Source organism: Mesorhizobium oxytropidicola, assembly GCF_056174625.1.
In genome coordinates, this window is record NZ_CM149692.1 from 2,402,777 (window position 1) to 2,514,496 (window position 111,720).

Below are 111,720 nucleotides of genomic sequence, written 5' to 3' on the forward strand. Positions count from 1 at the left end.
TGTCCTCGATGAGAAGCACGTGCTGAAACGCGTGGCGGAGCCGATCGTGCCCGCCGAGATCGTGACGCGCAAGAAGCAGCCATTCCGGGCGCCCAACGCGCTCTGCTTCACCGACGAAGCCGCACCGGAATACATTCGCGAAGCGCTTTCGGAGACAGCGATACGCAAGGCGAATGTTTTCGATCCGGCTGCGGTCACGCGCCTGCTCGGCAAGTGCCAGGCCAGGACAGGTGACGGTGATCTTTCCAACGCCGACAACATGGCGCTGGTCGGCGTGCTGTCGACCCAACTCCTTCATCAGCAGTTTGTCGCGAGCTGTCCCAGTGCGACCCACGTGCGTGGGCTCAGCGTCGACGTCGACCGCGAACATCGGGAAGAGTGCTTGCATGTTGCATGATGCCGTCCCCCTGCTGCACGACTATCTCGCCCACTCCGCCGGCCGGCTCGGCGACAAGGTGGCGCTGGTATGCGGCAAGCAACGTGTCACCTATGGCGAGCTTGAAGCCCGCGCTAATGCGATCGCCCGGGATTTGACCGCGTCAGGGGTCGTGCGCAGCGATCGCGTGATGATCTTCGCCGACAACACCGTCGAGACAGTGGTGAGCTTCTGGGCGGTGCTCAAGGCGAATGCGGTGGTGTGCATCGTCAACCCGCTGACCAAGAGCGACAAGCTCAATTACCTGCTCAACGACTGCCTCCCGGCAGCGCTGATCACGGACGCGCATCTGCACTCGATCTTCCGCGAGCCGGCGCGCGGCTGCCCGTCACTTCTGCGGACGATCGTTTCCGGATCGATCGATGACGTCGAGCTCTCCCGACTGCCGCATGCCGTGCGCTGGGACATTGCGGTCGCCAGCAGCGGCGATGCACCGCCGGCGCGGCGCTGCATCGATGTCGATCTTGCCGCCATCATCTACACGTCCGGTTCGACAGGCGAACCCAAGGGCGTGATGCTGACGCACAGAAACATGATGACCGCGTGTACGTCGATCGCGTCCTACCTCGAGCTTGCCGAGGACGAGGTGATCCTCAATGTCCTGCCTCTCGCTTTCGACTACGGCCTGTACCAGATGATCATGGCGTTTCGCACCGGCGCGCGGCTGGTGCTCGAACGCTCGTTCGCTTTCCCGGCGCAGGTCCTTGGGCTGATCAGGCAAGAGGGGGTTACGGGTTTTCCCGGCGTGCCGACCATCTTTGCGGCACTTTCTGAACTCAAGTCCCTCAGGGATCAGGATTTCTCGAGCATTCGCTACGTCACAAACACCGCGGCGGCCCTGCCGCTCAAGCATATTCTCATGCTTCAGGAGCTGTTTTCGAGTGCACGCATCTATTCGATGTACGGCCTTACCGAATGCAAGCGTTGCACCTATTTGCCGCCGGAGGATCTCAAACGAAAGCCGCTGAGCGTCGGGATCGCGATCCCAAATACGGAAATGTGGATCGTTGACGAACATGACAGGCGGGTCGGCCCCGGCGTCGTTGGCCAACTCGTCATTCGCGGCGCAACGGTGATGAAGGGATATTGGGGCAAGCCCGAGGCGACGGCCAGGAAACTCAAACCCGGCCCGCTGCCCGGCGAGCAGGTCCTGTACACCGGCGACTACTGCCGGATGGACACGGAGGGCTACCTCTACTTCGTCGGCCGTGGTGACGAGATCATAAAATCGCGCGGCGAGAAGGTGGCGCCGAAGGAAGTGGAGAACGTCCTTATGGACATTCCCGGGTCCGGGAAGCGGCGGTCATCGGTGTTCCCGACGAACTCCTTGGACAGGCGGTGAAGGCATTTGTCGTGATGGAAAATGGCAGAACCATCGGCGAAAAACAGCTGCAGCTGGAGTGCCAGAAACGACTGGAAAACTTCATGGTTCCGAAGTCCATCGTCATCGTGGCCAGTCTGCCGATGACGGACACGGGCAAACTCAAGAAAACGGCTCTGTCATGAGGCCGGGTCGCTAAATTGGTGGTGTCGCTACGGAGGGTGAATTCATGTTGACTGTCAAGGACCGAACCTACAGCGAGCAGATCCGCAATTTCCTGGTTTCGAATTTCTACGTGAGCGACGTGAAGGCATTGGTGAACGACACGTCCTTGCTCGATCAAGGCATCGTCGACTCGACGGGGGTGCTCGAGATTATCGGCTTTATCGAGGAGACCTTTGGCATCACCGTCGAAGACAGCGAACTCTTGCCTGAAAACCTCGATTCCATTCAGGGGATCGAGCAATACATTATCCGCAAGATGAATTGATTGCCGGTGTAAAGCCCAGATCGGTTCCTGGAATTGCGCTGGTTTTCCGCACGCTCATGCCTGCGCCTTGGCTTGTCCCAGAGCCACCCGGCCTTCGCCCGCTTCATTTGAGACGGCACGGATGTTCTCATATGCCTTGCTGCGCTCCAGCAGGCTCATCACCTGCCGGTCCTGGCCAAGGCCGACCTCAAAGAGCAGGATGCCGCCAGGCCGCAAATATCGCGGCGCGTCCTTCACCACCCGCATATGGATGCTGAGGCCGTATGGGCCGGCCGCGAACGCTTCCGCGGCTCGAGCTCGACCAGATGCGCGCGGTCGCCCTCAAGCCGCTTTTCCGAAATATAGGGCGGATTGCAGACGATAACGTCGATCGTCCCGTCAAGCCCGAGGCCCGAGAGCGCGCCGAACAAGTCGCCCTGAAGCACCGAAACGCGATCCGCCATGCCATGATGGGCGGCGTTGCGGCGCGCCACGTCGACGCATCCGTCGGTGAGGTCGCTCGCCCAGACACTCGCGGTGGGGACGTGATGGGCGATGGCGCACGCCAGATTGCCAGTGCCGCAGCACATGTCGACGACGCGCGGCGCGGGCAGGTTCATTTGATGCAAGACACCAAGAGCCGTCGTGCCCAGCAACTCCGTCTCCGGCCGGGGCACGAGCGCACCGGGCGCGACGAGCAGCTCAAGTCCCATGAAAATGGCGCGGCCCGTGCCATAGGCGTCGGCGACACTGAACTCTTTGCTCATGGCGAACCCCTGATCTTCCCAGTATAGGTGTTCGGCGTTCGTGCGCCAATCAAACCTGCTCCGAAGTCATGAATTTCTCGAGCCTGTCCAATGCGCCGTCGGCGGACGAATTCAATCAGGAAATGTTCGCATCGCCATTCGCCCGGGTGAGCAAGGCGAAACCATCCAAACTACGGCAGCGACAAACGGCCGTTATTCAGCGGAATTATGATGCTGCCCTAAACTTTGAATTGGACGGGGCTGGCTATCGCGTAAACGGTAGGCACAAGAACCCCCTGTGGCGGCGCCCAAACTTCAGCGGGCGGAGAGGTGAGGCGGAAGGACATACGTCCATCTGCAGGCTCGACAGAAAGCAGACAGAGATCCGAAATGGTCAACCCTCGCACAACGCTTGATCGCTTGTTCAACGGCACGAAAGGCCCGGTCCAGTCCGGGCTGAGCAAACGTGACGCCATCGATCCCGCCCGCCGCTTCTTTTGGCTGCCGGCTGTTTTGTCTGGCCTGCAGTTTTGTGACGCCTGTGTTAGCAAATGCGCCCATGCTGAAAAGCCAGGCACCCGGGTTTTATCGCGTGGCGGTCGGCGATTTTGAGATAACGGCGCTATCCGATGGCAGCAATATGCTGCCTGCCACGAAGCTGCTGCAGGGCGACCCGGCTCGGATCGAAGAAGCCCTGAAGCGCAACTATCTCGGCGACCTCATCGAGACCTCCCACAATTGCTTTCTCGTCAATACCGGAGGCAAGCTGGTCTTGATCGATGCTGGCGCGGGCTCACTGCTGGGGCCAAGCACGGGCCATCTGTTGAGCAATCTGCGCGCGTCGGGCTATCGGCCGGAGCAGATCGATGAGCTTTACCTCACACATCTGCACGCCGATCATGTTGGCGGTCTCATGGTCGAGGGCCAAAGAGCTTTTCCCAATGCGATCGTCCGTGTCGACAAGCGCGACACCGATTACTGGCTAAGCGAGGCAAACATGCACGCGGCTCCCGCTGAAGCGAGGCGCTTCTTTGAGGCCGCCGTGGCGTCGATCACGCCATACATGCAAGCTGGCAAGCTCGCCATTTTCGATGGCAATACCGACCTCGTGCCTGGCATGCGTGCGCAAACAGCTTACGGCCACACGCCCGGACACACCATGTACGTGGTCGAAAGCAGGGGCGAAAAGATCGTCCTGTGGGGCGATGTCGTGCACGTCGCCGCAGTGCAGTTCAAAGACCCTTCCGTCACGATCCAGTACGATGGGGACGCATCCGAGGCCGAACACGTGCATGAACTCGCATTCGCGGATGCGGCCGCAAATGGCTATATCGTGGGCGGTGCTCACATATCGTTCCCCGGGTTGGGCCGCGTGCGACGCGACGCCGATAACGCCTACACCTATGTGCCCCTGGACTACAGCCAGGGATAGGCCTCCATAAGCCTGACTATGTCTGCGTTGCTGGTGCTGCGTCTTCAGTCGGGGAGCCGTCGAAGGGCGATCCGCAGACATCCCCCACCAGCGAACGAAACCATTGGTGGGCAGGGTGCGTCTGCAGTCGTTCGTGCCAGATCAGCTTGTAGAGCAATTTCTCTGTCTCGAACGGCAGGTCGCGCACCACCAACTCATGCTCATCGGCGATAGCGCGCCAGGGTCCGTTGAAGAAGCCAAGCGGCACACAGGTAAGAAGGTTGCTCCGCGCGACAATCCTCAGCGCATCGGCGAAATGATTGACCACGGCGACGATCGTCCTTGTCCGCCCCGTCAGGCTGAGCCAGCCATCCACAAGCCCCAGTTCCAGCCCGGATGGGGTTGCCAGCACGTGCGCGGCGGCGGTGAACTGATCGAGGCTCAGGGATTGCGCCAGTTCGTGCCCGCTGCGCATGACGCAGACATAGCGATCCGTCCGCAGGCTTCGTACATGTACTTCTCTCGGCAGCGAGGCAAACATGCCTACCGCGCAGTCGAGTGTGCCGCGGCCGATCCCGTCCAGCGAGCCCTCATGCGTGTGAACGGCAAAGGAAACACGGGCACGTGGGGACGAGGCCTGTAACTTAAGCGTGATCGCGCTGACACCTTCCATCGCGAGACTGTCCGTGACCGCAACGCGAAAACTGGTCGTATCCGATCCCGGGTCGAAGTCGTCGGGAGCGAACGAAGAGCGGATTGCCGTCAGCGAGCGATGAAGTTCGGGCCACATCGCCACCATGCGAGACGTCGGTTGAACGCCGGTCGCCGTCTTGAGGAAAAGCTGGTCTTTCGTCAGCTTGCGGGCGCGGCGCAACGCATTGCTGACGGCTGGCTGACTCATCGCCAGGCTTGCGGCCGCACGCGTTACATTCCTTTCCAGCATGATGGCCTCAAGGACTGCGATCAGGTTCAGATCGAGGCGCACGTTATTCACCCAGGAAATGACGCTTGTGTCTAATTCTAAATTGGACGCGCGCAACGCGGCAAGCAATCCTGTTTCGAACGAGCAGCCGAACACATGCGAGTGAATACGCCCGCCTCGCAACCGGTGATAAAAGCTCCGTACAAACCAGAGGATACGCCATGAATGACGTCGCTTTTGCGGACGTGTTGCCGAAACTGACCGGCAAGATCAGCCCTGACCGCATCCGGTTGATGCGAACTCCGCGTCCGCCGAAGGAGCTGATCGACGGGTTCAAACGGATCGGCGACGCCACCAGCGTTATTTCGGATATTATGGATGAGTTGGGCATCACCGGCGCGATTGGCGCATCAACCCTGAAGCCGACCCTGCCTTCAACGTCGCTTGTCGGTCCGGCGCTCACGGTACGCAACATCCTGCAGCGCGAGCATGTCTACGAAACAGCGCGAAACCACGTCAATCGGATGGCGGAGTTCGAAGCTCACAATTTGGCATTGCCAGGTGATGTGGTGGTCATCGACGGCGTCGCCGGCGTTTCGAACATGGGCGGAATTTCGGCGCAGGCAGGAAAAAGACAGGGCGAGGCCGGTGCGATCGTCTCCGGAGGCATTCGCGATCTCGGACATTCGCGGCGGGTCGGATATCCGCTCTGGGCCACGGAAATCACGCCTGTCACCGGCAAGTGGCGGATCGAGACCGTGGAGATCAACGGCGATATCCAGATCGCCGGCGTCCGGGTTGCCCCCGGCGACATTGTTGTCGCCGACGAAACCGGCGTCTGCTTCATCCCGATTGCCCGGGCGGCCGAGATTCTCGCAAAGGCGCTGAAGAAGGCGGCTTTCGAAGAGGCGAAATGCGAAGCCATCGATGCCGGCACCTCCGTTGCGGATCTGCCGGGCAATGCATAGAGCGATTGATCCTCCCGTGAAGAAGCTCCGTGTCGCCATCATCAACGACTACCAGGATGTCGTGCGCACGCTCGACTGCTTTGCCAAACTGGAAGGCCACGACGTTACGATCTGGACCGATATCGTCGAGGACATCGACGTCCTGGCCAATCGTCTGCTCGATGCGGATGTGCTTGTGCTGATGCGCGAGCGCACCCGGATCGATGAAAACCTGCTCAGCCGCTTGCCCAATTTGAAGCTCATCAGCCAGAACGGTCACATCCCCCATATCGATCTGGCGGCCTGCGACAGGCATGGCGTCGTCGTTTCGTCCGCTCTCACATCGCGTCCGTCCTATTCGACGGTGGAATTCACCTGGGGCCTGATCCTTGCGGCGATGCGCAACATTCCGTTCGAAAGCGCTTCGCTGCGGCAAGGCCATTGGCAGACGACGATCGGGTTGGGCTTGAGGGGCCGTGTCCTGGGCATTTATGGTTTCGGCCGGCTGGGCTCGATGGTCGCACGCATCGGCGTGGCCTTCGGCATGGATGTGCTGGTGTGGGGCCGCGAGGGCTCGCTGGCTCGTGCCAGAGCCGAGGGATTCGAGATCGCGTCGGACAAGGACGCGCTGTTCCGCCTGTCGGATGTCCTCAGCCTGCACCTGCGGCTGAATGCCGAGACCACCGGGCTGGTTACATCTGGAGATCTCGCCCTGATGAAACCAACCGCCCTGCTTGTGAACACCAGCCGCGCCGAATTGATCGAGCCGGGGGCCTTGGTGGCGGCACTGATCAATGGTCGCCCCGGAAAGGCTGCCATCGACGTGTTCGAACGCGAGCCGCTGACCAATCCGGACGACGCCTTGCTCAGGCTGCCCAACGCACTGTGCACGCCGCATCTCGGCTACGTCGAACGCGACAATTACGAATTCGCCTACGGCAATGCATTCGACCAGATCGTCGCCTTCGCGGCGGGAACCCCGATCAACGTCCACAACGCCCATCGCCAAAAACAGGATCACTGAGATGAATCTCGAACTCGACGGCAAAGTCGTCCTGATAACTGGCGGCAGCAAGGGAATAGGACTGGCTTGCGCGCGGGCCTTTGGCAGGGAAGGGGCTCGCGTGGTGATTGTCTCGCGCAGCCAGCAGAACCTGGATGCCGCAAAGGCAGCGCTGGCTGCCGAGAGGCTGTCGGTCGCGAGTTTCGCCGCCGACCTGTCGGATGGGCTTGCCGCAAAGGAAATGGTCGCCGCGCTCGAGGATCAGGTGGGTCCGATCGCGTCCCTGGTCAATTCGGCCGGCGGCGCCAGGAGAGTGCCTCCGGACGAGCTGACGCCGGACAAATGGCGTATTGCGATGGACGCGAAATTCTTCACCTACATGAACGTCATGGACCACGTCCTGCCCCTGATGGTGGCACGTCGCACCGGCACGGTCGTCAACATCGTCGGCACCGGCGGCAAGATCGCATCACCCATGCATCTGCCCGGAGGCGCCGCCAACGCGGCGCTGATGCTCGCCTCGGCGGGTCTGGCGGCGGCCTGGGGTTCCGTCGGCGTCAGGGTCAACGTCATCAACCCCGCCGCCACCATGACCGAACGCCTGCAGCTGTCGCTTGAAGTCGAATCCAGGATGACCGGCAAGTCGACGGAAGAGCTGCTGCGGCTGAACGAACAACGCATTCCCCTGCAGCGCTACGCCAAGCCGGAAGAAGTGGCCGACGCCGCGCTTTTCCTTGCCAGCGCAAGATCCTCCTACGTGACAGGCGCTTCGCTGACCATGGACGGAGGTCTCACACCACTGGTCGTCTAGCCGGCCCAACAACCAGAAGAAGCGATGGGAGGAAGAAATGTTCACCTGGTACAAGCAGTTGACGGAGCGGGAGCGGAACACCTTCTGGGGCTGCTTCGCCGGCTGGGCAGTCGACGCAATGGACGCCCAGCTCTTCAGCTTCGTGCTGCCAGTCCTCATTGCGGCATGGGGGATGACGACGGCCCAGGCCGGCTACCTGGCGACGGCGACGCTGCTCTCCGCGGCAATCGGAGGATGGATCTGCGGATATCTCGCCGACCGTTTCGGCCGCGCCCGCATCATGCAGTTCACGATCCTGTGGTTCTGCGCCTTCACCTTCCTTGCCGGTTTTGCGCAGGACTTCCAGCAACTGATGGTCCTGCGCATCCTGCAAGGGTTGGGCTTTGGCGGCGAATGGGCGGCCGGCGCGGTTCTCATGGGCGAGATCATTCGCGCCGAACATCGCGGCAAGGCCGTCGGTACCGTCCAGAGCGGATTCGGTGTCGGATGGAGCGCGGCCGCCATTCTGGCAGGCGTGGTCCTGGCGCATGTGCCCCAGGAGTTTGGCTGGCGGGTGCTGTTGATGATCGGCGTTCTTCCCGGCCTGCTGGTGCTCTATCTGCGCCGCAGGATCGAGGAGCCGGAGATTTTCGTCAAAACGCGCGAGCTTGTCGAGAGGTCCGGAACTCGCCCGGGATTGGGGGCGATATTCCAGCCGGAAACGCTGCGCATTACCGTGTTGTCCTCGTTGCTGGCATTCGGTGTGATTGGCGTTGGCGGCGCCATCGTCAACTGGCTGCCGACATTTCTGAAGACCGTGCGCGAACTGTCGCCGAGCACTTCGGGCTACTACGTGTTCGTGGTGACTGGCGGCTCGTTTTTCGGATTTCTGGCAAGCGCATACCTGGCCGACTATCTCGGGCGGCGGCGGACATTCCAGCTCTTTCTGGTGTGTTCCTGGCTGGTTACCGTCGCCTACATGTTCTTGCCGCTTTCGGGCTGGCTGCTGGTTGTCCTGGGGGCGCCGTTCGGCTTCTTCACCATCGGCAACTATGCCGCGCTGGGCCCGTTCTTCACGGAACTCTTCCCGTCCGCCATTCGCGCCAGCGGCCAGAGTTTCGCTTACAACTCCGGCAAGGCGGCGGGCGCGGCCGCCGTATCCAGCATCGGAATCCTCGCGCAATATGTCAGCCTGGCCGAGGCCATCGGTCTGGTTGCGTTGTTGGGCTATGGCATCGCTTTTGCCGCGAACTCTTATGCTGCCCGAGACGCGCGGAATTCAACTGACGTCTGGCCCTCTGGCGCCGCGTACTGATCCGAGCGTTTCCTCTCCGCCGGCGGAAGCCACGGCCTTGCGGGCGAGACGGTAGCCAGCCCAGGTTCGCCCGGCCGAGAGTCCTGCCGTGCCGGATCCAACAATCTCGGAAACATCCCACAGATCAGATCTCGCGGAGGATCAGCAGACCATGCGCACGAGCATTTCGGTTAAAGGACTGAGCCACCGGCATCCGGTTCCCAACGCCTGCCGGATCGGCAACATGGTGTTCTCCGGAGCCATCCATGGCGTGAATGCGATCACGCACGAGTTGCCGGCCGAGATCGCCGATCAGTCGGCAAACGTCTTTGCCAACATGCTCGCCATTGTCGAGGCAGCGGGCGGCAGCGCGCAGGATGTCATCAAGGTGGAGATCTATCTCCGCGACAGCCACGACAGGGATGCCGTCAACACGGAATGGGTTCGCATGTTTCCCGATCCGGGGTCGCGCCCGGCCCGGCACGTTCGGCCATTGCCGCCGGATAGCCCCTCCCTGGTGCAATGTGAATTCATTGCGATTATCGAGGACAGTCCTTGATCCCGGAACAAGGCACCGGAGCTAGATGTCCCGCCGGCGGGCGGAGCCTCGCACTGGACCGTCGCCGCCTTTCGGCCGCGTCGAGGTAAGGCCGGCTTCGATGGACCTGAGGAGGCCGAGCGCGGCGTCGAGCCCGCTGGTGTCGCCGCCGGCGGCGGCAGACACGGCATCGCCCCATTCCTTGCGCACCAGGGCGTAGTTTTCGGCCCCGCGCAGCGTGCGATGGACGCTGACGCCGCGGCGATCCGCGGGATCGACGTGCCGCTCGATCAGCCCCTTGCCTTCCAGGTCGCGCAGCACCGTGGAGACGTTGGTGCGCTGCAGCCCGGTCGCCGCCGCGATCTGGCTGGGCGTGGCCGAGGCCTGCGCCACAAGGTGACGCATCACCATGCCCTCAGACTGCGTGAGGGATAGCGCCCGATCGTCGCTGTAGCCGCGAAACTGGATCTCGCGGGCGATGATGAGGATCAGATCGGCCAGGTCCGCCCACCGAACCGGTGGAGCCTTGCCAGCGGAGGATTCGCTGTCGGTCTTCATGAGCGGAGTTTACAGGGCCAAGGTAGGTATGTATATGTGCATAATGATTATATTTACATAACTATCTATACATAAGCAAATGGAGGTTCGCATGACCCGTTCAACAGACGCCGCCAGCCGGCATTCTCCCCGCTCCATGGCCCTCGCCGGAGAGCTGCATGCGGTCGGCGTGTATGTATTGCTCGCCGGTGCCTTCCTGCCGATCGCCGATTTCTTCATCGTCAACGTCGCGCTGCCGACCATCTCCGCCTCGCTCAAGCCGACACCGGCCGCACTCGAGCTGGTGGTTTCCGTCTATGGCGTGGCCTATGCTGCGATGCTCGTGCTGGGCGGCCGGCTTGGCGATCGCTTCGGCCGCCACACGCTGTTCGTGGTCGGGCTTTCCGGCTTCATCCTGGCGTCGCTGGCCTGCGGCCTGGCGCCGACCATCGACGTGCTGATCACGGCCCGGCTGGTCCAGGGCGCGACGGCGGCGATGCTGGTGCCGCAGGTGCTGGCGACCTTCCAGGCGACATTGCCCGCCGGGCGCAAGACCCGGGCCATCGCGCTCTACGGCGCGACCTCGGGTATTGCCGCGGTCGTCGGCCAACTCGCAGGCGGACTGCTGGTCAGCGCCAATCTGTTCGGCACCTCGTGGCGGCCGATCTTCCTCATCAACATCCCGCTCGGCATCGCTGTGTTCTTCGCCTCGCGACTCGTCGTGCCGGCCAGCCGCTCGCCGCACCCGGCCGGCATAGACCTGCCCGGCACCGTGCTTTTCGCCGCCACGCTGACGGCCCTTCTGGTGCCGCTGACCGAAGGCCATTCGCTCGGCTGGCCGGCATGGACCTGGGTGATGCTGGCTGGCGCCGTGGTGCTGGCGGTGCTGACCGTGATGGTCGAAAGGGCTGCCGAGGCGCGCGGCGAGGTGCCGTTGCTGCCGCCGTCGCTGCTGAAGCTGCCCTCGATGTCGCGGGGGCTCGCCATGATCACGCTGTTCAGCCTTGGCTTCGGCGCCTTCATGTTCGTCTTCGCGCTCACCGTGCAAAACGGACTCGGCGCCAGTCCCCTTCAAAGCGGCCTCGCCATCTTGCCGATGGCGATCATGTTCTTCATCGGCTCCATGGTCAGCCCGCGCATGATCAGCCGCTTCGGCCGCGGCGCGCTCGCGGCGGGCGGAATCGTGCAGGCGCTTGGACTGGCGCTGTTGATCGGCATCATCGTTTCCGGCTGGCCGAAGGTTAGCCTGGCCGAGCTGGCACTGCCGTTGGTGCTGATCGGCGCCGGACAATCGATGCTGTTTTCAGGCCTGTTCCGCGCCGTGCTCGCCGATGTTCCCGCGCACCTGGCAGGCGTCGGCAGCGGCGTCCTCATCACGCTGCAGCAATCCGGCCTGGCGCTGGGCGTCGCAACGCTGGGCACGCTCTATCTGGCGCTGGAGCCCACCAGCATCACGCAGGCCTTCGGCACCGTCATCGCCATCCAGCTCGCGATCATCCTGGTCTTGGTGCTGTTGACCGGCCTGTTGCCGCGCTTCACCAAGCACCAGCCCATCGCCCATCCTGTGGAAATATGACCTCCCAACGCGCCGAACTCAGCGGGGCTCATCGCCAAGACAGGTGCAATCTCTGGTGCCGCCACATGCCTGCTTGGGCTGAGTTTGGCTATTCGCTGCGCGCATGCTCAGCACTTGCATGTGGCTGTGTTCAGTCATTGCTCTCGCCGACGAACAGGTCCGTTCAGGCACGTTTCGACGTCGGCGAGAGCGCTCAGTGTGGCTGACTGTAGCGGATGCTAACGTAACCGATTGATCTTATTGATTAAGTGGTAACGGGAGAGCGCTACCGCCTTTCCCCACACTCATCAGATCGGCGGTTCCTGCTCCGTTGTCTTGGACGAGGATCATTTTTGAATGGCCAACTCTACTCAATGTACACGTTGGCTATCTAGTACCAGCATCTGGATTCGGAGACCTCGTTTTGACTGCGACCGAAATCATCAGGCCGGCAGCCCAAGCTGCTTCCGCAAGCTCTTGTCGAATGCGGACGCTGGGACGAAACGGCGCAGGAAACTGACCTGGCGCGCCATTTTCCCGGCCGCATAGCGTTTCTTCGGAGCGGGATCGGTCGCAGCGGCCAAAACAGTCTTCGCTACCACTTCAGGCGCATCGCCCTTTTCCATCGACTTCCGCACTGATGCAGTCATGCCGGCGCGCGCGGAGTCATAGATTTCGAGCGACTGATCGGGGGCGGCCAGATTGTCCTCGAATGACGTGCGGGTGTAGGCGGGCTCCACCAACGACACGCGAATGCCGAACGGGCGCAATTCGTGATCGAGCGATTCGGAATAGCCCTCGATGGCATGTTTGGTCGACGCGTAAAGCGCGAAATAGGGAGCGGGGATGAACCCCTGTACCGAACTCAAATTAACGATTCTGCCCTTCCCTTGGCGTCGCATTGCCGGCAGCACCGCGTTGGTCACGCGGAAAACGCCGAAGACGTTCACGTCGAACAGCGCTTGAGCCTGGGCGGTCGAGGACTCCTCCGCGCCGCCAAACAGACCCATGCCGGCATTGTTGACAAGCAGGTCGATGCGTCCGGCCTTGGCCAAAACGTCATCGACCATTTTCGCAACGGACGCGTCGTCGGTCACGTCGCAGGTCAGCATGGTAACGCCGTCGGACTGTTTGGAGGCCGTGCGACGGCTGGTTCCGAATACGTGAAAACCCGCGTTCCGTAGGGTGTTGGCGGTTGCGCGCCCGATGCCGGAGGACGCCCCTGTGACGAGGGCGACGCCAGGACTGGTCTTGTTCATGGAAATCATTTCCTTCTTTGCGTTGGATCGGAGTGGGAGAAAGCATGAAAGGTCGGAGCAAAGGGCTTCAGTCCTGACTGCCTCTGGCACTCGCGTCGGGCTGGTGGTTCCAGCGCTTGAACAAGGCACTGGCATTCACGCCGCCAAAGCCGAAGCCATTGGAGATCGCGTACTCCATCTCCATTGGCCGGGGCTCGTTTGCGACGAAGTCGATGCCATCGGCGGCCGGATCTGGAGCGCTCAGATTGAGTGTCGGTGGCGCCACCTGGTCCCGGAGCGCCAGGATCGCGAAAATGGCACCAAGCCCGCCGGCCGCGCCCAGCAGGTGTCCGGTCGCGGATTTCGTTGCGCTGACAGCTATCGCGAAATCGCGCCCGAATACGCTCTTGATCGCTTCGATTTCACCCAAGTCACCGACCGGCGTGGAGGTCGCATGCGCATTGAGATGACGAACCTCGCGGGCCGAAATCCCTGCCTGGGCAATCGCGATCTCCATGGCCCGGCGCGCACCGCCTCCGTCCTCGGGGCCAGAGGTGACGTGGTGGGCATCCGCCGTCGTGCCGTAGCCGACGAGCTCGGCGAGCGGTTTTGCGCCGCGCGCCAGCGCATGGCTCAACGCCTCGATGACCAGCACGCCGGCTCCTTCGCCCATGACGAAGCCGTCCCGCGACGTGTCGAAAGGACGAGAGGCTTGAGCCGGCGCCCAATTGAAGCCGGTTGAAAGAGAGCGTGCGGCGGCAAACCCACCGAGGCTGACGATGTTCATGCACGCTTCCGTGCCGCCGCACACCGCAATATCAGCCTCATCCGCGCGGATGAGACGGGCCGCGTCGCCGATCGCCTGGATGCCGGCCGCGCACGCCGTCACTGGCGCGCCGAGCGGGCCCTTGAAGCCATGGCGGATTGAGATGTGGCCGGCTGCGAGGTTCACCAGGAAGGACGGCACCGTAAAGGGCGACAGGCGGCGGGCACCACGCAGGTCGACCGTGCGCACCGCCTCGGTGATGGCGGGGAAGCCGCCAACCCCTGAGGCGATGATCGTTGCTGTGCGCAGGCGATCCGTTTCCAAGACAGGCTTCCATTTCGCCTGCGCAAGCGCCTCTTCCGCCGCGGCCAGCGCAAAGAGAATGAACCGATCTACCTTGCGCTGATCCTTCGCGGACAGGACGTCATCGGGATCGAAGCCAGCGTCGGGGTCTTCCTTCAAGGAGGGAACCACGCCGCCAATCTTCGCCGGCAGGTCTCCCACCACATCGTCCGGAAGCCTACGGACGCCCGAACGACCGGCCAGCAGGCGCGACCATGACGCTTCGACATTGGCGGCAAGGGGCGTGACCGCCCCCATGCCTGTAACAACAATCCGTCGCATTTATTTTCCTATCAAGTTGAGTGCGGCACCAGCACTGCGCCCGCCGTTCAAGCGCGGGCTGCTTCGCGAACCTGATCGGTCGCCGCATCCAGAAAAGCCTGTGCGAGGTCGGGGTCATTGACGACCCGCGAGAGGAGCACTGCGCCGACCATTGTCGAGAGAATGGCCTTGGCCTTGCCGCCGGCCTCATCATTGTCGGCCCCGCCAACCCAACTGCCGAGCATTTCAAGGTATTCCCTGATCCCGGCCTCGAATGACGCCTTCACCTCGGCGCCCTGTCTGGCAGCATCCGAGCCGAGCGCAACGACCGGGCAGCCGTCCATCCTTTCTCCGCGATGGCCCATGCTGAGATAGAATGAGGTCACTGCGTCGAGCGGGTCCTCAGGGTTTGCCGTAGTCGCGACCGACCATCGCTGGGTGGCGCTCTCCATCGCCCGCCTGGACGCCTGCGCCGCCAGGTCGTCCTTTGACTCGAATTGCTTGTAAAAAGCGCCCTGGGTCAGCCCGGCACCCTTCATCAGATCCTTGAGGCCGATGCCATCAAAGCCGCGCTCGCGAAAAAGGCGGCTTGCGACATTGATGACGGTCTCGCGGTTTTCCGCGGCTTGAATTCGGCTCACGCGCATCATCGGTCTCCTTTTTGATTGCGTTCGCAATCTATAATCGATATAGAAGTCGAACGCAATCTAATTTGAGATGGGGCGACGAGCGTGAAAAGAGAACCGTTATCGTATTGGGATCGACCCTGACGGCGATGTCATGGGCGGCGGCATTCGCCACGTTTGCCACTCCTGCGCAGGAGGCTCCTTTGGTGACCGACCCAAGGCAGGAAGCGCCTTTCGTCCGACTTGTGTCGGCAGCGCCAGTGACCGGATCAGAGCGCGGCTTCACCGGCGTCATCGCGGCGAGGGTGCAGAGCAATCTCGGCTTTCGGGTTCCCGGCAAGATCGTGGAACGGTTGGTGGACGTCGGTCAGGAGGTCAAAGCCGGTCAGCCGCTGATGCGAATCGACGATACCGATCTGCGCCTTGCGCTTTCGGCGAAACGCAATGCCGTTGCTGCTGCGCATGCAACAGTCGTTCAGACTGAGCCGGATGAACGGCGGTACGCCAGTTTGCTCGCCAGTGGGTGGGTTCCAAGGCAGCGCTACGAGCAAGCGAAAGCTGCGTTGGATACTGCCCAAGCGCAACTTGCCGCCGCCGAAGCCGACGCACGGGTCGCCGAGAACGAGGCGGCCTATGCAGTTCTGTTGGCGGACGCGGATGGAACGGTGGTTGAAACGCTAGGCGAGCCGGGGCAGGTCATCGCTGCCGGCCAGCCAGTGATCCGGACCGCCAAGGCCGGCCCACGCGAAGCGGTTGTCGCGCTTCCCGAAACGATCCGGCCGGCGATAGGCTCTGTAGCCGAGGCCAGCGTGTATGGTGGCGATGAGCGCCGCTATTCAGCGCATCTACGGCAGCTGTCGGACTCCGCCGATGCCCAGACCCGCACGTATGAGGCGCGCTATGTGCTAGACGGCGAGGCTGCCACGGCACCGCTTGGCGCGACGGTAACCATTCGGCTCGCAAGCCAGGTGAAACAGCCGGAGGTTCAGGTGCCACTGGGAGCCGTGCTTGATGACGGCCGGAAGACCGGCGTTTGGGTGTTGGACAGCGCCACCTCAACCGTACACTTTCAGCCCGTCCAGCTTGTTCGTGTTACCAGCGAAACCGCCGTGATCTCCGGATTGAACTCCAACGTTCCTATTGTGTCGCTCGGCGCCCACCTCCTGCAGGAAGGCGCTCTCGTTCGGACTGAGTCCGAAAGTGGGAGCAACTGATGAGCTTCAATCTTTCCGCGATCGCTGTTCGCGAACGCGCCGTCACCTTGTTCTTCATCCTTCTGCTGGTGGCTGCCGGCGCCTACGCCTTCCTGATGCTCGGCCGGGCGGAGGACCCTAGCTTCACCATCAAGACCATGACGGTCACGACGGCGTGGCCGGGCGCGACGGCGCGCGAGATGCAGGACCTGGTCGCCGAACCGTTGGAGAAGCGCCTTCAGGAGCTGACTTGGTACGACCGGGTGGAGACGACCACACGGCCAGGTTATGCGTATATGACGGTCACGCTCAAGGACAGCACACCGTCATCAGCCGTGCAGGAGGAGTTCTACCAGGCTCGCAAGAAGCTGGGGATGAAGCCCGCAACCTGCCGCCCGGCGTCTTCGGCCCCTTCGTGAACGATGAATATTCGGATGTGAGCTTCGCCCTTTATGCGCTGAAGGCCAAAGGCATGCCGATGCGGGAACTGGCGAGGCAGGCCGAGGTGATCCGCCAGGACCTCCTGCACGTGCCCGGCGTCAAGAAGATCAATATCCTTGGTGAACGTCCTGAACAGATATTCGTGGAGTTTTCCTACGCCAAGCTGGCAACCCTTGGCGTGTCGGCACAGGACATCGTCGCTGCCTTGCAGCGGCAGAACACGGTCACGCCCGCAGGTTCGATCGACACAATGGGGCCACGGCTCTTCATTCGGGTCGACGGCGCCTATGACAGCGTTCAGGCGATCGCCGACACGCCGATTGTCGCGGGGGGGCGGACGCTGAAGCTCTCCGACATCGCCGAGGTCAGCCGCGGCTATGAGGATCCTCCCACATACCTCATCCGGCGCCAGGGCGAGCCCACCATCATGCTTGCGGCGGTTATGCAGGAGGGCTGGGATGGTCGCGCGCTCGGCAAGGCACTGGAGGACAAGACTGCCGCGATCGCACAGACCCTGCCGCTTGGCATGACGTTGGACAAGGTGTCCGATCAGGCCGTCAACATCACTTCGGCGGTCGACGAATTCATGTTGAAGTTCGCTATGGCGCTCGGCGTCGTGCTGCTGATCAGCCTGATCAGCATGGGCTGGCGCGTCGGGATCGTCGTGGCGGCTGCCGTCCCTCTGACGCTCGCCGTCGTGTTCCTCATCATGCTGGAAACAGGCCGGTTCTTCGATCGCATCACGCTCGGCGCCCTCATCCTGGCGCTTGGTCTTCTCGTGGACGACGCCATCATCGCCATCGAGGTGATGGTGGTGAAGATGGAAGAGGGCATGGACCGCATCAAGGCGGCGGCCTATGCATGGAGCCACACTGCGGCGCCGATGCTATCGGGAACCCTGGTGACGATTGCCGGATTCGTGCCGGTGGGTTTTGCGCGCTCGACGGCCGGCGAATACGCCGGCAACATCTTCTGGGTCGTGGGGTTCGCCCTCATCGTCTCATGGATCGTAGCGGTGGTCTTTACGCCCTATCTCGGCGTCAGGATGCTGCCCGCGATCAAACCGGTCGAAGGCGGTCACCACGCTATTTACGACACGCGTAACTATCGACGTTTGCGGCGGGCCATCACGTTTGCCGTGCGCCATAAGTTCGTAACCTGCGGTATCGTTGGCATCGCCTTCGCGCTTTCCGTCGTCGGTATGGCCGGCGTCAAACAGCAGTTCTTCCCGACATCCGACCGTCCCGAAGTGTTGGTGGAGGTTCGCCTGCCGGAAGGTGGTAGCATCGAGACGACGACCGCGGCGGTCGAGAAGCTCGAAAATTGGCTGGACAGCCAGCCCGAGGCCAAGATCGTCACGAGCTATGTCGGTCAGGGCGCTCCGCGCTTCTTCTTCGCGATGGCCCCGGAGCTTCCTGATCCCGCCTTCGCCAAGATCGTCGTGCTGACCCCGGACGCCGAGGCGCGTGAGGCGTTGAAGAACCGGCTCCGAGAGGCGGTGGCGCAGGGTCTTGCACCCGAGGCGTATGTCCGCGTTACGCAGCTCGTGTTCGGCCCCTACACACCGTTCCCGGTCGAGTTCCGGGTCATGGGACCCGATTCCACGCAACTCTACAGCATTTCCGAAAAGGCCCTCGACATCATGCGGAGCGTTCCGGATGTGCGGCAGGCCAACCGCGACTGGGGCAATCGCACGCCCGTGCTTCGCTTCGTCCCGGATCAGGATCGGCTGAATCTCATCGGCCTCTCGCCTGCGGAGGTGGCTCAGCAACTGCAATTCCTTCTCACCGGCATCCCCGTTACCCAGGTCCGCGAGGACATTCGCAATGTCCCCATCGTGGCGCGCAGCGCCGGCGGCGAGCGGCTGGATCCGGCACGTCTGGCGGATTTCTCACTCGTGAGCCGAGATGGCCGCTCGATTCCGCTCGACCAGATCGGGCATTCGGAAATCCGTCAGGAGGAGCCAATCCTGAAGCGCCGGGACCGCACGCCCGTTGTCACGATCCGCGCGGACATCAATGAGGCGACCCAGCCCCCGGAGGTCTCCAAGCAGATCATGAAGGCGCTTCAGCCGCTGATTGCGTCCCTTCCGGTCGGCTATCGCATCGAAATGGGCGGATCAATCGAAAAGTCTGAAAAGGCCAACACCGCGCTAGGCAAGGTCTTCCCGGCTATGATAGCCGCCATGTTGATCGTCATCATGCTGCAGGTGCGATCCTTCTCGACGATGTTCATGGTCATGCTGACGGCGCCGCTTGGCCTTGTCGGCGTCGTGCCGATGCTGCTCATCTTCAACCAGCCCTTCGGGTTCAACGCCATTCTGGGCATGATAGGACTGGCCGGCATCCTGATGCGCAACACGCTGATCCTGACCGAACAGATCAAGGAGAACCGTGCTGCCGGCATTGACGACTATCACGCTGTCATCGAGGCCACGGTGCAACGCACACGGCCCGTCATCCTGACCGCACTTGCAGCCGTGCTGGCCTTCATCCCCCTCACGCACTCTGTCTTCTGGGGATCGATGGCCTATACGCTGATCGGGGGAACGGCGGCCGGCACGGTGTTGATCCTGCTCTTCCTTCCTGCGCTCTACACCGCGTGGTTCCGAATCAAGCCGACCGCGGATGAGATCCAGGAGGCTTTGACAGAAGAACCGGAACAGCGACTAGCAATGGCTGCCGAGTAGGGCACTGTTGTCGAGCCTCGTTTGTCTGCACGGGGCGACTGGCGGGTTCGTGGCGTGGATGTGCGTGAGAGTAATCAGTGTGGCTGACGGTAGCGGATAGTCACGTAACTGATTGATATTGTTGATCAAATGGTAGCGGGAGAGCGCTACCGCCTTTCCCCACGCCAATTAAACTGCCGATTCCGCCTGCGTTGCTATGGCTGAGCGGAACACGACGCAATCGCCGTGCAGGAACTTGGTAAGATCCTCCAAGTCACTACAGGCCATAAAAGCGCTCGCCAGTGCTTGCCCAAATCTTCTGTCGTTCGACGCGAGCCAAATGGTTCATTGCTGTTTCAAGCGCCTCGAACCAGTCCCCTTGGTTCGAAATGAAGAAGCGCTCGTTCTCGGAGGAACGCCGCCTGGGGTATTGCGACGAGCACCAGGCAATCCTGGATTGTCTGGTTCGCCGCGATCCGGAAGGTGCGACAGATGCGATGCTGGCGCATCTGAGAACCGTCGAAAGAAGGTAGCAGGGGAAGCCGGACGACCCCCTCGCCCCTCCGGGTTCATCGGCAGGCGGGAGCGGTGCCGATTGTGGGGCCCTATCAGGCGACGGCCGCCAACTTCGCGTAATCCTGCGCCCAACCCCGCCTACCGAAGCCGCGCCTTACCTTCCGATTTGCGACGCTGCCGACATCAGCTCCTGAGTGTTCGGGGCACCGAATAGGCCGCCATCGAGCACCTCGTTGGAAGTCCAGCGAACGACGCCATCGCGGTCCAGCAAGAACTGGCCGACGAGCTGCCCAATGCCGGTGGCCATCATCTGTTGATCCGCTTCCGTGATATCGTAGCTGTCCTTTTTGTTCAGGTATTCGAGCGCCGCAAACGGGTCCATCGGTTCCGGCATCTCGCCCGGCAAGTCGACCCGCATCGACTTCACATCGCTCATCGAAACCTTTTGCGGCCATGCGCTCTCGTCTTCGGTGATCTGCATATTCGGCAATCCAAAGGCGCGGTGTGAAGCCCGCTCCGGATCGGATGCCGCGAGCAGGCCGAGCATCGGATGGTACCGCAGATAGAGGCGCGCCCGCTCGATGGGCGTGTTGACCACTGTCAGGCTTTCGATGCCCTTCTCGTTGAGGGCTGGGGTGAGTTGCGAAAGCATGGCGATATGGCGCCTGCAAAAAGGACAATGGAGACCTCGATACAGCCCAACCAGCACTGGTTTCTCGCCTCGGAAATCGTCGATGGCGATCTTGCCCTCGCGGGTAATCGCGTCGAGCACGACATTGGGCGCCGTTTCGCCAGGTTGCAGCGGGCCTATGTTGAGACGTTCTGACATGCTGATCCCTCCTCGCGGGTCAATCCAAACAACGGATGTGCGGGCGGGTGGCTTGAGTCCATGTGCGGCACATACGTCCTTGGGCATGCTGAAATGGCGGTCGGCCTTAGGACGGCGTCGAGGTCGGCGTCGGTGGTCCATTTTTATAGCACGGAGAGGGCGGACGCTAGTTCTTACGGAGGGCAACGCTTTTGCTAGATGGCGCCCCACGACCCGAGCAGGCTCTTGATACTAAGGTGCGCCAAGGTCTGGAAATGCCGGACTTCGCTGAGGCTGTCCTCAAGTCTGACAGGTCGCGCTTCGTTGAACTGAAACGCCGGCCGCCAGGGCGCGGAGGGCTCATCCCACCAAAACGTAGCCTAAGCGGCGCGTCGTTGAGGGAAATGGAGACCCGAACGGGCCCGACGCGGGTCCACGGCGGTCACAATGTTGTGGTGGTGATCGCAGTAGACGCGATCCGGCGAAGTTGGCCCAGCACAAAAACGGTAACCGCCGGGTACTGAGGGGTCTTCGCTCACCGGGAAGCGGCACTGATAGACACCCAACTGAATGAGGGGGACGTCTCTCGAAGTTGATCTGATATTTTTAGGCATGATGATTTTCAGGTTCCTAGTTCATAGCCTTTGCCGGCCGACGGCCGCGGTGCGACCCCGCCGGGCAAGCTTCTCTCGTTTTGGAGGGCTATGAACCAGCATATGGTGTTGGTCGCAGCGTCAATGAAGCCCGAGGCCCTGCTTCTGAAGCCAATAATTTGCGACTTAGGCCACACTTAGGCGGATAGGAACTCGCAAGCAATGCACCCATCGTAGGTTGCCTCGGGCACCAGCCCGGCCGGGGCAGTCGTGAAGTCACTCGATTTTTTTTTGGTGACCCTCTATCGCCCGGGCGTCTCTCCGATCGTGTCGCAATCGACGACCGGTCGTGAGTGGCTCCGATAAGTTGCGGGCTGCACGCTAGCGGGCAAACCGGCTATTTCATAAACCAGCTTCTTGCGAATGGCGTTCGCAAAGCCGGCCGTGTTCTCGACGGCGACAACGAAGGCGTCAGAACCGCCAATGACGCAACTCTCGTAATACAGCTCGATAAAGTGCGGCCCAAAGCTGTCGAGTGTGTCGGCTGCGCGCAGTGAGATCGCCAGTCCGTTGATGGTCACGCCGCCGGCTGTGAGTGCGTCGTGCACCAGTTGAAGCGGTAGACCGGCATTGTTGGGTCCGTCGCCGGATACGTCAATAACCCTGCGCGGGCTGCGCAAGCCACTCTTCGCGAACAGAACATGCGCGGCCGACAATGCGCCGGAAATCGACGTTCCACGGCCTTCAGTCAACGGCAGCGCCGCGAGCCTGTCTGCCAAAGTCAGAGCGTCGTCGAGGCTTTCGACAATTGTCCACGGCATAACGACTGTTTGCTGACGTGGCCCTGCCCACTCCAGATAGAGCACTGCGATTCTGCCCCGCTCTCCCGACTTGAGTGCCCTCGCGATGTCCGCGTGGCGGAAGGCCCCGACGTAGCCGTCGCGTTGCACTTTTTGCTCAACTTTGCTCATCGAGGGCGAGACGTCCACGGCAAGGATCAACTGCAGATCGACTTCGGCCAGATCGTCCACGGGACGGTGGGTCGACTGAGCCGGTGACGCGATCGCGAACAACAGAGTGAGCAGGCAGACCCCCGCGAGCCGCAGCACCGATTTTCCACCCGCACATCGAGCAATTTGCACCAAGTCGTCCATGGCGAGCCTCTCGCTGACAAAGCAACTGTCGGTCCGAGGCGCCTCCCGGGTCACGAACGACTTCCGATCATTCGCCGAAATCTGCGCTCCCCGCCGGTCTGGTTGGTGATGACTCTTCGCAGTGCGAAACCGTGCTAAGATCGAAGCATTGGACTGCGGCTTCGTGCTTGAGGGAACCGGCTTGAATAGCTCGCGCCCCACGACGTTCGTACTCAACGGCGTTACCGCCGATCTGAGCAGGGAGACGTTGCGCGACAAGTCCAACAGGACAATCGCACTACGCCACCAGGCCTTCGCAGTGCTTCGTCACCTTTTGGAAAACGCAGATCGCGTCATCACCAAAGACGACCTGATGAATGCAGTCTGGAACGGAATAGCCGTGACCGATGACAGCCTGGTGCAATGCATTCACGAGATACGTTCGGCGCTCAACGACGATCGGCAGACCGTCGTGCAGACAGTGCCGAGGCGCGGTTACAGGTTGGTCCTTCCCTCAAATGCCGGACCGAAAATGGCCACCATCCTGGCCGCCGAAATGGCCGCTGAGGGCCGGCCGACAAGCAAGGATGGGTGGATCTCTGCTGCAACTTTCCGGGCGTACAGGCAGATTATCGATCGGCTGCTGGTTCAACATGCGGGTCGCGGGTTCTGGAACTCCGAAGAGAGCGTGGTCGCCGAGTTCACTGGCCCTGTCGAGGCGATGCGGTGTGCGAGCGAGATCCAGCATGAGGTCGATCGGCGGAACTTCGACGTTCCCGAGACAAAGCGACTGCGCTTCCGCATCGGCGTTCACCTGGGTTATGTCGTCGCCGAGGGTGACCACATCGCGGGCGAGGCCGTCGAGGTCGTCGCTCATCTGCAAACCTTGTCGCGACCGGGCGGGATTTGCGTCACGGAGGCGGTCCATGCCCAGGCTCAAGACCGGCTCTCGCTGGAATTCCTCGATCTCGGCGAGCACAAGCTGAAGAACGTCGCACACGCCTTGCGCATCTACCGCGTACCCCTTGCTTCGGAGCAGCCGGTCAGATCGCCATTTCGCGGTCTTGATGCCTTCGAATTCGAAGATGCCGACCTCTTCTTCGGCCGAGCGCGGGCGATTGCTGCCTGCACTGCAAGACTGGAGCAGCAGGCAGCCAGCGGAACGGCATTCCTGCTCATCTACGGAATGAGCGGTTGCGGCAAGTCTTCCCTCCTGCGCGCTGGCCTGCTGCCGTCATTGACCCGGCCTGGAGCCGTGGCGGGCATATCCTTGTGGCGCCGCTGCCTGATCCGCCTCTCCGAAGGGCCGGATGCATTCGCTGTGCTGGCTGCAGCATTGCTTAGCGAAACTGCTGTGCCGGAGCTGTCCTGCGAAGTAACAGCCGCGCAGTTTGCCCTGCTCTGCAGGAGCGTGCCGGATCGGGCGCTGGCGATGGTGCGACTGGCACTTGCGAAGGCCGCCGGGTCGGCCCACTCGCAGATCAGATTGCTTGTCGCCATCGATCAGCTGGAGGAGCTGTTTACGACGGAGAGGGAGCTGGCGACGCGCGAGGCCCTTGTGCGGCTCATGGCGGCGCTAGCCGCGAGCGGACTGGTCTGGGTGATAGCGGCGATCCGTTCGGACTTCTTTCACCGCTGTGGTGAGATCCCCGGTTTCTCGGCGCTCAAGGACGGCCTCGCCAGTTACGAACTCCTGCCGCCGACTGGCCCTGAGATCGCGCAGATCATCCGCGAACCGGCGGGCGTTGCCGGACTCCGCTTCGAGGAGAGTGCCGAGTTGGGGCGGCTCGATGATGTGCTGCAGAAGGCAGCAGCTGCCGATCCCGGATCTTTGCCGCTTCTCGAGTTTGTGCTCGACGCGTTGTACGAGGCCGGCCGCGAGCGCCGGGTTCTCACCTTTGCACATTATCGTGCGCTCGGCGGGCTCGAAGGCGCAATCGCGCGCCGCGCCGATGAAGTCGTAGACTTGCTCGCGCCCGAGATCCAGGAGGCCTTACCCGCGGTGCTGCGCGCACTCACCACAGCGAGTCCCGGCGATGAAACGGTGACGGCACGTCCGGCCCTGCTCACCGAAGTTGCAGGCACTCCCGCGCGATCGGCCCTCGTCAGGGCCCTTATCGACGCACGGCTCCTCGTCAGCGATGAGGACGGCGGGGGGCATGTCTTCGTCCGCGTTGCCCATGAAGCATTGTTGAGCCGTTGGCCGCGCGCCGGTGACATTGTGAATGCAAACCGGAACTTCCTCGCGACGCGCGACCGCCTCAGGGCCGACGCCCACCGTTGGCACCTGGAGAGCAGGAATCGAGAGCTCCTCCTTCCGTCCGGCAAACGTCTCGCGGAGGGCGAAGAGCTGCTGCTGTCAAGACGCGAGGAGGTCGACGATGACGTCGTTGAATACATCGAGGCGTCTTTGCGCGCCCATCAGCAGAGAGAGGAGAAGGACCGGCAGGCAGAGCTGGCACTGATCGAGGCCGCCGAAGAGGCAAAACGCGAGCGCCTGGAACGCGAGGCCGAGCGCCGGAGCCTCGCGGCTGCCGCGGCAAACCGGCTTGCCCGACGTACGCGCAATGCCGCGATTGTGGCGATAATGCTCGCTCTCCTGGCGGGCGTAGGCGCACTGGTCGCCTTCAAGGCGCAGGGGGAAGCAAGGTGGCAACGCGACCAGGCGCTGCGTAACCAGTCTCTTTCGCTTTCGTTTCTGTCGCAGCAGTCCACGGCGACGGGCAACACCGAGGCTGCGATCCTCTTGGCGCTCGAAGCACTGTCCTCGAAAGACCAGTCCGAGCGGCCATATCTCTTTGAAGCGGAGGCAGCCCTCTACAAGGCCCTGCTGGCGCACCACCAGATCAAAATCTTCCGGCATGGCGCCGGCGTTACGGATGCGGCGTTCAATCCGACCGGCGATCACATCGTCACTGCATCCTATGATAAAACTGCAGGCGTCTGGGACATCTCCAGCGGTGCCGAAACTGCAGTTCTAAGAGGTCATGAAGGGGCCGTGGAGAGGGCTGAATTCAGCCCGGACGGCAGCCGTATCCTGACGGCCGCGAGGGACGGCACTGCGCGCCTCTGGAACGCCATCTCGGGAGAACAGCTCTCCATCCTGCAGCCGGTCGGTAATTATCCAACGGCAATCTTCAGCCCGAATGGCAACCAGGTGCTGACGGCGGGGGAAAACAGCGATGCTGTGCTCTGGGACGCCCGGACGGGGAAGAAAGTCCTGAGTGTGAGCAGCGACGGATATGCACGGGCTGACTTCAGTCCGGACGGTCGCAGCTTCGCGACGGCACGTAAGAACGTTGTTTCGATCTGGAACACCGCAGATGGCGCACTGACTCGGTCCATCCGAATGAACTTCCTGCCCTACGGCCTGGCATTCAGCCCGGACGGAAGCCGGCTGCTGGCTGGCCCGTGGTCACCGCTTTCATTCGGCGGTACTTCCTGCCTTTACGATGTGTCGAAAGGGACGGAGATCGCAAAGTTGGCCGGCCACAAGAGCGACACGCAATTGAACGGCGTGATTTTCAGTCACGGGGGTCAGCGAATCGCCACGGTATCACTCGATGGCGCGGCCCGGATTTGGGATGGAGCGTCAGGAACGTTGCATGGCCTGCTCGGCCAGGAGGTTTCGGGTTTGAAGCTGGCCGATATCGGTGCGGATGAACGCGATGAGGAGATGAACGGTGCTTTCACCCCGGACGACCGCTTCCTGGCGACCGCTTCGGTCAATGGGCCGATCCGCATCTGGGACGTTGAACGAGCCTCGCAGGTCATGACGATCGCCGGTCATGACTTTTTGGTAGAGCATCTGGAATTCAGCCCGGTTGACAGCAACATTCTTCTCACGGCTTCACACGATGGCACCGCTCGGCTGTGGGATGTCGACGGCGCCCTGACGACCACGCTCTCTCATGAATATCGGCCGACCTTCGCGGTCTTCAGTCCCGACAATGTCCACCTGCTGACCGGTGGCGGCGACAGCGCGGCGCATCTGTGGGATGTTGTGAGCGGGCGCGAGATAATCCGGCTCGATACCCATGAGATCGTTCAAAGCGCGACGTTCAGTCCCGATGGAAGACACGTCGCGACGGCATCTCTTGAGGGCCAGGTCCGAATTTGGGAGGTGGCCAGGGGATTCGAGACCGCCCGGTTCCGATCACATGGCGGCCTGATCCGGATCCAGTTTGGTCGCGATGGCAAATCGCTTGTTTCCGCATCGATCGACGGTACCGCCCAGCTGTGGGACGCGGCGACCGGCACCGAGTTGGCCGTCATCAATACAAGCAGCAAGCTGCCGCAGCCCATTCTTAGCCCTGACGGACGTCTGATCTTCGCTGCCAGGGAAGACAATGCGGGCCACCTCCTGAAGCCGGGCGGGGCTGAGCTCAAGGCTCTTGTAGGGCATCGGGATCGCATCACGGCAGCGGCCTTCAACCCGAACGGTCAACTGGTCGCCACGGGCTCACGCGACCACACGGCCCGAATTTGGTCGACCACGGACGGAGCAAACGTCGCAACGCTACATGGACATACCGACGAGGTGACGGTGGTCGCCTTCAGCCCGGACGGTCAGTCGCTGCTGACTGCCTCACGCGACGGAGCCGTGCGGATCTGGAGCGTCCCTGGCGGACTGGAAAAGGCCGTTCTTAGGGGCCACAGCGGCCCGGTGGACAGTGCCCAGTTCAGTGCCAGTGGTTTGTATGTCGTGACCGCGTCGTCCGAAGATCGCACGGTCAGGCTATGGGCGACGCAATCGGGGCGCCAGATTGCCGTCCTTGCCAGCCAGGACGAAGCGACCGTTCGACCGAGCCTTATACGCGCCGCTTTCAGTTCCGACGGCACCCAGGTCGCAATTATTTCCGGCGAAGAAAGAGTCCGTATCGTTCGAGTCTTCCAGACACCCAGCGACCTCATAGACTTCGCCCGGCGCACCGTGCCACGCGAACTCACTCCTTGTGAGCGGCGAAGCTTCTTCCTTCCTGGAGACCCTGCGACTGGTATTTGTCCGGGCTGACGTCGGCAACGGGTCAGACTGCCGCTTGAGCTGGCCGGCAGAGCGGGCAACTTGGCGCCGCATGACGGCCATAGAGGCAAACTTTGCCCCGGAAGCGGATGTTCCGGCTAGCATGTTCTCGGGTCGGCTTCGCGCGCATGTCGGGTTCCGTAATTTTTCCCGGGCGCGCGGAATTTTCCGGGCTGAACTTCGTCGTAGTTTGAACTAACAGCGACGTCTGCATCCTGTTGGTAGCGTCACTCGGGCAGCATTGAAATTATTGAGGAATTTTGTCCGAGAGCGCTACCATATCTGCAAGATTTATTAGTCATTTCAATGACTTATTTGATTTTGGTAGCGGGAGAGGGACTTGAACCCCCGACCCCAGGATTATGATTCCCGTGCTCTAACCAACTGAGCTACCCCGCCAAGGCGGCGAAAGGCCCGAAATCCGCCTTAAATCGAAAGGCATTTCGAGGCGTTCGCCAAGGTCGCGCGGATATAAGGTTGGGAGGGCGAGCCTGTCAAGCTTCGAAGCATTCCATATCGCCGCATATTCTCATTACCCAAAAAAGCTTTGCCGCGTGGACATTTGGTTGCAACGGCCGGGGTTGAGTTCGAAGGGGCACGTCGCTATGTCTCGGCCACGAGTTTTTAGAGTTTGAAACAGATGAAGCCGCGCATTGCAGTCCTCGGTTGCGGATACTGGGGCAGCAACCATATCCGCACCCTCAAGGCGCTCGGCGCGCTGCACGCGGTTTCCGACGCCAACCGGGCCCGTGCCGAAGGCTTTGCCAGCGAACAGGATTGCCTGGCGATCGAGCCCGACCAGCTGTTCGTGCGTGACGATATCGACGCCATCGTCATGGCCTTGCCGCCGCAGTTCCATGCGGATCTTTCCGTGCGCGCCGCTGAGAGCGGCAAGGATTTGCTGGTGGAAAAGCCGATCGCGCTGACGGTGCCGGACGCCGAGCGCGCGGTGCAGGCGGCCAAGGACAATGGCCGCGTCTTCATGGTCGGCCATGTCCTGCGTTTCCATCCCGCCTTCGAGACGCTGAAGGGGCTGATCGACAATGGCGAACTCGGCGAGGTCCGCTACATCCACTCGCACCGACTTGGCCTTGGCAAGTTCCATACCGAGAACGATGCGCTGTGGGACCTGGCGCCGCACGATCTGTCGATGATCCTGGCGATCACCGGCACCGAGCCGATCGAGGTGCGCGGCGAGGGGGCGGCACTTCTCGACAACCTCAGCGATTTCGCGCATCTGCACATGCGCTTTCCCAACGGCCTGCGCAGCCATCTTTTCACCTCGCGGCTCAACCCCTATCGCGAGCGGCGGCTGACCGTGGTCGGCACCAAGGCGATGGCGGTGTTCGACGATGTCGAGCCATGGGAGCGCAAGCTTGCCGTCTACCGCCACGCGGTCTGGCAGGACAGCGGCCAATGGGCGTTCACCACCAACGAGCCGTCCTATGTCGCGGTCGCCCAGGGCATGCCGCTGACGCGCGAACTGGAGCATTTCATCCACTGCATCGAGACGCGCGCCGAACCCCGCACCAGCGGTGAGGAAGCGATCAGGGTGCTGCGCATCCTGACGGCCGGAACCGTCACCCACACCAAGTCCTGAAGGAAGGCAAAGGCCGCGCCGTAATCATGGCGCGACCGGGCCGGCGGTCGCCTATTCGGCGGGAACCTGTGTTGGCTTGGCTGCGAGCCGGCTCAGCATGGCCTCAGCCTCGGCACCGCGCTCGGAGCGTTCGATGAAGCCGCCGCCGAAGATGCGGGCCTCGTTGCCGTCGTCGGAATAGAGCACGCAGGCCTGTCCGGGCGCGATGCCGGATTCGCCGTCGGCCAGTTCGACCGACGTCACACCTGCGACGTGGCGCAGCACCGCCGGACGCGGCGGCCTGGTCGAGCGCACCTTGGCGAACAGCTCGAGGCCGCCGGCGGGTACATCGGCGAGCGGCCCGTCGCCAAGCCAGTTCATGTTGCGCAGATAGATCTTGTGCGTCTCCAGCGCTTCGCGCGGGCCGACCACGACGCGGGCCCGTTCGGCATCGAGATGGACGACATAGAGCGGCTCGCCCGACGCGATGCCGATGCCGCGGCGCTGGCCGATCGTGTAGCGCAATATCCCTTCATGGCGGCCGAGCACGCGGCCGTCGATGTGGACGATGTCGCCCGGATTGGCGGCGGTCGGCTTCAGCTTGGCGATGATGTCGGAATATTTGCCCTGCGGCACGAAGCAGATGTCCTGGCTGTCCTGCTTGGCGGCCACCGTCAGCCCCATCTCCTCGGCAATGGCGCGAACCTGCGGCTTCGACAGGCCGCCCAGGGGAAAGCGTAGATAGTCGATCTGCGCCTGCGTGGTGGCGAACAGGAAGTAGCTCTGGTCGCGATCGGCATCGACCGGCCGGTAGAGCGCGCGGTGCGCGCCGTTGGCGCCGGAGCGGATGTAATGGCCGGTGGCGAGCGCGTCAGCGCCGAGCTCCTTGGCGGTGGCCAGGAGGTCTGCGAACTTCACCGTCTGGTTACAGGACACGCAAGGGATCGGCGTCTCGCCGGCGACATAGCTCTCGGCGAAGGGGTCGATGACCGCCTTGCGGAAGCGCTCCTCGTAGTCGAGCACATAATGGGGAATGCCCAGCGTCTCGGAAACGCGGCGGGCATCGTCGATGTCCTGTCCGGCGCAGCATGAGCCGGCCCGGTGCGTCGCCGCGCCGTGATCGTAGAGCTGCAAGGTGACGCCGACGACATCATAGCCCTCGCGCTTCAACAGGCCGGCGACCACGGACGAATCCACGCCGCCCGACATGGCGACGACAATGCGGGTGTTTTCGGGATGTCCGGGAAGGTCGAGACTGTTCATGATGCTTTCATTCTGCGCGGCATCTGAATGCCAATGTCGAGAATATAGGTCAAGCTTTCAGGCGACGCCAGCTTGCAAGGCGATTCCCGGATTGCCGGCGATCCGCGATCGGCTGGATTTTTCCCAGCCAATTCAAGGCTTCCAGCCCGATGTTTCAAATGCCTGCGAAAAGACTAACGCGCCGTTCACGATCCTTACCTAGTCATTAGGGTCTGCTTAGGCAATTTTTAAAGCTGTGGCGGTAACGTGGCGGGGATTGGGTCTTTGAGTTTTTTGTAGAGAGTACGATGACCGATCTGGTTAGACCTAGAGTCAAGTATGTTATTGGGCCTGACGGCAGCCCTCTTACGATTGCCGATCTGCCGCCGACCAACACGCGTCGCTGGGTCATCCGGCGCAAGGCGGAAGTGGTTGCGGCGGTGCGCGGCGGGCTTTTGAGCCTCGAAGAGGCATGCCAGCGCTACAAGCTGACCACCGAGGAATTCCTGTCCTGGCAGGCGTCGATCGACGAATATGGCCTTGCCGGGCTGCGCACCACGCGCATCCAGCAATACCGGCACTAGAGCCGGCCTGAACACGATCAAAGGGCGCGGTACTCCGCGCCCTTTTGTTTTGGACCTGATCCTTCCGACGCTCAGACCGTCAGCGCCACCTTGCCGATCGGCTTGGTGGCGAGAAAGGCGTGGGCAGCGCCGGCCTCTTCGAGCGGGAAGCTCCTGGCGACATGAACGGTGAGCTTGTTCGCGTCGATCAACCGGCCAAGTTCCACCAGGCCCTCGCGGTCAGGCACGACCGACATGCGCTCGACCCGGATGTCGCGCGCGCTGGCCAGCGCCCTGGTGGTGTCGTTCAGGTTCAGCAAAGACACCAGCACGCCGCCATTCCTGATGACCTTCAGCGAGCGTTCGGCGTGCTCCCCGCCCATTGGGTCCAGCACCAGATCGATGTCGCTGATCCGGCTGGTGAAATCGCCCTGGGTGTAGTCGATGACCTCGTCGGCGCCGAGCCTGCGGACGAAATCGAGTTTGCTCGGGCTGGCGGTGGCGATGATGTAAGCGCCGCGCGCCTTGGCGATCTGCACCGCCAGATGGCCGACGCCGCCGGCCGCCGCATGCACCAGCACGCGCTGGCCCGATTTCAAGGCGCCATGGCGGACAAGGCCCTGCCAGGCGGTGAGGCCGGCCAGCGGCAATGCGCCTGCCTGGATGTGATCTGCCGCCTTCGGTTTCGGCGCGATCTCGTCGGCCGGCACCGCGGCGAGTTCCGCGTAGGCCGCCGCCTGCTTGGGGAAACGCGGCATGCCGAACACCTCGTCGCCGACCTTGAGACCGGTGACGCCGGCGCCGAGCGCCTCGACGGTTCCTGAAATATCCCAGCCGAGGGTGAAGGGCGGCTCGCCGAGCAGCGGATAGTAACCGCCGCGCACGGCGCCATCGACCGGATTGATGCCGGCTGCCTTGACGCGGACCAGCACTTCGCCGGCCTTGGGCGAGGGGGCGGGCTGGTTGGCAATAATTAGGACGTCGGGACCGCCGACGGTATTTTGGGTAACGGCACGCATGGGGATCTCTCCTGCTTGGTTGGTGCCGCTATCATTTGGATAGTAATATACCCTTGTCCAGTATGTACCTTCTTGATATATAGGTACCTGATGGATAGTGAAGATACGTCTCCCTTTGGCTATGACGCGTACCGGCGGACCTGCCCTTCGCACACCGTGCTCGAGATGCTGGCCAGCAAATGGGTCTACCTGGTGGTCTGCGCGCTGCGCAAAGGCCGGCTGCGCAATGGCGAGCTTGCCCGCAAGCTTGAAGGCATCACCCCCAAGATGCTGACGCAGACATTGCGTGTGCTGGAGCGGGACGGCCTGGTGCGGCGTGAGGTCTTCCCGGTCATTCCGCCGCGCGTCGAATATGAATTGACCGAACTCGGCCAGAATCTGGCGAACCTGCTCACCCAGATCAGGTCATGGGCGGAGCAGCATGCGCCAGACATCAAGGATGCCCGCGCCAGGGCGATTGCCGCAAATGAAGGGGATTGGGCCGCTTAGACCGGTGATCTCCGCGGCAATTCAGCCGGAGCCGGATTGAGGCTATGGCCAGCCAGGCACTTTTCCTGGAATTGCTCCAGGTGCGCGCCCGTGCGGACACGCTGATGATGCGGATGCCGGCCGGTTCAGCCGATCATGGCGCTGCGGCCGCCGGTTTCGGCCTCGCGAATCTTGGTGTCGCGCGACTCCAGCATTTCGGCCTTGGAAAGCTCCGCTTCAGCTTCGCCGAGTAGTGATTCGGCAGCGCTTCGCTGTTGGGCGAGGTCGCTTTGCGAATTTCTGAGGTTGTCGCGGCGCAAGCGTGCCGCCTTGGCGAAGGTCGGATAGGCGAAATGATTGATGTCGGTGATGCCGGCTTTCTTTTCCTCGGCGGTGATCTGCAGCTCCAGTTCGACGGCCATGCGTTCGAACTCGGCGATCATCATGTCGAGCTGCAGCAGCTGCCGCCGCTTCTCATTCACCTGAAACTGTTTCAGCCGAACGAGGTTTTCACGTGACTTCATGATTCGGTACTCCCGGAAACGCACACCCGCACATATCGTCCAAACCACCTGGAAAGGCCCAGGCGCTGCCCGTGTCCACCGGCTTTCCCCGAACTATGGGAAACAAAACCCTAAAGTTTTTTGCCGGCGGTAACCATTCGTTTACGGGCATTGTTAATCATACGGGTCAGGACTTAAGGCCGGGTAAAAATTCCGGTCGCCGAAGCGAAGCCGCGTCGATGAGTCCCTGGAGTCACTTAGTCCGGGTTGTTAATGTGTGGCATTAGGAATTTGGGTTTGTGATTCATTATTAGATTCAAGAGGGTGTAGAAAGAGGTTAAAAAATCTGGTACCGTCATGGACGGGAAATTAGGTTTTGTTAACCATTTGATGGCAGCCTCTGCACAAGGCAACCACTGCTCCGGTTCCGGACGGGTCGTGAAATGGTCCGGCAGCAGAAAAGGGGAATTAAATGCGTGTTCTGCTGATAGAAGATGACAGTGCAACCGCACAAAGCATCGAACTGATGCTGAAATCGGAAAGTTTCAATGTCTATACGACGGACCTCGGCGAAGAGGGTGTCGATCTGGGCAAACTCTACGACTACGACATCATCCTTCTCGATCTCAACCTGCCCGACATGTCCGGCTACGAGGTTTTGAGAACGCTTCGCCTCTCCAAGGTCAAGACGCCCATCCTCATCCTCTCCGGCATGGCCGGCATCGAGGACAAGGTACGCGGCCTCGGCTTCGGCGCCGATGATTACATGACCAAGCCGTTCCACAAGGACGAGCTGGTGGCGCGCATCCATGCCATCGTGCGACGCTCCAAGGGCCACGCCCAGTCGGTCATCACCACCGGTGACCTGGTGGTCAACCTCGACGCCAAGACGGTTGAAGTCGGCGGCCAGCGCGTGCACCTCACCGGCAAGGAATACCAGATGCTGGAGCTGCTCTCGCTGCGCAAGGGCACCACGCTCACCAAGGAAATGTTCCTCAACCACCTCTATGGCGGCATGGACGAGCCGGAACTGAAGATCATCGACGTCTTCATCTGCAAGCTGCGCAAGAAGCTCGACGCCGCGTCCGGTGGCCAGAACTACATCGAGACGGTCTGGGGTCGCGGCTATGTGCTGCGCGAACCCGAAGACATTCGCGTCAGCGCCTGAGCGGCGGACATCGTCAGGACTTCATTGAAAAACCCGGCTCAGGCCGGGTTTTTTGTGTGATGGTCGACAGTTTTTGGTTTCATGCATTTGTGCAGGGAAGGCCGCTTCGCACTTTTCCCGGAAGTGCCGACTCAGGCGGCGATCTTCAAGTTGCGAAAGCGCTCGAGCAACTGCGGGCGATTGAACGGCTTCAAGAGATAGCCCTGGGCGCCGGCGCGCTTGGCCCGCATGATCGAGGCGATATCGAGTTCGACCAGCGAGATCAGGATCTGCGGTTTGATCGGGCTTTCCATGGCGCGCACGCGGCGGATGAGGTCAACCGCCTGCACGTCCGGCAGGGCGCCGTCGACGACGATGATGTCGGGCATGTCGGCGGAGCACATCTCCAGTGCATCAAGCCCGCTGGCGGCTTCGATGACCACCATGTCGGAACCGCCCAGGATGCGTTTTGCAACCTTCCTGATGACGCTTGAGTCGTCGACGAACATGCAGCGTTTCATTTCCGGGTCCTCTTTGCCCTTGGGCAATCCGGTCGTGCGGGGCATCTGCTGAGCACCCTAGACCGATCTGGTAAAGAACCCGAAAAGCCATTAGGTAAAATTTTTGGAAAGATACCGTTTGCGAGGCTTTTCTTTGCAGATGCTTCGACGCGGCCGATGGAGAAAAGCTCAACGCTTCCGGTCGAGCCATCACGGCAATATTACGCTGTTGAAATACTTTGCTTGTCCGGCAAATCAGCTCAGGCTGCCGAAAGCACGATTTCTTCCGCCGTCGCATGGATCGATATCGTCATGCTGGCCTCACGGGCCAGAAGCAGCGTGTAGTAGGGCTGCACCGAATGCGCATCGATCGGCTCTTCCGGCTTGTGGCCGGAATGCAGTTCGAGGAATTTCGGCGGCACGCGCAGCATCGGGCCGCTTGCCGAAATTGAAATGCGCGGCTCGGTTTCGAGATTCTCGAGGGTGACGACCAGCTTGCCACCGCGCGGAATGGCGGCATTGCCGACCAGGATCAGGTTTAGCAGCAGCTTGACCTTGTTCTTGGGCAGCAGCGCGCGCGCCCCGTTCCAGGTCAGTTCCGGTTTTTCATTCTTGAGGAAGGCGATTGCCACCGCTTCGGCGTCGCCGGTGTCGATCAGCATGCCGGCGGAGCCTGCCGCGCCGAAGGCGATGCGGGCGAACTGCAACCGGGCCGAGGCGTTCTTGGCGCTCTGGCGGATGAGCCGCATGGCGTCTTCGTCGGCGCCGCCCTCGTCAAGCAGTTCGAGCCCGTTGTTGATCGCGCCGACCGGCGAGATGATGTCATGGCAGACGCGGCTGCACAGAAGCGCCGCCAGGTCGGGCGCGGAAAGGGTGAACAGATCGGCCATCGGTGAAAATCCCTGCAAAATTCCACAACTCGTGGCCGAGCGATTGATTGTCGCGCCTGCCCACACGAATCAAGCTCCAACCCGAGGCTTTCTGAATACACAGCACTCGTACGTACAGCAACAAACCCAAAATTGTCGTCGGGGCAAATGGCGTGTTCACGCAGGCCGCCGGCGCCGCGCGACCCCAAAAGCCAGCCTTCGAACCGCCATCTTCCTGTGGGAGTTAATGGTTGAAAAAGGATTACGGCATAGTTTGCCCCTAACAGTCATCCTTAACGGCCGCCTAAAGAGCCGGACCGGATGCGAGGCGTCGGCGAAAGTGCTCCATGACGGAGATTGGAAGCATGTTTTCCCGATTTTATGACCGGAGCTTTCTCCGCGTCCTTTCAATGGCGATCACGCTCATGGGCGTTCTCGTTTTCTCGACCTCAGCCTTGCGGGCCCAGGAATACACCGCTCAGGAGATTATCGATTCCGGTCACAAGTTCTTCGGCGCGACGTCGGGTGGTCTCGCCACCGTCGTCGAGAAGATTTTCGCCTCCTACGGTCTGCCCAATGGCTATCTGCTGGGTGAGGAGGGATCGGGCGCGCTGATCGGCGGCCTGACCTATGGCGAAGGCACGCTCTACACCAAGAATGCCGGCGACCACAAAGTGTTCTGGCAAGGCCCGTCGCTGGGCTGGGATTTCGGCGGCGAGGGCTCCCGGGTGATGATGCTGGTCTACAATCTCGACGATGTCAGCAACCTCTACAACCGCTATGGCGGCGTTGCCGGGTCGGCCTATGTGGTGGCGGGCGTCGGCTTCAACGTGCTGAAGAACAACAATGTGCTTCTGGTGCCGATCCGCACCGGCGTCGGCGCCCGGCTCGGTGTCAATCTCGGCTATCTGAAACTGACCGAGCGGGCGACGTGGAATCCGTTCTAAAGTCCAACGCATCATGACCGCAATGCCGAGTTTTCCATGGGATTTGTAGGCCTGTGACCCCCAATGCGCCGCGGCAAGCTCTTGCCGCAGCGCCGGATTTCCGCCATGCCAATACTATGCGGTCCAGTTCCGGCGGTTGCCGCCGATAGCGGGTAGTCCTTTGGTTCAGTCGGTCCTGTTCTTTGCCCTCGGCTTTCTCTGTGCCGGCTTTCTGGCGCTGATCGTGGCACCGGCGGTCTGGCGGCGTGCCGTCGCGTTGACCCGCAGGCGCATCGAGGCCTCTATCCCGTTGACGCAGGCCGAGATCCAGGCCGACAAGGACCGCGTCCGGGCCGAGTACGCCATGGCGACGCGCCGCCTCGAAATGAACGTCAAGGCGCTGCGCGAGAAAGCGGCCGAACAGCTCGTCGAGATCAATCGCGGCCGCGAGGCGTTGAAGGGGCTGGCGATCGAACGCACGGACAAGAACCAGGCGCTCGCCGAACTCGGAGCCAAGAACGAGGCGCTGCGGCAGCGCGAAGAGGAACTGCATCAGCTTTCGGAGCGGCTCAAGGAAACCGAACGCAAGCTGGAGAAGCGGGCGCTCGAGCTCGAAAAGCTGGAGCAAATGTACGACGATGCCAGTTTTTCCTCCTCCAGCCGGCAGATCGAGCTTGTGGCGCGGGAATCCGAATTGCAGAAGCTCGCCAGCGACATCTCGCTGCTGCGCGGCCAGCGCAAGGAAGCGGATCGGCGCCAGCAGGAGATCGCGGCCGAAAGCAAGGCCGCGCGCGATGCCCTGAAGGCGGAGAAGAAAAGGGCGACCGAACTCGACAAGAAGGTCGAACGGCTGCTGGCAACGCTCGCCGATCGCGAGGACAAGCTCGATCGCCGCGAAAAGGAACTGGCGCGGCTGCGCGAAAAGGCGAAAGCCGAGGACGGCGGACCGGCCTTGCGGCTGGTCGGCAAACCGGATGAAACCGGGCAAGACGAGGCCAAGAGGCGCGATGATCTGGATCAGGCGATTGCCAAGCTCGACAGCGATCGCGAGCGGCTGGAGGCCAGGCTGACGGCACTGGCGCGCGAGAACAAACGGCTCAAGGCGGATTTGGGCGCGGTTGCATCGCCGGGTTCGGCGAATGGCAGTGCCGCGCTGCGTGAGCAGATGAACGAGCTGGCGGCTGAAGTCGTCCACCTAACAGCCAAGCTTGAGGGACCTGATTCACCGATCGCCAAGGCGCTGGCGGCACCGCAGGACAGCCGATCCGGCGGAGGCGACCGCAGCCTCGCCGACCGCGTGCGGGCCTTGCAGAAGGCGGGCGCGAACTGAGGCGGCGGCGCGGGTCACCCGCTTGCGCGGGTAGCATGGCATCACCACATCCAAATGCACGATCCTCTTCACCATGCTGGCAATCGCCCTTTTGGGCCTCTGGTACTTCCACCCGGTGCTGTTTGCACTGCTTGATGCTGTAATGGAGTTGTTCAGCACTGTGGAAAGAGCCCGGGAAGCGCGATCAAAGTCCACCGGCGCCCCAATACCGCTGGCCGATGAGATGGATCCGTTCAGGATGGATGTCGTACCGAGCGAGATCGGCACAAGCCGTGTCATCCCTGTTCCCAAACCGGCACTGGTTTTGGCGCGATATCCGTCAGCGCGAAAAATGGTGCAGCGCGATAGCTGATGCCGCGGCGACGTTCAGGCTGTCAAAACCTTTCGACATGGTGATCCGCACGGTTTGCAGGCGCGCAAGCAGGCTTTCGGGCAGGCCTTCGCCCTCGGTGCCGAGATAGAGCGCCAGGCGTTCGGCCGGCCTTGCATCGCGAATATCGGTTCGTCCGCGCGGCGACAGGGCGAATTGCGCAAAACCCCGTTCGGCGAGCATCGCGGTAAAGCCAGCGGTGTCGGTAAAGGTCGCAAATGGGATCTTGAGCGCGGCGCCGACCGAAACGCGGATCGCCTTGCGGTAAAGCGGGTCGCAGCATGTCGCGTCCATCAGCACCGCACCGGCGTCGAAGGCGGCGGCATTGCGGAAGATCGCGCCCATATTGTCGTGGTTGGCGATGCCGACGAGCACCACGACCAAGGCTCGAACTGGCAAGGCATCCAGCAATGGCCCGGCCGCTTGCGGCGTCTCCTTACGGCCGATGGCCAGGATGCCGCGATGCATGTGGAAGCCGGCGATCGCGTCCATCACCGTTGTGGTGACGACGTAGACCGGCAGGTCCGCGGGCGCCTTGTGCAGGATGTCGTTCAGACCGCTGAGCCGGTTTTCCAGAACAAGAATGGATTCGGCGCCGAAGCGGCCGGACGACAGAAGCAGGTCAAGCACCACCTTGCCTTCGGCGACGAAACGGCCTTGCCGGCCGGCGAGATCGCGTTCGCGGATATCAAGATAGGCGGCGACGCGTGAATCCCGGGGGTCGTCGATGCGAATTGGGTCCATATCCTGCGCTCAAAAATCGAAAGCGCGGTTCGTGCGTCGGGAGAAACGCACGAGCCACGCTCCGGAAGAGGTAAGCGGCCGCAGGAGCGTCCGGTCAAGTCCCGGCGCGGCGCAATCTCTGTGCCATCTGGGACAGGTCCTCCTTGCCGGTGCCGAAAATACCATCCAGCACGACAAGCAGTTCGCGCACCGCATCGGATTTGCAGGAGTAATAGATCATCTGGCGATCGCGGCGGGTTTCCACGAGGTCGAGCGCCCGCAGCTTGGCCAGATGCTGGGAGAGCGCGGATTGGCTGAGCATCACCTTGTCGGCGATGGCGCCGACCGACATTTCACCGTCGATCAGGTAGCTCATGATCAACAACCGTTTTTCGTTGCCCATCAGCATCAGAAATTCGGCAGCCGATTCTGCGTTGGCTATTAGCTTTGTCGAGACCATGAATGCCCCATGCTGTTTGCTCATCGAGGCGCCATGGGGGCAATGGTGCCTGAATCCATAAATTCACTTGTGATAGGCCCCTGACGAGTCAGCGCCGTCTCTGAAGGGTAGAACATTTCTTTCAAATCTCAAGTGTTGCTTTTGATCAAATGCAATTAAGTTTCATTATTTGCCTGCTTGGCAGCCCGACCGCGCCTAGCCATATCGACCAGAGCGGGTCTCAACTTCTCCTGCTGCTACCAGGGGTTGCGGGAAGAATACCCGGCAAACATTGTCTCTCGACACCAGATCCATGCCGTCGGCGTCCAAACCGGCGATGCTCCAGCCGTCACCAGATGCCCCGGCAAAATGATGCGCATAGACGGCGATCGCGTCAAGATGATCCGCGTTCATGTGCTCGACAGCGGATTGTTCACTCGCCGCAAGCTCTTTGACGATGGGCCCGCTGGTGACGAGATCGGCGCGATCGAGCAGATAGGCCTTGCCGAAGCCGCCATTGAGGCTGGCGCGCTGCGGCTCGAGGCGAAAGATCGAGAAGTCGCCGAGCCCGGCATAGAGGCTCGCCTTGGGATTGCGATTGAGATAGCGGCGCTCGGCGCGAGCATGCGCGTCGGAGCCACGCTCGAGCAGCAATGCCTGGCAGATCAGCGTCAGGCGTGGATGCGCCAGCGGGTCGCCCTTGCCCGGCTCGCCGAGCAGCAGGGAACAGCGCGGATCGGCAAGCATGGCGGGCGTGTGCGCCGAGAGCATCGAAACCAGGATCAGCGGCGCGCCGTCGATGTCGGTGGCGACGCCCACCCGGCTTGCCAGCGGCGACCCGGTCTGCGGCTCCAGCACCGCCAGCGCGCCGAAGCGAGCGCTGCGCAGAAGCGTTTTCGCCAACCGGATCGCCTCCGCGTCGGTCTCGCGGATCACGTCCTTATTTTGATTTTGCTTCATCAAAACGCTCGCCACAATTTCATTCGCTTATCGGCGCTGCAGGTCGGATTTGGCAAGATCGCCTGATCCGCTTCCTTCCTTACCTTGGCCCTGCAGGCAGATCGGTCCTTCCGACAGAGGTCGGCCAGCGCTATTTCGGCGCCATGCGGATGGCGCCATCGAGGCGGATGGTCTCGCCGTTCAGCATCTGGTTTTCGACGATGTGCAGGGCAAGTGCTGCATATTCGGATGGTTCGCCGAGGCGGGACGGGAAGGGCACCGCGGCGCCCAGTGAATCCTGCACGTCCTGCGGCATGCCGGCCATCATCGGCGTTTTGAAGATGCCGGGTGCGATGGTGCAGACACGGATGCCGGAACGGGCAAGATCACGCGCCACCGGCAGTGTCATGCCGACGACGCCGCCCTTAGAGGCGGAGTAGGCAGCCTGGCCGATCTGGCCGTCATAGGCGGCGACCGAAGCTGTGTTGACAATGACGCCACGCTCGCCGCCCTGCAGCGGCTCGAGCTTGGCGGCGCGGTCGGCGACGAGGCGGATCATGTTGAAGGTGCCGATCAGATTGACCTCGATCACCTTGCGGTATTGATCGAGCGGATGGGGACCATCCTTGCCGACCGTCTTCACGCCAATGGCGATGCCGGCGCAATTGACCAGGATGCGCGGCTCGCCCAGCTTGCTCGCCGCTTCGGCGACGGCGGCGGCGCCACTGTCGGCGCTGCTGACGTCGCATTGCACGGCAATGCCGCCGATTTCGGCCGCGACCTTGGCGGCGCGGTCGATGCCGACATCGAAGATGGCGACGCGGGCCCCCTTGGCGGCAAGGGCACGCGCCGTTGCCTCGCCAAGGCCTGAGCCGCCGCCGGTGACGATCGCGATCTGGCCGTTCGGGTTCATGGCGTCCTTTCCTATGAAAACAGGGACGGATCAGGCCCGGATCGACGGCCAAGGTCAAGTCGTCGCCTAAAGCAATTCCGGACGGAAAACCGTTTCACGCTTTTCCTGAAATTGCTCTAGGCGTGCTCGGCGATCCTGGCCTGGCTGGCATGACCGACCTCGCCGGTGAGCCTGGCAACCGCGCCCGGCGTGATCTCATGCGACAAAAGGCGGTCGAGATCGACAGGGCGCGGCATCGAGATCTGGCCACGCGGGATGCGCTTGAAGCCGAGCGGCCCGTAATAGGGCTCGTCGCCGACCAATATGACGGCGGGCGCACCGGCCTTGACGGCCGCTTCCAATGCGATCGCCACCAGCCGGCGGCCGATGCCCAGATTCTTGAACGCCGGCCGCACGGCAAGCGGCCCGAGCATCAGCGCGCGGCCGGCGCCGGCGGCGATGCGGGTCATGCGCACCGAGGCGACGACGATATCGCCGTCAACCGCGACAAAGGACAGCGCCCGCTCGTGGCCGCCGGCTTCGCGGATCTTGTAGGCGGCCAGCACGAAACGGCCGGGCCCGAAGGCCTCGTCGTTGATGGCTTCGATTTCAGGGTCGTGCGCCGGAGTTTCCGGCAGGTATTTCACGTCGGCAAGGCTCATGGTCTTTGCGTTCCGGTAAAGGAGGAAAGGTTTGCTGCAAACGGCAGCATTCGCCAGTCAGCGCTTCATCAAGCGCGGGCGCTCTTTCGTCGTCGGTCAAACCGGATCAAAGCAAAGTCGAACATGCGGAGTGTCCGCTAGCATCAATTTTCGGCCGCTGCAATTGGCCTGATATGTCCGCCGTCTCCGTCAAGTGACGGTCTGTTCAGCGCCTGACGTCTTCGACAGGGCAAGCTTGCGCCTACATTGGAGGTGAGGACGCAAGGAGATTTGCATGGGATTGCTGGTCGAGGGCAGGTGGCAGGACCGCTGGTATGATACGGCGGACAGCGGCGGCAGGTTCGTGAGGACGCAGTCGCAATGGCGGGACTGGGTCACCGTTGACGGGGCGCCGGCCGAAGGCCGCACACGCGGCTTCAAGGCCGAACCCGGGCGCTATCACCTCTATGTCTCGCTTGCCTGTCCGTGGGCACACCGGACGCTGATTTTTCGCGCGCTGAAGAGACTGAAAGACATCATCTCCGTCTCGGTCGTGCATCATTTCATGGGCGCCAATGGCTGGACATTCCTGGTCGAGGACGGCGCCACGGGCGACGCGCTTTACGGCCTCGATTTCCTCCACCAGATCTATGCCAAGGCCGATCCCGCCTATTCCGGCCGGGTGACGGTGCCGGTGCTGTGGGACAAGAAGGAGCAGACGATCGTTTCCAACGAGTCTTCCGAGATCATCCGGATGCTCAACTCGGCGTTCGACGCATGGGGCGATGCAAGCCTCGACTTTTATCCGCAGGACCTGCGCACTGAGATCGACCGCATCAACGCGCTGGTCTATCCCGCGGTCAACAACGGCGTCTACCGTGCCGGCTTTGCCACCACGCAGCGCGCCTATGAGGAAGCGTTCGGTGAATTGTTCGCGGCGCTGGATACGCTGGAGGAGCGGCTGTCAAAACAGCGCTATCTCGTCGGCGACCGCATCACCGAGGCCGACTGGCGGCTGTTCACCACGCTGGTGCGCTTCGATCCGGTATATGTCGGCCATTTCAAATGCAATCTGCGCCGCATCGCCGACTATCCGAACCTGTCGAACTATTTGCGCGACCTCTACCAGGTGCCTGGTGTCGCCGCGACCGTGAACCTGCATCACATCAAGGCGCATTACTACGCCAGCCACGAGACGATCAACCCAACGCGGATCGTGCCTGTCGGGCCGGAACTCGACTATGGCGCGCCGCATGACCGGGCAAGGTTCGCGATCTGAAATCGCCGATGGCTGCAAATCGCCGAGACCTTACCGGAAGGTCTCGGCGTTGATGCGCGCCTGTCTGGCAAGCTCCGCTTTCAGGAAATTCTTGCCCATGCGGCTGGAATAGCCCCAGGCGTTGATGCCAAAGACGACAAGCCCGGCAACCAGCAGGATGAAAACCCAGCCGAGAGCAGGGATGGTATCGCTTCCCGGCATGGCTCCGCCCGCAACAGCAAGGCCAAGGAACACCAGTGAAAGCAGGCACGAGGCCAAAGACGAAAAAAGCGTTATCTTCCAATATTCGTCTCGATTGAAAAGCCGAAGGTTCCTCTTGACGAATTTGTAAGAGGCGAAAGAGGTCGACCCGAACGTGATGGCGAAGCCGCTCGCATGGCCGAAACTGTCCGGCAGCGAGGAAAACATCATTGCGATGCCGATAAACACGGCGGTCAAGCCTACCATCATAAGACTGTAAAAGCCGACATAGGGCCAAACGCTTACCGATTTTACTTGCTCGACATCCATGGAATCGCCCCCCGTGTATTTTCTTGATCAATACAGCCCGGAACCTTTTAAACAGCTAAGGCAAGCTTACCAATAGGGCGACGCGGGTTCGTCCCCAAAAACCTCGGCGATCCGCCGCAGTGTTGCTGGCGTCGTGTCCCTGGGCAAGCGATCGAGCGGGAAGAAACCGGCCTCGGCGATCTCATGGTCCGGCTGCTTCGGCGCTGTCTGGCTGAAATGCTCAATGACGTAAAAGCCGACATGGTCGCGCCGGCTGGAGCGACGGTTGAAATGCATCGACTTCAACACCGCAGCGGCGGTCAGCGCGATGTTGCCTTCCTCGGCGAGTTCGCGTGCCAGCGCTTCGGCCAGCGTTTCGCCGACTTCGACGCCGCCGCCGGGAAGCTGCCAGCCCGGCACATAGGTGTGGCGGATCAGGAAGACGGAATTGGTCGCCGTGTCGTGGACGAGGCCGCGCACGCCGAGCGTCATTGGCCGCCGCAGCACGAAATAGAGGTGAAACAATCTGGCCCGCAACCCCGGCCAGCCGGTCTGGCGGAAAGCGGTTTCGGGATCGTTCGTCATCGTTAGCGAAACCGTGGGTGGAAAGCCGCGTGCGCGTCGCCTATGAAAGAAACATGTTCAGGCTCGCGCATATTTCCGATGTCCATCTGGGGCCGCTCCCCGATGTATCCTATCGCGATCTCGCCTCCAAGCGCGTGCTCGGCTACGTCAACTGGCAGCGCAACCGCCGCCGCCACATGCATGATGCCGTCATTGACGCCATCACGGCCGACATCAAGGCGCAGAACCCCGACCATCTCGCCGTCACCGGCGACCTGGTCAATCTGGCGCTCGACGGCGAAATCGAGATGGCCAAGCACTGGCTGGAGACGCTGGGATCGCCGCACGACGTTTCCGTCGTTCCGGGAAACCACGACGCCTATGTGCCAGGCGCTTTCGACAAGGTCTGCCGGTCATGGGCGGCCTGGATGAGCGGCGACGGCGTCAACACACCGGTCGACCGCAACGCATTTCCCTATCTGCGCGTGCGCGGCAATATCGCGCTGATCGGCGTCTCGACGGCGCGCGCCACGGCACCCTTCATGGCCAATGGTTTCTTCATGGAAGGGCAGGCCGAGCGGCTCGGCAAGATCCTGCGCGACACCGGCGGGCAAGGCCTGTTTCGCGCGATCATGATCCACCATCCGCCGGTGCGCGGCGCCGTCTCGCAACACAAGCGGCTGTTCGGCATCTCACGCTTCCACAAGATCATCCGCCGCCATGGCGCGGAGCTTGTCCTGCACGGCCATTCGCATCTGCCGTCGCTGTTTTTCATCGGTACCCGGGCGGTCCGGATTCCGGCGGTTGGCGTCGCCGCTGCCGGCCAGGCGCCGGGCGGCAAGCATCCGGCTGCACAGTACAATCTGTTCGACATCGATGGCGAAAAGGGCCACTGGCGCATCCGCCTGACGCGACGCGGCCTGACCGGGCCGGCTATTCCGCCTGCCGACCTGCAGACGCTGGAGATTGGCGCGGAGCAGCCAGCCGCTATGGCCGCAGGCTGAGCCCCATCGCCACGATACGGTCCCAGAACAGGGCGACCGACACCGCCAGGCCGACCAGGGCGCCGGCGGCGATCACGCCAAGACCGGACAGGAAAGTTGACCAGCCCTTGCTGCGCGCCATCGACCGCAGCGGCGGTTCGGCTTCCGCCACTTCGGCGCGCTTCATGCCGGCGACGGCCGGTTCGACCCCGCCTTCCATCATCCTCTGGCGCTCGACGACGCGTTCGGCGACATAGCGCGTCACGGAATCGACAACCGGTTTCATCTCGGTCGATTCAGCAAGCACCACACGGCCGATGCGGGTGTCCTTGAGGAAGCGGTAGGTGCGGCGGTCGCGCCCCATCGCGACATGACTGACGGCATCGATCCACAGGCGCGGCTGCAGCCCAGCGGACACGACGAAGTCGAAATTGTCCATGTCGGCGGGCACGTCAGCAAAGACGGGTGCAAGCTCGGCGGCCAGGAGATCGAGGCGCATGCGATGCGCCTCGCGCATGTCGATGACGACATCGTCGCGGTCGGCGAAGGCATTCTTCACATCACGGATGGCATCGGACAGTTTCCTTGACGGATCGATCTTTTCGCCTGCGTCCTTCATCGGCGTCTGCCTCGCGGGTTTGGTTAACACGGGGTTAACACAGCCGCCGGCAAAATGCACTGGCGAGATAGACGGGCCGTGGCGCTGGGTATGGTGCGTTGGAGGGAACTCAGCCGGTCGCCGCGGCGAGTTTCGCGCGAACGGGCCTGGCGCGGCGGTTCATGTTGCGCTGGATGATGCTGGCGATCAGGTCGGGCGCTTCCTCGATCAGCATATGACCGGCCTCCAGCACGTGATGCACATGAAAGCGTGCCGGCAGGTCATCCGCCTGGGTGAAGGGCAGCACCGCGTCATCACTGCCCCACACCACCATCACCGGCATGGTCAGCCTGTCCAGCAGGTCGCGCGGGATGACGCCTTGCCGGTCGTCCCTGGTCATGGCGGCGGCGATCTCGACAAGTTTTTCCAGTTGCCCGGGCCGCTTGCGCATTTGGAACAGCACATCGGTGATACGTGGCGAAGGCGTGCTGGCGGGGCCTGACATCGCGTCAAGGCAGACACGCACCTCGGCAAGATCCGGTGCCCTGGCATAGCGGCGCAGCAGGGGGCCGTTGATCTCCGGGCCAAAACCGCCAGGCGCCAGCAAGGTCAGCGAAGCTACTTTCTCAGGCTCGGCCAGAGCCATCAAGGTCGCTACCGCTCCGCCCATCGAATGGCCAACGAGATGGATGCGTTTGACCCTGCGGGCCTCAAGGTCGGCAAGAACGGCCCTTGCCGCGACCTTAGCAGGCCCGGCACCGGGAAAGTCGAGCGACATGCCATGTCCCGGCAAGTCGTATGCAAGGGTACGCGCGGAAGCGGCGAGCGAGACGATCACCTCGCGCCAGACATCGTGGCAGCCGCCGAAACCATGCAGCAGAACGATGGTCTTCGAACCAGCACCTTGCTCGGCGGCATAGAGCGATGAAATCATGAAAGCTGGGGGCTTGTTGCGGGACTGAGAAAAGCGCGGGACCGGGCACCAAATGCGGCTGGATTGCTCTTCGTCCAGCGCCATAGCCAGTAAAATTTTCGCGATTATTCGCGGGCGCGAGCATGTAATTCAACGGGTTCGTCTGGCAAAGCCGGCAAATCAGCCCGATTGGTGCTTTGTTCTACGCGCGCGAACGCCCAACAATTCCATTGGTCCAAATGGTCGGAGACTGTTGAACTTCAGCTGGCGTTGCCAAGTCCGGCGGCGCGTAAGGCGCCGACCAGCCGCTCGGTCAGATCGGCCGGATATTTTCGCTCGACGAAGGTCGCGCGCGGATCGGCGGCAAATTTAGGGAACTTGGTGTTCAACTCGTCGAGCAGTGTGGTCACCAGTTGGTCCTGTCCGGCAGCCTTGGCGCCGATCAGACGCGCTGCCAGATAATGCGATTTCGTTGCCGTCGTTCTCAATGCCATGCTGGCCGCTATGGCCTTGTTCATGTCGCCCAGCATGAAATCACCAACGAACAGTCCGTAGTCCCACCATGTCGAGTGACCGCTGAAGGTCTCGGCCGCATGGGCAAGGATCGGCGTTCCCTCCGCGTATCGGCCAGCGAAGATCAGCCCATAGCCGTAAGCGGCGGCCATGCCGAGATCATAGGAATTGAGTTCATAGGCCTTGCGCATCCAGCGGATCGCTTCGTCCGTATTGCCGAGGCGCGAGCTGACATAGCCGTAGGCGCGATGCGCATAAGGACTGGTCGGTCCCATCTGCACGCCGCGGTGAGCAAACTCGACGGCCTTTTCGATCGTCGCATTGGGCGGGTAGGCATAGTGATCGGAGACCGCCTCAACTTGTAGAGAAGCAAGTTCCGAATAGACGAGCGAGGATTTTGCCCCGGAATTGGCCAACGTCTCGAGGCAGCGATAGGCGGCCTCATGGGTTTTGGCATTCTGGTCGAGATAATATTTGTCGTTGAGCAGCAGGCATTGGGTCAGGCCGTTTGGCGTGCCGGTCTGCTCGATATAATTGTAGATCGTGCCCGAGGCGGGAAGTGCCGAGCTCAGCATGTCGGCAACACGGTCCTCGACAGCAGCAGGGGCGCTGTCGGCCGGGGTGAGATTGCGTGAAAGAAGCACTCGTCCGGACGCCACGCTTTGCAGTTCGATCGTGATATCGCCCGCGTTCGGACCAGGTAGAATGTCGAATATGAAGCTGGAGGCGTCGTTGGCGGCATCGTGCCTGTTGATGGTGTCGCGACCGATGAAGTCGATCGTATCGAAGCCGCTCAGGCCGGCGCGCAGCGACGCGGCGACGCGGCTCGCGTCAGCACCGTCGGCCTTGATGTCAATGTAGACGAGCGGCAGGGCTTCTGCCATCGCCGATAGTGCGATGTTGCTGGTCAGGCCGGCGGTCTCGATCGTGGCCGGCACGTCGCCGCCGGCCAGCAGCGCACCGCTGCCTTGACGCAGGATCAGGACGCCGAGCATGGCGATGACCACGGCGATCGCCATCCAGAAGAACCCGAGATGGCGCGCCACCGAGGGCACGGGGGCTGCCGCCGGCGCCAGCAACGCAGCGGCTGGAATGGCATTGTCGGCGGGCTCGGATGGAGCCGCTGCCGCTTCCGTCTGTTCCGCGGGTTTGGCTGCTTCCGGCAAACGGATCGCGTTGAGCTCATAGGCCGGCACGTAGCCGCCGCGCGGAATGGCGATGCGGACGGGCTCGGCGATGCCTTCATTGGCGAAATACTGCTGCAGCAGCTCGCGCAGCCTGCCTGCCTGCACCCGCACCACGGCATCGGTCGACGGATCGAAATCGCCGTCCTTGCCGAAGACGTCCATGGCGATAGAAAAGCCCTTGAGCCTGTCGGCTTCGCCAGCTTGTTCGCGTTCGACGAGATAACGGATCAGTTTGCGCGCGCGCTCGGACCGTCCGAACGTTTCGCTGGCAAGCAGTCGCTCCAGTGTCTCGCGCACTGCGGGGGCGGCAGGCGTGGCATGCTGCAAGTGTCGATCCTCTCGAAGTCGGCACAGGTTGAGATGCGATCATATAGGGCTCGCACCACCACACAAGTGCACACCCATTATGCGATCGCGTACCTAACCGGATAATTTTCCGGTGGTTAATGGCGCGGCCGATGTCGGCTACAGAATGAGCACGCCGCCCCCAGTGTCAGCCATTCGAGGCCAAGGCCTTGTTTCGACTTGAAAAAATGACTGGCGCGAGAGTTGTTCTGATCCCTCGCGCCAGTCGGTAAAGCTACCGCGCCTTGCGGCCGACGATGCGGTTGGCGGCCGAAGTCACCGCTTCCAGCGAGGCGGCGACGATGTTGGTGTTGATGCCGGCGCCGAACAGCTTGCCGCCGGGATATTCCATTTCGACATAGGAAATGGCCGAGGCATTGGAGCCGCGCTGCATCGAGTGTTCGGAATAATCGAGCACCGACATCTCGACGCCGACATGGCGCGACAGCGCATCGACGAAGCCGTCGATCGGCCGGTGCCGGTGCCTGATATGGTCACCTCCTTGCCGTTGTCGAGGATCACCGCCTCGACCACGCGCCGGCCCTTGACCACGGTGTCCGGATAGGTGTGGTGGTCGAGGAATTTCAGGCGCGCGCCCGGCTGGTCGACATAGGTTTCGAGGAAGCGCTCATAGATACGCTTGGCCGGCACTTCCTTGCCTTCGGCGTCGGTGATCGCCTGGATCGCCTGGCTGAACTCGATCTGCAGGTTGCGCGGCAGATTGAGGCCGTAATCGGCCTGCAGCACATAAGCGATGCCGCCCTTGCCCGACTGCGAGTTGATGCGGATGATCGCCTCGTAGCTGCGGCCGACATCGGCCGGGTCGATCGGCAGATAGGGCACTTCCCACAGGCTGGTGTTGGCTTTCTTCAGCGCCTTCATGCCCTTGTTGATGGCGTCCTGGTGCGAGCCGGAAAAGGCGGTGTAGACCAACTCGCCGACATAGGGGTGGCGCTCGGGGATCTTCAGCTGGTTCGAGTATTCGTAGACGTCCTTCATCCGGTTGATATCGGAGCAATCGATGCCCGGATCGACGCCTTGCGTGTACATGTTGAGCGCCAGCGTGACGATGTCGACATTGCCGGTGCGCTCGCCATTGCCGAACAGCGTGCCTTCGACGCGGTCGGCACCCGCCATCAGGCCGAGTTCGGTGGTGGCGATGCCGGTGCCGCGGTCATTGTGTGGATGCAGCGAGATGATCAGGTTTTCGCGGTTGTCGAGATTGCGGCACATCCACTCGATGCGGTCGGCATAGATGTTGGGCGTCGACATCTCGACCGTCGACGGCAGGTTGATGATCAGCTTGTTGTCTGATGTCGGCTTGACGATCTCAGTGACCGCGTTGCAGATCTCCAGCGCGACTTCGAGTTCGGTGCCGGTGAAGCTCTCCGGCGAATATTCGAAGCGATAGCCGCCGCCAGCCTTGGCCGCCATGTCGGTGATCATCTTGGCCGCGTCGGTGGCGATGCGCTTGATGCCGCCGACATCCTTTTCGAAGACGACGCGGCGCTGCAATTCGCTGGTCGAATTGTAGAAATGCACGATCGGGTTGGTGGCGCCCTTCAGCGCCTCGAAGGTGCGGGTGATCAGCTCGGGCCGGCACTGCACCAGCACCTGCAGCGAGACATCGGCGGGGACGTTGCCTTCCTCGATGCACCAGCGGGCGAAGTCGAAATCGGTCTGCGAGGCCGAGGGGAAGCCGATCTCGATCTCCTTGAAGCCCATGTCGAGCAGCAGGCCGAACATGCGCGCCTTGCGCTCATGGCCCATCGGGTCGATCAGCGCCTGGTTGCCGTCGCGCAGGTCGACCGAACACCAGATCGGCGCCTTGTCGATGACCTTGTTGGGCCAGGTGCGGTCAGTGAGGCCGACGGTCGGGTAGGGTTGGTATTTGCGGGCCGCATCGGGCATGCCCCGCGTCGGTTCCACATCCTTGCCGGCTACCGCAGGGCGGATTTGTTCTCGTGCGTTCATCGTCTTGTTCTCCCGGCGGCCCTCGGATCCGTCTTCACACGGATTGCTGGCGAGTGGCGCCTTTACCAGATTTTCGTTCGCTTGATGTGACTGCCAATTTTGAGACTGGCCAAGGAGCATGCGCTTGCGCGGCGGTTCGACCGCCGGGCGCTCCTTCAGCGAACCCGGCGATCGCCGATAAGGCCGAGAAGAAGCAGGGTCGAGGCAAGCGCGCGCACGGTCTCGCCGGAAAAACCGGTCTGACGGGAAGCGGTGGCGGCGCGCGTGTTCATTTGGGTTCTCATACAGGAGCAGCTTGTGCGAGGCAAGCGGGGGCTGAATCTGTTGAACATTATCCCTGACGCGGAAGCTCTTCCCCGCGCGTCGCAAATGCGCCAGACTTGCGTTTCGGTGGGGCTGCGGTGCGCCGCCGCCGGGAGGGGGTTGTCCATGAATTTCGTGTTCTTCTCGCCGCATTTTCCGACCAACGGCGCCGATTTCTGCGACCGGCTGAAGAAGGCCGGCGCCACCGTGCTCGGCATTGGCGATGCGCCCTATGATGCGCTGGACGGCAGACTGAAGGCGGCACTTTCGGAATATTACCGCGTCGCCGACATGGAGGACTACGATCCGGTGTTCCGGGCGATGGGGCATTTCATCCACAAATGGGGCCGCATCGACCGCTTCGAATCGCTCAACGAGCACTGGCTGGAGCTGGAAGCCAACATCCGCACCGACTTCAACATCTACGGCACCAAGCTCGATTTCGTGAAGAACCTGAAGCGCAAGAGCCGCATGCGCGCCTTCTTCCGCAAGAGCGGCGTCGAGACCATCGCGCAGCGCAAATGCTCCGACCGTGCTGGCGCCATGACCTTCATCCGCCGCGTCGGTTACCCCGTGGTGGTGAAGCCCGACAGCGGCTCAGGCGCTTCCAACACCTTCAAGATCTCCAACGCAGGGGAGCTCGACCAGTTCTTCCGGGACAAGCCCGAGGATGTGACCTTCGTCATGGAGCAGTTCATCGAGGGGCTGGTGGTGACCTATGACGGGCTGGTCAACCGCGACGGCGAGGTGGTGCTGGCGGCCAGCCACCGCTACGACCAGAGCGTCATGGAGGTGGTCAACAAGGACCGCCACATGAGCTACACCTGCTTTCCCCATATCAGGCCAGCGGTCGAGGAGGCCGGCCGCAAGATCCTCAGGGCGTTCGACGTGCGCGAGCGCTTCTTCCACATCGAACTGTTCGAGACCAGGGACGACCGGATCATCGCGCTGGAGGTCAACATGCGGCCGCCCGGCGCCTGGATGACCGATGCCATCAACTATACGTTCGACATCGATGTTTATGCGGCATGGGCCGACATGGTGGTCAAGGACGCCGCCGGCGGGCCCTATGAGGGCAAGTATTTCACCGCCTATGCCAGCCGCAAGCGGCACCTCCACTATTTGCACAGCCATGAGGACGTGCTAGCGGCGCACCGCGACAAGATCGTCCACCATCAGCCGATAGAAGAGGTTTTCAGCCGCGCCATGGGAAATTACGCCTATCAGATGCGCTCGAAGGATCAGTCGGCGCTGCGCGAGGCGGTCGCCTATATCCACGCGGAAAAGGCTTGAGGCCATGGACATCTCCTATCACAAGCATTTTTCTGGCAAGCTCGGCCGTGACATGGAATACAAGCGCTACGGCCATGCCGGCCGGCCGGTCGTGGTGTTCCCCGACCTCGCAGGGGCGGTTTTATCAGTTCGAGGATTCCGGCGGGGTGGGCGCGCTTGCCGAGTTCATCGACACCGGCCGCATCCAGCTGTTCACGGTCGACGGCATCGATTCGGAATCCTTCTTCAATAAGCATGTCGACGCGGCCCATCGCATCGCTCGGCACGAGGCCTATTTCCGCTATGTGCGCGAGGAGGCACTGCCGGAAATCTTGTCCACCGCATCGGCCGCCAATGGCGGGCGCAAGCTGAAGCCGCTGTTCTGCGGCTGTTCGATGGGCGGCTACCATTCCTCGAATTTCGTCTTCCGTTTTCCGGAACTGGCCAGCGGCGTCATTTCGCTGTCGGGTGTCTATTCGGCCCGCGACTTCTTCGGCAAGGCGCTGGAGGGCGACATCTTCTACAACTCGCCGCTCGACTATCTGCCCGGCATTATCGACCCGAAGCTGCTGGCCCGGCTCAAGGCGCTGAGGCTGATCTTCTGCTGCGGGCAGGGCGCCTGGGAAGAGCGCATGCTGGTCGAGACGCGCCAGCTGGAACAGATCCTGCGCGACAAGTCCATTCCCGCCTGGGTCGACTATTGGGGCGGCGACGTCAGCCATGACTGGCCATGGTGGCACAAGCAACTGGTCTATTTCTTCGGCCGCTGGCTGGATGATGATCTGATGCATAGGCTGGATTGATGATGTAGGATCAGCCGACAAGCGGTGGAGGAGAGAAGAAGTAGAGGAGAGAAGAAAGGATGACCATACCTGATTCTATACCTGCACCGGTCCGTCGCTTCATCGAAGCCACCAATTCGGGCGACAGCGAGGCCTTGCTCGAAACGTTCGCTCCGAATGCCATGGTCAGCGATTTGGTTCGGTCTTTCCTTGGGCGCGACGAGATTTCAAACTGGAATCAGTCGGACAATATCGGCATCCAGGCCAACCTTCGCATAGTCCGCGTCCTGGTGGTGGACGCGCGTATCTGCGGCGTCCGCATGGCGGTCAAGGGAAACGGCGTCAACGGCGAAGACGACATGATCTTCAGGCTCGACGGTGATCGCATTTCAAGCCTGAGGATCGGTTGAATTCGCTGGCGGCTGTCCTTCCTGGCACGCCGGCACCGGCACGTTCTCATGTTCCGTCGCGGATCCGCGACGCAGGCCAAGGAAGACGACAAGGGCGGTGATGACGGTGATTGCCGCCAGCACGATCAGCAGCCTGTCGAACGCCGTCTCATAGGCCTGGACCAGCGCGGCGGGGTTGGCCGTCGGCAGATGCCGCGCCGTTTCTCCGACATTGCCGGTCACCAGCAACTGCGCCGCGGCGGCGGCATCCCTGGAAGAGGCTCCTTGGGTGGCGAGTTGTGCCGCGGTGAAGCCCGACAGGGTCGCCATGACGATGGCCACTGCCACGCCCTCGCAAGCCACGCGCGTTGTGTTGAAGATGCCGACCGCCATGCCGGCGCGCTCGCGCGGCACGACGCTGACGGCAAGCCCGTCCATTAGACCCCAGGGCAAAGCGATACCGATACCGATCAGCACCAGCGGCGCCACCAGTGCGACGGCGACCGGCGGTGTCAGGCTCAGCCAGACGAGACCGGCGGCGGCAATGAGCAGGCCGGTGCCGCAGATCGTGGCGGGCGCGACCCACCGTGCCAGCTGGCCGGCAAGCAAGGGCAGGATCAGCAGCGGCCCCGAGAGGCAGATCATCAATTGCCCGGCCTGGATCTCGCTCATCCCTTCAATGCCGATGAAGCGGATCGGCAGCAGCACCAGCAGCACGACGAAGCCATAGGCGGGCGCCGCCGCCAGGAACTGAACGCCGACGAAGCGGGGAAAGCGAAACAGCGTGAGGTCGAGCATCGGCCGGCGCACGCGCCGCTCGACGATAACGAAGGCGGCGAAGAAGAGGGCGGCCGCCGCAAGCAGGGCGATGACGAGGGGATCGGCCCAACCGCTCTGTGGCGCCTGCAAGACGCCATAGGTCAGCGAGGCCAGCGCTGTGGTGAAAGTGCCGGCGCCCGCCCAGTCGAGGCCGGTGGCATCCGGGTCGCGCGATTCCTTGATGGTGCGCAGGCCCAGCACTGCCGAGGCGATCGCCAGCACTGCCACCAGAACAAAGATCGACCGCCAGCCGAATGCGGAGATGAGCAGGCCCGAGGCGATCGGACCGAAGGCGAGGCCTATGCCGAAACTGGTGCCGAGGAAGGAGAAGGCGCGAAGCCGCAGCGGTCCCTCGAATTCCTGCGCAAGTGCGGAGGCGCCGCCGGCGAAGGCCAGGGCGCTGCCGATGCCTTGCGCGGCCCTGAACATGTCGAACCAGACGATGCCGGGCGCCAGCATCGCGCCGAGCGATGCCAGGACATAGAGGCAGAGGCCGGCGAGGAAGACGCGCTTGCGGCCCTGGTTGTCGGCCAGCGCGCCAGCCGCCATAAGGCTGGCGCCGAAGGTCAGCATGAAGGCGTTCGTCACCCAGTTGAGCGCGATCGGGCTGCCGCCGAGATCGGCCGCGATGCGGGAAAGCGCGACGGCCGGGCCGGTGAAGGTCAAGGGCATGGTCATCGCGGCAAGGCATACCGACAAGAGCACAAGCCATCGCTCGGCCGGGCCGGTTGGGGTCTTCGAGGTCATGGATTTTCCTATCTAAAGCGGCATCCGCCGGCATGTGCGTGGGTCGTGCGCCGGTCGTAGCGACAAGATAGGTCGACGGCCTTTCCGGAAAAATGGTATTATATCTCCTGATATACCGGACTGAAACGCTCGAATGGAAGACAATGATGGATCGTCTCAGTGGCCTCCTGGCCTTCGCCCGTACGGCCGAACTCGGCAGTTTCATCGCCGCCGGCCGGGCGCTCGGCATTTCGGCCTCCGCCGTCGGCAAGAGCGTCGCGCGGCTCGAACAGGAACTCGGCGTGCGGCTCCTGCAACGCAGCACGCGGCGCATCGGCCTGACGGAAGAGGGCAGGCTGTTCAACGAGCGGGTGCGCCGCATCCTCGACGACATCGACGATGCCGAGGCGATGCTGTCGCGGACGCGGGAGACGCCGCACGGGCGGCTGCGCGTCTCGAGCCCGATCGTCACCTATCATCTGCTTTTGCCGGTGCTGTCGGAGTTCATGGCGCGCTATCCCGAAATCGAGCTCGACATCGATTTCAACGACCGCATCGTCGATGTCATCGAGGAAGGCATCGACGTCGCCATTCGCAGCGGCCAGTTGCCGGACTCACGATTGGTGTCGAGACCCGTTGCGCCCTTTCGCATGCTTTTATGCGCGGCGCCCTCCTATCTCGATCGTCATGGCATACCCGGCGAGCCGGCGGATCTCATCAGGCATTTCGGCATAAACTTCCGCTTTCTCAACAGCGGCAGGCTGCTGGAGTGGCCGTTCATCACCGGAAGCGCCGAACCACAGATCCGCTCGATGCTGACCTGCAACAACATGGAAGCCTTGAAGGGCGCCACGCTCGCCGGACTCGGTATCGCCTGCATGCCCGATTTCCTGGTCCGCGAGGCGCTGCGCGACGGCAGGCTGCGCACCTTGCTGGACGATCATGTCGACGGCCGTGGCCAGTTCCGAATGCTGTGGCCCTCCAATCGCCATCTGTCGCCGAAGGTGCGCGTCTTCGTCGATTTCCTTCCCGAGCGTCTTGCGGTGGCGCGATGAGTCGCCGGCGGGGCACGGCCTTGTGATTTCCAGATGTGAAGCGAAAGCGGCACGACGCAGGGTCTCGATCTCTTGGCGAAAAGGAGTGCCTGGAAATGCAATGGATCGACTGTGTGTCCTATTTCTTCGGTGGCGCGGTGTTGACGAATGCCGTGCCGCATTTCGTCAGCGGCGTGATGGGACGGCCTTTTCAAAGCCCCTTCGCCAAGCCGCGCGGCCAGGGCCACTCTTCCTCGACCGTGAACGTTTTGTGGGGATTCCTGAACCTCGCGATCGGTTACCTCCTGATGATCCGTGTCGGAGATTTCGACCTGCGATCCATGGCCGATGTCGTCGCGCTGGGGCTGGGCACGCTCCTTATGGGTGTGGTGATGGCGCGCATGTTCGGCCGCTTCAACGGCGGCAATTCTCCGGCCGATGGGTAAGCGGTCCGGCAAAAGGCCCGTTCCAGATAACGCCCGTTGCGGGTCGCGGAAAAATATGATTACTTAAGTCAAGTTTCTTGTGGAAACTCCGGCGACGCTGTGGCATGCCCGGCGATGGGGACGAGGCCGAAACCTTTCGGCGGCTTCGTTTGAACCGCTATCGAAGGATTTCAGCGATGGACCAGTTGAGCGCGCAGACCCGCATCAGCGACGAGGCAATCAGGTCGGTGATCGAGCGTCTGCGCACCGAACACGGCGAATTCGAGATCGAAACCGGGGCTGCCGACCGTTGGGAGCTTCGCCTGTATTATGGGTCGTTGAGCGCCACGATCGAGGATCACGGCATGCTGGTCCGCGTTGCGGCAACAGACGAAACCTGCCTCTCCTACATGAAGATGACGGTGGCCGGCCATGTCGCGCAGCATCTCGGCACGACCAGTGGATTGCGCTGGCAAGGCGACGGCAGCGATGCCGGCACGCCGGTCTTCTTCCGCGAGATCACGGCGCTGTCGTCGACGCGGATTTCGCCGCATATGCAGCGCCTGCGCTTCGCCGGCACGGACCTCGGCCGCTTCACCCATGGCGGCCTGCACATGCGGCTGCTGTTGCCGCCGCGTGGCCGGCGGCCGGTCTGGCCCTCGATAGGCCCTGACGGCCTGCTGGTCTGGCCCTCGGGCGACGATGCGCTCACCGTGCGGGTCTACACGATCCGGGCGATCGATGCGGCAAGCGGCTGGCTCGATGTCGATTTCGTGCTGCACCCCGGCCAGGATACGCCGGCCGCCGCCTTTGCACAGAGCGCCCAGGCGGGAGATGTGATCGGGATGATCGGACCCGGCGGCGGCGATGCGCCGGAGGCGCAGACCCTGCTTCTCGTCGGCGACGACACCGCGCTGCCTGCCATCGGCAGGATCCTTGAGCACTTGCCGCCGTCAGCCCGCGCCGAGGCGCTCATCGAAGTCGATGGTCCGGACGATCGGATCGCGCTGCCGCAAGGCGGGACCATCGCCATCACCTGGCTCTATCGGCATGGCCGCGAGGCGGGCGGCGCCGGACTGCTGCCGGCTGCGCTTCGGGAGCGTAGCCACGCCGCGCTTGCCGACGACCTCTTCGTCTGGGCGGGATGCGAATTCACCGACTTTCGCGAGATCCGCAAGATCGTGCGCAAGGAGTGGGGCTTGCCACGCGACCGGCATCTGGTCACCGCCTATTGGCGCCGCGGCACGCAGGGCGAAAATGGGGGCGACGAGGAATAAGGCACTGATGGCGCTGAAGCAGGTCAGTCCCGGATGCTTCTGGCCACCAGCCGCGCGACGCTCGGGCCGACGAGCAGCACGATCAGGAAGCGCGCCGATTGCAGGGCCATGACGAAGGAGATGTCGACGTTCCGTGCCGCGGCGGCGATGATGGCGACGCTGTCCATACCGCCGGGGCTGGTCGCCAGATAGGCGGTCAGCGGATCGATGCCCAGGAGATGGCTGATCAGGAAGGCGAGCCCGCCGCAAAAGGCGATCAGCGCCACGATCGAGGCGATGATCTGCGGCAGCGCGCGCGTCGCATGGCGCAGGATCGGCCTGGTGAAGTTCAGCCCGATCGACCAGCCGACCATGGCGTAGCTGATTGCCAGCAGCCAGGGCGGCAGCTGCATCTCGACGCCAAGGCCGAGATGGACGACGGCGCCGAAGATGAACGTGCCGAGGAAGAAGGGCGAGGGCAGCCGGCACAGCTTGCCCGCCAGGCCGCCTATGACTGCGATGCCGATGGTGGCGGCGAAGGCTTGGACATCGATCAGCGGAAACCAGATGATCGGCGGGACTTCGATGCCCGATGTGTCGACCCACATCTTGGCGACGATCGCGGCCGTCATCGAGACAAAGATGACGCGCAGATACTGCATGAAGGCGACGAGGCGCTGGTCGGCGCCGAAGGCGCCGGCCATCAGTACCATGGCGGTGGCCGCGCCTGGCGACGAGCCCCAGACGGCGGTGGTGCCGGGCAGGATACGCCAGCGGCTGATCAGCCAGCCCAGCAGGCTCGAGGCCGCGACCGTGGCGATCACCACGCTGAGGAACAGCGGCCACTCCTGATAGAAGACGGGGAAGATATCGGCCGAGATCGAAGCGGCGACGAGACAGCCGACAATGGCCTGGGCGGAGCCGAACAGCAGGCGCGGCACCCGCACCGTGGCGCCATTGGTGCCGGCGACGATCGCCGCCAGCATCGGCCCGATCAGCAGCGCCGCCGGCAGAGCGGCGAGTTCGAGCGCGCCGGCAAACAGGGCCGAGATGGTAAGCAGGACCATCCATTGCCAAGGCTTGCCCATCCGCGCCATGCGCTCGGTGGCGGGCTGGACGGGTGGTGGCTGCTGGGCTGAGGAATCCATTTTTTCGGTCTTAGACGCGAAGCACGGCGATGCGAACCCCGCCGTGCCGAAAAATGAAGTGCGGTCCCAAAGTGCCTTGATCAGAACTTCCGGATAGGACCTGGGTAGCGAGCCACAAGATCGTCCGTTGTCAGCAGGGTGATGCCTTCCACGATTGCCTGGGCGACCAGGATTCGATCGAAGGGATCCTTATGCACCGCCGGAAGTCCGTCGATGGTGACGGCGTGTTCACTGGTGATCGGCAATTCAAGATAACCGCTGTCGAATAGGCCTCGCCGCAGCAAACGCGGGTCGACCTGGAAATCATCGCGCCCAAGTCCCCGCTTGATTGCGACCTCCCAAAGACTGGCGGGACTGAACAGCAATTCGTTGTCTGGGTTCTCAATCTCGCCGAGAGCCGCAAGTGGCAGCTGCTCCGGTTCGCCAGCCGCCCACAGGAGCAAATGGGTGTCGAGCAACAGTTTCACGCCTTGCCACCGAACAGTTGCTCGATGTCTTCGCTGCCCATGCGATCGAAATCGTCAGGGACGGAAAACTGGCCAGCCATGAAGCCGACCCGTCGCGCCTGCGAAGCCGGCTGATCGATAGGCACGACTTTGACCAACGGTTTGCCCGCTTTGGCAATGATGAAGGGCTCACCTTTGGCGGCTCGATCAACGAGACGTGAAAGATTGGTCTTCGCATTGTGAATGTTCACGGTCTGCATCGCAGGTCGCTCCATATGGACTTAGTCCGCAGAACTTAGTCCATATGGAGGGCATTGCAAGGGCTGAACTCGCGAAACCTGCGGCTACGATTGTTCACCCTTATCGACGGGACGCGGGGGCTGCGCTTCGAGTAGGCGTCGGGTCGTCCGTCCGGCTCAGCCCGTCTTGCCGTCAGCCAATCCAAAGCCGCCGACAGGGTGAGTCTCCACCTGGAACTCGAAGCCGGCGATGAAGGGTCGCGCCTTGGCGATGGCGGCCTGGACTTCCGGAAGCTGCAGCGAGGCCTTGTGGCTTTCGGCGTCGGTCCACACTTCGGTGACCCAGATCGCATCGGCATCCGCAGGGTCGCGGGCGATGATGTAGCTCAGGCAGCCGGGCAGGGCGCCGGTGCTGGCGCGCAGGACGTCCATGACCGCGTCGCGCTGGCCGCGCGACGCCCGCATCTTGCCGATCAGTCCGTACATTCTGTTGTCTCCCCTTCGAAGTCTCCGACAAGAGTATGCGGGCCTTCAGTATGCAGATAGCCGGTCAAGGCATCAACTGGCCGCCATTCACCTCGATCACCTGGCCGGTGACGTAGCCGCTCAACAGGTCCGACGACAGGAACAGATAGGCTCCGACGCAGTCTTCCGCCGTGCCGGCGCGCCCCTGCGGAATGGTGGCGACCATGCCCTTGATCTGCTCGTCGGTCGAATAGCGCTCATGGAAGGGTGTCAGGATCGTGCCTGGCGCCACGGCGTTGACGCGGATGCCGAAGCCGATCAGTTCCTTGGCCATGCCGCGTGTCACATTGGAGACGAAGGCCTTGGCAGAGCCGTAGAGACCGGCACCGCCGCCCGCCCCATTGCGCGCGGCGATCGACGAGGTGTTGACGATGAAGCCGCCCTGCTTCTTCAGCCAGGGGATGGCCTTGCGCGAGGCGGTCAGCACCGAACGCGCGTTGAGGTCCATCACCGCGTCGTAATGCGCTTCGGTCTGCTCGGCATAGGGCACGCGGCCGAGCATGCCGCCGGCATTGTTGACCAGCCCGTCGAGGCGGCCGAAATGCTGGGCGCTGTCCTCGACGACGCGTTCGACATCGGCGGCAACGGAAAAATCGCCCCGGACGAGGAACACTTCGCCGCCGCTGTCGGCAATGGTCTTGCCCAGTTTCTCGGCGGCATCGCGGCTCGAATTGTAATGCAGCGCTACCTTGGATTTCTGCGCGGCGTAGGCCAGCGCGAGCGCCGCGCCTATGCCGGTGGAGGCGCCGGTGACCAGCACCGCCTTGCCGGCGAGATCGGGGATGGTAAGCGCGGTCGTGGCGGGCACTGCTGGTCCTCCGGAGGGTTCAGCGAGACCAGCCGTTCCCGGCCCCGGAGTCAAGACTGTGCACTATGGCCGCAGATAGGCATAGCCCTGGCCTTGCAGTTCCGCGAGCTTGACGACGCCGCCCTTGTCGGCGGCATGAAAACCGTCGAGCAGGTCGGCGAGCGAAATGTCCATGCCCCGCATGGTGTTGCCGCAGGCTTGCGGCTCAAGCCCTTGCTGCACCAGGCCGGCGAAACGGCCGGAGACCGCGGCCGATATGCCTTTCGACTTGAAGGCGGCCAGCGCTGGGCCATGCACGACCAGCACGATATCGACATTGCCGCCCGTGCCCTCATAGTGGTTCTTGATGTTACCGAGCACGAAGTTGACCTTGTCCACATCGCTCAGGTGATAGGCGACCTTGAGCCTGGCGGGTTCCGTGGCCGCGGCCTGCACGGCCCGCAGGCCAAGAAACGTTCCGGTTCCTGCAAGAATCGCGCGGAACATGTCGCGTCGGCGCATGGCATCCTCCCTGGATTTCACCGCGATTTGCGTGGCTCCGGCCGCAATACTAGCATAAGTTGACGCAACGTCCTGTCGATGCGAGGAGAGGTCACATGACGTTCAGGGCAGGGGAATGGAAGACAATTGCCGGCGCCGGATTTGGCGTCGCGCTGCTTGGTTTGCTGGCAGGCACGGCCGTCGCCGACGATACGCTTAAACTCAAGGAACTCAGCCCGAACGGGACGGACGCCTGTTTCGGCCGGGTCTATGACGCGGCCCATCTCAAGGCACATCCGAAGCAGAAAGTGGCACGGATCTTCTTCTACTACGGTCATGACCCGGTCAGCCGGCCGAATGAGGAACCGGCCGCGAATTCCGACACCTCCTACAATGGCTTCGTCACCACCACAGTGCGCGGTGCCAAGGCGCCGCAATGGGCAAGCGGCTGGTGCAATCACGAATCCGAGGACGGCACATCCGGCCCGATCCGCTGCGGCATGGATTGCGACCGCACGCTGGCCTCGCTGAAGGTCGACGACAAGGGCCGGGTGCTGCTGTCCGACCTGTCGCCCGATATCTATCTCGATCCCGACTCGGAGGAGCAACTCGGCAAGGCGGAATATGACAGGCAGGCGCTCGGCTCGGAGGATGACAATTTCCGCCTGGACCCGATGCCGGCTGCGACCTGCAAGGCCGAATTCGCGCGCATCGATCCGATCGATCCGGCGCTCGGGGACCCGTTGCGCGTGCGGCTGAAGCCTGACCAGCCGTTCTGCTACGGCCGCGACTACGATGCGGCGCATATGAGTTCACACCCCAACCAACTGGCCCAGTCGATCCGGGTTTTTCGCGGGCCTGTGGAACTCGCTTCCTACACTTCGGGCGGTGACATTGCCAATTGGCCTGATGGCGCCGACATCGCCGTTTCGGTCACCACCAGGCTGAAGTCCGGCAAGGTCACGCAGACCTATTCCTGCCAGGGCGAGGCCGACCAGTGGCGCTGTGCTGCGAGCTCGAAGATGAGCGATTTCTCCTGCGACATCGCGCAAAAGGAAATCTTCCTCAAGCGCGGCGCCAACGGCATGATGATGCTGGCCAATCCCAACAGCAGCCTGCCGATCGTCGATCTCTGCTCGAAGGCCGCCGACGGCAAGACGAAGTCGGACGACAAGGTCTATCGGCTGGAGCCAATGCCGCAATCCGCCTGCGCACCTTGAGGCCTGCCGATATTCAAGTGATGCCGGCCTGCGAACGGTGGCTTCCCTGTGCTTCCCAGTTCTACTGCGTCGCAGTAGAACTGGGTTCACGTACTTTAAGTACACTCCGCTCCGGTTCTCGGAAGCCACCATTCTCGGCTCGGCCTGACCTGAATCTCGACAGGCCTCAGGCTGGCGCAAAGCTATGCAAACGGCACGGCCGTCGTGCCTTTCGGCAGCTTCGCCTCGTCGTCGGGCTCGACGTGGATAGTGACGCGCACCGAGGGGATTTCGGCCCTCAACGCGTCTTCGATGCGGTCGCAGATGACATGGCTGGCGCCAACCGACATCTCGGCATCGACGACCAGATGGAACTCGATGAAGGTGGCACGGCCGGCGATGCGGGTTTTGAGGTCATGCACTTCCAGCGCGCCCTTGCAATTGGCCGAGATGACGTCGCGGATGTGCATATGCTCCTGGGTGTCGACCGCGCGGTCCATCAGGCCGTTCATCGACGAGCCGATGACATGCCAGCCCTGCCACAGGATGTTGAGCGCGACGATGACGGCGAGTGCCGGATCCAAGATCTGCCAGCCGGTCAGGATCGCCCCGACCAGGCCGCCGAAGACACCCACCGAGGTCACCACGTCGGTCATGATGTGATTGCCATCGGCGACCAGTGCCGGCGATTTTCGGCCCGGCCGGCGCGGATCAGCGTCCAGGCCCAGAAGGCATTGATGACCGTGGCGATGCCGTTGACAGCAAGTCCGTTCCACGGCTTTTCAAGGGGTGCCGGCGCTTGCCAGGAGCGCCAGACCTCGTTGAGGATCAAAAGCGCGGCGAGCACGATCAGCACGCCTTCGAGCACCGCCGAAAAATACTCTGCCTTGTGATGGCCGAACGGATGATCCTGGTCGGCCGGCTTGTAGCTGACCTGGATCGCCCAGAAGGCGGCGCCCGAGGCAATGACGTTGACGATCGATTCCAGCGCGTCGGAATAGAGCGCGACCGAGCCGGTGATGTACCAGGCGGCGGCTTTCAGCGCGAGCACGACAAAGGCGACCACGATCGACCAGAAGGCAAGGTTGGCAACCTTGCGCTTCGCGGCCGCCTTGGCCGCGATCGCCATCGTGTTCTCGGCTTCGGCCATCGAGGTCAGGCTGCCTTTTCCTTGGCCTTGCGCGGCAAGTGGGCGACGATGTTTTCGATGATGCGCATGCCGGCATTGTGGCCGAGCGTCATGATCGATTCCGGATGGAACTGCACCGCGGCGATCGGCTCCTTGCGGTGCTCGAAGGCCATGATGATGCCGTCCTCCGTCTCGGCCGTGACGATGAAGTCGTCGGGCAACCGCACCGGATCGGCGAAGATCGAGTGGTAGCGGCCGACAGTGACTTCCTTCGGCAGGCCGGAGAAGATGATGCCCGGCTTGGAGACGCGGATGCGCGAGGGCTTGCCGTGCATGGGAATATGCAACTGGCGCAATTCCCCGCCATAGGCCTCGGCCAGCGCCTGCAGGCCAAGGCAGACGCCGAAGATCGGCAGGTCGCGGGCACGCGCCTTTTTGATGGTCGCGGCGCAATCGAAATCCTTCGGCGTGCCCGGTCCGGGCGACAGCACGACGAGATCGGGCTTCAGCCGCTCGAAGACCTCCTCCGGCACCGGCGTGCGCACGGTCGAGACATTGGCGCCGGTCTGGCGGAAGTAATTGGCCAGCGTGTGGACAAAAGAGTCCTCGTGGTCGACGAGCAGAATGTTGACGCCGTCGCCGACACGCGCGGTGGTGCGCTCGGTGCTGGCGGAATTGCCCATCTTGGCGTCGCGGATGGCGGAGAGCATAGCGGATGCCTTCAATTCGGTTTCGGCTTCTTCTTCCTCGGGAATGCTGTCGAACAGCAATGTCGCGCCGGCGCGCACCTCGGCGATGCCGTCCTTGATGCGGATGGTGCGCAAGGTGAGGCCGGTGTTCATGTCGCCGTTGAAATTGACCATGCCGATTGCGCCGCCATACCAGGCGCGCGGGCTTTTCTCGTTTTGCTCGATGAAGCGCATGGCCCACAGTTTCGGCGCGCCGGTGACGGTGACCGCCCAGGCATGCGAGAGGAAGGCGTCGAAGGCGTCCATGCCTTCGCGCAGCCGGCCCTCTATGTGGTCGACGGTGTGGATCAGGCGCGAATACATCTCGATCTGGCGACGGCCGATAACGCGCACCGAGCCTGGCTCGCAGACCCGCGACTTGTCGTTGCGGTCGACGTCCGAGCACATTGTGAGCTCGGACTCGTCCTTCTTCGAATTGAGCAGCTTCAGGATCTGCTCGCTATCGGAAATAGCATCGTCGCCGCGCTTGATGGTGCCGGAGATCGGGCAGGTCTCGACGCGGCGGCCATTGACGCGCACGAACATCTCCGGCGAGGCGCCGATCAGATATTCGTTTTCGCCCAGATTGATGAAGAAGGAATAGGGCGAGGGGTTGATCGATTTCAGCTTGCGGGAAATCTCGGATGGCTGCGTTTCGCAGCGCTCGTAGAACATCTGGCCGGGTACGACCTCGAACAGGTCACCGCGCTTGAAACTATCCATCGCCTTGCGCACAAGGTTGGCATATTCGCCCGGCTCATGGTCACCGCGCGGCGGGATGCGGTCGGCGGTTCTGAACGGTTCGGCGATTGCGTCGCGCGACAGGCCTTCGGTCGAGAAACCCTCGCCTGAATAGTCGTAGCGGTCGGTCCAGGCCTTGGCTGAATAATGGTCGACGACCAGGATCTCGTCGGGCAGGAACAGGACGAGGTCGCGCTGGCTCGGCTTGCGCTCTAGCTTGTAGTCGACCGGATCGAACTGAAAGGCGAGGTCGTAGCCGAAAGCGCCATAGAGGCCGAGATTGGCATCTTCCTCGGTCTTGAACAGGGCCGTGATGGCGCGCAGCACGGTGAAGACCGAAGGCACGCGGCTGCGTTCCTCCTCGGTGAAGACACGGCCGGGTTTGGCGACGTCGAGCCGGATCAGCTTCTTCGATGCCTCGGCGATTGTGACATCTGCGAGGCCGCCCAGCGTCTTGCCGATGACCGGCAACAGGGCCTCGCCACGGCCGTTCAGCGCCTCGATGCGCATGGCGCGGCCCCGCGCGGAGATGACCAGCGGCGGGTCGATGATGGCGGTGTCCCAGCGCGTGTAGCGGCCGGGATATTCGTAATTGGAGGAAAACACCGCACCCCGGCGCGCGTTCAAGCCATCGACATAGGTGTCGATCGCACCCGCATAGGGCCGGTCGTGGCGCTCACGGGTGATGGTGATGCCACCCGCGGTCACGAAGCTTTCAGCGCCGTTTTCCAGAACCTTCATCGTCATTGCCGTCTCCATTTGGCTTGTTGGGGCAACGGACCCGGACTGGCTTGGAAAAAACAAATGGCCGCCCGGACTTTCCGTTGCGGCCACCCTCTCTTTTCACGCACGCGCGTTCGAACAGGCCGCTGTCAGCAGGCCCACCACCAAATGGTCTTGGTCGAACGCATATTCATGGCGAAATCCATAGCGGCGAAAAACCAGATGCGCAACAGGTTTGAAAAGTCTGTCCGGTGGCCGCCGCTTCCCCGGCTCATGGCACATCGCCACAGCCGGTGGTCCCGGCTAAGCTGACTTCCAACGATACCAAGACGGGAAACACCCATGACCGACCAGGCCGAGCGCGCGCGGACGTTCCACTCCCTTCACGTCAAGGGCAACCCGATCGTTCTCTACAATGCCTGGGATCCGGGTTCGGCCAAGATCGTCGAGAAGGCCGGCGCCAAGGCCATCGCCACCGGAAGCTGGCCGGTCGCGGCCGCGTTCGGCTATGCCGATGGCGAGAAAATTCCGCTGGAACTAGCGCTCGACAACATCAAGCGTATCGTCGCGGCGGTCGACCTGCCGGTGACCATGGACCTCGAGGGTGGCTACGGCGTCGATCCGGAATTCGTTGCTCGCACAGTGACGTTGGCATTGCGCGCCGGTGCCATCGGTTTCAATTTCGAAGACCAGATCGTCGGCGGCGCAGGCCTGCACGACATCACTGTTCAGGTGAAACGCATCGAAGCCGCTGCCGCCGCCGTCAAGGCGTCCGGCATACCGGCCTACCTCAACGCCCGCACCGACATTTTTCTCAAGGCGAAACCGGATGCGCATGATGACGTGCTGCTCGATCAAGCCATCGAGCGCGCGCAGGCCTTCGAGGAAGCCGGAGCGAGCGGCTTCTTTGCGCCGGGTCTTGGTGACGAGGGCCTGATCGAGACGCTCTGCAAGTCGACGAACCTGCCAGTCAACATCATCGCGCTGGCGCATGTGCCGCCGCGCCAGCGGCTGGCCGAACTCGGCGTCGCCCGCATCAGCCACGGCCCGGTGCCATACCGGCAGATGGCCGAATGGCTGGAGGCCAAGGCGCGGCAGGCGATCTCAGGCTAGGTCAATCCTCCAGCGTACCCGACCTTGCGTCGGCGCTCTTCCTGTCGCCGACCAGCTTCAGCAGGTCCTCGCCGGCGCGGATGATGCGGCGCGAGCGGCGGGTCAGGATGATGCCGTCCTGCGGTGCGAATACCTCAGTACGGCCATCGGCTTCGCCCGGCGCGTGGACGACCGTAGCGAGGCGCGCGCCGCGGGCGACCCGGTCGCCGGGCTTTACGTCGTAGAGGACAGCGCCGGCGCGGGGGGCGGGCATCATGTCGATGTTTTCCAACGGGGCGACAACGCCCTTGAACGGGCCGGGTGCAGGGAGCGTGCTGTCGGCGATCACGCCGCGCGCCACCAGCAGCCGGTAGAGGCCTTCGGCGTCGGCGGCGGCCAGGGCGCCATCGACATCGAGGATGCCGCGATATTCAACCGTGGTGGCGACACGCCGGTCGAACTTCGCGAGGTCGGCGGAGACGTTCTGGTAGGGCATGATCGAGGCGCCTTCGAAGGTGCCGTCGCTGTCCTCGCTCCACAGCACCACCGCATCGACCCCCATGGCGGCGGCGCAATCGGCCATGGCCGGCCAAAGGCTGGTGTGGATGTAGAGATAGGCAAGGCCCTCGTCGTCGCAATGCAGGTCGAGCACGATGTCGTGGCCGAGCGACAGCTGCACCAGGCGTGACTTCAGCCGCTGGTCGGCGCCGCCAAAGGCGGTGTCGGGCAAGAGCTTGGCGTCTGGCGCGGCGAGCAGCGGAAAACCGCGGTTGAAATTGGTGCGGGTGCCCAGGTGAAAGCGGCCCTGGTGCTCGCCGAAATGATATTGCGCGCGGCCGATCGGATTGGCCCAGGGCACGATGGTGATGTTGCCCTTGATGCGGCCTTCGGCCTCGGCCTTGTTCAGCGCCGGCATCAGCGCGTCGATGGCGACGACGCCCGGCAGTTCGCCGGCATGGAGGGCGGCCTGCAGATAGGCCGAGGGCGCCGCCTTTTCGCTGCCTGTGAGGCGGAACACCGGGAATTCGTACGAAACGCCCTCGCTGTCACCGGCGATGCGTTCGATCGATTTCTGCATGACGTCCTCCCACCAGAGCAGTTCACCGTTTCATGGAACGACGAACCGCTCTGCTTTTCGTTTTAACGCAATTCCGGACGGAAAACCGTTTCACACTTTTTCTGGATTGCTCTGGAGCCACGAGACATGCCCATTTGAAGGTGCCGATGTCGATTGGTCCAGTCCGCCGCGTTATGGGCGCAAGGGTAGTCTCTTGCCTTGCTGCATGTCGTTGTCCGAAAACCGCTGCGCACTTTTGGGCGACAGGCAGCTACTCGGCTGCCGCCTGAAGCGGGAGAGGCGAGCGCCGGTCCAAGGCTTGCGACAGCACCGCGACGGTCACCGCGAGCAAGGCGAGCACCGCGCCGACCAGCGGCAGGTGGGCGTAGGAAACGCCGGCGGAAAGCGCCACGCCGCCGATCCAGGCACCGCTGGCATTGCCGACATTGAAGGCGCCCTGGTTCAGCGTGGCGGCAAGGTTTGGCCCTTCCGACGCTGCCTCGACGACACGGATCTGCAGCGGCGGCACGACGACGAAGATCAGCAGTCCCCAGAGGAAAACGATGCCGATGGCGACACTGGCGATGGCACCGAACTGCATGAAACCGACGAACAGCACCGCCATCAACAGCAGCGTGCCGATGACGGTCGGCATCAGCTTCCAGTCGGCCAGCCGGCCGCCAATGATGTTGCCGATCGTCATGCCGGCGCCGAACAGCAGGAGCACCCAGGTGACTGCAGAGGTCGACAGTCCGGATACGTCGGTCAGATAGGGTTTTATGTAGGTGAACACGGCAAACAGGCTGGCCGAGGCCAGCGAGGCGATCAGCATCGCCAGCCAGACCTGCAATTTACCCAGTACGCGCAACTCGCCGCGCAGGCCGCCGCCGCTCGGCTCGGCGACGTCAGACGGCACCAGCCAGGCGATCGCCGCGACCGAGATCAGACCGATGCCGACAACGGCGATGAAGGTGGCGCGCCAGCCGAAGGCTTCGCCCAGCGCGGTTCCGGCGGGAACGCCCAGAATGTTGGACAGCGTCAGTCCGGCAAACATCAGCGCCATGGCGCTGGCCCGCTTGTTGCGCGGCACCAGGCTTGCGGCGACGACTGAGCCGATGCCGAAGAAGGCGCCATGGCCGAAGGCGGTGAAGACGCGCGCGGCCATCAGCGTCCAATAGTCAGGCGCGATGGCGCAGAGCAGGTTGCCGACGACGAACGACGCAGTCAGCCCGACCAGCACCGGCTTGCGCGGCAGATGCGCAGTGGCCATGGCAACGATCGGTGCGCCGAAGACGACGCCGAGCGCATAGCCGGTGACCAGCAGGCCGGCCGAAGGGATCGACACGCCGAGGTCGGCGGCGACCTCCGGCAGCAGGCCCATGATGACGAATTCGGTGGTGCCGATGCAGAAGGACGCAATGGCAAGCGCAAGGATCGGCAAAGGCATGGGGCGTCCAGACTGAATCGGTTCAACCCAGAGATTGCGCGAGGAGTTTAGCTATGCGCAATGCACATTGCTGCAATGCACCAATGCAGAAAGTCTGGAGCTTGAGATGCCTCAGACGAGCGGCTTCAGCTCCTGGGCGATGGTGGGCAGCAGTTCCGAGACAGTGGGGTGGATGTGCGTAGCGCGCGCCAGCGTGTCGACCGGCGCCTTGGCGTACATCAGATCGAGCACGCAATGCACCGCCTCGTCGCCGCCGGGACCGAGCACCGAACAGCCGAGGATTTCCCGCGTGTCGGCATCGACCAGGATCTTCATGAAGCCTTGCGTCTCGCCCTTTTCGACGGCGCGGCCGACGCGGGTCATCGGCCGCTGGCCGACCAGAGCTTTGCGTCCGGATTTCTTCACCGCCGCCTCGGTCATGCCGCAGCGGCCGAGTGGTGGATCGATGTAGAGCGCGTAAGCCTCGATGCGGTCGCTGACTTTGCGCGGATCATTGTCGAGCAGATTGGCGGCGACGATCTCATAGTCATTGTAGGAGGTATGGGTGAAGGCGCCCTTGCCGTTGCAGTCGCCCATCGCCCAGATGCCCGGTACGTTGGTGCGCAACTGGTCGTCGACAATAATGGCGCCACGTTTGTCGACGGCGACGCCGGCTCTGTCGAGGCCGAGATCGTCGGTGTTGAGGGTGCGCCCCAGCGCCAGCAGCACATGCGAACCGACGGCCGGCGGCTTGCCGGCTGAGAAGGTCACGGCGATATCGCCGCCCTGTTTGGCGAAGCCGATGTCATCAGCGCCGACATGGACCGCGATGCCTTCGTTTTCGAGGATCGACAGGATGGTGGCCGAGACGTCCTCGTCCTCGCGTCCGGTCAGGCGCGGGCTCTTCTCGATGACGGTGACTTCGCTGCCGAAACGGCGGAACATCTGCGCGAATTCGAGCGAGATATAGCTGCCGCCGACGACGACCAGATGGCGCGGCAGGACCTCGAGATCCATCATCGAGGAGTTGGTCAGATAGTCGATATCGTGGATGCCGGCAAATCGGGCACGGAAGCACGGCCGCCAGTGTTGAGGAAGATCTTGCCGGCGGTCAGAAGGTCGTCGCCGACACGCACCGTGTTGGCGGATTCGAAGCGCGCATGGCCGCGGTAAAGCGTGCATTTGTCCATGCCGGCGATCCAGCTTTCCAGCCCGGTGCGGGAGGCGCCCGAAACCTTGTCCTTGCGCGCCTTGATCGCCTTATAGTCGACGCCGACAGGGCCACTGAGCGTCACGCCATAGTCGGCGGCGCGCCGCGCCAGATGCGCGGCATAGGCGCTCGCCACCATCGTCTTGGTCGGAATGCAACCGGTGTTGACGCAGGTGCCGCCGACCAGCTTGCGCTCGATCAGCGCCACGCTCATGCCGGCTGCGTTCAGCCTGCCGGCGAGCGGTGTGCCGGCCTGGCCAGCGCCAATGATGATGGCGTCGAAGGTTTTTGCCGTCATGCCACCGCCGCCACGATCAGCAGGCCGCCGATGATCGCCACCGCGTCCTCGATGAAAGCGGCGGGCGGATCCTTGCCGAAGGCGGCCGCCAGCCGGCCGCGCGCTTCGGCGCCGCCCAGCGTGCCGATGACCGCGCCGATGACGCCGGCGATCAGGCCGCCTATGGTGGTGCCGCCGGTTGCGCCAATCACCGCGCCGGTGAAGGCGCCCGTGATGATGCGGGCGCCGAACTGCTGCGGCACCTTTCGGCTTGGCGTCGACGGCAACTGATCGGTGACCAGCTCGACGATGGCGAGGATAGTGAAGATGCCGACGGCCGCCCAATGGCTCATGAAGCTCGCCCAGGTGCCTGTGACCGGCAGCCAGCCGAGCCAGGCGCCCCAGGCGACCGCGGCCGGCGCGGTCATGGCGCGCAGGCCGGCAATGACGCCGATCAGAAGTGCAAGTAGATAGAGCATGTTGATCCCCCTCGATCACCCGGCAAGGACGCCTTGAGACGGCAGGCTACCATAGGTCCGATATTTGACCAGTACTTGGATTGGCGCTTTTCTGCTGGTCGCAACTATGCTTTGCAACGACGTCAATTGGAGACCCGCCATGGCTGGAAACGAGCGCGCGAAGATGGCGGCCGGCGAATGGTACACTTGCCTCGATGACGAGTTGGAGGCGCTGCGCGTCACGGCGCGCGACGCGGTGTTCGAGCACAATTCATTGCCGCCAAGACAGCGCGGCAATCTCGGGCCTGGCCTGAAGACATTGCTCGGCGGCGTGGGCGAGGCAGCCCGCATCGAGGCGCCGTTCCACTGCGCCTATGGCTTCAACATCTTTCTCGGCGACAGCGTCTTTCTCAATGCCGGCTGCACCATCCTCGACACGGCGAGCGTGCGCATCGGCAAGGGAACGCTGCTTGGCCCCAATGTGCAAATCTACTGTGCCGAGCACCACAAGGAGGCTGCAGGCCGGCAAGCGGGACTGGAGATCGCCAGGCCGGTCGAGATCGGTGCCCATGCCTGGATCGGCGGCAGCGCCATCATCCTTGGCGGCGTCAGCATCGGCGAGGGCGCCATCGTCGGCGCCGGTGCGGTGGTGACGCGCGACGTGCCTGCGAACACAACGGTGGTTGGCAATCCGGCGCGGGCGGTCAAGCGCGGCTGAAGCGATCAGGCGTGCGCCATGCGCTTGCCCTGGTCCGTACGCCTGGAAAACTCGCGTCGATATTGCGCCGGCGATGTTCTCAGCCTCGCGGCGAAATGCTGGCGCAGCGAGGTGGCGCTGCCGAAGCCTGCTTCGAAGGCCACGATGTCCATCGATTTTTCCGTGGCTTCCAGCAGGCGTTGCGCCAGTGCGATGCGTTGGCTGGTCAGCCAATCGCCAAAACTGGTGCCGATCGATTTCTGGAAGCGGCGGGTGAAGGTGCGCCGTGTCAGGCCGGCGGCGTCGGCAACGCTGTCGAGGCTGTGGGTTTCGCCGAGTGTAGCGCGCACCGCGTCGAGGGCCTGGGTGAAGCGGTCGGCGTCAGCGCTCTTTGCCACGGGGCGTTCGATGAACTGCGCCTGTCCGCCTTGGCGGTGGGGTGAGAGCACGATGTGGCGGGCGAGCCGCAGTGCCACTTCCGCGCCAAAGCGGGCGCGCACGATATGCAGGCAGCAATCCAGTCCGGCAGCGACGCCGGCGGAGGTGACGATGTCGCCATCGTCGACATAGAGCACGTCGGCATCGATCGAAATGTCGGGGTGCAGGGCGTGCAGCTGGTCGGTATAGGCCCAGTGCGTGGTCGCCTTCCGCCCCGAAAGCAGGCCAGCGGCGGCGATGGCAAAGGTGCCGAGACACAGGCCGACGATCAGCGCCCCGCGCCGGTGCGCGCGGTCGAGCGCTTCGTTGAGCGGCCTGGCCAGAGGCGCTCCGAGATCCTTCCAGCTCGGGATGATGATGATGTCGGCATCGTCGAGCGCGGACAGTCCGTGCGGGACAAGGATGCTCAGCCCGGCATCGGTCTGGATCATGCCTTGCTCAACCCCGCAGACGCGGAAGTCGAAGCGCGGCAGGCCGAGCCTGGTGCGGTCGGCGCCGAACACCAGGCAAGGCACGGACAGATGGAACGGGCTGATGCCGTCGAAGGCGAGCACGGCGATGATCGGGGCGGTCATGGGCGTTTCCAGTGAGGGAAGTGGATTGTCCCAATTCTTTCGAATGATGTCAATCGGGCCACTTTTGGTCGGTCGCCGGCCAGCCTATTTTCCGCCCATCGCATTCAAGCCTGAAAGGAAAACACCATGTCTGCCCCAGCTAACACCACGCCGCACCGCGCGCTGATCGTCGTCGATGTCCAGAACGACTATGATGGCGGCAACCTGGCCATCCAGCATCCGCCGTTCCGCGACAGCGTCGTCAATGTGGCGCGCGCTATGGATGCGGCTGCCGCCGCCGGCATCAAGGTGGTTGTTATCAAACAGATGGCGCCGGAGACCTCGCCGATCTTCGCCAAGGGGAGCCATGGCGGCGAGCTGCATCCGGAAATCGCCAGGCGTGGCCGAGACCATTATGTCGAGAAGATGCTGCCCTCGGCCTTCACCGGCACCGACCTCGAAGCGTGGCTGCGCGCCAACGCCATCGATACGCTCACGGTGGTCGGCTACATGACGCATAATTGCGACCTGTCGACCATCATCCATGCCGTCCATATGGGCTTTGCCGTCGAGTTCCTGTCGGATGCGACCGGCTCGGTGCCTTATGCCAACAGCGCCGGCTATGCCTCGGCCGAGGAGATCCACCGCGTGGTGACTGTTATCCTGCAGTCGCGCTTCGCCGCGGTGCTCAAGACCGCAGAATGGGTCGAGTGCCTGAAGACCGGCGCCTTACCGGAGCGCGACACGATCTACGCGTCCAACCAGCGGGCGCTGGCGCGCAACGCGGCGTAAGGTCATCCCCCAAACAAAAAGGGCGCCGCATCGCTGCGGCGCCCTTTGTTGCCGGTGGCGCCCAAGAGTCTCCAGACCGATCTTCGATCTGGTCCTCAATTGGAGAAATCATTTCGATTCAAGCAATTGCGCTGAACGGGGCAAATTTTCTCCATCGTTTCAATGAAGAGGATCAACAGAAAAGAAGAAGAAAATTTGAGGCAAAAGAACGGTATTTCATGCATGCGCGCTATCAACTTGCCACGAGCATATGTTTGGGTTCTAATGGAGCTTCGATTGGTAGACAGTGGGGCTAGCAATTGAAAGCGCGTGTATTGTGGATAGTGATTGCCGGGACGCTGGCTGCTGTTGCGGCCGTTCTTCCTTGGCCTGCTTTTGCTCAAGTCCCTCCGCATGCTCCAGGTACAGTCTGCTACACGCCATATTTCTGGTGTTGGGCGCAGCCGCCGGGACCGCCCGGATACCCATGTGGATGTCCTTCGCAATATGGTTATGTGCAAGGCACGCTTGGATAAACTCGGAGGTGGGTCTTGTCGAAGCGTGTTGAAACAGACGACACAATCATCCAAGGATGGTTAAACGATGCTCGACTCATTTCGATATACGCCGCGCAAGCCGGAATCATCAAGGATAACGAGCTTAATGCTTCTATTGGAGCAGTTGATATACTGCCTGAGAAAAAATTAGGCGCGTCAGAGGTCGAAGTCCTTAGGCGTCAATTGAACAAAGCAATGGAGTCCGTGCCATTTTCTACCCTACTAGAATTACGAAATGGCTGGAGGCCAGGCGACACCAAGCGGAGTCAGAAGAAACTTATCTTCTTCTCGTTTTCTCAGTCACAATCATGGTTCTTGCAGGTCATCTCTCTCAGATATACAACAATGGCGTAAGCCTTTTATCTGAAATACGCGTGCTGTCCGTCTCCCATCCTGACAGGCGATTCGGCCAGCTTTCGCGGCAACTGCTCGCGGCCCGTAAAGAGATTGCAAATTCGGCTACGAAAAGCGGATCTTTGGAGAGCCAGTCGCTTGGTTTGCAAGCGTATTTCCAAGTATTCGACGATCTTAGAGAACTTGACCTGCAGCTCTCTCAGGTATCAGGTCGGGTTGAGAAATATAGTGATCAGGCTAGTTTCCCAATTATAGGCGCGAAACTTTTCTTATATTACTACTATGCTTTTCAAAGATATCTGAATGTCGCAGATTCTGATACTCTAATTTGGCTGCAAAAACAAAATCCGGCCTCTTTGCCTGGCCCAAATCCAGCACAAAATGGTGCGGTTCCCGTTTCACCTCTCCCTCAGCCCATTGTTGCAGTGCTTTCCGAGCTGGGTCTCTATAACAAGAGCCCTTTTTGTGCTCAGAAAATCGATGCCGAAAATCTTATAAGAGACCAGGTAAGATTTATAGACGATGTCATGCACTATAACTATTTCGCCAATGTTGCTAAAGAATATTTCTACGCAAATATATATAATAATTGCTTTGAGTCGATAAAATATGGGCCGTCCTATATCCCAAGCATGGACGAATTGGCTTCGAGTGTAAGTGGCTTGATTGCACCCTACGCGATGTGGATTCTTCCTGGCTTGTATGGGGCGATTGGTGCAACCATTTTCTATCTGCGTATGATCCTGGATCCCCTCGTTCCTGATCCAAGCAAATCGCGCATTTTCCACCGTATTGTTCTCGGAGCCCTGTCAGGCATGGTTCTAGCTTGGTTTTGGGTTCCGGACACGCGGTTTGGAACAGATCTCGCGAATATTGGATTTAGCTTGTTTGCACTTTGCTTTATATTCGGCTTTAGCCTTGACGTGTTCTTTGCCATGCTGGACAGATTCGTGAAGGTGTCAGTCGGAGCTATTGGCCAAATGGGAGCAGATCAGGCGAAGACCTGATCTGCCAAAGACCGTCTCTAACTTGGCGACGGACGCCTGACTCTCAGAACAACCCTTCGATCTGGCCCATCTCGTTGAGGAAGATCTTTTCCGAGGACGGCGCCTTGGGCAGGCCGGGCATGGTCATGACCTCGCCGCAGATGATGACGACGAAGCCGGCGCCCGCCGAAAGCCTGACCTCGCGCACCGGCACGGTGTGGCCGGTCGGCGCGCCGCGCAGGTTCGGGTCGGTCGAGAAGGAGTACTGGGTCTTGGCCATGCACACTGGCAGATGGCCGTAGCCGGCCTGCTCCCAGGCGTGCAACTGGTCGCGCACCGACTTGTCGGCGATCGCTTCCGAGCCGCGATAGATGCGCTGGACGATGGTGTTGATCTTCTCGAACAGCGGCATGGCGTCGGGATAGAGCGGCGCGAATTGCGAGGCGCCGGATTCGGCCAGTGCCACCACCTTGTTGGCGAGTTCCTCGATGCCGGCCGAGCCCTTGGCCCAGTGCTTGCACAGGATCGCCTCTTCGCCCATCGAGGCGACATAGTCCTTCATCGCCTGGATTTCGGCGTCGGTGTCGGAATAGAAGTGGTTGATGGCAACCACCGCCGGCACGCCGAACTGGCGGATGTTTTCAATGTGGCGGCCGAGATTGGCGCAGCCCTTCTTCACCGCCTCGATGTTTTCCTTGCCGAGGTCTTCCTTCTTGACGCCGCCATTCATCTTCATGGCGCGCACGGTGGCGACGATGACGGCGGCTGCCGGCTTGAGGCCCGCCTTGCGGCACTTGATGTCGAAGAACTTTTCAGCACCGAGGTCGGCGCCGAAGCCGGCTTCGGTGACGACATAGTCGGCGAGCTTCAGCGCCGTGGTGGTGGCGACGACCGAGTTACAGCCATGGGCGATGTTGGCGAACGGGCCGCCATGGACGAAGGCCGGGTTGTTCTCCAGCGTCTGCACCAGATTCGGCTGCATGGCGTCCTTCAAAAGCACAGCCATGGCGCCGTCGGCCTTCAGGTCGCGGGCGTAGACCGGCGACTTGTCGCGGCGATAGGCGACGATGATGTCGCCGAGGCGCTTTTCCAGGTCCTTCAGGTCGGTGGACAGGCACAGGATGGCCATGACTTCCGAGGCGACGGTGATGTCGAAGCCGCCCTCGCGCGGAAAGCCGTTGGCGACGCCGCCGAGCGAACAGATCATCTCGCGCAACGCCCGGTCGTTCATGTCCATGACGCGGCGCCACACCACGCGGCGGGTGTCGATACCGAGCTCATTGCCCCAGTAGATGTGGTTGTCGATCAGCGCCGAAAGCAGATTGTGCGCCGTGGTGATGGCGTGGAAGTCGCCGGTGAAGTGGAGGTTCATGTCCTCCATCGGCACGACCTGCGCATAGCCGCCGCCGGCGGCACCGCCCTTGACGCCGAAGTTCGGGCCAAGCGAAGCCTCGCGGATGCAGACGATCGCCTTCTTGCCGATGCGGTTGAGGCCGTCGCCGAGGCCGACGGTGGTGGTGGTCTTGCCTTCGCCGGCCGGGGTCGGGTTGATGGCGGTGACCAGGATCAGCCTGCCGTCCTTGTTGCCTTTCACCGATTTGATGAATTCGGCTGAGATCTTGGCCTTGTCGTGGCCATAGGGCAGCAGATGCTCGGTCGGGATGCCGATCTTCTGGCCGATCTCCTGGATCTGCTTTTTCTTGGCGGCGCGCGCGATCTCGATGTCGGACTTCACTTCGGCCATGACGGCTTTCCTCTGGATTGAACGGTGGAGGGGACGGGGTTGATCTCTATCGCAAGCAGGTTGGAACCGGGCGCGCGGGCATGTTCTAACCCTGTCGCTGCCGTGGCGTCAACTTCCATGCAACTATGTTTCCTATAGAGAAAATTCTTTTGCGGCCGGCCGACCTGTCCTCGGTTCTTTCTGGCTCCGCTTGCCGCGCCGTATAGAAGCCAGAGCAGGGGCGCTTCCGCCGTCTCAAAACAGCCGCACAATGCACGGAATGCGACAGAGGCGACGGCGCAAATTCGCCATCGCCGAATTGCGGGGTAAGCAGCCTTACTGCGTCAGCACGTTGCTGATTTCGACCATGTTGGAGCGGACCCGCAGGATGTAGAAGCCCATCGTCGTCAGGTGCGTCGGCAACAGCCAGCCATCCTCGCGGCCATTGGCGATGATGAAGGGCTGGATGCGCAGCGCCGAGACGAACTGCGCGTCCATCGTGTCCCACAGGCTCTGCAGGTGCTTTTCCTTGATGACGTCCTCGAAGTCGGCCTGGGCACCCTTCATCAGGCCGTAATAGGCATAGAGCTGGCCGTAGGCGAACCAGTAGCGGTCGTCGGCGCGGGTGTCGAACCAGCCATTGTTGTGATTTTCGGCGCGCTCCTTGAGGATGGCGGAAGTCGAGCCGATGTCCGACGCGATACGGTCGATATACTGCTTCAGATTGTCGGCGCGGGCATCGAAAGTGGCCTGGCAGGTGGCCAGCCGTGCGTTGAAGGAGCGCAGCTTGCGCACCGCGTCGCGGTAATAGCTCGGCGTCGGCGTCTTCGGGCCGAACGGGCTGACGCCGAAAATACCAGGTGTATTCGTCGAATTGCAGATTGCCGCGCGCGTCTTGCAAATCGGCATCGATCTGCGAGGTCGTGCGCACGCGGCCGAGATTGTCGGCAAGCTCGGTCGCGGTGCGTCGCACAGCCTGGTTGATGCCACGCTGGAACGAGGCCTTGTTGTCCATCCACGGCGTATCGTCCCAGTCGATGCCGAACAGGCCGAGCTTGTAGAGGATCATCGACGAGATCCAGGCATTCTGGTTGACGTTGAAATCGGTCAGGTCGGCCGCCACCTGGGCGATGCCAGAGTTGCCGCAAGTCTTTGCCGTGTCGGTGCCGGTCCCGGCGGCCACCTGCTCACCGGCGGAAACATTGCGTTTCTCGAACGTGTAGGTGTCAGGGTAGTTCGGGTTGAATTTGTTCCACCACTGCGTGGCATAGAAGAAATTGGCATAGAGGCCGATCAGCACCAGCACGGCCAAGCCGACCACGGCCTTGAGGATCCAGCCGCGCCGCGTGTACCAGCTGCCCGCCCATAGGAACGGCCACAGGATAGCGCCGATCAACAGGCCGATGCCGCGGCCGATCCATTGGAAAATCCGGGTGAAGAAGTTCACGATCGGATCGAGCATGGCTGTGTCATCCCCTCAAAGCATGATGCCAAAAAGTTGCAGACTTTTTGGATAAAATCATGCGCCAAACAATAAGTTAGAACGAAATGACGGTTCATTTCGTTCTAGTCAGTCAGGCCGTAGAGGCGTGTGCGAAACGCCACCTTGTCCTTCAAATATGTGGTTTTCAGAACGTCCACAACATGCGATCTCCAGGCGTCGCTGAAGCCGTCATAGTCCTTGTAGAAGCCCTGCTTGTTGAAGATGTAACGCGAGACGAAGTCGCTCGGCACGAAATCCGAGATCAGCCGGTTGGTCAGCCAGGCGTCGGGGTGGTCGGGCTTGGCGCGGATCACCAGGAAGCGCTGCTGCGGGAAGACATCGTCGATCTTGAGATGGCCAAGCTGGGCGATCTCGCGCTTGGCGGCGTTGAGGAAAGGAAAATTGCCGTCCTTGGTGATCAGGTCGGCATGGCTCTGGATCCAGGTCTGTAGCCAGACCTTGTCGACATCGGTCAGATTGCGGTTCGGCTCGGCGTCGCGGATCAGCGCGCGCACCACCATCTCGGCGCGGTGCTCGAGATAGCCCGAGGCTTCGATCCAGGAGGCGCGCGGCAGTTCGATGCGGCCGGTGCTGGCCAGGAATTTGAAGACCTTGTCGGCGTCGTTGATCGAGAGATAGCTGACCTGCCATGGCCGCGAGCGGCGAAAGCCCGGGGCGGCAGGGTCGCTGATCACCGTCGTCATGCCGGGGTCGACGAAGACGTAGAGCCCGCCGAAATGGCTGGTCCAGTAGGCATTGTGGCGGAAGATCACCTGGTCGGGCACCAGCGCGTTCTCGCGGATATCGCCGCAGACCTTGGCCAGCTCCACCATGCGGGTCAGCATGGCATTGTCGCGCCAGGCGTCGGGCTCCTGCTTCAGCCGGTCGACGAGCTTGCCGAGTTCGGCGGCCTTGCCCAGCACGTCCTCGGCCGACAGCACCTTGAACTCGACCTGGTTGATCGACAGCAAGTCCTCGATGTCGTTGACCTTGGGAACGGAGTCCTCGATCTCGCCGTAGATGACGTCTTTGATGGTCAGCGCGTCGATGGCGCGCTGGTTCTTGGACATGAACTCGAACATCAGCTGCGAGGTGTTGGAGAAGGCCGTGTGCACCACCGGCAGGTCGATCTGCGACGGCGTCAGGATGATGAAGCGGCGGTTGACCTCGTTGGGATCGAGATAGTCAGGGTCGCCGCATTCATCGGCGATCTCGGGCGAGAAGCCGGTGCGGTCGATCTGGAAGCTCTTCAGCTTGGTGGGCTTGAGGCCAAACGCCGCCAGCGCCTTGTTGTAGCGCTGGATGAGATGCGGCTCGTCGACGGTGAGCAGCCGGCCATAGATGAGTTCGTTGTCGCGCAGAAGGTCGGGTTTTTTGGCGGCGGCCATTATGCCTTCTCCCCGTTCACGGGGAGAAGGTACCCGAAGGGCGGATGAGGGGCGCGAGCCTTCCTTCTCCCCTTGTGGGAGAAGGTGGATCGGCGCGACAGCGCCGAGACGGATGAGGGGTGTTCCAGCGGAGTGAGACGCTGGTGTTCTCTGGAACACCCCTCATCCGTCGCCTTCGGCGACACCTTCTCCCACAAGGGGAGACGGGGGCGTCGGCGTGCTTCACGCATTCCAAAGCCCCTTCTTCTTCATCTCCTCCATCTCGCGCGCCGCCCTCTCACGCAACCTCGCGTCGCGCAGCAGTTTTTCCACAGCGGCGTCGTCGGACTTATCGGAATAGCGGAACTCGCTGTCGGCGTAGCGGTTGATCTCCTGCATGACCATGTCCATCGAGAACGGACCGCGCAATTCCTCGATCATGGCTTTCTTCTCGTCGTAGCCCTTGTGTATGAAGGCTTCCGGCTTTTCGAACCAGTCGTCAGGCAGCTCGATGTCCATGGCGCGCATCTTGATGGCGTCGGTGACGTTCTTGATGGCGCGGCCGGTGAAGCGCGGCTCGGCGTCCTTGATCAGGTGCAGATAGGTGCCGATGTCAGCCATGGTCTTGGGCGCGCCATTCTCCTTCATGTAGCGCTCATAGACCTTCATCAGCCCGTCTTCCTGCGGCTTCTCATGCTCCTCATAGGCTTCCTCGACAGCGCGCTGGATCTCCTGCGCGGCGTAGAGCTCGTGCTTGCCCAGAGGGATCTCGTGGTTCTTGCCGGCGAGCAGCACGAAGATGTCGATATAGTCGTCGCGAGTCTGCGGGCCGTCGACCAGCCAGCGGGCGCCGGCGCGCTGGCGCAGCGCGTCGTCGACATTTTCGGGATAGTTGGAGAACATGCCGAACGAGCAGTTGCCGCGCACGACGGTCGAGGCGCCGGCGAAGGCATCCATCAAAACGCCGGTGATTTCCTGCTGGCCGGCCGAGGCGCGGTCGTCGGAGCGGCGCGCCGCCACCTGGTCGATGTCGTCGATGGTGCCGAAGCCGATGACGCGCGGGTTCAAGACATTGTTGATGAACTGGCGGCAGTTCTGGCCCGACTTGCCCTGATAGGACGAGATCTGGTCGACACCGAAATTCTCATAGGCGAAGGGATAGCCGGCGACTTGGCAATAGCCGTTGACGAGGCCGGCGATCATCTGGATCAGCGTCGTCTTGCCGGTGCCTGGGGCGCCGTCGCCGATGAAGGTGAACAGGAAGCCACCGAGCTCGACGAACGGGTTCAGCTCGCGCTCGAAATCATAGGCCATCAGCATCTTGGCGAGCTTGACCGACTGGTATTTGGCGATGTGGTTGCCGACGACCTCTTCCGGCTTCTTGAAGGTCATCACCAGCGGCTTGGAGCGCTTGCCGGGGGCAACGTCGAAGCCGTCGAGGGTGAAATCGTCGGCATCGATGCGGATATGGGCGTTCTCGAACGGGCCGATGCCGTCGAAGCGGCCTTTTCTGGCCAGCAGCCCGTCGATGGCAACGCGGGCGAAAGCGCGCGCCCTGATCATCAGGTCGGCATCGTCCTTCGAGCCCGCTATCGCCTTGTCGAGCCCGGCGAGTATCGACTTCACCGCATCCTGCGGCGTGTCGAAGAGAAAGTCCGGCTCCGGGATGTCGTTGGGCGCCTCGCCGTCACTGTCGATCAGCTGGAACAGATAGGACGCCAGGCTGAACGCCGAGATGTAGGCCGAAGCGGACAGGAGCTTCTTGAAGGCGGAGGCCTCGTCGCCCTCGAGCGGGGCGCGGGTGTTTTCGCCTGCAGGCTTTCGAGGTCGGAGCCTTCGGCAAAGACATCCGATACGGCGAGCGCGATCGCCGTGCCGCGCCGGGCGCGGAACAGAAGCGTGTGCTGCGGAATGGTCAGCAACTGGTCGTCGGGGTGGACGGCGCCGACGGTCTTCGACAGTTCGACCTCGCGGGTGCGGCGCACCGAGCCGACCGAGACGGTGGAGACGAAGCGGCGGTTGGTGCCGGCCAGTGCCGTGCCGGATTCCCGTGAGGGATCCTCCAGCACGACGATGCGGGTGATGAAGCTCTGCGCGGTGGCGCGGTGCTTCTCGATCGACGCTTCCGGGATGGTGGTCAGGCCGGTGTCCATGAAGTGTGCTCCGTGGTGTTACGGTCAGACATCTGAGATCACCTGTCCGTTGGACAGGATGTGGACCTTGTAGCCGCCAAAGATCTTCTGGGCCTCGCCGGCGGCGTAGAGCGCCTGGTAGGCCTCGTGCGGGATCAGTGCGTGGTTCTCGTAGCTCGACACGCCCTGGCGCGCGGCTTCCAGATCATCGGTGTTGATGAAGAATTCCTGCGTCGTCTTCTCGCTGGAAAACAGCCCCTTGCGGCCGGGCTTCTCGCCCTTGGAATAGACCTCCTGGATGGTCCAGGTCAGCAGCCAGGCGTTTTCCGGCTTGCGCACCTTGGCCAGCACTTCGGTCACCGTCGAATTGTTGTCGGTAATCCCCGCCGAATAGAAGGGGCCGAGCACGACACGGCGCAATTGCTTGGGGTGCAGCGGCTCGAAATCCTTGTCGAGGTTCACCGCAATCGTCGCCGGCGACAGCGTGTAGGCGGAGTTCTTCTCGGTGAAATCGTCGAAACGATGGGCAAGCTCGGGATTGAGCAGGCCGTCGACCGGCAGCGGGATATCGACCTTGTCGTTGAGCTTGCCGTTGCTGTCGACGAGCTGGCGGACCATATTCTCGGAGGAATCCTCCACCGTCACCATGTAGACCAGGGGCAGGTTGGCGCTACCGTCGAAGGTTGCCCAATGAACGAGATAGTAGGGCAATGCCGTCTTCGGATTGACCGAGACCTTGGCGGTCTGCGCCAGCGTGAACGAGCCAAAGGTCTGCTCGCTCTTGACGTCCTCGAGATAGAGCCGCTCGGCCATCGACTTCTGCAGCGCTTCGGGGAATTCCTTGTGGCGCAGGATGAAGTCGGCCATCTCCTCGCGGAGCTCGCCGGCCAGCGGGATGTTGGCGAGCCGGCTGTCGGCCTGGCGACGGTCGTTTTCCAGTTCGAGCAGGTTCTGGAAGACCGGAAAACCGCTTTCGGCGCGGGAAATGCGGAACGTGTCCATGAAGCCCAGCCGGTTGCGCCAGCAGGAGAAGGACTTGTCGAGCCGGGCGATGTATTCGGCAACGATCTTGGCGACGATACCGTGCCGGTAAAGCGGCGAGCGGTCGTCGCGCATGAACACTTCAAGGCCGCTGAGCGCGGCCGTGATTGCCGAGAAATACCGCGCCGCCGCGTCGTTTTCGGGGGTCATTCTATCAGCCCTGGGATTGTCGCACCGGTGCGCGCGGCAATTAAGACTGCACGTAGTTGGCCGAATTGTGCTTCTTCAGCACCTCATCGAAGCGGCGAGCGAAGGCATCGTCGGCAAGCTTCTTGCGGCGCTGGATATCGGCGCTGGCGACCATGTTCTTCTCGTGCATTTCAAGCAGGTCGCCAATGTGCTTCTGCGAAGCGGCACCGATGCCGGCCATGGTTTCTTCCGCGGTGTTGTCGACCTGGCTGCCCAGCGTGTTGATCTTGTGGGCGACATCCTGCTGGGCGGCGGTCTTCAGCGAATCTTCCAGCGCCTTGTAGAGCACGATGCGCTGCTCGGTATCGATGGTCAGCTTGTTGATCAGTGTCGACTGCGCGGCGATCTGGTTGTTGAGCGAATCGACGAAGGTCTGGAACATCGAGGTGTAGCGCTCGAGCGTCTGGCTTTCGGCCAGCAGTTCCTGCTCCTTGGCCTGCTTCTCGTTGTACTCGGTGGCCAGTTTCGAGCGTTCGCCCTCGAGCTGCGTGCGGTCCTTCTGGCTCGTCGAGGCGGCGATCTTGTTCTCGATGTCGAGCAACATCGGGTTGAGTTCCTCGATGCGCTTCTGCACGGCTTCGAGGTTGGTCATGGTGGTTTTGCGGCGCTCGATCACCTGCGACAGGCTGGCCTCGGAGGTTTTGTAGCGCTGGTCGAGGACCTCTTTCTGCGCCTTGAGGATGCCGACGATGGTGTCGGACTTGGCCAGCAGTTCCTGCAGATTGCCGGCCAGCGACATGTTGCGGACGCGGTCGGTACGCAGGCGCTGCTTGCGCTGCGCCGAAAAGACGCCAACGAAATTTTCCCAGCCGGTGTAGTTCTTCATGCTCTCGAACTCGGCGCCGAAGACGTTGGTGGCGTCCTCAAGGCCGATGATCAGGTCGGCAATGTTGCCTTCCATCACCTTCTGCTGCTTCAGCACATCCTCGATGCGGGCGTTCTCGATGTCGAAATTGGCGTCGCCGATCTTCTTGTCAGCGGTGGCAAGCGTGTCGAGCACGGTGCCGGACTGCTCGATCTTGGTGCGCATGTCCTGGACGACCTGCTTGGTCTTGGCAATTTCGGCATCGAAATTCTGCAATGTCGCCATAGGGGCCTCCCGCTTCGGCTTCCGGTCGCTGGTTGCGAACAGCGGCGAATATATGTGGGGCATCCGGGGATTGAAAGACGTGAAGATAGAGGCGGCGTGAAAACAAAAGAATCCGCCAAGGCCTTGAAAGACAATGAAGGTGGGGTCATGGCGTGATTAGCCGGTAAGTCGGAACTAGTTCAACTGTCATTGAACTTTGATGCCGGCAAAGCAACCGGTCCCCACCGATGCGGAGATGCTGAATTCGGCAGGGAATTGAACCGGTTGCAGACAAACATATCGATGCGGCGTGCCACGCCGGCGCTCGCTCAGGGCTTAGGATCGGCCTTCAGATAGGCGATGACATTGGCGATGTCGTCATCATTGGTCAGGCCGCCAAAAGCCATTTTGTTGCCAGGAACTTTGAGCTTGGGAGCCCGGAGATATTCAGCAAGATTTGCCTCGTCCCAGACGAGACCGGCGGCGCCCGCGCCCTTCATGGCCTCGGAATAATGGCCAAGAAAGCTTTCCGCGGTGCCGGCAGTGCGGCCGACGACACCCTTGAGATGCGGGCCGACCTTGTCGCGGTCGCTGGCTGCTTCATGGCAGGCCATGCAGCGGTTGAAAACGTGCTTGCCCTGTACGGGGTCGCCGCCGGCATGGGCGGCAATCGAGGTGGCAATGAGAAGAAGGCTGGCTGAGGAAACGGCTCGAAGCATGGCTGACCCCGGAGAGCTCTGGCTGACGGCCTTATAGGGCCGAGGCCTTAACAAACGCTGCATCGTGGCGGGATTGGGGATAGGCGGGCGGGCGCTCAATCCCGTGCGACCGGACGAGGATCTCAGGCTTGCTGTGCGAGGTCGCGGCACAGGAAATCATGCAGCCGATCGACCGCCGGCGTCGTCGACAGCGGGTTGCGCAAGATGCCGACTTCGAGATCCGGCAGTGCGGGAAGCCCTTCATTGACGCCAATGATGCGCAGCGACTGGGGCACGCTGCGCTGGGCGAGGCCAGCAACGGCGAGCCCGGCCTGTACGACCGCGATCAGGCCAAGCAGGGAGGCGCTGGAATAGGTGCAACGGTAGGACCGGTCGGCTTCGCCAAGCGCCTGCAGGACGCTCATCCTGGCGGCGCAGCCGGGCTCGAACAGCGCGACCGGCAAGGGATCGGTCTGCCAGGCAACATGGTTGGGCGAGGCGACCCAGACGAAGCGTTCCAGCCGGATGACGTCGAGCGGCTGGTCCGGCAAGCGGGTGACGATCGCCAGGTCGAGCCGCCCTTCCGCCAGGGTTTTCACTAGAGCCGTCGACTGTTCGCAGATCAGTTCCACCGTCACCAACGGATGATCCTCGGCAAAGCGCGACAGGACAGGCGGCAGCAGGAAGGCGGCATAGTCGTCCGGCACGCCAAGGCGCACGCTGCCCGTCTCCTTCGGCCGCGTGACGCTCGCCCAGGCCTCGTCCGACAGCTTCAGCAGCCGGCGGGCGTAGATGAGAAAATCCTCGCCGATGGCGTTGGGGGTGACGGTTCGGGGACCGCGCACCAGAAGCTGGTTGCCCACCATCTCCTCCAGCCGCTGCATCTGCATGCTGACCGCCGACTGGCTGCGGCCGACCCGCGGTGCCGCATTGGACAGGCTGCCGCTCTCGACGACGGCGACGAAGGTTTTCAGGAGGTTGAGGTCAAGCGGAGCAGCCATGGTGCTATCAGCATATCGAATAGCTATGTCCAAATCTATTCGCTTGTTTGAAAGCTATCCTGCTGGCCTGATGGGTCTCGTCCTTTTGAGGAGCGTTCGATGAAGGACCTGCCAACTTCCCGTTTTCCGGCCGCGAGCCTGGCCTTCGCGATGACGATCGCCGGCACGGTCGGCGCCTTCGTGACGGAAGCGGGGCTTCATCCCGTGACGATCGTGTTCTGGCGCTGCGTGTTCGGCGCCATGTTCCTCGGCGCCTGGTGCCTGCTCAGGGGCTATTTGCCGGACAAGACGCTGTCGCCGTCCCGCCTTGCGCTGGCAGCGCTTGGCGGCGCCTGCATGGTGCTGAGCTGGACGGCCTTCTTCGCCGGCTTTGCCATGACGTCGATCGCCACGACGACGATCGTCTATCACGTGCAGCCCTTCTTCGTGGTCGTCATCGGCGTGGTCTTCCTCAAGGAGCGTATCTCGCTCGACCAGATCCTGTGGATGCTTGGCGCGTTCCTTGGTGTCGTGCTGGCCAGCGGGCTGGTGGTTTCGCATACGCAGGCCAGCACGGCATGGGCGCTGGGCATTGCTGTGACATTGGTTGCCGCGCTGCTCTATGCGGTGGCGACGATCCTCGCCAAGGGTCTGGGCCAGCAGCGCGCGGAGGTCACCGTGCTTTGCCAGACGATCGTCGGGATTGTCATGCTCGCGCCTTTCGCCGGAATCGGCGAGCATGTTCCCGCGCATTCATGGGGCTGGCTGGTCAGCATCGGCGTGCTGCACACCGGCATTGCCTATGTGCTGATGAACTCCGCCTTTCCACGCCTGACGACGCCGGTGATCGGCATCATCACCTTCATCTATCCGGTCGTTGCCATCATCATCGACTGGGCGATCTATGGGCATCCGCTCGGGCCGGCGCAGGCGGCCGGCATGGTGCTGATCGCCGTGGCGACGCTCGGTGTCCGGCTGGGCTGGCGGTTTCCGCGACGGCGTGTGTCGGCGGCCTGAGGCGGATCGCGGGTCAGGATTTCATGAAGCCGATGAAATCGTCGGGCGCGGCGCGGCCCATTTCCTCTTCCCAGTGGCGACGACAGAGCGAGACATAGACATCCTTGCCGATCGCCACCTGTTCGCCCTGGCGGGCAACCTTGCCGTCCGGGCCGAGGCGCACGACCATCGTCGCCTTGCGGCCGCAGCGGCAGATGGTGCGCACCTCGCGCAGATCGTCGGCGATCGCCAGCAGCGCGCGCGAGCCGGAAAACAGCTTGCCCTGGAAATCGGTGCGCAGGCCGTAGCACATGACCGGAATGTTCAGCCGGTCGGCGATGCGGGCCAATTGCCAGACCTGCTCCTCCTCAAGGAACTGCGCCTCGTCGACGAAGACGCAATGCACCGTCGTGTGGTCGTGGTGCTCGGCGACGCGGGCGAACAGGTCGTCGCCGTCGCGGAACATCTCGGCCTCGGTCTCCAGCCCGATGCGCGACGAGATCAGGCCGGTATCGCCCTTGCGGTAATGGCCAGCGACGAACAACATCGTCGTCATGCCGCGTTCGCGATAATTGTACGACGCCTGCAAGAGCATCGTCGTCTTGCCGGCATTCATCGTCGCGTAGTTGAAGTAGAGCTTGGCCATACAGCTCTTTTAAGCTGACTTGCCTCCGCGCGGGGAGGGGCCGCCACCGCATTCCCCTGAAAAAGCCGGCTCGCCTCTAAAAAAGATGTCTGGCACGACAAAAGCGTCAACCGTGTCGCTGATTGGCCAGTCTGCGCCGTTGATCGTGATTGCCTTAACGCTTGAATCCACACCAGAATGGTGTTTGGCTGACGAAACAAGGCGGGCAGAGAAACCGTAACTACGCTTCGCCAAAGAATCACAATGGGAGACTGTCTATGTCGCGTATGAATTCCTTCGCCGCCGGCCTCGGCCTGGCGGCTTTGTTGTCCACGAGCGCCGCCTTCGCCGGTGACGCCGCAAGCTGCAAGACCGTGCGACTTTCCGATGTCGGCTGGACCGACATCCAGGCGACCACCGGGGTTGCTTCGGTGCTGCTCACCGCGCTCGGCTACGAGCCGAAGGTGATCCAGCTGTCGGTGCCGGTGACCATGGCTTCGCTGAAGAACAAGGACCTTGATGTCTTCCTCGGCAACTGGATGCCGTCGATGACCAATGACATCAAGGACTACACCGCCGATGGCTCGGTCGAGACCATCAGCACGAACCTGACCGGCGCCGGCTATGGCATCGTCGTGCCGACCTATGTGGCGGACGCCGGCGTCAAGTCGCTGACCGACCTTGGCAAGTTCAAGGACAAGTTCAACGGCAAGATCTACGGCATCGAAGCCGGCAATGACGGCAACCGCATCATCCTCGACATGATCAAGAACCCGAAGGACAATCTCGAAGGCTTCGAGCTGGTCGAATCCTCGGAGGCCGGCATGCTGACGCAGGCCGAGCAGTCGATGAAGAACAATGAGTGGATCGCCTTCCTCGGCTGGACGCCGCATCCGGTGATGGGCGCCATGAAGATCACCTATCTCGACGGCATGGGTGACAGCGGCTTCGGCGCCGCGACCGTGTTCACCAATGTGCGCAAGGGCTACACCACCGAGTGCCCGAATGCCGGCAAGTTCATCGCCAATTTGAAGTTCAATCTGGACATGGAAGGCCAGATGATGGACGCGATCCTCAAGGGTGGCGACGCCGCCACGGTGGCGACAGACTGGCTTAAGAAGAACCCGGACGCGGTCAAGCCATGGCTCGCCGGCGTGACCACCTTCGACGGTGGCGATGCCGCGGCAGCGGTCAAGACCGCGCTCGGAAGCTGAGCCGACTGAATTCGGCAAGGCCGAACCAGGAAGGGCAGCCATCTTAGAAAAGGCTGCCCTTTTTCATATCCTGTGACAAGATGACGTTGCGCGAGCCGAGAGCAGGGGCGGCTCCTGGACGAAGAGGGGTAAGATGGATCCGATTTCGCAATTCATGGTCGATCACAAGATCCCGATAGGCGCCTGGGGCAAGGCGTTCTTCGGCTTCCTGACCGACAATTTCGATACCATCTTCAGGGCCTTCTCCAATGGCCTCAACTTCATCCTCGACGGGCTGGTCAACGTCCTGCTGCTGGTGCCGCCGGTGCTGCTGGCACTGGTCATCGCGATCATTGCATGGCTGCTGCAGCGCTCGCGGCCGCTGGCCATCGGCGTCTTCCTCGGCCTGATCTTCATCATCAACCAGAACCTGTGGAAGCAGACGGTGCAGACGCTGGTGCTGGTCGTCGCCGCCGCGGCGATGGCCATGGCCATCGGCGTGCCGCTCGGCATCTGGGCGGCGCACAAGCCGAAGGTCTACCGCATCATGCTGCCGGTGCTCGATCTGATGCAGACGCTGCCGACCTTCGTCTACCTGATCCCAGTGCTGACGCTGTTCGGCCTCGGCAACGCGCCCGGCCTCATCGTCACCATCATCTTCGTCATCCCGACCGCGGTCAGGCTCACCCATCTCGGCGTCGTCTCGGTGCCGAAGTCGATCATCGAGGCCGGCGAGGCGTTCGGCGCCACCAAGAGCCAGCTTCTGTGGAAGGTGGAACTGCCTTCGGCGCTGCCCACCATCATGGCGGGCCTGACGCAGTCGATCATGCTGTCGCTGTCGATGGTGGTGTTCGCGGCCCTGATCGGCGCCGGCGGACTCGGTACCGAAATCAACCGCGCGCTCGGCTCGCGCCGCATCGATCTCGGGCTTGAAGCCGGCCTCGCCATCGTCGTGCTCGCCATCGTGCTCGACCGAATGACCCGCATTGGCGTTGGAGGCAAGAAATGACCGTCGCCGTCGATTTCAAGAACGTCGATATCGTCTTCGGCGCCGATCAGGCCGGCTCGCTGGCCATGATCGACAAGGGCGCCACGCGCGCCGAAATCCTGGAGAAAACCGGCAATGTGCTGGGCTGCGCCGGCGCCAGCCTGACCGTGCATGAGGGCGAGATCTCGGTGCTGATGGGCCTGTCGGGCTCCGGCAAGTCGACGCTGCTTCGGGCCGTGAACCGCCTCAACGTGGTGTCGCGCGGCCAGGTGCTGGTCAAGGACGGCGACAAGATCGTCGACGTGGTCACCTGCGACGAGCCGACCTTGCGGCGCCTGCGCCAGAAGCAGGTGGCGATGGTGTTTCAGCAGTTCGGCCTGTTGCCGTGGCGCACGGTGGAGGAAAATGTCGGGCTCGGCCTCGAACTTGCCGGCGTGCCGGATGCCGAGCGCAAGGAGCGCGTGCATAAGCAGCTCAAGCTGGTCAATCTCGACCAGTGGTCGAAGAAATACGCGCATGAGCTGTCGGGCGGCATGCAGCAGCGCGTCGGCCTGGCCCGCGCCTTCGCCACCGAAGCGCCGATCCTGTTGATGGACGAGCCGTTCTCGGCGCTCGACCCGTTGATCCGCACCAAACTGCAGGACGAATTGCTGCAGCTCCAGGCCGAGCTGAAGAAGACCATCATCTTCGTCAGCCACGACCTGGAAGAGGCGCTGAAGATCGGTAGCCACATCACCATCATGGAGGGCGGGCGCATCGTGCAGACCGGTGCGCCGGAAGACATAGTGCTGCGTCCCGCCAACGACTATGTGCGCGACTTCATCGCCAACGTGAACCCGCTGTCGGTGCTCACCGCCTGGAACGTCATGCGCGACAGCCGCGACCTCGATCACGGCGACAATGGCTGGGTGTGGCTCGACCGGCGCAAGACGACACGCTTCAAGATCGACGAGCACGGGCTGGTGGCGGCGGCCGAACGCGATGGCAAGCCGGCAGTGTGGGTGTCCTGCGCCGATGTCGAGGCTCAGTCCGAGGAAGCGGCACAAGTGTTCTGGGCCAATCCCGGCACGTCACTGAAAACCGTGATGCTGGCCATGCACCGCTCGCAGACCGCACCCGTGGCGCTGTTCGACGACCAGTCCCGCTTCGTCGGCGCCATCGGCATCAGGGATGTGCTGAGCGCGGTGTTGCGGCGGTAAGCGCCTCGCTATCCTTGTTTTGACGTCATTGCTGCGTCAGGCCGCCAGCGGCAGGCGCAGCTCCGTCAACAGCCCGCCATCCGGGTGGTTGGACAGGCGGATCTCGCCGCCGGCGGCGCGCGCGATGTTGCGGGCGATGGTGAGGCCGAGGCCAAGGCCGCCGGTCTGGCGGTTGCGGGACTGTTCGAGGCGCACGAAGGAGCCGAACACGGCATCGATCTGGGCCTGAGGTATGCCCGGTCCTTCGTCGCGGATGGTGAGCGTGATCGTGCCGTCCGAGCGGTGCAGGCTAAGATGCGCCTTCTTGCCGTAGGTGACAGCGTTCTGCACCAGATTGGTGACACAGCGCCTAAGTGCGACCGGCCGCGCGATGCAGATCAGGCCGCGCGAACGGGTGTCGTCATTGTCGAACGAGACCTCCGGGTAGGGGTCGGCGATCGATTCCACGAACGACCAGAAGTCGATGCGCTCGGTCTTTTCCTCGTTCACCTCGAAAGTGGCGAAATCGATCACGGAACTGGCGATGCTCTCGACATCGGCGAGATCATGCGCCAGCGCCTCGCGAACCGCCGATTTGCGCAACAGCTCGAGGCGCAGCCGCATGCGCGTCATCGGCGTGCGCAGATCATGCGCGAGTGCGGCGGCAAGATGTTCGCGGTCCTCGACATATTCGCGCAGCCTCTTCTGCATGGCGTTGATTGCCCTGGCTGCAGCCTGCACCTCGCGGCTGCCGGACTCGGCGATCGGCGGGCTCTTCAAATCCTTGCCGATCCGGTTCACGGCGGTTTCCATCATCCGGTAAGGCGCGGTCAGTCGGCGCAGCGACCAGATCGACATGATCACCACCAGGCCGGCGATCAGCGAATAGAGCGGCAGGCTGTCGAAGCTCAGGATCGGGCCGACGGGCGTGATCGGCTCGGTGAAGTTCAGCCACTGGCCGTCGGCGAAACGCAATGAGGCTGTCAGCTTGTCGCTCTGGGCGAAGTCGGCGGCCAGCACCAGAAGGTCGCGCTCGACCTGGCCGATGTCGGGGCCGGATACGGTGCTGGCGTCGTCGGCCTCGCGCGTCGCCGGGTCGCGCCGCACGCGCGCGTCGGTGACGCCGAACTTCGACAGCCGACCGACCAGGATGTCTTCGAGTTCAGCCAGTTCGTCGTCGCCGGCGATCGAGGAGGTGACCGCCGGCGTGTCCGAGACGGTGAGGGCGTAAGTCGCGTTGAACAGGCCCGCCGCGGTTGCCTTGCGCTCCTCGGGCGTGGCGTTGCTCATCAGCTGCACCAAAGAGAAGGCGCGGTCGTTGAGGCGGTAGAGGTCGACCACATCGTTGGCGACGGCACGGTCGCGCGACACGATATAGAGGGTCGCGACCTGGCTGATCAAAAGGCCGGCAATGACGATCAGCAGCACCCAGACAGGCAAGGTCTGCGGCAGGAAACGTCTCATTCGGAGGTCGTCTCGGGCAGGAACTGGTAGCCGCCGCTGCGCACCGTCAGGATCAGCTTCGGCGTCTTCGGGTCATCTTCCATCTTGCGCCGCAGCCGGCTGACCAGGATGTCGATGCTGCGGTCGAAGGAATAGTCGCTGTCGCCGCCGGAGAGTTCGATGAGCTGGTCGCGGGTCAGCACGCGCTGGGCGCTCTTGACGAAGGTCTGCAGCAGGTTGAATTCGGCCATGGTCAGCTCGACCCTGACATCGTCGGGCGCCGTCAGCCGGCGCCGCGAACAGTCCATCGTCCAGCCGGCAAAACGGTAGATCTGCTTGGTGGTGGGACGCTTCGGCTCGGTGGTGCCGTTGCGCCGCAGCACGGCGCGGATGCGGGCCAGGAGCTCGCGCGGGTCGAAGGGTTTGGGCACATAGTCGTCGGCGCCCATCTCCAGGCCGACCACGCGGTCGGTGGTCTCGGTGACGGCGGTCAGCATGATGATCGGCGTCGTATACTGGGCGCGCAGGTCGCGGCACAGTTCCAGCCCGCTCTTGCCGGGCAACATCACGTCGAGCACGATGAGGTCCACCTGCGCACGGCGCAGGATGGCCTCCATCTCGGTACCATCGGCGGCTACCGAAGTGTGCAGCCCCCGCTTCTGGAAGAACTCCTGAAGCAGGTCGCGGATGCCCTTGTCGTCGTCGACGATCAGTATGTGTGCGTCGGATTTCACGAGGTGCCCTGTCTCGATTGCCGGCCAAGGAATTCTGGCAGGTGAGCCACACGATAGAATTCGGGCCATATGTTGGCCAGTGCCTTGGATTTCAAGGGAGAACGAATTCCGCCTTCTCCACATGGAAAGCAATGGCCGTGCCGAAGCTCCTTGTTTCCATGCGTGTCGGCTCCAAAAACCGGGACCGCTTTTGGACGATACGCATCAGGCGGGCGGGCCAGACACAATCCAGAAACAAAATTCTACAATCGGGAAAAACTCCTGAAAAGGTAGGGCGGCATAACGGTGCCGTGGCGGTCAGATTACCGGCTGCGACGCAAATCTCCGGGTTCACGGAAAAACCAATGCCAAGGTTGTCGATCAGTTTGTTGGGTGCGTTGCTGGGCCTTGGCCTGGTCACTGCCGCTGCAGGACAATCAAACGCAAAGGCGCCACTGACCCGGAGCGAACGGTGCGCCAATCTCAGCCACCAATTTGATGAAGCCCTCGAAACCCATGCCACGGCAACGCAGGTCACCGCGGCAAAGGCACTTCAGAGAAAGGGCAACCGGTATTGTGCCGCCAAGAAACAGGCACAGGGCATCCGGATGCTCGCCAACGCTTTGAAGCTGCTTGGAGTGACACCGAATGACCCGGTCCAGTGACGCTCAAAATCGACCCGCATAAAAAGGAAATGAAGCCATGAAAAAGTCCCTCCTGTCGGCCCTCGGTCTCTCCGTTGCTCTTGCCTTCTCGATGCCGGCTCTCGGCAACGCTGCCGCCACCACGACCGCTGCCCCGGCTGCTGCCACCACGACCACCGCTCCGGCCGCTGCCGCGACGACCACCGCTCCGGCCAAGGCTGCTCCGAAGAAGGTCGCCAAGAAGGCCGTCTGCAAGGTGACCAAGAAGCACAAGTGCCCGGTCAAGAAGGCTCCCGCCAAGGCAGCCCCCGCAGCGGCGGCCCCCGCCGCGGCGGCCCCGAAGGCTGCTCCGAAGAAGCCCTGATCAGCTTCGAGGTCAGTTCTAGCAAGGCCGTTCCAGCCGCAACCGGCTGGGGCGGCCTTCTGCCGAATGCATGGTCGAACTGAATACCGGCGCTTTCCAGCCGCGCATCTCGATCATGCTTAACCCGTTTGCAACGCCGGCCATGTAGGACAATCCGCATGAAGAAGCGGCTTTCGTCCATTTTGCGTTCGATGGTGATTGGCGGCCTGGTTGCCACCGGTGTCGCCAGGGTGCTGATTCTGCTCACCGCTAGCCCCGTGCCCGACCCCGCCAGTGGCCGCACCGAGCCCTCGCTGTTCGCGCCGATAATTTCCAGCAACTGGGACTACATCACGCCTGTCCAGGCGTGGCTGCTGATCGTGCTTCTCGCCGTGACGCTGATCTGCATTGCCGGATGGCCGATCGCGGCATGGCTGGAACGCCGGGCCAATCCCGGCGGCAATCGGCTACGTCCCAATCTGGACCGTTGAACCGCGGTCAGCGATTGCCCACATGATTGTGAAGCACCGCGCTCGACCCAGCTTGCGCGTCAATCAAAATGGACGATCGGTTTGACGTCTGGCAAAATGCATGGCGCCCGCCGTCGATCGCGAAACTGTCGGTTCCGATGCCAGAAATCACCACAAAACCGCGTACTAAGGTCAAGCCGCAGACCGAGCGGCCGAAGCTCTACAAAGTCATCCTCATCAATGACGATTTCACGCCGCGCGAATTCGTCGTCACGGTGCTGAAGGGCGAGTTCAAGCTCAGCGAGGACCAGGCGCACCGCATCATGATCACCGCGCACCGCCGCGGCGTGTGCGTGGTTGCGGTGTTCACTAGGGATGTCGCCGAAACCAAGGCGACGCGTGCCACCGACGCTGGCAAGGCCAAGGGCTACCCGCTGCTGTTCACGACAGAGCCGGAGGAGTAGAGCGGAGGCGCCCCGCTACCGTCCCTCGCGGTACCACATCGAGCCCATCGCCAGGAGCAGCAGGCCGAGGCCGAGGAAGCCGCCGAACAGCGGCACGCGCGAGACGGCCTTGAGCACGCTGTCGTCGGTGGTGCGCAGGCCGATCCAGTCGCTGCCCGACGCTTCGCCGGCCGAGCGCACCGGTACGATGGAGGGCAGCGTCACGTCGCTGCCAAGGGCCGAGGACGAGGCCAGCCGGCGCACGCTGCCGCCGGTGGCTTCCGCCGGTGCCCTCAGCAGGTTTTCGGTGGAGATGACGTCGGCGAATTCCGGCGCATTGACCGGCCCGACATGGGCGAGCGCGGCGAGATCGCCATTGGCGACCTGGAACAGGCCGATCTCGTTGGTCTGGACGCTGCCGAGGAAGACGCCGGGCTCGGATCTGTCGAGCTTGACAGTCACCGTCTTGCCGGAAGGGGTGATGATCTGCGCCGGGCCTGGATCATCGGCCATGGTCTGGCGGCGGATCTCCAGCACCATGCCGCGACCCTCGGCGGTCAGCCGCTCTTCCTCGAGCTCGGGCTCCTTCATCAGCCAGTGGGCGATGCGCCGGTAGAGCTGGACATGCGGACCACCGCCCTCGAAGCCGCGCGCCCACAGCCAGCCCTGGTCGGACAGGAGCATGCCGACACGGCCTTCGCCCTTGCGGTCGAGCAGCAGCAGGGGCCGGTTGTCGGCACCCTTCATCACCACTTCGCCCTGCGGGTTCTGCACGCCGATGGTGCGGAACCAGCGGCTCCAGTGCGGCGGCTCGGTGGCCGAACCATCGAGGCCGCGCGTCACCGGATGACGCTGGCCGAGGTCGGTCAGGCGCGGATAGAAGGCCTTTTCAACCACTTCGCCGGTCGGCATCGCCGGCAGGGCCGACATTAGCGGCGTGCGCGCGATCGAAGCTTCGCCGGCATATTCGGGGCCGGCGGCGATCAGCAGCGCGCCGCCCTTTTCGACATATTCGGAGATGTAGTCGTAATAGAGGATCGGTAGCACGTCGCGGTGCTGGTAGCGGTCGAAGATGATGAGGTCGAAATCCTTGATCTTCTCGACGAACAGTTCGCGGGTCGGGAAGGCGATCAGCGACAATTCGTTGATCGGCGTGCCGTCCTGCTTTTCCGGCGGCCGCAGAATGGTGAAGTGGACGAGATCGACCGAGGCGTCGGATTTCAAGAGATTACGCCAGGTGCGCTCGCCGGCATGCGGTTCGCCCGAAACGAGCAGCACGCGCAGATTCTCGCGGATGCCGTCGACCAGCGCGATCGCGCGGTTGTTGGTGTCGGTGAGTTCGCCCGGTTCGCGGTCGATGGCGAGTTCGATGATGTTGCGTCCGGCGCCCGGAATGGTCACCTGCAGCGGCATGGCCTGGCCGACGGTGGCATGCTCGACCGAGACCTGCTCGCCATTGACCGAGACGCGCACATCGACCGGGCCGGTCTCGTTCTCCGTCGAAATGACGCGGTAGGTCATGTCGAGCGGCTTGCCGACGATGCCGAAACGCGGCGCGTTCTCGAAGCGGATGCGGCGGTCCTTTTCGTGGTCGTTGCCGGTGATCAGCGCATGCAGCGGCGCGTTGAAGTCAGGCGCGCCGGGGGGCGCGTCATGCACCTCGCCATCGGTGATCATGATGGCGCCGCCGATGCGCGACGGCGGCACGTCGCGGAAGGCGCCTTCCAGCGCGCCGAACAGCCGCGTCTCTGTACGTTCCTCGGCGGCGTCGGACTTGCCGGCCTCGACGACGCGGACATCGAATTGCTTGAAGCGGCCAAGACGCTGCTGCAGCCCGGCCACCGCCTCATCGGTCTGTTTGGTGCGGTCGCCGATATCCTGGCTCTGGCTGCGGTCGACGATCAGCGCAACGACACTCTTCAGCGGCTCGCGCTCCTCATTGAGGAACACCGGGTTGAACAGAGCGGCGGCAAGCGCCAGCAGGGCGACGAAGCGCAGGACGCCGCCGCGCTGGCGAAACCACAGGCCGACAAGTGCCAGCAGCGCCAACGGCACCAGCACCACGGCCAACATGGGCCAGGAGATCAGCGGTTCGAAGGAGATCGACCAGTTCATGCCTTATTGCCCCAGCCGTTCGAGCAATATGGGCACATGCACCTGGTCGGATTTGTAGTTGCCGGTCAGCATGTACATCATGATGTTGACGCCGGCACGCAGCGCATAGACGCGCTGCATCGGGTCGGCCGGCACGGTCGGCAGCAGCGCGTCGCCATTTTCGTCGACCGCCCAGGCGCCGGCGAAATCATTGGCGGTGATCATGATCGGCGAGACGCCGTCGCCGGTGCGCACCGGCCGGTTGTCGGCATTGCTGGCGTCGAGCGAGGCCTCGACCCAGAGCGGGCTGCCGGCGAAGCGGCCGGGAAATTCTGGCAGGATGAAGAAGGACTTGGTCAGCACGTGGTCCGACGGCACCGGCTCCAGCGGCGGTACGTTGAGGTTGCCGAGGATGTCGCGCAGCCGCTCGGTGGCCGGGCTGGTGGAATCGGCGCCGATGCCGTTGGCGAACTGGTCGCGCGTGTCGAACAGCACCGTGCCGCCTTGCTGCATATAGGCGTCGATGCGGGCGATCGCCGCCTGGCTCGGCATCGGGGCGGCCGGATCGATCGGCCAGTAGATCAGCGGATAGAACGACAGTTCGTCCTTCGCAATGTCGACGCCGGCCGGTGCGCCGGGTTCCAGCGCGGTCTTCTCGATCAGGAAGCGGGTCAGGCCTTCGAGCCCGGCGCGGCTGATCGAATCGTCGCCCGGTACCCCGGTCAGCACGTAGGCGATACGGGTCTTCGAGATCGCCGTGATGGCCGCCTCGTCGCCCGGCTTGGCATCGTCGGCGCGGGCGAAATCGGCATGGCCGAACAGTGCGCCAAGCGCAATCAGCACCGCTGCGGTGGTGGTCACCGCACCGGCGCGGCGCGGCCGGCGCGAAAACAAGCCGCCCATCCAGAACACCGCCAGCGTGTCGAGCAGCATCAGCACCAGGGCGGCCGCGACCAGCGAACCTTTCAGGTTGCGGGATTCGTCGAAGGCGTATTGGATCGTGGTGACCGGCACCGCGATCTGCGGGCGCGCCAGAGGCGCGAACGTGCTCGCGGCATCGAGCAGATTGTGGGCGAAGACGCCGGTCTCGGAGCCGTAGAGGCCGGGCGGGTTCTCGAAGGTCACCGGCGCGCCGGCGCCCGGCACCAGCGGCCTTGCATCCGGCGTCGGCGGAACCAGCGAGCCGTCTGCCGCGATCATGCGGTAGGGCGCCAGCGACGTGGCGGCTGCTTCGGCATTGGCGATCGCCGCGCCCTGGTTGCGCGACAGCTGGACGATGCGGCGCAGCATCTCGACGAAGCTGCCCGAAATCGGCAGGTTCGACCAGGTCGCCTCGGGCGTGACGTGGAACAGCACCAGCGTGCCTTTGCCTTTCTTCAGCCCGGTGACCAGCGGCGTGCCATCGGCAAGTGCGGCCCAGGTGCGCTCGACGATGTCGGGTGTCGGCTCGGCCAGCACCTGCCTGCTTACTGTCACCTCGGTGGGCGGTGCCAAGTCGGCGAAGGGACCGGCCTTGGGAAATTCGGTGACCGGCTGCGGCGATGTCCATGACAGCGCGCCGCCGAGCGAACGCTCGCCAGTGCGCAGGCGAACCGGCAGCAGATCGTCGTCATTGCCGGCGGCGGCCAGCCGCGAGCCGGCGAAACGCACCAGCGTGCCGCCATTGTCGACCCAGTCGACCAGCCTTTGCCGGACCTGTGCCGGAATGGTGCCGATGTCGGCCATGATGATCATCGCCGGCTTCTGGTCGAGGATCTGCGGGATGGCGTCGGCGAGATCGGCGCTGGAGGGTTCAACCAGGTCGGCGAAGGGCTGCAGCGCCCGCCTGATGTAGTAGAGCGGCGACAGAAGCGGCTGCGCCTGGTCGGCCTCGGCCTGCGACAAAAGTCCGACGCGGCGGCGCTTGGAGCTTTCGTCGAGCACGCGCACCGCACCCGCCTGGCGCTCGCCGTCGAGCGCTATCGAGGCGAAATCGTTGCGCAGTTCGAACGGCACCGCCATCGTGCCGGTGGCGGTGGCTTCACCAGGTGCGAAGGTCAGCGTCGCATCGGCGATGCGGCGGCCCTTGTCGTCGAAGGCGCCGGCGGTGACCTGTGCCGGCGCCGGATCGCCCGGCGCACGGATGGCGGTGAGCGCAAAACCGTCGACCTGGTTCTCGGCGGCGGTTAGCCCGGTCAGCGAAAGCCGCTCAGTGGTAGCCCACACGACGCGAGCGGCATTTTTCGACAACAGTGTGTTGAAGGCGGCTTCGTCGCCCTTGGCCGCGAGGCCGTCGGCCAGCACGGCGACGCTGGCGCCGGGCAAGGTTTCCAGCACGCCGGCGACACGGGCATAGACGGCGGGCCGGTCGGTGGGGATCGGCCGCGGCTTGGCGGCGCGCAGCCGGTCGAGGGCAGCGGCGGCATCGAAGGGGCCGATCTCGGCATTGGCCTTTTCGGCGGTGAAGGCGATGATGACCGGCACGCCGTTCGAGCCGGCGTCCTTGATTAGCCGCTCGGCGGTGGCGACGCGCTTGTTCCAGTCGGCCGCGCTTGCCCAGTCATTGTCGATGACCAGCGCAAGGGCCGCACCTTCGGCCGGCAATTTTTCGCGCGGGTTGAAGACCGGTTCGGCCAGCGCCGCGACGACGAGGCCCGCCATCAGCAGCCTGAGCAGCGTCAGCCACCAGGGGCTTTGATGCGGCGTCTCCTCGCGCTTCAAGACGCGCGCCAGGATCTTCAGCGGCGGAAAGATCTCGGCCTGCGGCTTGGGTGGCGTCAGCCTCAGCAGCCACCAGATCACCGGCAGCGCCAGCAGGCCCCACAGCACCATGGGAGCGCCAAAGGAGAGCGTCAGCCAGCTCATGCGCCGACCACCTTTCCGAACTGACGGGTACGACCGCTACCGGCATAGCCGCCATCGGCGGTCATTGCCATGTGCAGGCGCACCAGCGCGTCGGACGCGAGCCGATCGGTGTGGTTGACGGTAAAACTCCAGCCGAGCCGCTTGCACCAGGCGGCCAGTTCCTGACGACGGGCGGTGTAGAGCAGGCGGTATTCGTCGCCGAGCATTTCGGCGCGTCCGGCAGTCAGCTTGTCGCCGGTCTCGGGATCGGTGAACTCGGTACGGCCGGCATAGGGGAAGGTTTCCTCGGCCGGGTCGGCGACCTCGATCAGATGCGCGCGCACGCCGTGGCGGGCGAGCACGTCGAGCCATTCCATCGTCTCCTCGACGGGATCGAGGAAATCGCTGGCGATGACGATGTCGCAGAAGCGCCTGATATCGGAGAGGTCAGGCTTCGCTGGCAAGTCGCCGGCATGCATGAGCTGGGCTGCGATGCGTTCGGCGCCGTTGCGGGCGGTGAATGGATCGGTCAGGCCCGGCCAGGCGATGCGCTCGCCGCTGCGCGACAGCAATTCGGCCATGGCCAGCGCCAGCACCAGCGCGCGCGATTGCTTGGAAACGCTGGCACCGGTCGATTTGTAGAGCATGGACGGCGAGGGGTCGGCCCACAGCCACACCGTATGGGCGGCTTCCCATTCGCGGTCGCGCACATAGGTGTGGTCGTCGCGGGCCGAGCGGCGCCAGTCGATGCGCGAGGAATCGCCTTCGACATAGGGCCGGAACTGCCAGAAATTCTCGCCGATGCCGCGCTTGCGGCGGCCATGCCAGCCGGCGATCACCGTGTTGACGATGCGGCGCGCCTCGACCAGCAGGTCGGGCACAAGCGAAGCCCGCAACCGGCCACGGGCGAGCGCGTCGCGCGTCGCTGCCGGAGCCTGGACCTCGCCGATGCGCGCCATCAAATCCCTTTCACGAGCTTCGCCACCACGTCGCGCACGCTGGTGCCTTCGGCGCGGGCGGCGAAAGTCAGCGCCATACGGTGCTGCAGCACCGGCTCGGCCAGGGCACGCACGTCGTCGACTGATGGTGCCAGCCGCCCGTCGTAGAGCGCCCGCGCCCTCGTGCACAGCATCAGCGCCTGGCTGGCGCGCGGGCCTGGCCCCCAGGCGACATGCTTGTCGGTCTCGGCATTGCCCTGGCCCGGACGCGCCGAGCGCACCAAAGTGAGGATCGCCTCGACCACGCTTTCAGGCACCGGCATGCGGCGGATCAGCGTCTGGATTTCCTTCAGCCGCACCGGTTGCAGCACGTTCTGCGCCTTGGCATCCTCGATGCCGGTGGTTTCCAGGAGAATGCGGCGCTCGGCCTCGATTTCGGGATAGAGGATGTCGACCTGCATCAGGAAGCGGTCGAGCTGGGCTTCGGGCAGCGGATAAGTGCCTTCCTGCTCCAGCGGGTTCTGCGTCGCCAGCACATGGAAGGGTGCGGGCAGGTCATGGCGGACGCCGGCGATGGTGACGTGATACTCCTGCATGGCCTGCAGCAGCGCCGACTGGGTGCGCGGCGAGGCGCGGTTGATCTCGTCGGCCATTAGAAGCTGGGCGAAGATCGGCCCGGAGATGAAGCGGAAGGAGCGCTTGCCGATCTCGTCCTGCTCCATCACCTCGGAGCCCAGGATGTCTGACGGCATCAGGTCGGGGGTGAACTGGATGCGGCGCGAATCAAGGCCGAGCACGACGCCCAGCGTCTCGACCAGCTTGGTCTTGGCGAGGCCGGGGACGCCGACCAGCAGCGCATGGCCGCCGGCCAGCAGCGCCACCAGCGTGCGCTCGACGACGGCCTCCTGGCCGAAGATCACCCGGCCGACCCCGTCGCGGATCCTGGAAATGTCGGCCAGCGCCTTTTCGGCCTCGGCGATCATGTCCGCTTCGCTGATCGGACTTTCCTTGACCATCACGCTCATTCGGCTCGATCCCTTTGGTTGGAAATACCAGCCTGCACCATATCATAGGTTGCCGCGATTCGGCCTCGCGTAGCGCCTATGGTCGAACTTAAATCACAGACTTAGGCTGACAAGCGGAACAACAGTGACTATTTCGTGACGATGACGGAACACGACGAACATCGCCAACAAAGCCTTACTCAGGCAACCGAGGCGCGCGGCCTGGAAGCGCTGATCTCGCGCGCGGCGCGTGCCGGCAAGGGCGCGGCGCCCGTGGAGCGCTGGAATCCTGACTTTTGCGGCGATCTCGACATGGAGATCAAGGCCGACGGCACCTGGTTCTATCTGGGTACGCCGATCGGCCGCATGCCGCTGGTGCAGCTTTCTCCTCCGTGCTGCGCAAGGACGCCGACGGCAGGACCTATCTGGTGACGCCTGTGGAAAAGGTCGGCATCCGCGTCGCCGATGCGCCGTTCATCGCCGTCGAAATGGACGTTTCGGGCAGTGGCGACGAACAGATCATCACCTTCCGCACCAATGTCGGCGACGTGGTCGAAGCCGGGCCGGAACGGCCGCTACGCTTCGTCGACGAGCACGACACCGGCGGCCTGAAGCCCTACGTGCTGGTGCGCGGCCGGCTGGAAGCGCTGGTGGGGCGGCCGGTCATGTACGAACTGGTCGGGCATGGCGAGGAGGTCGAGATCGGCGGCGAGACGATGTTCGCGGTGCGCTCGAAGGGTGCTGTGTTCCCGATTATGCCGGCGGACCAGTTGAAACGGCTGAGCGCATGATGGACCAGGTCTCACCGGCGCCGTTTTCATCGGCGGATTTTCGCGCGCGCTTCGCCGCTCAGCCGGACGCGCATGCCGACGACGACTATGGCGACCATCGTTTCAATCCAGGTCATCCGCGCCTCAACCAGGGCAAGCCACTGCGCAATGCGGCGGTGCTGATCCCGGTGGTTGACCATGACGGCGAGGCCACGGTTTTGCTAACCAAGCGGGCCGAAAAGCTGCGCAGCCATTCGGGGCAGGTGGCCTTTCCCGGCGGCACCATCGATTCCACCGACGCCAGCCCGGAGGCGGCGGCGCTGCGCGAGACCTTCGAGGAGATCGGCCTTGACCAGGACCGTATCGAGATCATCGGCCGCATGCCCGACTACGTCGCCGGCAGCGGCTACCGCATCGCGCCAGTGCTGGGCATCGTGCAGCCCGGCTTCCAGCTGGCCTTGAACGCTGAGGAGGTCGATGCCGCCTTCGAAGTGCCGCTGCGCTTCCTGATGGACCCGGTGAACCACAAGCGCGACAGCCGCATGTGGAACGATCTCGAATGGTTCTTCTACGACATGCCCTATCGCGACCGGCGCATCTGGGGCGTCACCGCCGGCATCATTCGCACGCTCTATGAAAGGCTCTATGCGTGAGTGTTTCGATCGCGGGCAGGGCCGACTGGCTCGCCGACAAGTATTTGCAGCGCCTGCTTGCCGCCCTGGCCGAAGGCGGTGAAGAGGCGCGCATCGCCGGCGGCGCCGTACGCAACACGCTGATGGGCCAGCCGGTCGCCGATATTGACATCGCCACCACCTGTTTGCCTGAGGAAACCATCCGCCGCGCAGAGGCGCAAGGTTTCAAGCCGGTGCCGACCGGCATCGAGCACGGCACCATCACGGTGGTCGCCGGCGGCAAGCCCTATGAAATCACCACCTTGCGCGCCGATGTCGAGACCGATGGCCGCCGCGCCAAAGTGTCGTTCGGGCGCGACTGGAAGCTGGATGCCGAGCGGCGCGACTTCACCATCAATGCACTCTACTCCGAGGCGGATGGCGCCGTCGTAGACCTGGTCGGCGGTATCGCCGACATCGAGGCGCGGCGGCTGCGCTTTATCGGTGATGCGGAGGCGCGCATCCGCGAGGATTATCTGCGCATCCTGCGCTTTTTCCGCTTCTTCGCCTGGTATGGCGAAGGCCGGCCGGACGCCGAAGGGCTGAAGGCCTGCGCCAGGCTGAAGGAGGGCTTGGCCCAACTCTCGGCGGAGCGCGTCTGGTCCGAGCTGAAGAAGCTTCTGTCGGCGCCGGACCCATCGCGGGCGCTGCTGTGGATGCGGCAGGCCGGTGTCTTGACCGCCGCGCTGCCGGAAAGCGAGAAATGGGGCATCGACGCCATCCATGGGCTGGCCAAGGCCGAGAAGGATCTGGGCTGGGCGGCTGATCCGATGCTGCGGCTGGAGGCGATCGTGCCACCGGATGCCGCGCGCATGAAGACGCTGGCCGAGCGGCTCCGGTTTTCGACCGCGGAATCAGACCGCTTGCGCCACTGGGCACTGGCCACCACCGTCGAGCCGAAGACGACCGAGGGCGAACTGGCAAAAAGGCTCTATCGCGGCGAGCGGCAAGGGTTTGTCGATCGGCTGCGGCTGTCGCTTGCCGCCGCACGCATGCGCGCCGTCGAGAACAATGACGCGCTGCTCGAAGCCGGCGGCTTTTCGCGCCTGCTTGCCTTCGCGCTCAAATGGGAAAAACCGGTGTTTCCGCTGAAAGGCGCCGATCTGACGGCGCTCGGCGCAACGCCGGGGCCGAAGCTCGGCGAAATCCTCAAGAACCTCGAAACGGAATGGATCGAGGCGGGATTCGCGCCGGATCGCGGCGCGCTGCTTGACCGCGCGGCAAAGGCGCTGGAAGCCTAGAACGCGTCACGTTCGAACGGATTCAGGCGACGCGCTCGTCGAGCGAAACGCTACGCGCCTACCTGATTGCCACCGGAGCCAGGGCGCGAGAAAGGCTCGCCTCACCCTTGCCGTAGACGGAGGGGTTATAGTTGACCAGTGTATCGGTACGAGCCGTATTGAGCAGATCGTTGGTGATCTGGGTCGGCGTCGCGCTGGTGAATTTGCTGCCGATGATCGCCGCATACCCTGAAATGATCGGCGCGGCGAAGGAGGTACCGTAAAGGCCGGTCTTGTCGCCGGTGACACCCACGACGAGGAAATGGCTCTGCACAGCCGTGTTCGAGCCGGCGTAGTTGGAATACCAGGCAAGCTGGGCCTTGTTGGACGTCGTGCCGTTGGTGGACAGCGCGCCGACGAAGATCGCCGAGGCTTTGCCGACCAGGGCCAGGTCGAGATAATCCTGCTGGCCGCCGGTGACGCCGCCCACGGCAACCGAGTCGTTGCCAGCCGCCTTCGAGACAACGGCCAACCCTTTGGCGGCGTAGGAGATGATGGAAGCTTCCTCCGGTGCCCAGCCGATCTGGTTTGAGCTGTAGCCCGCCTTGGCATACATGCCGTAGCTCAGATTGAGCACGTTCAGGCCGCTCGCCAGCGGGACTGATGAACCGGTGGTGAAGTCTTTCGACCTTATGGTTGCCAGTGGCGCAACCATGCTGGCTTCCTCGCGGGTCCATTCACCGTGCCGCTGGGTTTGAACCCCGAGGCCGAAATTGCCGGAAAAGCGCGACGAACTGCTGAAGTCGTCGACCATGGTAATGGTGACGCCCTTGCCCTTGTACCCTGCGGCCCATGCGGCGCCGACGTCGGGCTCATCCAGCTCTGTACCGTCTGCGTCGCCGGCGCGGCCGGGATCGTCGCGCTCACGCATATGGACCCGCCACCGTGGCAGAGCGCGGCCATTTCATCGGCGTCGAGGGCCTCCTGCGCCGACGCGAATGGCGCCGAAAGGATGACAAGGGCGGCGGCGAGGCCGAACTTCATGCAAGTACCCGACATGTTCCTACTCCAGTCAGACAACAACCAGGATGAGCGATCGCTTTCGGGCGATGAATTCCTCATTCGCAGCCTCGCGGCGATCAGAAAGTAACACGGTAGTTCAGCCAGAGATGCTGGCTCTCAGGTTTAGCGTTAACCAGATATTTCAAGGTTTCCTCAGGCGCCATCTGGCTGGCCGCGAGCCGGCAATTGACGCTGTAGGTACCGAAGTCGCCATAGTCGGCTTCACAGGACTTTTCGGTGAGCTTGCCGCCGAAGGTCGTGGTGAACGACAGGGAAAGCGTACTGTTGGGGCTGGGATGCATCTGCGTGAGGAACCCAAGCTTGAGGCTGGGCGCGATCCGATACTTCTCGCCCTCTTCTCCGGTCCCGAAACCCCAAAGGATGCCGGTATCCTCGGTGATCTGGGTCAAAAGGTCGACATGCATGTCGACCCAGGTGGCGCGGTACCATTGGTTGAACGAGACAAAGGTTCCGTTCTGCAGTTCGTAACCGCCATTGCCCAGGCCTCTCGCGCGATCGCTGAGCGGCGAACCCTGATGGATGTCGACCAACGATGTCGTCATTTCCTGCGCAATGGCTGGGGACGCCCCGACGAGCGCCCACAGCAGTGGCGCTGCCGTGCGGAAACCCAATCGATTGCCGGATTTTTCGCGCATGCGCGAAACACCTCGCCCCACCATTCCGGATCAGTGCCTGGTGGCGACGGGCTTCTCTGGCAGCCCACTGTAGCCGGATTATCCGCGCGACATTGACACGGGTTCGGTTACCGCAGGGTTTACTTTAGCGGAGGTAAATATAATTTTTTGACCTGGAAAATCTGTCTCGCGCCGCGACCGCGATGGCGTCAAACGCGAGCCGCGGGCCAAAGCTTTTTGAACCCGATGGTGAGCGCCGGCGCGGTTCGCTTGCCGCCGCTCACGAAGCAAAGCCGAGCGAAAGCCTAAGCGGCGTCGCGAACCTTCTCGATGCGCGAACGGATCGCCTCGACCATCGTCTCGCGGATAACAGTCTCGCCATGCGTCTCGCGCATATGCTCGACGGCACGGCGCATCACTTCGGCTTCCTCGTCGGCACGGGTGTGCCAGTCACAGCCGGGAACGAGCGACCCGCAGTGGAATGCCTTCATCGGATTTCTCCTTTTCCTCCGGGGAACCAATCGAGGCTCCGCCACTTTTTTGGCTCACGGTCCATTCCAGATTGAATTCCCGGACGTGAGCGGGGCGAAGACTATAACACGCAAGGGCCGGTCTGGTTGCATCAAAGCATCGTGCACCGCTTGCCCAGTGTCCGTAGATTTGGAGCAATTCCGGACGGAATTGCCCGGGCTGATCTTACGGCCAGCGCACCTCTGGCGGCAGACTGGACAGGATCGACGCGACATTGCCGCCGGTCTTCAGGCCGAAGATGGTGCCGCGATCATGAAGCAGGTTGAATTCGACGTAGCGGCCACGGCGGATCAGCTGTTCGTCGCGGTCGCCGTCCGTCCAGTTCTCGTTGAAATTGGCGCGCACGAGATGGCCGTAGACGACGAGGAAGGAGCGCCCGACATCCTGGACGAAGTTGAAGTCGGCATTCCAGCCGCCTCTGTCCTCGGCCGAATGCAGCCAGTCGAAGAAGATGCCGCCAACGCCGCGCGGCTCGTTGCGGTGGGGCAGGAAGAAGTACTCGTCGCACCAGGTCTTGAATTTCGGATGGTCGGCGACGCCGGCGTTCTTCTCGCAAGCGAACTGCATGGCGCGGTGGAAGGCGACGGTGTCAGGATCGCCCTGGGTGCGGCGGCGGTCGAGCACCGGCGTCAGATCGGCGCCGCCGCCGAACCATTGCCTGGAGGTAACCACCATGCGCGTGTTCATGTGCACGGCCGGAACGTTGGGGTTCCAGGGATGGGCGATCAGCGAGATGCCGGAGGCCCAGAAGCGCGGGTCTTCCTCGGCGCCGGGCATCTGCTTCCTGAATTCGGGCGAGAACTCGCCATAGACGGTCGAAGTGTGCACGCCGACCTTCTCGAAGACGCGGCCATGCATCATCGACATGGTGCCGCCGCCGCCCTTGCCCTGGTCACGCTCCCATGGCGCCTTTTCGAACCGGCCCGGCGACCATGAGGCGAGAGGGCCCTGGAGATCCTGCTCGATCTGCTCGAAGGCGCCGCAGATGCGTTCGCGCAGCGCCTCGAACCACAGGCGCGCCTTCATCTTCTTCTCTTCGATGTCGGCGGGCAGGCCAGCCGGTATTTCAGGTCGTTCCAAGTGCCGTCTCCGGTTGCGGGGCGGCCCGCCCCTACAAATGACTCGTCTTTTGCCGGCGCGATCCCTAATCTCTTAGGGAACAGGGTCAAGTCACTTTGCTTTCGCGCATGATCCTTTCCGAAGCCAGGGTTCCGGTTTCGGGGTCATGTGCCAGGTGCAAGGAGTTGTTTCGTGCGCACCCCGGCAAGACCGCCGCTGGATGGCCTGAAGAAAAGGCTCGACCAGAGCCGGGCCGAACGCGCGCGTATGCCGCGCGACGGCTTTTTGCGCGAGACCTTCGTGCTGCCGCGCTCCGATGCGCGCCTCAAGGCCAAGGAATGGTTCGAGCGCTTCCCCAAGCAAGCCTACTGGACCGAGATCGAAAGCTGGTTCGAGCGCCCGGGTGATTTGATCGAGTTCACCATCCGGCGCTTGCCGGCGGCGGACTAGTTGCTGTCACAACGAAAACAGATCGCGCATTCTTTGAGAATCCAAGACCAGGTTCTCTCCAAGCAACCTGCCGAATTTCTCGAACCCCATCTTCCGCGCCTCCTCGAAGCTCACCGAGGTGTACAGGGTTGGCATGCCGCCGGAGTCGATCCGGTAGATCGTTATGAGTTGTGTCTCTTCCTCTGTCTGAATCAGGTGTCCCAGCACTGACGTACCTCCTTTGTCGCGCCGCATTCCACTCAAGGCGCAATCAGTCGCCGCGCCCCCGTTCCTTCCCTTGCCAGTCTGTCGCCCTTGTTCCTGAGCGGGCATTTGTCGATCGACATGCAGCCGCAGCCGATGCAGTCGGTCAGTCCGTCGCGCAATTTCTTCAACTGGGCGATCTTGTGGTCGAGCCCGTCGCGCCAGGCGGTCGACAAAAGGTTCCAGTCGTCGCGCGTCGGCGTGCGGCCTTCGGGCAGGGATGCCAATGCCTGGCCGATTTCGGCGAGCGAGATGCCGACCTCCTGCGCGACCTTGATGATCGCCACCCGCCGCAGCACGTCGCGGCCGTAGCGGCGCTGGTTGCCTGACGTGCGGTGGCTGCGGATCAGCCCGCGCGCTTCATAGAAATGCAGTGCCGATACCGCCACGCCGCTGCGCATGGCCACTTGGCCGACTGTCAATTCCGTTACTGGAGCCATTTCCCATTTTTCCGCTTGACCTCAAGTTAAGTTGAGCTTGTAGCGAAGAAATGTTGGTACGGCAAATGACAGGAGAGCGCGATGTGCGCCTGGGTGAGAATGGCTGGAGAAACCACTGCCGTAAGCAATGGCAAGGGTGGCGTTGCCGACGGCCCGCGGATTCTATCCGAGCTGCCGGATGGCTTCGCCCGCCACCATGGCGACGGAGAGCGCGACATTGATGCTGCGCGCCGCACCTTGCATCGGGATGGTCAGCCGCGCATCCGCCGCCTGATGGACCGCATCCGGCACACCTGCGATTCACGTCCGAACAGCAGGATGTCGCCATCCGCGAAGCTGAAGCTGGTGTAGGAGGTCGTGGCTTTGGTCGACAGAAGCACCAGCCGATCCGCGCGGGCCTTGCGCCACTGCTCGAAGGCCTGCCAGTCGACATGCCGGGTCAGGGCGGCCATTTCGAGGTAGTCCATGCCGGCGCGCTTGAGCGCTTTGTCGGAAAGCGGAAAGCCGGCCGGTTCGATGATATCGACGCCAAGGCCGAGGCAAGCGGCGAAGCGCAGGATTGTCCCGGTATTGCCGGCAATGTCCGGCTGGTAGAGCGCGATGCGGAGACGACGGTTCATTTCCGCGTCCTTCTAATAAGTGGCAGATCGGCCACAGGGGCTTCCCGGTTTTGGAAATTCCTGGACCTGCGGGTGGCCATTTTTTGCGAAGTCGGGTATACGGCCAGCATTGTCAACCCGAACCGATGGAGGGGAAACTCATGATGACCATGCACATCCAGCGCCCCTCTCGTGGGCTTACCTGCCTGCTGGCGGTTTCGGTACGACAATTCTCCTGACTCTCTAAGACTTGATCGCACCGATTCCCGCCGAAACACCTTTTCGGCTCTCGAAGGAATCCTGCGATGTTTTTCAAAAAGTCAAAAGGGCTGAACGCCCCACCTGAACGTGTCTGGACTGACGCTCGCCGTGTCCAGACAGACGCAATCCGTCCCTCCGGTCGAATGCCGGCGGACGATGTTGCTTCGCCTTTTCATCTCTATTTTCATACGGAGGACGGACCGATGTTCGATCCCAGAGTCCCTGGCTCGAGGAGCCTGCATATCCACCGGTTGCCGACCTGGGCGCTGCTGATCGGCGACACCTATTCGTCGGCGGTCCATGCCGAAGTCCGCCGTCGGCCGCATCGCGGCATGCTGCCGGATGTCGATTTCTCGCGCGCGGTCCCCGATCCGAGCCGGCCGTCGCTGGTGCGCCGGATCATCCGGCTGATCCGGCCGGGTGCGAAAATCCGGCTTGTCGACACCGCGCCGTCAGGATCGGCAAGCGAGCCTGTCGGCGAAAAGCCCGCGAACCCCTATATTGCGCGAAGCGGGGCCGACGGTCCGGATGATTCCGGATCGTCGGCCCTCGGCGCCACAAGGCCCGGGGACTTCGTACGTTCACGCGCCGCGTAAGCGGAAAACAGATTTCACAGGCATGACCCATGTTGTTGTTTAGCTGGTTTGAAAGAAGGCTCGATCCGTTTCCGGCAGCGGAACCGGTCGAGCCGCCCAGGACGCTGGTCGCCTTCTGCCTGCATTACACGCGCGGCGCCTGGCCCTATATCCTTGTCGATGCGGTTCTGGTGACGGCGATCGCCATCGCGGAAGTGTGGATGTTCGGCTTCCTCGGCCGCATCGTCGACTGGCTGTCGGCACAGAACCGCGAAACCTTCCTGCAGACGGAAGGCTGGAAGCTCGCCGCGATGGCCTTCATCGTGCTGTTCGCGCTGCCGGGCACGGTGTGGCTGCATTCGCTGCTCAACCAGCAGACGCTGATGGGCAACTATCCCATGCGCATCCGCTGGCAGGTGCACCGCTACCTGCTCAAGCAGTCGATGAGCTTCTACCAGGACGAGTTCGCCGGCCGCATCGCTACCAAGCTGATGCAGACCGCGCTAGCCGTACGCGAATGCGTCATCAAGGTGATCGACGTGCTCAACTACGTTATCGTCTATTTCCTCGGCATGCTGTGGATCGTCGGCTCCGCCGACTGGCGGCTCGCCGCACCGCTGGCCGTCTGGCTGGTCGGCTATATCCTGTTGCTGCGCTACTTCATCCCGCGCCTGGGCAAGGTCGGCGAGGAACAGGCCAACGCACGCTCGGTCATGACCGGCCGCGTCGTCGACAGCTATTCCAACATCCAGACGGTCAAGCTGTTCAGTCATGCCAAGCGCGAGGCCACCTTCGCCAGGGAAGGCATGATGGGCTTTCTCGACACGGTCTACCGGTCGATGCGGCTGGTGACGGTGCTTTTCGGCACGCTCTACATTCTGAACGCACTGCTGCTGTTCTCGGTCACCGCCATTTCGCTGTGGCTGTGGATGGGGCAAGTGGTGACGATCGGCGCGGTCGCCGTGGTCATCGGCCTGGTGCTCCGGATGTGGGGCATGTCGCAGTG

Annotated in this window: 98 protein-coding genes, 1 tRNA gene and 13 pseudogenes (2 of these 112 only partly in view); 50 read left to right on the plus strand and 62 right to left on the minus strand. The window is 62.8% G+C overall.

The genetic code is table 11. The features are described from left to right. From asnB to AC0V8S_RS11845, 3 genes and pseudogenes are all read left to right on the plus strand, one after another. Positions 1-397 (plus strand): annotated as a pseudogene (asnB, locus tag AC0V8S_RS11835) (asparagine synthase (glutamine-hydrolyzing)) (it extends 1,629 nt beyond the left edge of the window). Continuing rightward, positions 387-1,942: pseudogene (locus AC0V8S_RS11840) on the plus strand (class I adenylate-forming enzyme family protein). Before asnB ends, AC0V8S_RS11840 begins: the two co-directional pseudogenes overlap by 11 nt. Positions 1,943-1,986: 44 nt before the next feature. After that, positions 1,987-2,247, plus strand: coding sequence for an acyl carrier protein (locus AC0V8S_RS11845; protein WP_183462622.1), 261 nt, complete (start codon positions 1,987-1,989; stop codon positions 2,245-2,247). Positions 2,248-2,301: 54 nt separating this feature from the next. Here the strand turns inward: AC0V8S_RS11845 and AC0V8S_RS11850 are convergent. Beyond that, a pseudogene (locus AC0V8S_RS11850) lies at positions 2,302-2,993 on the minus strand (N5-glutamine methyltransferase family protein). A 538-nt stretch (positions 2,994-3,531) separates the two neighbouring features. Here AC0V8S_RS11850 and AC0V8S_RS11855 point away from each other — a divergent pair. Continuing rightward, complete coding sequence (locus tag AC0V8S_RS11855; RefSeq protein ID WP_475437782.1) at positions 3,532-4,404, plus strand: MBL fold metallo-hydrolase; 873 nt, start codon at positions 3,532-3,534, stop codon at positions 4,402-4,404. A gap of 16 nt (positions 4,405-4,420) precedes the next feature. Here the strand turns inward: AC0V8S_RS11855 and AC0V8S_RS11860 are convergent, their stop codons facing one another. Continuing rightward, the gene (locus AC0V8S_RS11860) at positions 4,421-5,434 is read right to left on the minus strand and encodes a LysR family transcriptional regulator (RefSeq protein WP_475437783.1); all 1,014 of its coding nucleotides are present in this window, start codon (positions 5,432-5,434) and stop codon (positions 4,421-4,423) included. Between the two features lie 92 nt (positions 5,435-5,526). On the opposite strand from AC0V8S_RS11860, the gene AC0V8S_RS11865 reads away from it, so the two are divergent. From AC0V8S_RS11865 to AC0V8S_RS11885, 5 genes are all read left to right on the plus strand, one after another. Then, positions 5,527-6,273, plus strand: a complete 747-nt coding sequence (locus AC0V8S_RS11865; RefSeq protein WP_475437784.1) for an RraA family protein — start codon at positions 5,527-5,529, stop codon at positions 6,271-6,273. A 16-nt stretch (positions 6,274-6,289) separates the two neighbouring features. Then, a complete protein-coding gene (locus AC0V8S_RS11870) occupies positions 6,290-7,276 on the plus strand; it encodes a D-2-hydroxyacid dehydrogenase family protein (RefSeq protein WP_475437785.1) in 987 nt (328 codons plus the stop codon). 1 nt (position 7,277) lies between these two features. Further along, positions 7,278-8,066, plus strand: a complete 789-nt coding sequence (locus AC0V8S_RS11875) for an SDR family oxidoreductase (RefSeq protein ID WP_475437786.1) — start codon at positions 7,278-7,280, stop codon at positions 8,064-8,066. A gap of 37 nt (positions 8,067-8,103) precedes the next feature. Further along, on the plus strand, positions 8,104-9,360 hold the full coding sequence (locus tag AC0V8S_RS11880; RefSeq protein ID WP_475437787.1) for an MFS transporter: 1,257 nt from the start codon (positions 8,104-8,106) through the stop codon (positions 9,358-9,360). Between the two features lie 151 nt (positions 9,361-9,511). Then, the gene (locus AC0V8S_RS11885; protein WP_183462608.1) at positions 9,512-9,898 is read left to right on the plus strand and encodes a RidA family protein; all 387 of its coding nucleotides are present in this window, start codon (positions 9,512-9,514) and stop codon (positions 9,896-9,898) included. Positions 9,899-9,919: 21 nt separating this feature from the next. Here the strand turns inward: AC0V8S_RS11885 and AC0V8S_RS11890 are convergent, their stop codons facing one another. Continuing rightward, positions 9,920-10,435 carry a MarR family winged helix-turn-helix transcriptional regulator gene (locus AC0V8S_RS11890; RefSeq protein WP_183462606.1) on the minus strand — a complete coding sequence of 172 codons (516 nt, stop codon included), beginning with the start codon at positions 10,433-10,435 and terminating at the stop codon, positions 9,920-9,922. A 91-nt stretch (positions 10,436-10,526) separates the two neighbouring features. Here AC0V8S_RS11890 and AC0V8S_RS11895 point away from each other — a divergent pair, with 91 nt between their 5' ends. Next, positions 10,527-11,990: an MFS transporter gene (locus AC0V8S_RS11895; protein WP_244661845.1), complete on the plus strand. Its 1,464-nt coding sequence runs from the start codon at positions 10,527-10,529 to the stop codon at positions 11,988-11,990. Positions 11,991-12,412: 422 nt separating this feature from the next. On the opposite strand, the gene AC0V8S_RS11900 is transcribed toward AC0V8S_RS11895, so the two are convergent. The 3 genes from AC0V8S_RS11900 to AC0V8S_RS11910 form a co-directional block, all read right to left on the minus strand. Next, positions 12,413-13,228, minus strand: coding sequence for an oxidoreductase (locus AC0V8S_RS11900; protein WP_475437788.1), 816 nt, complete (start codon positions 13,226-13,228; stop codon positions 12,413-12,415). 67 nt (positions 13,229-13,295) lie between these two features. Further along, positions 13,296-14,597, minus strand: coding sequence for a beta-ketoacyl-ACP synthase II (gene fabF, locus AC0V8S_RS11905; protein WP_183462601.1), 1,302 nt, complete (start codon positions 14,595-14,597; stop codon positions 13,296-13,298). Between the two features lie 47 nt (positions 14,598-14,644). Continuing rightward, the gene (locus tag AC0V8S_RS11910) at positions 14,645-15,223 is read right to left on the minus strand and encodes a TetR/AcrR family transcriptional regulator (RefSeq protein ID WP_475437789.1); all 579 of its coding nucleotides are present in this window, start codon (positions 15,221-15,223) and stop codon (positions 14,645-14,647) included. Between the two features lie 128 nt (positions 15,224-15,351). Between AC0V8S_RS11910 and AC0V8S_RS11915 the strand changes: the two genes are divergently transcribed. The 3 genes and pseudogenes from AC0V8S_RS11915 to AC0V8S_RS11925 all read left to right on the plus strand — a co-directional run bounded on the left by AC0V8S_RS11915 (position 15,352) and on the right by AC0V8S_RS11925 (position 20,037). Continuing rightward, positions 15,352-16,416: an efflux RND transporter periplasmic adaptor subunit gene (locus AC0V8S_RS11915; RefSeq protein WP_475438606.1), complete on the plus strand. Its 1,065-nt coding sequence runs from the start codon at positions 15,352-15,354 to the stop codon at positions 16,414-16,416. Continuing rightward, positions 16,416-19,525 (plus strand): annotated as a pseudogene (locus AC0V8S_RS11920) (efflux RND transporter permease subunit). Before AC0V8S_RS11915 ends, AC0V8S_RS11920 begins: the two are co-directional and overlap by 1 nt. Before the next feature lie 281 nt (positions 19,526-19,806). Continuing rightward, the gene (locus tag AC0V8S_RS11925; protein WP_244661844.1) at positions 19,807-20,037 is read left to right on the plus strand and encodes an FCD domain-containing protein; all 231 of its coding nucleotides are present in this window, start codon (positions 19,807-19,809) and stop codon (positions 20,035-20,037) included. A gap of 137 nt (positions 20,038-20,174) precedes the next feature. Here AC0V8S_RS11925 and AC0V8S_RS11930 read toward each other — a convergent pair whose 3' ends face one another. From AC0V8S_RS11930 to AC0V8S_RS11940, 3 genes are all read right to left on the minus strand, one after another. Next, on the minus strand, positions 20,175-20,849 hold the full coding sequence (locus tag AC0V8S_RS11930) for a peroxiredoxin-like family protein (RefSeq protein ID WP_475438607.1): 675 nt from the start codon (positions 20,847-20,849) through the stop codon (positions 20,175-20,177). Between the two features lie 359 nt (positions 20,850-21,208). Beyond that, positions 21,209-21,442, minus strand: a complete 234-nt coding sequence (locus AC0V8S_RS11935; protein WP_183462597.1) for a GcrA family cell cycle regulator — start codon at positions 21,440-21,442, stop codon at positions 21,209-21,211. A 281-nt stretch (positions 21,443-21,723) separates the two neighbouring features. Continuing rightward, complete coding sequence (locus tag AC0V8S_RS11940) at positions 21,724-22,575, minus strand: DUF1194 domain-containing protein (protein WP_183462595.1); 852 nt, start codon at positions 22,573-22,575, stop codon at positions 21,724-21,726. A gap of 181 nt (positions 22,576-22,756) precedes the next feature. Between AC0V8S_RS11940 and AC0V8S_RS11945 the strand changes: the two genes are divergently transcribed. Continuing rightward, a complete protein-coding gene (locus tag AC0V8S_RS11945) occupies positions 22,757-27,568 on the plus strand; it encodes an nSTAND1 domain-containing NTPase (protein WP_475437790.1) in 4,812 nt (1,603 codons plus the stop codon). Between the two features lie 331 nt (positions 27,569-27,899). On the opposite strand, the gene AC0V8S_RS11950 is transcribed toward AC0V8S_RS11945, so the two are convergent. Beyond that, positions 27,900-27,976 (minus strand) — tRNA-Met (locus tag AC0V8S_RS11950). A 241-nt stretch (positions 27,977-28,217) separates the two neighbouring features. Here AC0V8S_RS11950 and AC0V8S_RS11955 point away from each other — a divergent pair. Beyond that, complete coding sequence (locus AC0V8S_RS11955) at positions 28,218-29,177, plus strand: Gfo/Idh/MocA family protein (RefSeq protein WP_183462591.1); 960 nt, start codon at positions 28,218-28,220, stop codon at positions 29,175-29,177. Between the two features lie 51 nt (positions 29,178-29,228). On the opposite strand, the gene mnmA is transcribed toward AC0V8S_RS11955, so the two are convergent. Further along, positions 29,229-30,419, minus strand: coding sequence for a tRNA 2-thiouridine(34) synthase MnmA (mnmA, locus tag AC0V8S_RS11960; protein ID WP_183462589.1), 1,191 nt, complete (start codon positions 30,417-30,419; stop codon positions 29,229-29,231). Here mnmA and AC0V8S_RS11965 point away from each other — a divergent pair. Continuing rightward, the gene (locus tag AC0V8S_RS11965; protein ID WP_183462587.1) at positions 30,418-30,621 is read left to right on the plus strand and encodes a hypothetical protein; all 204 of its coding nucleotides are present in this window, start codon (positions 30,418-30,420) and stop codon (positions 30,619-30,621) included. The two genes, mnmA and AC0V8S_RS11965, sit on opposite strands and share 2 nt — an antisense overlap. 85 nt (positions 30,622-30,706) lie before the next feature. Next, positions 30,707-30,982: a CtrA inhibitor SciP gene (gene sciP, locus AC0V8S_RS11970; RefSeq protein ID WP_006203587.1), complete on the plus strand. Its 276-nt coding sequence runs from the start codon at positions 30,707-30,709 to the stop codon at positions 30,980-30,982. Between the two features lie 71 nt (positions 30,983-31,053). Here the strand turns inward: sciP and AC0V8S_RS11975 are convergent, their stop codons facing one another. Further along, entirely contained in the window at positions 31,054-31,980 is a 927-nt protein-coding gene (locus AC0V8S_RS11975; RefSeq protein WP_475437791.1) for an NADP-dependent oxidoreductase, read from the minus strand. A gap of 90 nt (positions 31,981-32,070) precedes the next feature. On the opposite strand from AC0V8S_RS11975, the gene AC0V8S_RS11980 reads away from it, so the two are divergent. Beyond that, positions 32,071-32,469 (plus strand): winged helix-turn-helix transcriptional regulator, encoded by a 399-nt coding sequence (locus AC0V8S_RS11980; RefSeq protein WP_183462585.1) that lies wholly within the window; start codon positions 32,071-32,073, stop codon positions 32,467-32,469. 125 nt (positions 32,470-32,594) lie between these two features. Here the strand turns inward: AC0V8S_RS11980 and AC0V8S_RS11985 are convergent, their stop codons facing one another. Then, positions 32,595-32,972 carry a hypothetical protein gene (locus AC0V8S_RS11985; RefSeq protein WP_056578132.1) on the minus strand — a complete coding sequence of 126 codons (378 nt, stop codon included), beginning with the start codon at positions 32,970-32,972 and terminating at the stop codon, positions 32,595-32,597. Positions 32,973-33,423: 451 nt separating this feature from the next. On the opposite strand from AC0V8S_RS11985, the gene ctrA reads away from it, so the two are divergent. Then, positions 33,424-34,119, plus strand: coding sequence for a response regulator transcription factor CtrA (gene ctrA / locus AC0V8S_RS11990; RefSeq protein WP_006203583.1), 696 nt, complete (start codon positions 33,424-33,426; stop codon positions 34,117-34,119). 131 nt (positions 34,120-34,250) lie between these two features. On the opposite strand, the gene AC0V8S_RS11995 is transcribed toward ctrA, so the two are convergent. Next, positions 34,251-34,619, minus strand: coding sequence for a response regulator (locus tag AC0V8S_RS11995; protein WP_095201989.1), 369 nt, complete (start codon positions 34,617-34,619; stop codon positions 34,251-34,253). Between the two features lie 239 nt (positions 34,620-34,858). Next, positions 34,859-35,488, minus strand: coding sequence for a histidine phosphotransferase ChpT (chpT, locus tag AC0V8S_RS12000; RefSeq protein WP_475437792.1), 630 nt, complete (start codon positions 35,486-35,488; stop codon positions 34,859-34,861). A gap of 389 nt (positions 35,489-35,877) precedes the next feature. Here chpT and AC0V8S_RS12005 point away from each other — a divergent pair, with 389 nt between their 5' ends. The 3 genes from AC0V8S_RS12005 (at position 35,878) to AC0V8S_RS12015 (ending at position 38,075) form a co-directional block, all read left to right on the plus strand. Then, entirely contained in the window at positions 35,878-36,414 is a 537-nt protein-coding gene (locus AC0V8S_RS12005; protein WP_244277619.1) for a DUF1134 domain-containing protein, read from the plus strand. Positions 36,415-36,574: 160 nt separating this feature from the next. Continuing rightward, on the plus strand, positions 36,575-37,723 hold the full coding sequence (locus tag AC0V8S_RS12010; protein WP_475437793.1) for a coiled-coil domain-containing protein: 1,149 nt from the start codon (positions 36,575-36,577) through the stop codon (positions 37,721-37,723). Between the two features lie 73 nt (positions 37,724-37,796). Beyond that, on the plus strand, positions 37,797-38,075 hold the full coding sequence (locus tag AC0V8S_RS12015) for a hypothetical protein (protein ID WP_183462581.1): 279 nt from the start codon (positions 37,797-37,799) through the stop codon (positions 38,073-38,075). Here AC0V8S_RS12015 and AC0V8S_RS12020 read toward each other — a convergent pair. From AC0V8S_RS12020 to AC0V8S_RS12040, 5 genes and pseudogenes are all read right to left on the minus strand, one after another. Further along, the gene (locus AC0V8S_RS12020) at positions 38,043-38,837 is read right to left on the minus strand and encodes a TrmH family RNA methyltransferase (protein WP_183462580.1); all 795 of its coding nucleotides are present in this window, start codon (positions 38,835-38,837) and stop codon (positions 38,043-38,045) included. The two genes, AC0V8S_RS12015 and AC0V8S_RS12020, sit on opposite strands and share 33 nt — an antisense overlap. 94 nt (positions 38,838-38,931) lie before the next feature. Continuing rightward, positions 38,932-39,276, minus strand: a complete 345-nt coding sequence (locus AC0V8S_RS12025; RefSeq protein WP_027047319.1) for an ArsR/SmtB family transcription factor — start codon at positions 39,274-39,276, stop codon at positions 38,932-38,934. 155 nt (positions 39,277-39,431) lie between these two features. Continuing rightward, a pseudogene (locus tag AC0V8S_RS12030) lies at positions 39,432-40,215 on the minus strand (HugZ family pyridoxamine 5'-phosphate oxidase). 130 nt (positions 40,216-40,345) lie between these two features. Then, positions 40,346-41,107, minus strand: a complete 762-nt coding sequence (locus AC0V8S_RS12035) for a 3-hydroxyacyl-CoA dehydrogenase (protein ID WP_475437794.1) — start codon at positions 41,105-41,107, stop codon at positions 40,346-40,348. A 116-nt stretch (positions 41,108-41,223) separates the two neighbouring features. Then, on the minus strand, positions 41,224-41,748 hold the full coding sequence (locus tag AC0V8S_RS12040) for a GNAT family N-acetyltransferase (protein ID WP_183462576.1): 525 nt from the start codon (positions 41,746-41,748) through the stop codon (positions 41,224-41,226). Between the two features lie 274 nt (positions 41,749-42,022). On the opposite strand from AC0V8S_RS12040, the gene AC0V8S_RS12045 reads away from it, so the two are divergent. Further along, positions 42,023-43,006: a glutathione S-transferase family protein gene (locus AC0V8S_RS12045; protein WP_183462574.1), complete on the plus strand. Its 984-nt coding sequence runs from the start codon at positions 42,023-42,025 to the stop codon at positions 43,004-43,006. A gap of 30 nt (positions 43,007-43,036) precedes the next feature. Here AC0V8S_RS12045 and AC0V8S_RS12050 read toward each other — a convergent pair whose 3' ends face one another. Together AC0V8S_RS12050 and AC0V8S_RS12055 are read right to left on the minus strand one after the other, a co-directional pair. After that, complete coding sequence (locus AC0V8S_RS12050; protein ID WP_475438608.1) at positions 43,037-43,435, minus strand: ABZJ_00895 family protein; 399 nt, start codon at positions 43,433-43,435, stop codon at positions 43,037-43,039. 147 nt (positions 43,436-43,582) lie between these two features. After that, entirely contained in the window at positions 43,583-44,080 is a 498-nt protein-coding gene (locus AC0V8S_RS12055; protein ID WP_183462568.1) for an NUDIX domain-containing protein, read from the minus strand. A gap of 53 nt (positions 44,081-44,133) precedes the next feature. Between AC0V8S_RS12055 and AC0V8S_RS12060 the strand changes: the two genes are divergently transcribed. Continuing rightward, positions 44,134-45,063 carry a metallophosphoesterase family protein gene (locus AC0V8S_RS12060; RefSeq protein ID WP_183465027.1) on the plus strand — a complete coding sequence of 310 codons (930 nt, stop codon included), beginning with the start codon at positions 44,134-44,136 and terminating at the stop codon, positions 45,061-45,063. Here the strand turns inward: AC0V8S_RS12060 and AC0V8S_RS12065 are convergent. The 4 genes and pseudogenes from AC0V8S_RS12065 to leuA form a co-directional block, all read right to left on the minus strand. Beyond that, entirely contained in the window at positions 45,047-45,661 is a 615-nt protein-coding gene (locus tag AC0V8S_RS12065) for a hypothetical protein (RefSeq protein ID WP_183462566.1), read from the minus strand. The two genes, AC0V8S_RS12060 and AC0V8S_RS12065, sit on opposite strands and share 17 nt — an antisense overlap. 109 nt (positions 45,662-45,770) lie before the next feature. Beyond that, on the minus strand, positions 45,771-46,574 hold the full coding sequence (locus tag AC0V8S_RS12070) for an alpha/beta fold hydrolase (protein ID WP_475437795.1): 804 nt from the start codon (positions 46,572-46,574) through the stop codon (positions 45,771-45,773). Positions 46,575-46,813: 239 nt separating this feature from the next. Beyond that, positions 46,814-48,580, minus strand: a complete 1,767-nt coding sequence (locus tag AC0V8S_RS12075; RefSeq protein ID WP_475437796.1) for a tetratricopeptide repeat protein — start codon at positions 48,578-48,580, stop codon at positions 46,814-46,816. Between the two features lie 253 nt (positions 48,581-48,833). Next, positions 48,834-50,572: pseudogene (leuA, locus tag AC0V8S_RS12080) on the minus strand (2-isopropylmalate synthase). 429 nt (positions 50,573-51,001) lie between these two features. Here leuA and AC0V8S_RS12085 point away from each other — a divergent pair. The 3 genes and pseudogenes from AC0V8S_RS12085 (at position 51,002) to AC0V8S_RS12095 (ending at position 53,339) form a co-directional block, all read left to right on the plus strand. After that, positions 51,002-52,168: an ATP-grasp domain-containing protein gene (locus tag AC0V8S_RS12085; RefSeq protein ID WP_475437797.1), complete on the plus strand. Its 1,167-nt coding sequence runs from the start codon at positions 51,002-51,004 to the stop codon at positions 52,166-52,168. Between the two features lie 4 nt (positions 52,169-52,172). Then, positions 52,173-52,950, plus strand: a pseudogene (locus tag AC0V8S_RS12090) (esterase family protein). Positions 52,951-53,009: 59 nt separating this feature from the next. Further along, a complete protein-coding gene (locus tag AC0V8S_RS12095; RefSeq protein WP_475437798.1) occupies positions 53,010-53,339 on the plus strand; it encodes a nuclear transport factor 2 family protein in 330 nt (109 codons plus the stop codon). Here AC0V8S_RS12095 and AC0V8S_RS12100 read toward each other — a convergent pair. Continuing rightward, positions 53,319-54,884: an MFS transporter gene (locus AC0V8S_RS12100; RefSeq protein ID WP_475437799.1), complete on the minus strand. Its 1,566-nt coding sequence runs from the start codon at positions 54,882-54,884 to the stop codon at positions 53,319-53,321. The genes AC0V8S_RS12095 and AC0V8S_RS12100 overlap by 21 nt on opposite strands. A 146-nt stretch (positions 54,885-55,030) precedes the next feature. Between AC0V8S_RS12100 and AC0V8S_RS12105 the strand changes: the two genes are divergently transcribed. The 3 genes from AC0V8S_RS12105 (at position 55,031) to AC0V8S_RS12115 (ending at position 57,599) form a co-directional block, all read left to right on the plus strand. Then, the gene (locus AC0V8S_RS12105; protein WP_475437800.1) at positions 55,031-55,918 is read left to right on the plus strand and encodes a LysR family transcriptional regulator; all 888 of its coding nucleotides are present in this window, start codon (positions 55,031-55,033) and stop codon (positions 55,916-55,918) included. A gap of 95 nt (positions 55,919-56,013) precedes the next feature. After that, on the plus strand, positions 56,014-56,343 hold the full coding sequence (locus AC0V8S_RS12110; RefSeq protein WP_475437801.1) for a hypothetical protein: 330 nt from the start codon (positions 56,014-56,016) through the stop codon (positions 56,341-56,343). Positions 56,344-56,519: 176 nt separating this feature from the next. Beyond that, on the plus strand, positions 56,520-57,599 hold the full coding sequence (locus AC0V8S_RS12115) for a siderophore-interacting protein (RefSeq protein WP_475437802.1): 1,080 nt from the start codon (positions 56,520-56,522) through the stop codon (positions 57,597-57,599). 23 nt (positions 57,600-57,622) lie between these two features. On the opposite strand, the gene AC0V8S_RS12120 is transcribed toward AC0V8S_RS12115, so the two are convergent. From AC0V8S_RS12120 to AC0V8S_RS12145, 6 genes are all read right to left on the minus strand, one after another. After that, positions 57,623-58,726 (minus strand): AbrB family transcriptional regulator, encoded by a 1,104-nt coding sequence (locus AC0V8S_RS12120; protein WP_475437803.1) that lies wholly within the window; start codon positions 58,724-58,726, stop codon positions 57,623-57,625. 80 nt (positions 58,727-58,806) lie between these two features. Next, positions 58,807-59,193, minus strand: a complete 387-nt coding sequence (locus tag AC0V8S_RS12125; RefSeq protein ID WP_475437804.1) for a type II toxin-antitoxin system VapC family toxin — start codon at positions 59,191-59,193, stop codon at positions 58,807-58,809. Then, positions 59,190-59,432 (minus strand): type II toxin-antitoxin system Phd/YefM family antitoxin, encoded by a 243-nt coding sequence (locus tag AC0V8S_RS12130; RefSeq protein ID WP_183462549.1) that lies wholly within the window; start codon positions 59,430-59,432, stop codon positions 59,190-59,192. Before AC0V8S_RS12130 ends, AC0V8S_RS12125 begins: the two co-directional genes overlap by 4 nt. Before the next feature lie 156 nt (positions 59,433-59,588). Further along, complete coding sequence (locus AC0V8S_RS12135; RefSeq protein WP_183462547.1) at positions 59,589-59,897, minus strand: putative quinol monooxygenase; 309 nt, start codon at positions 59,895-59,897, stop codon at positions 59,589-59,591. Between the two features lie 64 nt (positions 59,898-59,961). Beyond that, entirely contained in the window at positions 59,962-60,744 is a 783-nt protein-coding gene (locus AC0V8S_RS12140) for an SDR family NAD(P)-dependent oxidoreductase (protein ID WP_475437805.1), read from the minus strand. Positions 60,745-60,807: 63 nt separating this feature from the next. Further along, positions 60,808-61,245, minus strand: coding sequence for a DsrE family protein (locus AC0V8S_RS12145; protein WP_475437806.1), 438 nt, complete (start codon positions 61,243-61,245; stop codon positions 60,808-60,810). 95 nt (positions 61,246-61,340) lie between these two features. Here AC0V8S_RS12145 and AC0V8S_RS12150 point away from each other — a divergent pair, with 95 nt between their 5' ends. Next, positions 61,341-62,444 carry a hypothetical protein gene (locus tag AC0V8S_RS12150; protein ID WP_475437807.1) on the plus strand — a complete coding sequence of 368 codons (1,104 nt, stop codon included), beginning with the start codon at positions 61,341-61,343 and terminating at the stop codon, positions 62,442-62,444. A gap of 182 nt (positions 62,445-62,626) precedes the next feature. Here the strand turns inward: AC0V8S_RS12150 and AC0V8S_RS12155 are convergent. Next, positions 62,627-63,573, minus strand: a pseudogene (locus AC0V8S_RS12155) (cation diffusion facilitator family transporter). 5 nt (positions 63,574-63,578) lie between these two features. After that, positions 63,579-65,768, minus strand: a complete 2,190-nt coding sequence (locus AC0V8S_RS12160; protein WP_475437808.1) for an anthranilate synthase — start codon at positions 65,766-65,768, stop codon at positions 63,579-63,581. Between the two features lie 318 nt (positions 65,769-66,086). On the opposite strand from AC0V8S_RS12160, the gene AC0V8S_RS12165 reads away from it, so the two are divergent. Next, the gene (locus AC0V8S_RS12165; RefSeq protein ID WP_183462537.1) at positions 66,087-66,857 is read left to right on the plus strand and encodes an isocitrate lyase/PEP mutase family protein; all 771 of its coding nucleotides are present in this window, start codon (positions 66,087-66,089) and stop codon (positions 66,855-66,857) included. A gap of 1 nt (position 66,858) precedes the next feature. Here AC0V8S_RS12165 and AC0V8S_RS12170 read toward each other — a convergent pair whose 3' ends face one another. The 4 genes and pseudogenes from AC0V8S_RS12170 to AC0V8S_RS12185 all read right to left on the minus strand — a co-directional run bounded on the left by AC0V8S_RS12170 (position 66,859) and on the right by AC0V8S_RS12185 (position 71,285). After that, a complete protein-coding gene (locus tag AC0V8S_RS12170; RefSeq protein WP_475437809.1) occupies positions 66,859-67,914 on the minus strand; it encodes a M14 family metallopeptidase in 1,056 nt (351 codons plus the stop codon). A 250-nt stretch (positions 67,915-68,164) separates the two neighbouring features. Further along, positions 68,165-69,340, minus strand: coding sequence for an MFS transporter (locus tag AC0V8S_RS12175; protein WP_183462533.1), 1,176 nt, complete (start codon positions 69,338-69,340; stop codon positions 68,165-68,167). Positions 69,341-69,451: 111 nt separating this feature from the next. After that, positions 69,452-70,827: pseudogene (locus AC0V8S_RS12180) on the minus strand (FAD-containing oxidoreductase). After that, entirely contained in the window at positions 70,824-71,285 is a 462-nt protein-coding gene (locus AC0V8S_RS12185) for a DUF4126 domain-containing protein (RefSeq protein WP_475437810.1), read from the minus strand. Before AC0V8S_RS12185 ends, AC0V8S_RS12180 begins: the two are co-directional and overlap by 4 nt. A 139-nt stretch (positions 71,286-71,424) precedes the next feature. On the opposite strand from AC0V8S_RS12185, the gene AC0V8S_RS12190 reads away from it, so the two are divergent. Beyond that, positions 71,425-71,982, plus strand: coding sequence for a sugar O-acetyltransferase (locus AC0V8S_RS12190; protein WP_475437811.1), 558 nt, complete (start codon positions 71,425-71,427; stop codon positions 71,980-71,982). A 5-nt stretch (positions 71,983-71,987) separates the two neighbouring features. On the opposite strand, the gene AC0V8S_RS12195 is transcribed toward AC0V8S_RS12190, so the two are convergent. Beyond that, positions 71,988-72,974: a helix-turn-helix domain-containing protein gene (locus tag AC0V8S_RS12195; protein ID WP_475437812.1), complete on the minus strand. Its 987-nt coding sequence runs from the start codon at positions 72,972-72,974 to the stop codon at positions 71,988-71,990. Positions 72,975-73,100: 126 nt separating this feature from the next. Between AC0V8S_RS12195 and AC0V8S_RS12200 the strand changes: the two genes are divergently transcribed. The 3 genes from AC0V8S_RS12200 (at position 73,101) to AC0V8S_RS12210 (ending at position 75,642) form a co-directional block, all read left to right on the plus strand. Next, on the plus strand, positions 73,101-73,745 hold the full coding sequence (locus AC0V8S_RS12200; RefSeq protein WP_475437813.1) for a cysteine hydrolase family protein: 645 nt from the start codon (positions 73,101-73,103) through the stop codon (positions 73,743-73,745). A 530-nt stretch (positions 73,746-74,275) separates the two neighbouring features. Further along, positions 74,276-74,635: a hypothetical protein gene (locus tag AC0V8S_RS12205; protein WP_475437814.1), complete on the plus strand. Its 360-nt coding sequence runs from the start codon at positions 74,276-74,278 to the stop codon at positions 74,633-74,635. 20 nt (positions 74,636-74,655) lie between these two features. Further along, complete coding sequence (locus AC0V8S_RS12210; RefSeq protein ID WP_475437815.1) at positions 74,656-75,642, plus strand: hypothetical protein; 987 nt, start codon at positions 74,656-74,658, stop codon at positions 75,640-75,642. A gap of 43 nt (positions 75,643-75,685) precedes the next feature. On the opposite strand, the gene AC0V8S_RS12215 is transcribed toward AC0V8S_RS12210, so the two are convergent. The 8 genes and pseudogenes from AC0V8S_RS12215 to AC0V8S_RS12250 all read right to left on the minus strand — a co-directional run bounded on the left by AC0V8S_RS12215 (position 75,686) and on the right by AC0V8S_RS12250 (position 86,324). Beyond that, on the minus strand, positions 75,686-77,365 hold the full coding sequence (locus tag AC0V8S_RS12215) for a formate--tetrahydrofolate ligase (RefSeq protein WP_095201946.1): 1,680 nt from the start codon (positions 77,363-77,365) through the stop codon (positions 75,686-75,688). 315 nt (positions 77,366-77,680) lie between these two features. Further along, a pseudogene (locus AC0V8S_RS12220) lies at positions 77,681-78,806 on the minus strand (DUF2333 family protein). 104 nt (positions 78,807-78,910) lie between these two features. Beyond that, positions 78,911-80,215, minus strand: a complete 1,305-nt coding sequence (locus AC0V8S_RS12225; protein ID WP_475437816.1) for a DUF6638 family protein — start codon at positions 80,213-80,215, stop codon at positions 78,911-78,913. Between the two features lie 222 nt (positions 80,216-80,437). Next, a pseudogene (locus AC0V8S_RS12230) lies at positions 80,438-82,347 on the minus strand (AAA family ATPase). Positions 82,348-82,371: 24 nt separating this feature from the next. Next, complete coding sequence (locus AC0V8S_RS12235) at positions 82,372-83,517, minus strand: hypothetical protein (protein WP_475437817.1); 1,146 nt, start codon at positions 83,515-83,517, stop codon at positions 82,372-82,374. Between the two features lie 40 nt (positions 83,518-83,557). Further along, complete coding sequence (locus AC0V8S_RS12240; RefSeq protein WP_095202028.1) at positions 83,558-84,646, minus strand: hypothetical protein; 1,089 nt, start codon at positions 84,644-84,646, stop codon at positions 83,558-83,560. A 308-nt stretch (positions 84,647-84,954) separates the two neighbouring features. Next, positions 84,955-85,344: a c-type cytochrome gene (locus AC0V8S_RS12245; protein ID WP_095201940.1), complete on the minus strand. Its 390-nt coding sequence runs from the start codon at positions 85,342-85,344 to the stop codon at positions 84,955-84,957. A gap of 122 nt (positions 85,345-85,466) precedes the next feature. Next, positions 85,467-86,324, minus strand: a complete 858-nt coding sequence (locus tag AC0V8S_RS12250) for a LysR substrate-binding domain-containing protein (protein WP_475437818.1) — start codon at positions 86,322-86,324, stop codon at positions 85,467-85,469. 99 nt (positions 86,325-86,423) lie between these two features. Between AC0V8S_RS12250 and AC0V8S_RS12255 the strand changes: the two genes are divergently transcribed. Then, positions 86,424-87,320 (plus strand): DMT family transporter, encoded by an 897-nt coding sequence (locus tag AC0V8S_RS12255; RefSeq protein ID WP_475437819.1) that lies wholly within the window; start codon positions 86,424-86,426, stop codon positions 87,318-87,320. A gap of 13 nt (positions 87,321-87,333) precedes the next feature. Here AC0V8S_RS12255 and AC0V8S_RS12260 read toward each other — a convergent pair whose 3' ends face one another. Continuing rightward, positions 87,334-87,945 carry a thymidine kinase gene (locus tag AC0V8S_RS12260; RefSeq protein WP_475437820.1) on the minus strand — a complete coding sequence of 204 codons (612 nt, stop codon included), beginning with the start codon at positions 87,943-87,945 and terminating at the stop codon, positions 87,334-87,336. Positions 87,946-88,202: 257 nt separating this feature from the next. Between AC0V8S_RS12260 and AC0V8S_RS12265 the strand changes: the two genes are divergently transcribed. From AC0V8S_RS12265 to choV, 3 genes are all read left to right on the plus strand, one after another. Continuing rightward, on the plus strand, positions 88,203-89,138 hold the full coding sequence (locus AC0V8S_RS12265; protein WP_202352906.1) for a choline ABC transporter substrate-binding protein: 936 nt from the start codon (positions 88,203-88,205) through the stop codon (positions 89,136-89,138). A 133-nt stretch (positions 89,139-89,271) separates the two neighbouring features. Continuing rightward, positions 89,272-90,126 (plus strand): choline ABC transporter permease subunit, encoded by an 855-nt coding sequence (gene choW / locus AC0V8S_RS12270; RefSeq protein ID WP_183462502.1) that lies wholly within the window; start codon positions 89,272-89,274, stop codon positions 90,124-90,126. Then, on the plus strand, positions 90,123-91,304 hold the full coding sequence (gene choV, locus AC0V8S_RS12275) for a choline ABC transporter ATP-binding protein (RefSeq protein ID WP_096449396.1): 1,182 nt from the start codon (positions 90,123-90,125) through the stop codon (positions 91,302-91,304). The genes choW and choV overlap by 4 nt, the downstream gene beginning before the upstream one ends. Positions 91,305-91,340: 36 nt before the next feature. Here the strand turns inward: choV and AC0V8S_RS12280 are convergent, their stop codons facing one another. Together AC0V8S_RS12280 and AC0V8S_RS12285 are read right to left on the minus strand one after the other, a co-directional pair. Next, the gene (locus AC0V8S_RS12280) at positions 91,341-92,747 is read right to left on the minus strand and encodes an ATP-binding protein (protein ID WP_183462500.1); all 1,407 of its coding nucleotides are present in this window, start codon (positions 92,745-92,747) and stop codon (positions 91,341-91,343) included. Then, complete coding sequence (locus AC0V8S_RS12285) at positions 92,744-93,460, minus strand: response regulator (RefSeq protein WP_095201932.1); 717 nt, start codon at positions 93,458-93,460, stop codon at positions 92,744-92,746. The genes AC0V8S_RS12280 and AC0V8S_RS12285 overlap by 4 nt, the downstream gene beginning before the upstream one ends. A 344-nt stretch (positions 93,461-93,804) precedes the next feature. Here AC0V8S_RS12285 and AC0V8S_RS12290 point away from each other — a divergent pair, with 344 nt between their 5' ends. The 4 genes from AC0V8S_RS12290 (at position 93,805) to clpS (ending at position 95,360) form a co-directional block, all read left to right on the plus strand. Beyond that, positions 93,805-94,104 carry a hypothetical protein gene (locus tag AC0V8S_RS12290; protein ID WP_095201931.1) on the plus strand — a complete coding sequence of 100 codons (300 nt, stop codon included), beginning with the start codon at positions 93,805-93,807 and terminating at the stop codon, positions 94,102-94,104. Between the two features lie 37 nt (positions 94,105-94,141). After that, entirely contained in the window at positions 94,142-94,447 is a 306-nt protein-coding gene (locus AC0V8S_RS12295; protein WP_095201930.1) for a hypothetical protein, read from the plus strand. Between the two features lie 158 nt (positions 94,448-94,605). Next, positions 94,606-94,917, plus strand: a complete 312-nt coding sequence (locus AC0V8S_RS12300; protein WP_475437821.1) for a hypothetical protein — start codon at positions 94,606-94,608, stop codon at positions 94,915-94,917. Positions 94,918-95,054: 137 nt separating this feature from the next. Further along, the gene (gene clpS, locus AC0V8S_RS12305) at positions 95,055-95,360 is read left to right on the plus strand and encodes an ATP-dependent Clp protease adapter ClpS (protein WP_095202027.1); all 306 of its coding nucleotides are present in this window, start codon (positions 95,055-95,057) and stop codon (positions 95,358-95,360) included. Between the two features lie 15 nt (positions 95,361-95,375). Here clpS and AC0V8S_RS12310 read toward each other — a convergent pair whose 3' ends face one another. Genes AC0V8S_RS12310 through AC0V8S_RS12325 form a run of 4 tightly spaced genes read right to left on the minus strand, consistent with a single transcriptional unit; the run spans position 95,376 to position 102,219 of the window. Continuing rightward, positions 95,376-97,454 carry a hypothetical protein gene (locus AC0V8S_RS12310; protein ID WP_475437822.1) on the minus strand — a complete coding sequence of 693 codons (2,079 nt, stop codon included), beginning with the start codon at positions 97,452-97,454 and terminating at the stop codon, positions 95,376-95,378. 3 nt (positions 97,455-97,457) lie between these two features. Then, a complete protein-coding gene (locus AC0V8S_RS12315) occupies positions 97,458-100,277 on the minus strand; it encodes a DUF4159 domain-containing protein (RefSeq protein WP_475437823.1) in 2,820 nt (939 codons plus the stop codon). Beyond that, positions 100,274-101,215 carry a DUF58 domain-containing protein gene (locus AC0V8S_RS12320; RefSeq protein WP_475437824.1) on the minus strand — a complete coding sequence of 314 codons (942 nt, stop codon included), beginning with the start codon at positions 101,213-101,215 and terminating at the stop codon, positions 100,274-100,276. Before AC0V8S_RS12320 ends, AC0V8S_RS12315 begins: the two co-directional genes overlap by 4 nt. Beyond that, positions 101,215-102,219 carry an AAA family ATPase gene (locus AC0V8S_RS12325; RefSeq protein ID WP_475437825.1) on the minus strand — a complete coding sequence of 335 codons (1,005 nt, stop codon included), beginning with the start codon at positions 102,217-102,219 and terminating at the stop codon, positions 101,215-101,217. Before AC0V8S_RS12325 ends, AC0V8S_RS12320 begins: the two co-directional genes overlap by 1 nt. Positions 102,220-102,360: 141 nt before the next feature. Here AC0V8S_RS12325 and AC0V8S_RS12330 point away from each other — a divergent pair. The 3 genes and pseudogenes from AC0V8S_RS12330 to AC0V8S_RS12340 all read left to right on the plus strand — a co-directional run bounded on the left by AC0V8S_RS12330 (position 102,361) and on the right by AC0V8S_RS12340 (position 104,880). Beyond that, positions 102,361-102,989: pseudogene (locus tag AC0V8S_RS12330) on the plus strand (DUF1285 domain-containing protein). Then, positions 102,989-103,621, plus strand: coding sequence for a CoA pyrophosphatase (locus tag AC0V8S_RS12335; RefSeq protein ID WP_475438609.1), 633 nt, complete (start codon positions 102,989-102,991; stop codon positions 103,619-103,621). Before AC0V8S_RS12330 ends, AC0V8S_RS12335 begins: the two are co-directional and overlap by 1 nt. Continuing rightward, positions 103,618-104,880 (plus strand): CCA tRNA nucleotidyltransferase, encoded by a 1,263-nt coding sequence (locus tag AC0V8S_RS12340; RefSeq protein ID WP_475437826.1) that lies wholly within the window; start codon positions 103,618-103,620, stop codon positions 104,878-104,880. Before AC0V8S_RS12335 ends, AC0V8S_RS12340 begins: the two co-directional genes overlap by 4 nt. Positions 104,881-104,938: 58 nt before the next feature. On the opposite strand, the gene AC0V8S_RS12345 is transcribed toward AC0V8S_RS12340, so the two are convergent. The 4 genes from AC0V8S_RS12345 to hemF all read right to left on the minus strand — a co-directional run bounded on the left by AC0V8S_RS12345 (position 104,939) and on the right by hemF (position 108,167). Next, entirely contained in the window at positions 104,939-105,790 is an 852-nt protein-coding gene (locus AC0V8S_RS12345; protein WP_475437827.1) for a S8 family serine peptidase, read from the minus strand. A gap of 208 nt (positions 105,791-105,998) precedes the next feature. Further along, positions 105,999-106,577, minus strand: coding sequence for a hypothetical protein (locus AC0V8S_RS12350; RefSeq protein ID WP_475437828.1), 579 nt, complete (start codon positions 106,575-106,577; stop codon positions 105,999-106,001). A gap of 284 nt (positions 106,578-106,861) precedes the next feature. Further along, a complete protein-coding gene (locus AC0V8S_RS12355) occupies positions 106,862-107,047 on the minus strand; it encodes a DUF1059 domain-containing protein (protein WP_095201919.1) in 186 nt (61 codons plus the stop codon). 205 nt (positions 107,048-107,252) lie between these two features. Continuing rightward, complete coding sequence (hemF, locus tag AC0V8S_RS12360; protein ID WP_183462487.1) at positions 107,253-108,167, minus strand: oxygen-dependent coproporphyrinogen oxidase; 915 nt, start codon at positions 108,165-108,167, stop codon at positions 107,253-107,255. Positions 108,168-108,338: 171 nt separating this feature from the next. Between hemF and AC0V8S_RS12365 the strand changes: the two genes are divergently transcribed. After that, complete coding sequence (locus AC0V8S_RS12365; RefSeq protein ID WP_023770299.1) at positions 108,339-108,596, plus strand: hypothetical protein; 258 nt, start codon at positions 108,339-108,341, stop codon at positions 108,594-108,596. A 6-nt stretch (positions 108,597-108,602) separates the two neighbouring features. Here the strand turns inward: AC0V8S_RS12365 and AC0V8S_RS12370 are convergent, their stop codons facing one another. The 3 genes and pseudogenes from AC0V8S_RS12370 to AC0V8S_RS12380 form a co-directional block, all read right to left on the minus strand. Continuing rightward, a complete protein-coding gene (locus AC0V8S_RS12370) occupies positions 108,603-108,803 on the minus strand; it encodes a hypothetical protein (RefSeq protein WP_475437829.1) in 201 nt (66 codons plus the stop codon). Positions 108,804-108,835: 32 nt separating this feature from the next. Next, positions 108,836-109,279, minus strand: a complete 444-nt coding sequence (gene soxR, locus AC0V8S_RS12375; protein ID WP_183462483.1) for a redox-sensitive transcriptional activator SoxR — start codon at positions 109,277-109,279, stop codon at positions 108,836-108,838. 162 nt (positions 109,280-109,441) lie between these two features. Then, a pseudogene (locus tag AC0V8S_RS12380) lies at positions 109,442-109,899 on the minus strand (tRNA (cytidine(34)-2'-O)-methyltransferase). Positions 109,900-110,342: 443 nt separating this feature from the next. Between AC0V8S_RS12380 and AC0V8S_RS12385 the strand changes: the two are divergent. After that, positions 110,343-110,735, plus strand: a complete 393-nt coding sequence (locus tag AC0V8S_RS12385; RefSeq protein ID WP_475437830.1) for a hypothetical protein — start codon at positions 110,343-110,345, stop codon at positions 110,733-110,735. A 29-nt stretch (positions 110,736-110,764) separates the two neighbouring features. After that, positions 110,765-111,720, plus strand: partial view of an ABC transporter ATP-binding protein gene (locus tag AC0V8S_RS12390; RefSeq protein WP_475437831.1) — the 5' portion only. It continues 931 nt past the right edge of the window; only the first 956 of its 1,887 coding nucleotides appear in the window; it begins with the start codon at positions 110,765-110,767; its stop codon lies beyond the right edge, outside the window.

What these genes read in the sequence shown, in the direction of transcription:
- AC0V8S_RS11845 (WP_183462622.1), top strand. Translation starts at nt 1,987, where the DNA reads ATGTTGACTGTCAAGGACCGAACCTACAGCGAGCAGATCCGCAATTTC.
- AC0V8S_RS11855 (WP_475437782.1), top strand. Translation starts at nt 3,532, where the DNA reads ATGCTGAAAAGCCAGGCACCCGGGTTTTATCGCGTGGCGGTCGGCGAT.
- AC0V8S_RS11865 (WP_475437784.1), top strand. Translation starts at nt 5,527, where the DNA reads ATGAATGACGTCGCTTTTGCGGACGTGTTGCCGAAACTGACCGGCAAG.
- AC0V8S_RS11875 (WP_475437786.1), top strand. Translation starts at nt 7,278, where the DNA reads ATGAATCTCGAACTCGACGGCAAAGTCGTCCTGATAACTGGCGGCAGC.
- AC0V8S_RS11880 (WP_475437787.1), top strand. Translation starts at nt 8,104, where the DNA reads ATGTTCACCTGGTACAAGCAGTTGACGGAGCGGGAGCGGAACACCTTC.
- AC0V8S_RS11885 (WP_183462608.1), top strand. Translation starts at nt 9,512, where the DNA reads ATGCGCACGAGCATTTCGGTTAAAGGACTGAGCCACCGGCATCCGGTT.
- AC0V8S_RS11890 (WP_183462606.1), bottom strand. Translation starts at nt 10,435, where the DNA reads ATGAAGACCGACAGCGAATCCTCCGCTGGCAAGGCTCCACCGGTTCGG.
- AC0V8S_RS11895 (WP_244661845.1), top strand. Translation starts at nt 10,527, where the DNA reads ATGACCCGTTCAACAGACGCCGCCAGCCGGCATTCTCCCCGCTCCATG.
- AC0V8S_RS11900 (WP_475437788.1), bottom strand. Translation starts at nt 13,228, where the DNA reads ATGAACAAGACCAGTCCTGGCGTCGCCCTCGTCACAGGGGCGTCCTCC.
- fabF (WP_183462601.1), bottom strand. Translation starts at nt 14,597, where the DNA reads ATGCGACGGATTGTTGTTACAGGCATGGGGGCGGTCACGCCCCTTGCC.
- AC0V8S_RS11910 (WP_475437789.1), bottom strand. Translation starts at nt 15,223, where the DNA reads ATGCGCGTGAGCCGAATTCAAGCCGCGGAAAACCGCGAGACCGTCATC.
- AC0V8S_RS11915 (WP_475438606.1), top strand. Translation starts at nt 15,352, where the DNA reads ATGTCATGGGCGGCGGCATTCGCCACGTTTGCCACTCCTGCGCAGGAG.
- AC0V8S_RS11930 (WP_475438607.1), bottom strand. Translation starts at nt 20,849, where the DNA reads ATGTCAGAACGTCTCAACATAGGCCCGCTGCAACCTGGCGAAACGGCG.
- AC0V8S_RS11935 (WP_183462597.1), bottom strand. Translation starts at nt 21,442, where the DNA reads ATGCCTAAAAATATCAGATCAACTTCGAGAGACGTCCCCCTCATTCAG.
- AC0V8S_RS11940 (WP_183462595.1), bottom strand. Translation starts at nt 22,575, where the DNA reads ATGGACGACTTGGTGCAAATTGCTCGATGTGCGGGTGGAAAATCGGTG.
- AC0V8S_RS11955 (WP_183462591.1), top strand. Translation starts at nt 28,218, where the DNA reads ATGAAGCCGCGCATTGCAGTCCTCGGTTGCGGATACTGGGGCAGCAAC.
- AC0V8S_RS11965 (WP_183462587.1), top strand. Translation starts at nt 30,418, where the DNA reads ATGATGCTTTCATTCTGCGCGGCATCTGAATGCCAATGTCGAGAATAT.
- mnmA (WP_183462589.1), bottom strand. Translation starts at nt 30,419, where the DNA reads ATGAACAGTCTCGACCTTCCCGGACATCCCGAAAACACCCGCATTGTC.
- sciP (WP_006203587.1), top strand. Translation starts at nt 30,707, where the DNA reads ATGACCGATCTGGTTAGACCTAGAGTCAAGTATGTTATTGGGCCTGAC.
- AC0V8S_RS11975 (WP_475437791.1), bottom strand. Translation starts at nt 31,980, where the DNA reads ATGCGTGCCGTTACCCAAAATACCGTCGGCGGTCCCGACGTCCTAATT.
- AC0V8S_RS11980 (WP_183462585.1), top strand. Translation starts at nt 32,071, where the DNA reads ATGGATAGTGAAGATACGTCTCCCTTTGGCTATGACGCGTACCGGCGG.
- AC0V8S_RS11985 (WP_056578132.1), bottom strand. Translation starts at nt 32,972, where the DNA reads ATGAAGTCACGTGAAAACCTCGTTCGGCTGAAACAGTTTCAGGTGAAT.
- ctrA (WP_006203583.1), top strand. Translation starts at nt 33,424, where the DNA reads ATGCGTGTTCTGCTGATAGAAGATGACAGTGCAACCGCACAAAGCATC.
- AC0V8S_RS11995 (WP_095201989.1), bottom strand. Translation starts at nt 34,619, where the DNA reads ATGAAACGCTGCATGTTCGTCGACGACTCAAGCGTCATCAGGAAGGTT.
- chpT (WP_475437792.1), bottom strand. Translation starts at nt 35,488, where the DNA reads ATGGCCGATCTGTTCACCCTTTCCGCGCCCGACCTGGCGGCGCTTCTG.
- AC0V8S_RS12005 (WP_244277619.1), top strand. Translation starts at nt 35,878, where the DNA reads ATGGCGATCACGCTCATGGGCGTTCTCGTTTTCTCGACCTCAGCCTTG.
- AC0V8S_RS12015 (WP_183462581.1), top strand. Translation starts at nt 37,797, where the DNA reads ATGCTGGCAATCGCCCTTTTGGGCCTCTGGTACTTCCACCCGGTGCTG.
- AC0V8S_RS12020 (WP_183462580.1), bottom strand. Translation starts at nt 38,837, where the DNA reads ATGGACCCAATTCGCATCGACGACCCCCGGGATTCACGCGTCGCCGCC.
- AC0V8S_RS12025 (WP_027047319.1), bottom strand. Translation starts at nt 39,276, where the DNA reads ATGGTCTCGACAAAGCTAATAGCCAACGCAGAATCGGCTGCCGAATTT.
- AC0V8S_RS12035 (WP_475437794.1), bottom strand. Translation starts at nt 41,107, where the DNA reads ATGAACCCGAACGGCCAGATCGCGATCGTCACCGGCGGCGGCTCAGGC.
- AC0V8S_RS12040 (WP_183462576.1), bottom strand. Translation starts at nt 41,748, where the DNA reads ATGAGCCTTGCCGACGTGAAATACCTGCCGGAAACTCCGGCGCACGAC.
- AC0V8S_RS12045 (WP_183462574.1), top strand. Translation starts at nt 42,023, where the DNA reads ATGGGATTGCTGGTCGAGGGCAGGTGGCAGGACCGCTGGTATGATACG.
- AC0V8S_RS12055 (WP_183462568.1), bottom strand. Translation starts at nt 44,080, where the DNA reads ATGACGAACGATCCCGAAACCGCTTTCCGCCAGACCGGCTGGCCGGGG.
- AC0V8S_RS12060 (WP_183465027.1), top strand. Translation starts at nt 44,134, where the DNA reads ATGTTCAGGCTCGCGCATATTTCCGATGTCCATCTGGGGCCGCTCCCC.
- AC0V8S_RS12065 (WP_183462566.1), bottom strand. Translation starts at nt 45,661, where the DNA reads ATGAAGGACGCAGGCGAAAAGATCGATCCGTCAAGGAAACTGTCCGAT.
- AC0V8S_RS12070 (WP_475437795.1), bottom strand. Translation starts at nt 46,574, where the DNA reads ATGATTTCATCGCTCTATGCCGCCGAGCAAGGTGCTGGTTCGAAGACC.
- AC0V8S_RS12085 (WP_475437797.1), top strand. Translation starts at nt 51,002, where the DNA reads ATGAATTTCGTGTTCTTCTCGCCGCATTTTCCGACCAACGGCGCCGAT.
- AC0V8S_RS12095 (WP_475437798.1), top strand. Translation starts at nt 53,010, where the DNA reads ATGACCATACCTGATTCTATACCTGCACCGGTCCGTCGCTTCATCGAA.
- AC0V8S_RS12100 (WP_475437799.1), bottom strand. Translation starts at nt 54,884, where the DNA reads ATGACCTCGAAGACCCCAACCGGCCCGGCCGAGCGATGGCTTGTGCTC.
- AC0V8S_RS12105 (WP_475437800.1), top strand. Translation starts at nt 55,031, where the DNA reads ATGGATCGTCTCAGTGGCCTCCTGGCCTTCGCCCGTACGGCCGAACTC.
- AC0V8S_RS12110 (WP_475437801.1), top strand. Translation starts at nt 56,014, where the DNA reads ATGCAATGGATCGACTGTGTGTCCTATTTCTTCGGTGGCGCGGTGTTG.
- AC0V8S_RS12115 (WP_475437802.1), top strand. Translation starts at nt 56,520, where the DNA reads ATGGACCAGTTGAGCGCGCAGACCCGCATCAGCGACGAGGCAATCAGG.
- AC0V8S_RS12120 (WP_475437803.1), bottom strand. Translation starts at nt 58,726, where the DNA reads ATGGATTCCTCAGCCCAGCAGCCACCACCCGTCCAGCCCGCCACCGAG.
- AC0V8S_RS12130 (WP_183462549.1), bottom strand. Translation starts at nt 59,432, where the DNA reads ATGCAGACCGTGAACATTCACAATGCGAAGACCAATCTTTCACGTCTC.
- AC0V8S_RS12135 (WP_183462547.1), bottom strand. Translation starts at nt 59,897, where the DNA reads ATGTACGGACTGATCGGCAAGATGCGGGCGTCGCGCGGCCAGCGCGAC.
- AC0V8S_RS12145 (WP_475437806.1), bottom strand. Translation starts at nt 61,245, where the DNA reads ATGCGCCGACGCGACATGTTCCGCGCGATTCTTGCAGGAACCGGAACG.
- AC0V8S_RS12150 (WP_475437807.1), top strand. Translation starts at nt 61,341, where the DNA reads ATGACGTTCAGGGCAGGGGAATGGAAGACAATTGCCGGCGCCGGATTT.
- AC0V8S_RS12160 (WP_475437808.1), bottom strand. Translation starts at nt 65,768, where the DNA reads ATGACGATGAAGGTTCTGGAAAACGGCGCTGAAAGCTTCGTGACCGCG.
- AC0V8S_RS12165 (WP_183462537.1), top strand. Translation starts at nt 66,087, where the DNA reads ATGACCGACCAGGCCGAGCGCGCGCGGACGTTCCACTCCCTTCACGTC.
- AC0V8S_RS12170 (WP_475437809.1), bottom strand. Translation starts at nt 67,914, where the DNA reads ATGCAGAAATCGATCGAACGCATCGCCGGTGACAGCGAGGGCGTTTCG.
- AC0V8S_RS12175 (WP_183462533.1), bottom strand. Translation starts at nt 69,340, where the DNA reads ATGCCTTTGCCGATCCTTGCGCTTGCCATTGCGTCCTTCTGCATCGGC.
- AC0V8S_RS12185 (WP_475437810.1), bottom strand. Translation starts at nt 71,285, where the DNA reads ATGCTCTATCTACTTGCACTTCTGATCGGCGTCATTGCCGGCCTGCGC.
- AC0V8S_RS12190 (WP_475437811.1), top strand. Translation starts at nt 71,425, where the DNA reads ATGGCTGGAAACGAGCGCGCGAAGATGGCGGCCGGCGAATGGTACACT.
- AC0V8S_RS12195 (WP_475437812.1), bottom strand. Translation starts at nt 72,974, where the DNA reads ATGACCGCCCCGATCATCGCCGTGCTCGCCTTCGACGGCATCAGCCCG.
- AC0V8S_RS12200 (WP_475437813.1), top strand. Translation starts at nt 73,101, where the DNA reads ATGTCTGCCCCAGCTAACACCACGCCGCACCGCGCGCTGATCGTCGTC.
- AC0V8S_RS12215 (WP_095201946.1), bottom strand. Translation starts at nt 77,365, where the DNA reads ATGGCCGAAGTGAAGTCCGACATCGAGATCGCGCGCGCCGCCAAGAAA.
- AC0V8S_RS12225 (WP_475437816.1), bottom strand. Translation starts at nt 80,215, where the DNA reads ATGGCCGCCGCCAAAAAACCCGACCTTCTGCGCGACAACGAACTCATC.
- AC0V8S_RS12235 (WP_475437817.1), bottom strand. Translation starts at nt 83,517, where the DNA reads ATGACCCCCGAAAACGACGCGGCGGCGCGGTATTTCTCGGCAATCACG.
- AC0V8S_RS12240 (WP_095202028.1), bottom strand. Translation starts at nt 84,646, where the DNA reads ATGGCGACATTGCAGAATTTCGATGCCGAAATTGCCAAGACCAAGCAG.
- AC0V8S_RS12245 (WP_095201940.1), bottom strand. Translation starts at nt 85,344, where the DNA reads ATGCTTCGAGCCGTTTCCTCAGCCAGCCTTCTTCTCATTGCCACCTCG.
- AC0V8S_RS12250 (WP_475437818.1), bottom strand. Translation starts at nt 86,324, where the DNA reads ATGGCTGCTCCGCTTGACCTCAACCTCCTGAAAACCTTCGTCGCCGTC.
- AC0V8S_RS12255 (WP_475437819.1), top strand. Translation starts at nt 86,424, where the DNA reads ATGAAGGACCTGCCAACTTCCCGTTTTCCGGCCGCGAGCCTGGCCTTC.
- AC0V8S_RS12260 (WP_475437820.1), bottom strand. Translation starts at nt 87,945, where the DNA reads ATGGCCAAGCTCTACTTCAACTACGCGACGATGAATGCCGGCAAGACG.
- AC0V8S_RS12265 (WP_202352906.1), top strand. Translation starts at nt 88,203, where the DNA reads ATGTCGCGTATGAATTCCTTCGCCGCCGGCCTCGGCCTGGCGGCTTTG.
- choW (WP_183462502.1), top strand. Translation starts at nt 89,272, where the DNA reads ATGGATCCGATTTCGCAATTCATGGTCGATCACAAGATCCCGATAGGC.
- choV (WP_096449396.1), top strand. Translation starts at nt 90,123, where the DNA reads ATGACCGTCGCCGTCGATTTCAAGAACGTCGATATCGTCTTCGGCGCC.
- AC0V8S_RS12280 (WP_183462500.1), bottom strand. Translation starts at nt 92,747, where the DNA reads ATGAGACGTTTCCTGCCGCAGACCTTGCCTGTCTGGGTGCTGCTGATC.
- AC0V8S_RS12290 (WP_095201931.1), top strand. Translation starts at nt 93,805, where the DNA reads ATGCCAAGGTTGTCGATCAGTTTGTTGGGTGCGTTGCTGGGCCTTGGC.
- AC0V8S_RS12295 (WP_095201930.1), top strand. Translation starts at nt 94,142, where the DNA reads ATGAAAAAGTCCCTCCTGTCGGCCCTCGGTCTCTCCGTTGCTCTTGCC.
- AC0V8S_RS12300 (WP_475437821.1), top strand. Translation starts at nt 94,606, where the DNA reads ATGAAGAAGCGGCTTTCGTCCATTTTGCGTTCGATGGTGATTGGCGGC.
- clpS (WP_095202027.1), top strand. Translation starts at nt 95,055, where the DNA reads ATGCCAGAAATCACCACAAAACCGCGTACTAAGGTCAAGCCGCAGACC.
- AC0V8S_RS12310 (WP_475437822.1), bottom strand. Translation starts at nt 97,454, where the DNA reads ATGAACTGGTCGATCTCCTTCGAACCGCTGATCTCCTGGCCCATGTTG.
- AC0V8S_RS12315 (WP_475437823.1), bottom strand. Translation starts at nt 100,277, where the DNA reads ATGAGCTGGCTGACGCTCTCCTTTGGCGCTCCCATGGTGCTGTGGGGC.
- AC0V8S_RS12320 (WP_475437824.1), bottom strand. Translation starts at nt 101,215, where the DNA reads ATGGCGCGCATCGGCGAGGTCCAGGCTCCGGCAGCGACGCGCGACGCG.
- AC0V8S_RS12325 (WP_475437825.1), bottom strand. Translation starts at nt 102,219, where the DNA reads ATGAGCGTGATGGTCAAGGAAAGTCCGATCAGCGAAGCGGACATGATC.
- AC0V8S_RS12335 (WP_475438609.1), top strand. Translation starts at nt 102,989, where the DNA reads ATGGACCAGGTCTCACCGGCGCCGTTTTCATCGGCGGATTTTCGCGCG.
- AC0V8S_RS12345 (WP_475437827.1), bottom strand. Translation starts at nt 105,790, where the DNA reads ATGCGTGAGCGCGACGATCCCGGCCGCGCCGGCGACGCAGACGGTACA.
- AC0V8S_RS12350 (WP_475437828.1), bottom strand. Translation starts at nt 106,577, where the DNA reads ATGCGCGAAAAATCCGGCAATCGATTGGGTTTCCGCACGGCAGCGCCA.
- AC0V8S_RS12355 (WP_095201919.1), bottom strand. Translation starts at nt 107,047, where the DNA reads ATGAAGGCATTCCACTGCGGGTCGCTCGTTCCCGGCTGTGACTGGCAC.
- soxR (WP_183462483.1), bottom strand. Translation starts at nt 109,279, where the DNA reads ATGGCTCCAGTAACGGAATTGACAGTCGGCCAAGTGGCCATGCGCAGC.
- AC0V8S_RS12385 (WP_475437830.1), top strand. Translation starts at nt 110,343, where the DNA reads ATGTTCGATCCCAGAGTCCCTGGCTCGAGGAGCCTGCATATCCACCGG.